This window comes from Aeromonas molluscorum, assembly GCF_051376105.1.
GTDB classification, from domain to species: Bacteria; Pseudomonadota; Gammaproteobacteria; order Enterobacterales; family Aeromonadaceae; genus Aeromonas; species Aeromonas molluscorum.
In genome coordinates this window covers 1,713,089-1,826,985 of record NZ_JBPQCY010000002.1, presented here as the reverse complement: position 1 = coordinate 1,826,985, position 113,897 = coordinate 1,713,089, and the positions used below count along the sequence as shown (strand labels likewise).

The 113,897-nt window shown below is 59.4% G+C and carries 106 protein-coding genes and 3 tRNA genes (1 of these 109 cut by a window edge); 40 read left to right on the top strand and 69 right to left on the bottom strand.

What is annotated here, in order from left to right; genetic code table 11:
* Positions 1–2,455, top strand: the 3' portion of a protein-coding gene (locus tag ACSMDR_RS18950) for a DUF748 domain-containing protein (protein WP_436469276.1). 491 nt of this gene lie to the left of the window's left edge; only the last 2,455 of its 2,946 coding nucleotides appear in the window; its start codon lies beyond the left edge, outside the window; the stop codon is at positions 2,453–2,455.
* 956 nt (positions 2,456–3,411) lie between these two features.
* Positions 3,412–4,008 carry an acetate uptake transporter gene (locus ACSMDR_RS18945; RefSeq protein ID WP_005905211.1) on the top strand — a complete coding sequence of 199 codons (597 nt, stop codon included), beginning with the start codon at positions 3,412–3,414 and terminating at the stop codon, positions 4,006–4,008.
* A 130-nt stretch (positions 4,009–4,138) separates the two neighbouring features.
* On the opposite strand, the gene ACSMDR_RS18940 is transcribed toward ACSMDR_RS18945, so the two are convergent.
* Entirely contained in the window at positions 4,139–4,882 is a 744-nt protein-coding gene (locus ACSMDR_RS18940) for a M90 family metallopeptidase (protein ID WP_436469368.1), read from the bottom strand.
* A 136-nt stretch (positions 4,883–5,018) separates the two neighbouring features.
* Entirely contained in the window at positions 5,019–5,477 is a 459-nt protein-coding gene (locus ACSMDR_RS18935; protein ID WP_436469275.1) for a GNAT family N-acetyltransferase, read from the bottom strand.
* Positions 5,478–5,743: 266 nt separating this feature from the next.
* On the opposite strand from ACSMDR_RS18935, the gene ACSMDR_RS18930 reads away from it, so the two are divergent.
* Complete coding sequence (locus tag ACSMDR_RS18930; RefSeq protein WP_436469274.1) at positions 5,744–7,246, top strand: alanine/glycine:cation symporter family protein; 1,503 nt, start codon at positions 5,744–5,746, stop codon at positions 7,244–7,246.
* Positions 7,247–7,374: 128 nt separating this feature from the next.
* On the opposite strand, the gene ACSMDR_RS18925 is transcribed toward ACSMDR_RS18930, so the two are convergent.
* The 8 genes from ACSMDR_RS18925 to ACSMDR_RS18890 all read right to left on the bottom strand — a co-directional run bounded on the left by ACSMDR_RS18925 (position 7,375) and on the right by ACSMDR_RS18890 (position 14,425).
* Entirely contained in the window at positions 7,375–8,211 is an 837-nt protein-coding gene (locus ACSMDR_RS18925) for a crotonase/enoyl-CoA hydratase family protein (protein ID WP_436469273.1), read from the bottom strand.
* 67 nt (positions 8,212–8,278) lie between these two features.
* Positions 8,279–8,908 carry a 3'-5' exonuclease gene (locus ACSMDR_RS18920; protein WP_436469272.1) on the bottom strand — a complete coding sequence of 210 codons (630 nt, stop codon included), beginning with the start codon at positions 8,906–8,908 and terminating at the stop codon, positions 8,279–8,281.
* Positions 8,905–10,728 carry a putative nucleotidyltransferase substrate binding domain-containing protein gene (locus tag ACSMDR_RS18915; protein WP_436469271.1) on the bottom strand — a complete coding sequence of 608 codons (1,824 nt, stop codon included), beginning with the start codon at positions 10,726–10,728 and terminating at the stop codon, positions 8,905–8,907. Before ACSMDR_RS18915 ends, ACSMDR_RS18920 begins: the two co-directional genes overlap by 4 nt.
* 39 nt (positions 10,729–10,767) lie before the next feature.
* Positions 10,768–12,483, bottom strand: a complete 1,716-nt coding sequence (locus tag ACSMDR_RS18910; RefSeq protein WP_436469270.1) for a sodium:solute symporter family protein — start codon at positions 12,481–12,483, stop codon at positions 10,768–10,770.
* A gap of 8 nt (positions 12,484–12,491) precedes the next feature.
* Complete coding sequence (locus ACSMDR_RS18905; RefSeq protein WP_005910665.1) at positions 12,492–12,758, bottom strand: DUF4212 domain-containing protein; 267 nt, start codon at positions 12,756–12,758, stop codon at positions 12,492–12,494.
* A 470-nt stretch (positions 12,759–13,228) separates the two neighbouring features.
* Positions 13,229–13,351, bottom strand: a complete 123-nt coding sequence (locus ACSMDR_RS18900) for a hypothetical protein (protein ID WP_436469269.1) — start codon at positions 13,349–13,351, stop codon at positions 13,229–13,231.
* 127 nt (positions 13,352–13,478) lie between these two features.
* Positions 13,479–13,610: a hypothetical protein gene (locus ACSMDR_RS18895; RefSeq protein WP_436469268.1), complete on the bottom strand. Its 132-nt coding sequence runs from the start codon at positions 13,608–13,610 to the stop codon at positions 13,479–13,481.
* Positions 13,607–14,425: a phage antirepressor KilAC domain-containing protein gene (locus tag ACSMDR_RS18890; protein ID WP_436469267.1), complete on the bottom strand. Its 819-nt coding sequence runs from the start codon at positions 14,423–14,425 to the stop codon at positions 13,607–13,609. Before ACSMDR_RS18890 ends, ACSMDR_RS18895 begins: the two co-directional genes overlap by 4 nt.
* Before the next feature lie 468 nt (positions 14,426–14,893).
* Here ACSMDR_RS18890 and ACSMDR_RS18885 point away from each other — a divergent pair, with 468 nt between their 5' ends.
* The 3 genes from ACSMDR_RS18885 (at position 14,894) to ACSMDR_RS18875 (ending at position 16,234) form a co-directional block, all read left to right on the top strand.
* Complete coding sequence (locus ACSMDR_RS18885; RefSeq protein WP_436469266.1) at positions 14,894–15,202, top strand: Arc family DNA-binding protein; 309 nt, start codon at positions 14,894–14,896, stop codon at positions 15,200–15,202.
* A gap of 454 nt (positions 15,203–15,656) precedes the next feature.
* Positions 15,657–15,836: a hypothetical protein gene (locus ACSMDR_RS18880; RefSeq protein WP_182969248.1), complete on the top strand. Its 180-nt coding sequence runs from the start codon at positions 15,657–15,659 to the stop codon at positions 15,834–15,836.
* Positions 15,836–16,234, top strand: coding sequence for a type II toxin-antitoxin system death-on-curing family toxin (locus ACSMDR_RS18875; protein WP_324035157.1), 399 nt, complete (start codon positions 15,836–15,838; stop codon positions 16,232–16,234). Before ACSMDR_RS18880 ends, ACSMDR_RS18875 begins: the two co-directional genes overlap by 1 nt.
* A 31-nt stretch (positions 16,235–16,265) precedes the next feature.
* Here the strand turns inward: ACSMDR_RS18875 and ACSMDR_RS18870 are convergent, their stop codons facing one another.
* Both ACSMDR_RS18870 and ACSMDR_RS18865 read right to left on the bottom strand, forming a co-directional pair.
* Positions 16,266–22,589, bottom strand: coding sequence for an LPD38 domain-containing protein (locus ACSMDR_RS18870; RefSeq protein WP_436469265.1), 6,324 nt, complete (start codon positions 22,587–22,589; stop codon positions 16,266–16,268).
* Positions 22,590–22,671: 82 nt separating this feature from the next.
* Entirely contained in the window at positions 22,672–22,824 is a 153-nt protein-coding gene (locus tag ACSMDR_RS18865) for a hypothetical protein (protein WP_436469264.1), read from the bottom strand.
* Positions 22,825–22,942: 118 nt separating this feature from the next.
* On the opposite strand from ACSMDR_RS18865, the gene ACSMDR_RS18860 reads away from it, so the two are divergent.
* Both ACSMDR_RS18860 and ACSMDR_RS18855 read left to right on the top strand, forming a co-directional pair.
* Complete coding sequence (locus tag ACSMDR_RS18860; protein ID WP_436469263.1) at positions 22,943–23,290, top strand: hypothetical protein; 348 nt, start codon at positions 22,943–22,945, stop codon at positions 23,288–23,290.
* Positions 23,290–23,628, top strand: coding sequence for a Rap1a/Tai family immunity protein (locus tag ACSMDR_RS18855; RefSeq protein WP_436469262.1), 339 nt, complete (start codon positions 23,290–23,292; stop codon positions 23,626–23,628). The genes ACSMDR_RS18860 and ACSMDR_RS18855 overlap by 1 nt, the downstream gene beginning before the upstream one ends.
* Positions 23,629–23,664: 36 nt before the next feature.
* On the opposite strand, the gene ACSMDR_RS18850 is transcribed toward ACSMDR_RS18855, so the two are convergent.
* From ACSMDR_RS18850 to ACSMDR_RS18735, 24 genes are all read right to left on the bottom strand, one after another.
* The gene (locus ACSMDR_RS18850; protein WP_436469261.1) at positions 23,665–24,474 is read right to left on the bottom strand and encodes a hypothetical protein; all 810 of its coding nucleotides are present in this window, start codon (positions 24,472–24,474) and stop codon (positions 23,665–23,667) included.
* Entirely contained in the window at positions 24,471–24,989 is a 519-nt protein-coding gene (locus ACSMDR_RS18845) for a hypothetical protein (protein WP_436469260.1), read from the bottom strand. The genes ACSMDR_RS18850 and ACSMDR_RS18845 overlap by 4 nt, the downstream gene beginning before the upstream one ends.
* Entirely contained in the window at positions 24,989–26,125 is a 1,137-nt protein-coding gene (locus ACSMDR_RS18840; RefSeq protein WP_436469259.1) for a hypothetical protein, read from the bottom strand. Before ACSMDR_RS18840 ends, ACSMDR_RS18845 begins: the two co-directional genes overlap by 1 nt.
* Positions 26,125–26,499: a hypothetical protein gene (locus ACSMDR_RS18835; protein WP_436469258.1), complete on the bottom strand. Its 375-nt coding sequence runs from the start codon at positions 26,497–26,499 to the stop codon at positions 26,125–26,127. The genes ACSMDR_RS18840 and ACSMDR_RS18835 overlap by 1 nt, the downstream gene beginning before the upstream one ends.
* A 10-nt stretch (positions 26,500–26,509) precedes the next feature.
* Positions 26,510–27,421, bottom strand: a complete 912-nt coding sequence (locus ACSMDR_RS18830; protein ID WP_436469257.1) for a hypothetical protein — start codon at positions 27,419–27,421, stop codon at positions 26,510–26,512.
* Between the two features lie 16 nt (positions 27,422–27,437).
* The gene (locus ACSMDR_RS18825; RefSeq protein WP_436469256.1) at positions 27,438–27,761 is read right to left on the bottom strand and encodes a DUF4376 domain-containing protein; all 324 of its coding nucleotides are present in this window, start codon (positions 27,759–27,761) and stop codon (positions 27,438–27,440) included.
* On the bottom strand, positions 27,758–28,072 hold the full coding sequence (locus ACSMDR_RS18820) for a hypothetical protein (protein WP_436469255.1): 315 nt from the start codon (positions 28,070–28,072) through the stop codon (positions 27,758–27,760). Before ACSMDR_RS18820 ends, ACSMDR_RS18825 begins: the two co-directional genes overlap by 4 nt.
* A 12-nt stretch (positions 28,073–28,084) precedes the next feature.
* Complete coding sequence (locus ACSMDR_RS18815) at positions 28,085–29,197, bottom strand: hypothetical protein (protein WP_436469254.1); 1,113 nt, start codon at positions 29,195–29,197, stop codon at positions 28,085–28,087.
* Positions 29,190–31,475 (bottom strand): hypothetical protein, encoded by a 2,286-nt coding sequence (locus tag ACSMDR_RS18810; RefSeq protein ID WP_436469253.1) that lies wholly within the window; start codon positions 31,473–31,475, stop codon positions 29,190–29,192. The genes ACSMDR_RS18815 and ACSMDR_RS18810 overlap by 8 nt, the downstream gene beginning before the upstream one ends.
* Positions 31,472–31,870, bottom strand: coding sequence for a hypothetical protein (locus ACSMDR_RS18805; protein WP_436469252.1), 399 nt, complete (start codon positions 31,868–31,870; stop codon positions 31,472–31,474). Before ACSMDR_RS18805 ends, ACSMDR_RS18810 begins: the two co-directional genes overlap by 4 nt.
* Before the next feature lie 2 nt (positions 31,871–31,872).
* The gene (locus tag ACSMDR_RS18800) at positions 31,873–32,328 is read right to left on the bottom strand and encodes a hypothetical protein (RefSeq protein WP_436469251.1); all 456 of its coding nucleotides are present in this window, start codon (positions 32,326–32,328) and stop codon (positions 31,873–31,875) included.
* Between the two features lie 60 nt (positions 32,329–32,388).
* A complete protein-coding gene (locus tag ACSMDR_RS18795) occupies positions 32,389–33,390 on the bottom strand; it encodes a N4-gp56 family major capsid protein (RefSeq protein WP_436469250.1) in 1,002 nt (333 codons plus the stop codon).
* 17 nt (positions 33,391–33,407) lie between these two features.
* Positions 33,408–34,385 (bottom strand): hypothetical protein, encoded by a 978-nt coding sequence (locus ACSMDR_RS18790; RefSeq protein ID WP_436469249.1) that lies wholly within the window; start codon positions 34,383–34,385, stop codon positions 33,408–33,410.
* A gap of 54 nt (positions 34,386–34,439) precedes the next feature.
* Entirely contained in the window at positions 34,440–34,610 is a 171-nt protein-coding gene (locus tag ACSMDR_RS18785) for a hypothetical protein (RefSeq protein WP_436469248.1), read from the bottom strand.
* Between the two features lie 7 nt (positions 34,611–34,617).
* Entirely contained in the window at positions 34,618–35,019 is a 402-nt protein-coding gene (locus tag ACSMDR_RS18780) for a Gp49 family protein (protein WP_436469247.1), read from the bottom strand.
* Between the two features lie 138 nt (positions 35,020–35,157).
* Positions 35,158–37,362, bottom strand: coding sequence for a portal protein (locus ACSMDR_RS18775; protein ID WP_436469246.1), 2,205 nt, complete (start codon positions 37,360–37,362; stop codon positions 35,158–35,160).
* 4 nt (positions 37,363–37,366) lie between these two features.
* Complete coding sequence (locus ACSMDR_RS18770) at positions 37,367–38,854, bottom strand: TerL (protein ID WP_436469245.1); 1,488 nt, start codon at positions 38,852–38,854, stop codon at positions 37,367–37,369.
* 55 nt (positions 38,855–38,909) lie between these two features.
* The gene (locus tag ACSMDR_RS18765; protein ID WP_436469244.1) at positions 38,910–39,497 is read right to left on the bottom strand and encodes a hypothetical protein; all 588 of its coding nucleotides are present in this window, start codon (positions 39,495–39,497) and stop codon (positions 38,910–38,912) included.
* Between the two features lie 126 nt (positions 39,498–39,623).
* Positions 39,624–39,806, bottom strand: a complete 183-nt coding sequence (locus ACSMDR_RS18760) for a hypothetical protein (RefSeq protein ID WP_436469243.1) — start codon at positions 39,804–39,806, stop codon at positions 39,624–39,626.
* Entirely contained in the window at positions 39,803–40,027 is a 225-nt protein-coding gene (locus tag ACSMDR_RS18755; protein WP_044303401.1) for a hypothetical protein, read from the bottom strand. The genes ACSMDR_RS18760 and ACSMDR_RS18755 overlap by 4 nt, the downstream gene beginning before the upstream one ends.
* Positions 40,028–40,034: 7 nt before the next feature.
* Positions 40,035–40,583, bottom strand: a complete 549-nt coding sequence (locus tag ACSMDR_RS18750; RefSeq protein ID WP_436469242.1) for a glycoside hydrolase family 108 protein — start codon at positions 40,581–40,583, stop codon at positions 40,035–40,037.
* A complete protein-coding gene (locus tag ACSMDR_RS18745) occupies positions 40,583–40,939 on the bottom strand; it encodes a phage holin family protein (protein ID WP_436469241.1) in 357 nt (118 codons plus the stop codon). Before ACSMDR_RS18745 ends, ACSMDR_RS18750 begins: the two co-directional genes overlap by 1 nt.
* A gap of 142 nt (positions 40,940–41,081) precedes the next feature.
* Entirely contained in the window at positions 41,082–41,306 is a 225-nt protein-coding gene (locus ACSMDR_RS18740) for a hypothetical protein (protein ID WP_436469240.1), read from the bottom strand.
* A gap of 15 nt (positions 41,307–41,321) precedes the next feature.
* Entirely contained in the window at positions 41,322–41,516 is a 195-nt protein-coding gene (locus ACSMDR_RS18735; protein ID WP_436469239.1) for a DUF3283 family protein, read from the bottom strand.
* 448 nt (positions 41,517–41,964) lie between these two features.
* On the opposite strand from ACSMDR_RS18735, the gene ACSMDR_RS18730 reads away from it, so the two are divergent.
* Complete coding sequence (locus ACSMDR_RS18730; protein WP_373969327.1) at positions 41,965–42,189, top strand: hypothetical protein; 225 nt, start codon at positions 41,965–41,967, stop codon at positions 42,187–42,189.
* Positions 42,190–42,325: 136 nt separating this feature from the next.
* On the opposite strand, the gene ACSMDR_RS18725 is transcribed toward ACSMDR_RS18730, so the two are convergent.
* The 18 genes from ACSMDR_RS18725 to ACSMDR_RS18640 form a co-directional block, all read right to left on the bottom strand.
* Positions 42,326–42,937 carry a hypothetical protein gene (locus ACSMDR_RS18725; RefSeq protein WP_436469238.1) on the bottom strand — a complete coding sequence of 204 codons (612 nt, stop codon included), beginning with the start codon at positions 42,935–42,937 and terminating at the stop codon, positions 42,326–42,328.
* Positions 42,934–43,356, bottom strand: a complete 423-nt coding sequence (locus tag ACSMDR_RS18720; protein WP_436469237.1) for a putative endonuclease domain-containing protein — start codon at positions 43,354–43,356, stop codon at positions 42,934–42,936. Before ACSMDR_RS18720 ends, ACSMDR_RS18725 begins: the two co-directional genes overlap by 4 nt.
* Positions 43,353–43,592, bottom strand: coding sequence for a hypothetical protein (locus ACSMDR_RS18715; protein WP_436469236.1), 240 nt, complete (start codon positions 43,590–43,592; stop codon positions 43,353–43,355). The genes ACSMDR_RS18720 and ACSMDR_RS18715 overlap by 4 nt, the downstream gene beginning before the upstream one ends.
* Positions 43,589–43,906 (bottom strand): Ref family recombination enhancement nuclease, encoded by a 318-nt coding sequence (locus ACSMDR_RS18710; protein ID WP_436469235.1) that lies wholly within the window; start codon positions 43,904–43,906, stop codon positions 43,589–43,591. The genes ACSMDR_RS18715 and ACSMDR_RS18710 overlap by 4 nt, the downstream gene beginning before the upstream one ends.
* Positions 43,887–44,621 carry a metallophosphoesterase gene (locus ACSMDR_RS18705; RefSeq protein WP_436469234.1) on the bottom strand — a complete coding sequence of 245 codons (735 nt, stop codon included), beginning with the start codon at positions 44,619–44,621 and terminating at the stop codon, positions 43,887–43,889. Before ACSMDR_RS18705 ends, ACSMDR_RS18710 begins: the two co-directional genes overlap by 20 nt.
* Entirely contained in the window at positions 44,618–45,061 is a 444-nt protein-coding gene (locus ACSMDR_RS18700; RefSeq protein ID WP_436469233.1) for a recombination protein NinB, read from the bottom strand. The genes ACSMDR_RS18705 and ACSMDR_RS18700 overlap by 4 nt, the downstream gene beginning before the upstream one ends.
* Positions 45,058–45,426, bottom strand: coding sequence for a phage protein NinX family protein (locus ACSMDR_RS18695; RefSeq protein WP_436469232.1), 369 nt, complete (start codon positions 45,424–45,426; stop codon positions 45,058–45,060). Before ACSMDR_RS18695 ends, ACSMDR_RS18700 begins: the two co-directional genes overlap by 4 nt.
* Before the next feature lie 2 nt (positions 45,427–45,428).
* Positions 45,429–45,608: a hypothetical protein gene (locus tag ACSMDR_RS18690; RefSeq protein WP_436469231.1), complete on the bottom strand. Its 180-nt coding sequence runs from the start codon at positions 45,606–45,608 to the stop codon at positions 45,429–45,431.
* Positions 45,605–45,901 carry a hypothetical protein gene (locus tag ACSMDR_RS18685; protein WP_436469230.1) on the bottom strand — a complete coding sequence of 99 codons (297 nt, stop codon included), beginning with the start codon at positions 45,899–45,901 and terminating at the stop codon, positions 45,605–45,607. Before ACSMDR_RS18685 ends, ACSMDR_RS18690 begins: the two co-directional genes overlap by 4 nt.
* Before the next feature lie 75 nt (positions 45,902–45,976).
* Complete coding sequence (locus tag ACSMDR_RS18680; protein ID WP_436469229.1) at positions 45,977–46,279, bottom strand: hypothetical protein; 303 nt, start codon at positions 46,277–46,279, stop codon at positions 45,977–45,979.
* Between the two features lie 2 nt (positions 46,280–46,281).
* Positions 46,282–46,710 carry a hypothetical protein gene (locus ACSMDR_RS18675; protein WP_436469367.1) on the bottom strand — a complete coding sequence of 143 codons (429 nt, stop codon included), beginning with the start codon at positions 46,708–46,710 and terminating at the stop codon, positions 46,282–46,284.
* A gap of 37 nt (positions 46,711–46,747) precedes the next feature.
* Entirely contained in the window at positions 46,748–47,782 is a 1,035-nt protein-coding gene (locus tag ACSMDR_RS18670; protein WP_436469228.1) for a conserved phage C-terminal domain-containing protein, read from the bottom strand.
* On the bottom strand, positions 47,779–47,931 hold the full coding sequence (locus tag ACSMDR_RS18665) for a hypothetical protein (protein ID WP_436469227.1): 153 nt from the start codon (positions 47,929–47,931) through the stop codon (positions 47,779–47,781). The genes ACSMDR_RS18670 and ACSMDR_RS18665 overlap by 4 nt, the downstream gene beginning before the upstream one ends.
* A gap of 48 nt (positions 47,932–47,979) precedes the next feature.
* Positions 47,980–48,198, bottom strand: a complete 219-nt coding sequence (locus tag ACSMDR_RS18660; RefSeq protein WP_436469226.1) for a hypothetical protein — start codon at positions 48,196–48,198, stop codon at positions 47,980–47,982.
* Positions 48,199–48,203: 5 nt separating this feature from the next.
* Positions 48,204–48,602 (bottom strand): hypothetical protein, encoded by a 399-nt coding sequence (locus ACSMDR_RS18655; RefSeq protein WP_436469225.1) that lies wholly within the window; start codon positions 48,600–48,602, stop codon positions 48,204–48,206.
* 41 nt (positions 48,603–48,643) lie between these two features.
* Positions 48,644–48,928 carry a hypothetical protein gene (locus ACSMDR_RS18650; protein WP_436469224.1) on the bottom strand — a complete coding sequence of 95 codons (285 nt, stop codon included), beginning with the start codon at positions 48,926–48,928 and terminating at the stop codon, positions 48,644–48,646.
* Positions 48,929–48,946: 18 nt separating this feature from the next.
* Positions 48,947–49,720: a BRO family protein gene (locus tag ACSMDR_RS18645; protein ID WP_436469223.1), complete on the bottom strand. Its 774-nt coding sequence runs from the start codon at positions 49,718–49,720 to the stop codon at positions 48,947–48,949.
* Positions 49,721–49,753: 33 nt separating this feature from the next.
* Complete coding sequence (locus ACSMDR_RS18640) at positions 49,754–49,981, bottom strand: hypothetical protein (protein ID WP_436469222.1); 228 nt, start codon at positions 49,979–49,981, stop codon at positions 49,754–49,756.
* Between the two features lie 127 nt (positions 49,982–50,108).
* Between ACSMDR_RS18640 and ACSMDR_RS18635 the strand changes: the two genes are divergently transcribed.
* From ACSMDR_RS18635 to ACSMDR_RS18550, 19 genes are all read left to right on the top strand, one after another.
* Positions 50,109–50,720, top strand: a complete 612-nt coding sequence (locus ACSMDR_RS18635) for a helix-turn-helix domain-containing protein (RefSeq protein ID WP_436469221.1) — start codon at positions 50,109–50,111, stop codon at positions 50,718–50,720.
* A gap of 547 nt (positions 50,721–51,267) precedes the next feature.
* Positions 51,268–51,513 (top strand): hypothetical protein, encoded by a 246-nt coding sequence (locus tag ACSMDR_RS18630; protein WP_436469220.1) that lies wholly within the window; start codon positions 51,268–51,270, stop codon positions 51,511–51,513.
* A 311-nt stretch (positions 51,514–51,824) separates the two neighbouring features.
* Positions 51,825–52,394, top strand: coding sequence for a zinc-finger-containing protein (locus ACSMDR_RS18625; protein WP_436469219.1), 570 nt, complete (start codon positions 51,825–51,827; stop codon positions 52,392–52,394).
* A gap of 23 nt (positions 52,395–52,417) precedes the next feature.
* A complete protein-coding gene (locus ACSMDR_RS18620) occupies positions 52,418–52,609 on the top strand; it encodes a hypothetical protein (RefSeq protein ID WP_436469218.1) in 192 nt (63 codons plus the stop codon).
* A gap of 2 nt (positions 52,610–52,611) precedes the next feature.
* Complete coding sequence (locus tag ACSMDR_RS18615) at positions 52,612–52,977, top strand: hypothetical protein (protein WP_436469217.1); 366 nt, start codon at positions 52,612–52,614, stop codon at positions 52,975–52,977.
* A complete protein-coding gene (locus ACSMDR_RS18610) occupies positions 52,974–53,816 on the top strand; it encodes a PD-(D/E)XK nuclease-like domain-containing protein (protein ID WP_436469216.1) in 843 nt (280 codons plus the stop codon). Before ACSMDR_RS18615 ends, ACSMDR_RS18610 begins: the two co-directional genes overlap by 4 nt.
* Complete coding sequence (bet, locus tag ACSMDR_RS18605) at positions 53,813–54,784, top strand: phage recombination protein Bet (protein WP_436469215.1); 972 nt, start codon at positions 53,813–53,815, stop codon at positions 54,782–54,784. The genes ACSMDR_RS18610 and bet overlap by 4 nt, the downstream gene beginning before the upstream one ends.
* Positions 54,785–54,836: 52 nt before the next feature.
* Entirely contained in the window at positions 54,837–55,925 is a 1,089-nt protein-coding gene (locus ACSMDR_RS18600) for a hypothetical protein (protein ID WP_436469214.1), read from the top strand.
* A 96-nt stretch (positions 55,926–56,021) separates the two neighbouring features.
* Positions 56,022–56,693: a tetratricopeptide repeat protein gene (locus tag ACSMDR_RS18595; protein WP_436469213.1), complete on the top strand. Its 672-nt coding sequence runs from the start codon at positions 56,022–56,024 to the stop codon at positions 56,691–56,693.
* Between the two features lie 135 nt (positions 56,694–56,828).
* On the top strand, positions 56,829–57,407 hold the full coding sequence (locus ACSMDR_RS18590) for a phage N-6-adenine-methyltransferase (RefSeq protein ID WP_436469212.1): 579 nt from the start codon (positions 56,829–56,831) through the stop codon (positions 57,405–57,407).
* A gap of 572 nt (positions 57,408–57,979) precedes the next feature.
* Positions 57,980–58,390 carry a hypothetical protein gene (locus tag ACSMDR_RS18585; RefSeq protein ID WP_436469211.1) on the top strand — a complete coding sequence of 137 codons (411 nt, stop codon included), beginning with the start codon at positions 57,980–57,982 and terminating at the stop codon, positions 58,388–58,390.
* Positions 58,351–58,554 (top strand): excisionase family protein, encoded by a 204-nt coding sequence (xisR, locus tag ACSMDR_RS21240; RefSeq protein WP_495549121.1) that lies wholly within the window; start codon positions 58,351–58,353, stop codon positions 58,552–58,554. Before ACSMDR_RS18585 ends, xisR begins: the two co-directional genes overlap by 40 nt.
* The gene (locus tag ACSMDR_RS18580; protein WP_436469210.1) at positions 58,533–59,786 is read left to right on the top strand and encodes a site-specific integrase; all 1,254 of its coding nucleotides are present in this window, start codon (positions 58,533–58,535) and stop codon (positions 59,784–59,786) included. The genes xisR and ACSMDR_RS18580 overlap by 22 nt, the downstream gene beginning before the upstream one ends.
* 62 nt (positions 59,787–59,848) lie before the next feature.
* Complete coding sequence (locus ACSMDR_RS18575) at positions 59,849–61,441, top strand: ABC-F family ATPase (protein WP_436469209.1); 1,593 nt, start codon at positions 59,849–59,851, stop codon at positions 61,439–61,441.
* Positions 61,442–62,127: 686 nt separating this feature from the next.
* Positions 62,128–62,976, top strand: coding sequence for a formate transporter FocA (focA, locus tag ACSMDR_RS18570; RefSeq protein WP_436469208.1), 849 nt, complete (start codon positions 62,128–62,130; stop codon positions 62,974–62,976).
* A 45-nt stretch (positions 62,977–63,021) separates the two neighbouring features.
* Complete coding sequence (pflB, locus tag ACSMDR_RS18565) at positions 63,022–65,304, top strand: formate C-acetyltransferase (protein WP_005908161.1); 2,283 nt, start codon at positions 63,022–63,024, stop codon at positions 65,302–65,304.
* Positions 65,305–65,618: 314 nt separating this feature from the next.
* Positions 65,619–66,584 (top strand): tripartite tricarboxylate transporter substrate binding protein, encoded by a 966-nt coding sequence (locus tag ACSMDR_RS18560; RefSeq protein WP_005908160.1) that lies wholly within the window; start codon positions 65,619–65,621, stop codon positions 66,582–66,584.
* Between the two features lie 59 nt (positions 66,585–66,643).
* Positions 66,644–67,105, top strand: coding sequence for a tripartite tricarboxylate transporter TctB family protein (locus ACSMDR_RS18555; RefSeq protein ID WP_005908159.1), 462 nt, complete (start codon positions 66,644–66,646; stop codon positions 67,103–67,105).
* 9 nt (positions 67,106–67,114) lie between these two features.
* The gene (locus ACSMDR_RS18550; RefSeq protein ID WP_436469207.1) at positions 67,115–68,644 is read left to right on the top strand and encodes a tripartite tricarboxylate transporter permease; all 1,530 of its coding nucleotides are present in this window, start codon (positions 67,115–67,117) and stop codon (positions 68,642–68,644) included.
* Positions 68,645–68,773: 129 nt separating this feature from the next.
* Here ACSMDR_RS18550 and ACSMDR_RS18545 read toward each other — a convergent pair whose 3' ends face one another.
* Genes ACSMDR_RS18545 through ACSMDR_RS18535 form a run of 3 tightly spaced genes read right to left on the bottom strand, consistent with a single transcriptional unit; the run spans position 68,774 to position 72,290 of the window.
* Positions 68,774–69,439: a response regulator gene (locus ACSMDR_RS18545; RefSeq protein WP_436469206.1), complete on the bottom strand. Its 666-nt coding sequence runs from the start codon at positions 69,437–69,439 to the stop codon at positions 68,774–68,776.
* Positions 69,440–71,026 (bottom strand): ATP-binding protein, encoded by a 1,587-nt coding sequence (locus ACSMDR_RS18540; RefSeq protein WP_005908342.1) that lies wholly within the window; start codon positions 71,024–71,026, stop codon positions 69,440–69,442.
* Positions 71,027–71,069: 43 nt separating this feature from the next.
* Positions 71,070–72,290, bottom strand: a complete 1,221-nt coding sequence (locus ACSMDR_RS18535; RefSeq protein ID WP_436469205.1) for an ROK family protein — start codon at positions 72,288–72,290, stop codon at positions 71,070–71,072.
* A 173-nt stretch (positions 72,291–72,463) separates the two neighbouring features.
* Between ACSMDR_RS18535 and ACSMDR_RS18530 the strand changes: the two genes are divergently transcribed.
* Entirely contained in the window at positions 72,464–72,928 is a 465-nt protein-coding gene (locus ACSMDR_RS18530; protein WP_436469204.1) for a YchJ family protein, read from the top strand.
* A gap of 64 nt (positions 72,929–72,992) precedes the next feature.
* Here ACSMDR_RS18530 and ACSMDR_RS18525 read toward each other — a convergent pair whose 3' ends face one another.
* The gene (locus tag ACSMDR_RS18525) at positions 72,993–86,261 is read right to left on the bottom strand and encodes a retention module-containing protein (protein ID WP_436469203.1); all 13,269 of its coding nucleotides are present in this window, start codon (positions 86,259–86,261) and stop codon (positions 72,993–72,995) included.
* A gap of 279 nt (positions 86,262–86,540) precedes the next feature.
* On the opposite strand from ACSMDR_RS18525, the gene glpA reads away from it, so the two are divergent.
* The 7 genes from glpA (at position 86,541) to ACSMDR_RS18490 (ending at position 95,316) form a co-directional block, all read left to right on the top strand.
* Positions 86,541–88,214, top strand: coding sequence for an anaerobic glycerol-3-phosphate dehydrogenase subunit A (gene glpA, locus ACSMDR_RS18520; RefSeq protein WP_436469202.1), 1,674 nt, complete (start codon positions 86,541–86,543; stop codon positions 88,212–88,214).
* Positions 88,211–89,545, top strand: coding sequence for a glycerol-3-phosphate dehydrogenase subunit GlpB (gene glpB, locus ACSMDR_RS18515; RefSeq protein WP_436469201.1), 1,335 nt, complete (start codon positions 88,211–88,213; stop codon positions 89,543–89,545). Before glpA ends, glpB begins: the two co-directional genes overlap by 4 nt.
* A 2-nt stretch (positions 89,546–89,547) precedes the next feature.
* Positions 89,548–90,750: an anaerobic glycerol-3-phosphate dehydrogenase subunit GlpC gene (gene glpC, locus ACSMDR_RS18510; protein WP_436469200.1), complete on the top strand. Its 1,203-nt coding sequence runs from the start codon at positions 89,548–89,550 to the stop codon at positions 90,748–90,750.
* A 425-nt stretch (positions 90,751–91,175) separates the two neighbouring features.
* Positions 91,176–92,069, top strand: a complete 894-nt coding sequence (locus tag ACSMDR_RS18505; protein WP_436469199.1) for a serine hydrolase — start codon at positions 91,176–91,178, stop codon at positions 92,067–92,069.
* A 159-nt stretch (positions 92,070–92,228) separates the two neighbouring features.
* The gene (locus ACSMDR_RS18500) at positions 92,229–92,369 is read left to right on the top strand and encodes a hypothetical protein (RefSeq protein ID WP_436469198.1); all 141 of its coding nucleotides are present in this window, start codon (positions 92,229–92,231) and stop codon (positions 92,367–92,369) included.
* 82 nt (positions 92,370–92,451) lie between these two features.
* Entirely contained in the window at positions 92,452–93,705 is a 1,254-nt protein-coding gene (locus ACSMDR_RS18495) for a D-amino acid dehydrogenase (protein ID WP_436469197.1), read from the top strand.
* Positions 93,706–94,032: 327 nt separating this feature from the next.
* A complete protein-coding gene (locus ACSMDR_RS18490) occupies positions 94,033–95,316 on the top strand; it encodes a DUF2254 domain-containing protein (RefSeq protein ID WP_436469196.1) in 1,284 nt (427 codons plus the stop codon).
* Positions 95,317–95,391: 75 nt separating this feature from the next.
* Here the strand turns inward: ACSMDR_RS18490 and ACSMDR_RS18485 are convergent, their stop codons facing one another.
* Together ACSMDR_RS18485 and metE are read right to left on the bottom strand one after the other, a co-directional pair.
* Positions 95,392–96,504, bottom strand: coding sequence for an HPP family protein (locus tag ACSMDR_RS18485; protein ID WP_436469366.1), 1,113 nt, complete (start codon positions 96,502–96,504; stop codon positions 95,392–95,394).
* Between the two features lie 180 nt (positions 96,505–96,684).
* Entirely contained in the window at positions 96,685–98,964 is a 2,280-nt protein-coding gene (gene metE, locus ACSMDR_RS18480; protein ID WP_436469195.1) for a 5-methyltetrahydropteroyltriglutamate--homocysteine S-methyltransferase, read from the bottom strand.
* Positions 98,965–99,194: 230 nt separating this feature from the next.
* Between metE and ACSMDR_RS18475 the strand changes: the two genes are divergently transcribed.
* On the top strand, positions 99,195–100,115 hold the full coding sequence (locus tag ACSMDR_RS18475) for a LysR substrate-binding domain-containing protein (RefSeq protein WP_005893590.1): 921 nt from the start codon (positions 99,195–99,197) through the stop codon (positions 100,113–100,115).
* 48 nt (positions 100,116–100,163) lie between these two features.
* Here the strand turns inward: ACSMDR_RS18475 and ACSMDR_RS18470 are convergent, their stop codons facing one another.
* From ACSMDR_RS18470 to dauA, 5 genes are all read right to left on the bottom strand, one after another.
* Positions 100,164–100,955: a siderophore ferric iron reductase gene (locus ACSMDR_RS18470; RefSeq protein ID WP_436469365.1), complete on the bottom strand. Its 792-nt coding sequence runs from the start codon at positions 100,953–100,955 to the stop codon at positions 100,164–100,166.
* A gap of 101 nt (positions 100,956–101,056) precedes the next feature.
* On the bottom strand, positions 101,057–103,198 hold the full coding sequence (locus tag ACSMDR_RS18465) for a TonB-dependent siderophore receptor (RefSeq protein ID WP_436469194.1): 2,142 nt from the start codon (positions 103,196–103,198) through the stop codon (positions 101,057–101,059).
* 387 nt (positions 103,199–103,585) lie between these two features.
* A complete protein-coding gene (locus tag ACSMDR_RS18460) occupies positions 103,586–104,524 on the bottom strand; it encodes a helix-turn-helix domain-containing protein (RefSeq protein ID WP_436469193.1) in 939 nt (312 codons plus the stop codon).
* 213 nt (positions 104,525–104,737) lie between these two features.
* Positions 104,738–104,825: transfer RNA gene (locus ACSMDR_RS18455), tRNA-Ser, on the bottom strand.
* Between the two features lie 287 nt (positions 104,826–105,112).
* The gene (gene dauA, locus ACSMDR_RS18450) at positions 105,113–106,837 is read right to left on the bottom strand and encodes a C4-dicarboxylic acid transporter DauA (protein ID WP_436469192.1); all 1,725 of its coding nucleotides are present in this window, start codon (positions 106,835–106,837) and stop codon (positions 105,113–105,115) included.
* A 415-nt stretch (positions 106,838–107,252) separates the two neighbouring features.
* On the opposite strand from dauA, the gene ACSMDR_RS18445 reads away from it, so the two are divergent.
* The 3 genes from ACSMDR_RS18445 to ACSMDR_RS18435 all read left to right on the top strand — a co-directional run bounded on the left by ACSMDR_RS18445 (position 107,253) and on the right by ACSMDR_RS18435 (position 109,014).
* A complete protein-coding gene (locus ACSMDR_RS18445; RefSeq protein ID WP_436469191.1) occupies positions 107,253–108,656 on the top strand; it encodes a Na+/H+ antiporter NhaC family protein in 1,404 nt (467 codons plus the stop codon).
* Between the two features lie 204 nt (positions 108,657–108,860).
* Positions 108,861–108,936 (top strand) — tRNA-Asn (locus tag ACSMDR_RS18440).
* A 2-nt stretch (positions 108,937–108,938) separates the two neighbouring features.
* Positions 108,939–109,014, top strand: a tRNA-Asn gene (locus ACSMDR_RS18435).
* A gap of 175 nt (positions 109,015–109,189) precedes the next feature.
* Here the strand turns inward: ACSMDR_RS18435 and araC are convergent.
* From araC to ACSMDR_RS18415, 4 genes are all read right to left on the bottom strand, one after another.
* Complete coding sequence (araC, locus tag ACSMDR_RS18430; RefSeq protein WP_005901886.1) at positions 109,190–110,101, bottom strand: arabinose operon transcriptional regulator AraC; 912 nt, start codon at positions 110,099–110,101, stop codon at positions 109,190–109,192.
* Positions 110,102–110,252: 151 nt separating this feature from the next.
* Complete coding sequence (gene araH, locus ACSMDR_RS18425; protein WP_040319157.1) at positions 110,253–111,254, bottom strand: L-arabinose ABC transporter permease AraH; 1,002 nt, start codon at positions 111,252–111,254, stop codon at positions 110,253–110,255.
* Positions 111,255–111,293: 39 nt separating this feature from the next.
* Positions 111,294–112,793: an L-arabinose ABC transporter ATP-binding protein AraG gene (gene araG / locus ACSMDR_RS18420; protein WP_005901890.1), complete on the bottom strand. Its 1,500-nt coding sequence runs from the start codon at positions 112,791–112,793 to the stop codon at positions 111,294–111,296.
* Positions 112,794–112,867: 74 nt separating this feature from the next.
* The gene (locus ACSMDR_RS18415) at positions 112,868–113,851 is read right to left on the bottom strand and encodes an arabinose ABC transporter substrate-binding protein (RefSeq protein WP_436469190.1); all 984 of its coding nucleotides are present in this window, start codon (positions 113,849–113,851) and stop codon (positions 112,868–112,870) included.
* Between the last annotated feature and the right edge of the window lie 46 nt (positions 113,852–113,897).

Sequence of the window (113,897 nt, the reverse complement as noted above, 5' to 3'; positions counted from 1 at the left end):
ACAAGGCCGCCTGACTTACCGGGACACCCGCGCCACGCAGGCCGATGGCTGGTTGCCGCCGCAAACCTTGACGGGGCTGGCGTTAACCCTGACCAATATCAGCTCGCTTCCCGATCAGAACAGTCTCTATACCCTGGCGGCCACTCTGGGCAAGAGTCAGCTAAAGGCGGATGGCAGCGTCAGCTTGAGTGGCGCCAGCCAGGGCAAACTCAGTCTGGCCAAACTGCCCCTCAAACCCTTTGCCCCGCTCTGGGCTCCCTATCTGAGCCTGGATCTGCTCAAGGGCCAGGCCAGTGCCCAGGCCAGCTACCGTCTGATCCCGGGCAAGCAGGGGTTCGGCTGGCAACTGAGCAAGGGCAAGCTGACCCTGGATGGCTGGCAGCTGCACTACCCCAAGGGGGCGGAGTTTGCCCGCTTCACACAACTGGTGCTCGGCGACATCAGCCTGGATGGCCAGCAGCAGCTGCTCAAAATTGGCAAGCTCAACGTGCAACAACCCGTGCTGCACGCCAGCCTGGATAGCCAGCAAAACCTGGATGTAAGCAAAATATTGACGCCTCGCGTCTCGCCGGCCAGCACCAAGGCCACCATCGGCAAGGGCATCAATACCACCAGGAAAACCCAGCCACAGAACAAACCCTGGCGCTGGCAGCTCGGTCAGATAGCGCTGCGCAAAGGCAGTCTCAACTTGCTCGAATCGAGCAGCGGCAAGCCGCTGGCCCGCGAACTGACGGATCTCGAACTGACCCTGAGCGGGCTCGACAACCGGCTCAACAAGGCAAGCCCCCTCACCCTGAAAGCCCGCCTCAACCAGCAGGCCCAGCTCGCCTTCGAGGGCAAGCTGACCCCGGCCCCCTTCGCCCTCGAGGGGGATATCAGGCAGCAGGGTCTGCCGCTCACCTGGCTCCAGCCATATCTACAGGAGAGGGTCAGGGTCAGCGTCAAGCAAGGGGAGCTTTCTAGCCGCCTCAAACTCGCCATCGCCATCGATGGCAAAGGGGCGCTCAGCACCCTGAACCTGAGCGGTGCACTCGATATCGACAAGCTCGATGTACAGAGCGGCGCCGACAACCAGAGGTTGCTGCAAATCGCGAGGCTAGAGCTGACCGGGCTTCACTATGAGGGGATCAGCCAGCAGGTGAAGATAGATGACATCTTGCTGCGCCAGCCCTTCGGCCGCATCGAGATCAACGAGGATGGCACCACCAATGTGCAGCAGCTGATATTGCCCGCGCCACCGGCTTCGGCTGACAAGGGATCCGCGATTGTCCGCAAAGGCCCGGAGCCTCGCTTGGTTGTCGCTCAGGTGCGTATTCAACAGGGCAACCTGCGCTTTGCCGATCGCAGCCTGAGCCAGGAGTTCAGTGCCGATATCGCCGATCTGAACGGCCAGACCCTGCACATCAGCAATATACCGGGCCAGCGATCCGACATCGCCTTCAACGGCAAGGTGGACAAATATGCTCCCGTCACCATCAGGGGTGGCGCCAATTTGCTGATTGACGAACCCGAACTGGATCTGGCCGTTGACTTCAACAATCTGGAGATGACCAGTTTCAGCCCCTACTCGGGTACCTATGCCGGCTATGCCATCGACAAGGGCCAGCTCACCATGAAGCTCAACTATCACCTGGTCGGCAACCGCCTGGAGGGTGACAACGACATCATCATCAAGAAGCTGCAGCTAGGTGAAAAGATAGACAGCGACAAGGCCAAAGACCTGCCCCTCGGTTTGGCCGTTGCCCTGCTCAGCGATGCCAATGGCGTCATCAAGCTCAACCTCAAGGTGAAGGGCAATCTGGATCAACCCGATTTCAGCCTGGGCAGTGTTTTCTGGAATGTGCTGGGCAACACACTGCGCAAGGCCATCACCTCCCCCTTCTCCCTGCTCGCTTCCCTGACAGGAGGGGCGAAAGATCTCGATGAACTCTCCTTCCAACCCGGCGAATATGAGCTGACATCGGGCCAACAGGCCAAGCTGGCCAAGCTCGCTGGGGCGCTCAAGGCCAGACCCCAACTCAGCATGAATATCCGCGGCAAGGTGAATTTCAATCAGGAGCGCCCCCTCTTGCAGCGCCAGAAGCTGGAACGGGTGTTGGCCAGGATCACCGGCAGCCCGGTGGATTTGACCCAACTTGGCAAAGATGACGTCATGCAGGCGGCCCTGGCTCAGGCCTATCAGGAGCGCTTCAAGGAGGATCTTGTGGCCCTGGCTGACCGCCTCGGTCTGGCGGCGAACAGCATGGCGCTGCGCGATCAGGCCGTCATCTTGCTGCGTGATCAGCAGCTCATTACCGCCAAGTCGCTGCGTAACCTTGCCATGGCGCGGGCACGCAACACCAAGACTTATCTGGTGGACACTCAAGCCATCACCCAGGATCGCCTGTTCGTACTCGACAGTCAGGTAAAGGAAGCCGACAAGAGTGCCAAGGTGGTGCTCACCCTGGATAACTGATCTGCCCGAGCAAGACGTTGGCAAGCCCCTTGGTGATGGGCTTGCCTTTGTTCTTCACCCTTTGAGGCTGACCACCAGAGCACAAAAGCACCCGCGTTGCTTGCGCAATCGGATCGGCAGGCTGCCCCGTCTGCTTGAGAGCCCTGCTCCAGATCAGTCCCCCCTCTTGTGCAGGCCCCTGAGGCAAGCCGCGAAACTCACACCCATTGCACGGCTAACATATTCCCCTCGCCGCCAAGGTTCGCTGCCCTGATTCAGTCCCATAGCGGCCTGCGACAGCAGGCTTGCCACGGCAAGCTCATTCAATAGCCTGCTGGTGCGCAGAGTTGTGTCTATGCCGTCTCAGCTGCCGATGTCGTTGACGCCGTTTCCGGCAATGCCCTGCCAAACCAGGTTGCACAATGAAGCTGTCACATTGGGTCCCAAGCATTGTTGCAAAACCCTAGTTTGATGGCATATGCGATGATGTAACGCTCAATCACGTCACCTTTATTCAGCTAGCTGAAAGGTAACCCGGCAGGTTCCAGGGGGGAAGGTTATGATCGACACAGCACCGGCGCGCTATCCTGCCGGGTGGCTTGATGAGATTCAGCATGCCGAGAAAGATGATATCCATTTAAACCTATTCCACTGAAGCAAGGAGAAAGGAGAAAGGCTCTGCTGGCTTAGCGCCGAGCGTGACGTCAACGACGGATAAAGACGCCGCCCTCTTGCCCCTCCTCGGTGATAAGGCCCAATGGCATCCCGAGCGGTAATGAACACAAAAAAACAACCTGTCCCCTACCTTTCATTTACCAATTAACCACCGATTACCCACGATTGGGCCCGGCGCTGGTCTGAGTTGTAGTTTTTTTACTATTTAACAGCCCTTCCCTCTTGCGAGGGCATGGAGCCCTGCCTAAAATCCCGCGTCCTTTGATCAACCCCCACATATTTTTGGAGAACACCACGTGAGCGTGAGCGAAAAACTGGCCAACCCTGCCCCCCTCGGTCTGATGGGCTTCGGCATGACCACTGTCCTGCTGAACATCCACAATGCGGGTTTCTTCCCCATCAGCGCCATGATCCTGGCCATGGGGCTGTGCTATGGCGGTCTGGCCCAGATCATCGCCGGTATCATGGAATACAAGCGTGGTAACACCTTCGGCGTCACCGCCTTCATCTCCTACGGCACCTTCTGGTGGAGCTTGGTGCTGCTGATGGTCCTGCCGAAAATGGGTCTGGCCGAAGCCACTCCAGCCGCCTTCATGGGCTGGTACCTGCTGATGTGGGGCATGTTCACCCTCTTCATGATGATAGGGACTGTCAACTACCCGCGCGCCAAGCAGTTCGTGTTCGCCTCCCTGACCGTGCTGTTCTTCCTGCTGGCCGCTCACAACTTCACCGGTAGCGAGCTGATCGGCCACATCGCCGGTTTCGAAGGCATCATCTGTGGCGCCAGCGCCATCTACCTGGCCATGGCCACCGTGATCAACGAGCAGTTCGGCCGTACCATACTGCCGATTGGCGATCACAAGCAGGCTGCTGCCGTGCAGCTCAAAGCCGCCGCCTAAGCGCAGGGCCCGAAGAGTCAGCCTAAAGTTGACCCTAGCCAGGATGATTGAACAGAGGAAGGCACCCCCAGGGGTGCCTTCTTGCTATCTGTCTCTTGCCTGCCTCATGGCTGGAGTCATGTCGAGCTGGCTATCGGGAAGACGAGTCCAAATGCACCGCGTCAGCCTCCGGCTGCCGCAGCAAAGGCGCCTGGACATAGAAGCGGGTAAACAGGGTATAGACGGCCGGGAAGGCCTGATGCAATTGGCGGGGCTGGCTGAAGAACAGTTCGCTGCACACGGCGAAGAATTCGGCCGGATGGCTGGCAGCATAAGGGTCTATCAATGTCGTCTCGCCCCGCTCGCACTGGGCCTGCAGTTGGTCGAACGCCTGCTGGCAAGTCGCGGCCCACTCAGACCCCGCCAAGCCAGCCGGCAAAGGGGGCGCGCCGTCGGCCTCTCCTCCCAACATGTCGAGCTTGTGGGCCAGCTCATGGATGATGAGGTTATAACCATCCCAGTCACCGTCTTGCTGCAACTCGCTCCAGGCCAACACCAGCGGCCCCTGGGGCCATGCCTCCCCGGCATTTTCCTCCTCCCACTCACTCACCAGACCAAACTCGTCCTGCACCTGCTGGCGGCGAGAGACAGGCTCGGGGATGATGATGATCTCATGGAAGCCACGATACCAATCGAGACTGAGTGCCAGAATGGGCAGGGCACCTTGCAGAGCCAAGGCACGGCGCTGACGTTCAGTTAGTTCGACACCGAGCAGGGTCCAAGTCTTGCGCTCGAGCAGGCGGCGCGCCAAGGCGACCAAGTGAACCTGCTGGGCGTCACTCAGCCCATCAAGAATGGGGATGGCTGCAAACAACCCATGCCACTCCTCCCCCATGGGAATGCCCGACGATTGGGCATCTTCGACTGCCTTGCACTGACTCGGTGCACCGAACCAGGTGCAGAGCAAGCGACTTGCCCTGATAGCTGACCACAAGCTAGCCACTCAATACCTCGATGCTTTCATAGGGATTTCATTGTGATAGCAGGGATTTGACAAAACGCTTGGGCTTTTCCCGATAATCCTGCTGCTGATAGAAGTGATGGGCCCGTTCACGGTGCAGGCTGCTGGAGAGTTCAATTTGACCGCAACCAGCCTCTCGGGCCAGCCGTTCGGCTGCCGCCAGCAAGGCAACGCCCCTGCCCTGCCCCCGGACCGCTTCATCGACCACCAGCGCCGAGATCAACGCCCAGCCCGATGCCAGGTGCAAAGGCCGCAGCAGATGCAACACCAGTACCCCGGTCACTCCGTGCCGGTCGGCACTCACCAGTACCTGTCGCCCAGGCTCCCGCGCCGTCAGATCCACAGCCAGCCTGTCGGGATCATTGCGATAGCCAAGCTGGACAAAGAGCCGCGCGATCGCTGCCACATCAGGGGCTTCTGCCAAGCGTATTCCCTCAGCCAAAGAGGTGTCATTGATGTGCTCGCTCATGGTTGGCCTCAAAATTGCTTTATCACTGACAAGGTACTGTTTCAGGAGAAAATAACGCCATTTCACCAGCCTGATCAAGCCGTGGAAAGCGTGCCACCACATCAAGTTCACAAATTAGCAACACTAACGTAAATTTCACTGGGAAGCGCCGAAACAAGTCGATATGTTAAACGCCTCGGCCAATGCCGACAGCAGAAATGACTGAATAACAAAGATCGAGTGGGCAGAAGCCCGCCGGAAGTCTCACAACAAAGGAGTTGTTGTACATGAACGAAATCGTCAATGCCATCAATGGTGTGATTTGGAGCCCAGCGCTCATCTATCTGTGCCTCGGGGTAGGGTTCTATTTCTCCTGCCGCACCCGCTTCCTGCAACTGCGCCATATCAAAGAGATGGTGCGTTTGATGATGGATGGCAAGGCGACCGATGCCGGTGTTTCCTCCTTCCAGGCGCTGACCATGACCCTAGCGGGCCGGGTCGGTACCGGCAACATCGCCGGGGTAGCCACCGCCATCACCTTCGGTGGCCCCGGCGCCCTGTTCTGGATGTGGATGGTGGCCTTCCTGGGTGCCAGCTCCGCCTTTGTGGAGTCCACCCTGGGCCAGGTTTATAAAGAGAAGATCAACGGTGAATTCCGTGGCGGTCCCGCCTTCTACATAGAGAAGGGTCTGGGGATGAGCTGGTATGCCTGGATCTTCGCCATCGCGACCATCTTCGCCTGCGGTATCTTGCTGCCAGGCGTGCAAGCCAACTCCATTGGTTCCAGCCTGCAAACTGCCTTTGACATCAGCCCCAACGTGACTGCCGCCGTACTGGCGCTGCTGCTGGGCTTCATCATCTTCGGTGGCGTCAAGCGCATCGCCCACTTTGCCTCGACTGTGGTGCCCTTCATGGCACTGGCCTACATCATAGTGGCTTGCGTCATCATCGCCCTCAACATTGGTCAACTGCCGGGTGTGATCCTGCTTATCTGGAAGAGCGCCTTCGGTCTGGATGCCGGTTTCGGTGCCATCCTGGGTCTGGCCATCATGTGGGGTGTGAAACGCGGGGTCTATTCCAACGAAGCAGGTCAGGGTACTGGTCCTCATGCCTCTTCCGCCGCCGCCGTGAGCCACCCGGCCAAACAGGGTCTGGTACAGGCGTTCTCCGTCTACATCGATACCCTGTTTGTCTGCTCCGCCACGGGTTTCATGCTGCTCATCACCGGCCTCTATAACGTACAAGGTCCGGATGGCACAGCCCTTCACACGGGTATCGCCGGTATTGCCGCAGGTCCTGGCTATGTGCAGACCGCCATGGAGAGCATGATGCCCGGCTTTGGCAACATCTTCGTCGCCATCGCGCTCTTCTTCTTCGCCTTCACCACCATCGTCGCCTACTACTACATCGCCGAGACCAACATTGCCTTCATCAACCGCAAGATCAACCGCCCCTGGCTGACCTTCGTGCTGAAGATTGGTCTGATGGCTGCCACCGTTTACGGCACCGTCAAGACGGCCGATCTGGCCTGGGGCCTGGGTGATATTGGCGTCGGTCTGATGGCCTGGTTGAACATCATCGCCATCCTGCTGATGCAAAAAACCGCCTTCATCTGCCTGAAGGATTACGAAAGCCAGCAGGCTCAGGGCCTAGACCCCGTCTTCCACCCCGAGAAGCTTGGCATCAAAAACGCCGACTACTGGACGGGTCGCCGCTCCGAGCACAATCTGGAGCAAGAACATAGCGGCCATGAATTCGAGCCAGACAGCGAGCCAGGTGCTAGCAAGTAAGCCCGATATTCACTCATCAAAATGGCAGCCTTGGCTGCCATTTTTTATGTTGTCTGCCCCTCTTATCCCCTGTTGCAGGTCTGCGAGTGCCGGGCCTGTGCACCCCTCTCCCGGAACGGGGGATCCGCTCAGTTCAGATCACGGCGCGCACCAAAGCGCAATCGCCAACCAAACAATCCCTTGAGAGTGGCCCGCCACTGATTGGGGCGTCCCAGGATCTTTTGTTGCAAGCGCGTCTCTTCCTTGAGCATCGCCTCATCGCTGTGAGCCCAAGCCTGGCGGTAGAGCTGCTTGATCCCCGCCAGCGCATCCGGCGATTTGCCCAGCAGATCATTGGCAAAAGCACGGGCCTCGGCCAGCGGATCTTCGCAGACCCGGCTGACCAGACCCAGCGCCTTGGCCTCGGGGGCCAGCAACTCGCGTCCGCTCATGGCGAGCTCCATGGCGGTATCGACCCCCATGAGGTTGCGCAAGGTGACGCTGCCACTCATGTCGGGGATAATGCCCCACTTGATCTCCATCACCGAGAAACGGCAATCCGGCGTGCTGAAACGAAAGTCGGCCCCGAGTGCTATCTGCAAACCACCCCCAAAGCAGAGCCCCTGGGTCACCGCGATGACCGGCACCGGTAGCAGGTGCCAGCCATAGGCAACCCGCTGGGCAAGATTGGTCGCCTCGTCCGCTTCGCGCTTCAAGATGTCGAGGGCGGCCAGCGGCTGTTTGAGCATGGATTTCACATCCAATCCGGCACTGAAGGCACGTCCCTCCCCATGCAAGATCACGGCCCTCAGTCCGGGCAGCTGCCGCAGGCTCAGCAGCGTCTGTTCCAGGGCCCTGAACATGGGCAAGTCCAACGCATTGAGCTTTTCTGGCCGGCTCAGCATCACCTCGGCGATGCCCTGCTCAATCTTGCAGCTCACCCTCTGCTGGCTGATGGTCGGCGACTTGGCAGTGGTTATCTCCATGACACTTCCTTGCTGGTAACTGGTCAAACCACTACATTAAGCTTGCCCGCCACAGAGCACAAGCCGCTCAACGGGAGTCCAGCAACAGATCGACCAGCCGCGTCTGGGCATGGGTCTGGGCCAGCAGCAACAAGGCGCAGCCATAAGCATCTTCAAGGGCATGATGACGTGACAAGGCGGGCAACCGGTGGCGCGCCAGGCAGCGCGCCAGAGTCAGGCTGTCGTCGCTCACCGGGCTCCCGGTTCGCTGTAGACGGACCAGCTCAATCAGCATGGTATCGATGAACTGCATATTGCGCGCCCGCCCCAAGATCTGCTGGCAAGCCGCTTGTAAAAAGTCTCGCTCCAAGGCGCTGTTATGGGCCACCAGCAGGCAACCCTCTGCCGCCTCAAACAGGGCTTCAAGGGCATGAGCCAAAGAACAGGCTCCACTCAAATCCCGATCGTGTACTCCGTGGTAGATGGCACTCTGCCCCACGCTCACCGGCGTCTGAATGAGAAAGTGGCGTGCCTGCGCCAGTTTGATCTCCCGGTCCACTATGGGGACCCACCCCATACTGACGATGTGATCCCGGCTGGCATCGAGTCCGGTCAGCTCCAGATCGATAGCCAGACAGCGGCTCTCGGCCAGGGTCTGCCCCGTGCGTCTGGCCTCCCAGATCCCTTGCCAGCGAGCCAACCAGATGGGTCTTGTCATAGATGGCGACAGAAACGGTAGTCGAGCAGACGCTGCCCTTCATTGATCACGGCGAAACACTCCTTGAGCTGGTGACGCTGCAGCCCGGACAAGGTGCTGGGGTCGAGATGATTGTTGATGATCCCCTTGCTCGCCTCCCCCTGCTGACGAAGGTGGAGATCCCAACGTAGCTGCGCCAACAAATCGAAGGCATCTTGCAAGTTGCGGCATTGTCGCCGATCCATGGCGCCGCTCGCCTCAAGCTCACGCAGGCGCTGGCGGGTGCCAACGCAGGTCACCCCGGCTTCAAGGGCATAGACCCGCACCAAGTCGGTGATAAGACTCATCCCCCGGGTCTTGAGATCCAGACCCGGTTGCTGCTGGCCGTTCGCCTCCAGGATCAGGTTCTTGAACAGGCCCAGCGGGGCCCGGCGTTGCTGCGCTGTTTGTGCCAGGTGCATCAGGAACAGGGGGTGACTCGCCGCCTCAGTCACTACTGTCTCAACCAGGCCATCGAAGCTGGCCTGACAACCGGCAACCAGCCGTACATCAAAAAATACGGTGGCGCTGAGCAGCGCCTCGGGAGTCGGCGCCTGAAACCAGCGGCGAAAGCGGGCGAGCCAGCCCGGTTTATCCAGACAGAGATCCGGGTTGGTCGCCATGATATTGCCGCTGCAATAAGGCAGGCCACAACGGGCCAGACCATCGCACACCTGATGGGCCAGCTGGCTAAAATAGTGGCCCACCTCCCCCACGGGGGGCTCGGCCAGTAACAAGCCGTTGTCCTGATCCGCGTTCAATCCCTGATCCTGACGCGCGAAAGAGCCGAACACGAGCCAGCTGAATGCACAAGGCGCCGGTCCCAGCGTCATCATGCTCAGAGCAATCAGCCGCTCGGTCAGGGCATCCATGACGGTCGCCAATATATGTGCCGCCTCATGGGCCAACACCCCTTGCAGCCCCAGGATGTGCGTCAGTCTTGGGATCTGCTGACTGCAACGAACCAGTCCCTCAAGGTCGGACTGACGTTCAATGTCGGTCAACAGATAGACGGGATGCTCCTGCTGCGCCCGTATCAGATCCGTCACCGTCACCATGCCGATGACGCTCCCCTCGCCCAGCACAGGCAGATGGTGCACGCGCCAGCGCCCCATCTGCTGCAGGGCCTCGAAGAGATAGGCATCCCTGTCGATGGTCCTGGGATCCCGGGTCATCACCTGCCCCACCGCGGTATCGGCTGGCAGCCCCAACGCCAGCACCCGGCTGCGCAGATCCCTGTCCGTGATGATGCCAAGCAGTGCCCCCGTCTCTTCCACCAGCAAAGAGGAGACGCGCCGCTCGCTCATCAGCTGCGCTGCGGCCTGCACCGAACTCCCGGGGAGGATGGTTATCTTGTGAGGCTGCACCAGATCCCGCACCTTGAGCGTGAAATAGCCCTCGCCCCCCGGACTCGGCTGCTGGTGCAAGGTACATGCCGCAAGACGCAGGAAGAAGTTGTCCAGCAAGGGCCAGCGCTGCCGGGACTGGGCGAACACCTCGCCGTCGAGCCAGTAGACCAGGGCATCCTCTTCGCAGACCAGCCTGCCGCCTGGCTGCCCTGACAACTGGTAGCCGTCAAAATCTCCTTCTTGCAGCTTCTCCAGCAACTGCTGCCCGTCATAGCGGGCGAACAGGCCGGTGCGCACTATCATCAATCGCTGCGCCTGTGGCGGCACAGTCTCATTGGCCCGAAAATAGTAAACCGAGATGGCTCGCGCCAACTCGGTTTGGATCCCCTTCTCCAACAAGTTGAAGGGGGTAGTTCGGGCCAGAAATTGGTGTATCTCAACCAGTTCCATCATCACTCCCGATGGGAGGGGCCTGGCCCCTCCCTGCATTGATCAATGGTCGTGAGCCTCACCTGCCCCTTTCGGGAAGCGGATGCTCTCCACGATATTTTGCACCTCTTGCGGCACCGGCTTGGTGAACAGGCTCACCCCGTAGGCAACTACGAAGTTGATCACCATGCCCACAGAGCCTATCCCTTCCGGCGAGATGCCAAACAGCCAGTTCTCCGGCACGTTGGCCGCCATGGGGGTCATGACGATGCCCTTGAAGTAGACGATGTAGCCAATGGTGAAGATCATGCCCGCCAGCATGCCGCTGATGGCCCCTTCCTTGTTCATCTTCTTGTAGAAGATGCCCATGATGATGGCGGGGAAGAAGCTGGCGGCGGCGAGACCAAAGGCAAACGCCACGACCTCGGCCACGAAGCCCGGCGGGTTGATCCCAAGATAACCGGCCACCAGTATGGCCACGGCGGCGGCGCCACGGGCATAACGCAGCTCCTGCTTGTCGGTGATGTTGGGCATCAGATTGCGTTTGAGCAGATCATGGGAGATAGAGGTCGAGATGACCAGCAGCAGACCCGCCGCCGTAGAGAGCGCCGCAGCGATACCCCCCGCAGCCACCAGGGCGATGACCCAGTTAGGCAGCTTGGCAATCTCGGGGTTGGCCAGCACTATGATGTCGCGATCCACTTTCATCTCGTTGCGATCGTCGTTGGAGTAGAACATGCGACCATCGCCGTTCTTGTCTTCGTGGGAGATGAGACCGGTCTTCTCCCAGTTCTTGATCCACTCGGGGGCATGAGCATATTCGGTGCCCTTGCCATCGCTGCCATTGATGGTGTCAACCATGTTGACCCGGGCAAAGGCAGCCACTGCTGGCGCTGTGGTATAGAGGAAGGAGATGAACAGCAGGGCCCAACCGGCGGAGATGCGCGCATCACGTACCTTGGGCACGGTGAAGAAGCGCACGATCACATGAGGCAGACCGGCCGTCCCGACCATGAGGGCGCAGGTGATGGCCATCACGTCAATCTTGGACTTGACCCCGTCCGTGTAGTCGGCAAAGCCGAGATCCCGCGATATGGTGTCAAGCTTGTCGAGCAGGTAGGTGTTGGAACCGTCCACCAGGGTGGCGCCGAACCCGGTCTGGGGCAGCACGTGACCCGTCATCATGATAGAGATGAAGAAGGCCGGCACCATGTAGGCGAAGATCAGCACGCAATACTGGGCGACCTGGGTATAGGTGATGCCCTTCATGCCGCCGAGTACCGCATAGAAGAAGACTACGGCCATGCCGATCACCACCCCGGTGGTGATGTCCACCTCAAGGAAACGGGAGAAGACCACCCCCACACCGCGCATCTGGCCTGCGACATAGGTAAAGGAGACCAGGATGGCACAGACAACGGCAACGGTACGGGCAGTCTGCGAGTAGTAACGATCGCCGATGAAATCGGGCACGGTGAACTTGCCGAATTTGCGCAGGTAAGGAGCCAGGCACAGTGCCAGCAGCACATAGCCACCGGTCCAGCCCAGCAGGTAGACGGCGCCATCGTATCCCATGAAGGAGATGAGGCCTGCCATGGAGATGAAGGAGGCAGCCGACATCCAGTCAGCGGCCGTTGCCATGCCGTTGGCAATGGGATGCACCCCGCCCCCTGCCACGTAAAACTCCTTGGTTGAACCGGCGCGGGCCCAGACTGCAATGCCGATATAGAGCGCAAAAGTCAGGCCGACCACTATGTATGTCAGTGTTTTTAAATCCATTTCACACCTCAGTCTTCATGAACATCATATTTGCGATCCAGCTTGTTCATCTGGTGAACGTAAACGAAGATCAGAATGACAAACACATAAATGGCTCCCTGCTGAGCAAACCAGAAGCCCAGCTTGAAGCCAAACAGGTGGAACTGGTTGAGCCAGTCTGCCAATATAATTCCAGCGCCATAAGAGACCGCAAACCACACCAAGAGCAGCTTGAGCATCAGGGAGAGATTCTCCCGCCAATAGGCTTTGGCCTTGTCTTCACTTTCAAATGCCATTTCCCAACTCCATTTGTTAATGAAATGTTTCACCCCCAATCTAGCAGCTGTTGCTGAACAGGAAATCACGACTTTAGTCTTAACTGACCCAATCGATACTCATGGCCGTGTATTTTCCCTATCCCTTTCCCCCCTGTGGATGAGACGCTCATGTGGTTCGGATCACACTTCTTGCTAAAGTTTTCTCTCGAGCTGTGCCATAATGCGCGCCATTTGGCAGACAACCCGGGACACATCCTTTGTTAAGCAGCAACAACATCATCGTGTAAGCTGAAACCGCCCGAAAGGCGCACCATACCTGTGATTTAACTGCTTTTTCACAACACGTATTAAGGTCAATCCCCCCCCATTTCCCCGTATTTTCCCTCTCGTTTTGCCCCAAAAATGCCCCAAGAATTTCCCTCAGGATCTCGTATCACGCAGGCATAGAAAAGCCCGCACATTGGCGGGCCAATCCGAATCCTTCCGCATCACGCTGACACGGTGGCTTCATCGCGTAGTTTTTCCAGAATGCGCGCGAATCTATCTTCCTCCTGAGGCGTCAAATCCAATGTCTCGATAAACTCTTCTAGTTCTACCAATGATGGTGCCATCCAATGTCTCCCTTTCTCTCTCAGCCTCTCGGCTGTGAAGCACTGTATATGCATACAGTTCATTTCTTGAATTTATCATTTTCGGACTGATTTGGGTATTAAAAATGGGGCCGTAGCCCCATCAGTATCATTCAGCCAGGTCAGGCATCATGCTCTGGATCCTGTCAACAAGCGCCATGCGATCCTGAGGACAGAGGTCGATAACCTCCAATTCCCCCAGCAGGGCATTCAACTCAACCTGCAGTTGGGCGGCGCTCATTGCACACCGCCTACACTGAACTGCTGAGCCAACTTGGTAAGCCCCTTCGGGGTGATGCGAACCTGCTCACAAAGGCGCTCACCGCCATCAGCCAGGGGAACCATCGTCACCTTGTGCTCAATCAACCCCTGCTGCACCTTGTCCTGGTAGCCGAGCCACTGCTTGCCACCGGCACGTTTGTAGATCCAGCGCTGACTGCAAAGGTGCTGGTTGAACTTCTTCGGCTGCTGCTGCAACGCCTTGGCGGCCTCCGTCAGATTCAGGGAGCCTTCGGCCACAGCGATCCGCTCCAGCGCCTCCACCTTGGGTTTGGCCGCCTCAACCTGCAATTCCAACTCGTGATTGGCGGCCTCCAGGCGTAACCGTTCCTGCTCTGACTGCATGGCGATCTGCAGGATCTCGATAGTGGAGAGCTGCGGTGTGACCGGGGCCAGCTTGCCGGTGCGGTAATCCAGAAACACCTGATTGACCTGGAGCTGGAAGGCTGGACTGATCCAGCCGGCGTAGGAGATAGCCAGTAGCTCGTGTGCGAAAGTGCCAGGGGCTGCGCCGCCGTTGATAACATTGAGTACTTCATGACCAGACTGCGAATTTGCAGTCTGGTTAGTAAGCTCGGAAATCAGCTCTTTAGCCTGCTTGGACCGCAGCCATTGATTAGGCGCTTTATGGTTACCGGTACCACTTGCACAATGAAGAGCGTTCAGGTTGAACCGCCCTACATCATCAGTAGTGATCTCCACCCCGGCGATCACTGGCGTGGAATTCTGCGGCCCTGTCAAAACTTTGGTTTGCTGATACTGTTGTTGTATAGTCATACCGTAATCCTTACTTGGTCGTTGGGTTTACATTCCTCGGCCTTGGCGGCTGCAACCGCTGGGGCCGAACACTTTCCGGCATTAGGCCAACTCTCTCTCATTCTTACTTCCCTCTTCTTCATGCCTCATTGCGCTATATAGGATGTTCAGTACCTCCTTGGTTAGACTGACACCATTGTCTACAGCCCGATGGCCAACCCAACGCTTCAGATCCTCAGGTATCCTTATTGAGGTTGGCGGTATCTGCATGCCCATCTTCTAACTCCCATCGCGGTGTTGCATCCGCAAGATAGAATCTAAATGAGTCAGAGTCAATTAGAATCTTTGAGTGATGAGTCATTTTGATTCACATAGCAGTTATGTGTTATTTTTCACTAAATTATCTATCCACATATTGCTTTCACTCATCAGCTTTTCTAAAGAGGCCCTAAGAAATTGAGCCAACAGCCAAAACCATATCCTCTCCGTATGTCTGAAGAAATGAGGGAGCAGTTACAAGCACATGCTGAGGCCGGTGGACGCTCACTTAACGCTGAAATCGTCCGCAGATTGCAGCAATCGTTAAACGAACGCGTAGTGCACGAAGCTACATTCGCTGCCAAAGTGCCACCCCCAAAGGCAGTCATAGTAGGTGATGCGTATAAAAAGATGGTTGAGGACTTTACCAATGAGGTGGTAACGCACCTCATCAGCTCGCCTCGATTCAAAATAATCCCGCTCGATCCATCAAAGCCGAGTGACGATGAATATGTCGAGGAAGATCAGCCAAAACCTTAAAACTCCTTCATCACACTGCCTTTTGAACCCATCTTTGATATTAAAAAAGGGGCCTAAGCCCCTTCATGAACAGTGTCGCTTACAAAGCTGTGAGCCAAATTTCACCAGATACTAATGAGAACGTTCAACGCAAACCCTATCAAGACAGCGAAGAAACTGAACGCCATGAAGGTGTCCAGGTCATCGCGACTGGACTTACTGAAGCACCAGTACCCGGCAGCAAAAGGTATCAGTGCCAGGGTGAAACTGATGCTGAACGCTTTAAGCGCCACTACCATCATTATCAGTGCAAACAGTATCCACATGGTCAGGGGCCTCACTGGTCAGTGGGCCAGCTTACCCTCTGTGGTCCGGGGCAAGCCAGGGCCGCGCAACGGAATTGGACATCCCACAGGTTGTCGCTTTACCATTTATGGTAAAGTCTCACCATGCGACATCAAGAGGTAGCCACAGCATGAAAGACAACTCCGTCAGCAACAAGTATGGATTGCCACAAGTGCAGAATCGGCCGCAAATCAAGGCTGAAAAGAACCTGTGCCTGAACGGTGAAGAGGGCCGCCAGATCATCAAGTCTGAGACCAAGCTGACACTGAAGACCCACGAGAAGACCTTCACCCGTTTGGCTGATATGTAATGGATATCATCCAGTTTCCTCCCGCTCGGGTGCTGGAGATTAACCACTACATCCTAGGTGCGTCGCCTGGTCATCAGGGCCCTGCCAGCATCGCGTTATTGGAGGGGGCGCTTGGCCGCATCGACAATGCCATCGCCTACAGCGGGCTAAACGATGTGTTTCTCATCGCAGCAAAGTACGCAATGGCCATCGGTACCGCTCACGCCTTTTCCGATGCCAATAAGCGCACCGGACTCGCAGTGTGCCTTGAATATCTCTCCCTCAACGAATTCGAGATTGAGAGAGATAACGAGAAGCTGGCAGATGCAATGGTTGACCTTGTGTTGGGCGTTCTGCCAGAAAGTCAGTTTGCTGACATCCTCTACGCACTCTGGCTAGAAGAGCAAACAGCCTCGTGACTTGGCGGCCTATTGCGGCCGCAATTCCCCCTTACTCCCAGTTCGCCTTGTTCTTGTTGACTGTCTGATACACCAGGTCGTTACGGCGGGCCAGCATCTCATCAATGCGCCGGCGCTTCTCTTCTGCGGCCAGTGTGCGGTCGCGCTGGATCAGCTCGATCTTGTTGCGCACCACCCGGACCTGCTGCTGAGTGCGGCTCAGGCTGCGACGCGACTTCAAGATCCCGCCCTGTTCATCCAGCAGCTCGCGGGCCTTGTCCGTGATACCCTCGCTGCGGTACTGGTCAACGGTGCGCTTGAGCTGGTTCACCTCGTTCAGCATCCGGTAGAACTCCTCCATGTGCTGAGTGGACTTTGCAGGGCCAGTGCCGCGGTACACCGCTTTCACAAGCGGGATCTCGTCGGCGCGCCAGCTTGCTGACTCGCCAGGCCTGGCTGCCCGGATCAGACCGTCAGCGGCAGCCATCACATAGCTGCCCATGGTGCCGGTGTAACCAATGACGAGGTGCTCAAGCTGCTTTGGCGAGAAGCCAGTGAGCTCCCCCAGCTCGCGCATCAGCAAGCTGGTCTGCTCGTTATAGCGGGCCTCAGCTCTGACGTTCAGGTCCTGTGGGCCGTCGATGGGGCCACCTCGGAAGAAGTCATAGTTCACCGTTGTCTCCACCACCGGCTTTGCGATCTGGGGGATCGGATTGAGGGCGAAGGTGTCACCTATCGCCCTGGCCACCGCCTTCCCGAACTGGGCCCCAGTATCCTTGTCTCCCAGGGCGCGGACCATGCGCTCAGGGATGGTACCGAACAACACGCCAATCTCGAACGGCTTGGGGATCCGCCAATGGTGCTCACCAAGCCAGAAGTGCCAGTTGGCATCCTTGTCCCAATCCGGCAGCTCTTCGTATCGCTCATCGTCCCAGTTGGCGGCCAGCAGAGCCAGGCTCGCAGCCGTGATCATGCCTGCACGTTTGGCGATGGCTCTCGGGTTGTCTCGCAGTTCGCGGGTCAGCTTGCCTAGACCTTGCACCCGGGCATTGAAGAACGGCAGCAGTTGGGTCATGACCTGCATGGTGCGTGAGGCACCCAGCATGGAGAAATCCATCAGGTCCTTCGACTCGAACGCCGCCTGGGCGTGGCTCTTGCCAGCCTTGATGGCTGCGGCATAGACCGCCTCGCGGTTGGCATTCTCGAAAGCCTCGCCATAGCGGTTGTACTTCTCCCACACATTGGCAACCACGCCCTTTGCCTGAGCGGCGTTGCGGATAATGCTCTTTTCGTAGCGGGCGATTTGCTCGGGCGTCATCCCCTTGCGTCGCAGCGACTTACGCACGGTATCGGCCATCGCCTCTGGGTCATTGCCATTCACGTAGCCGCCCAGGAAGGAGGCTCCGCTGAACATCACATCAATGGTACTGCCGTCCATCGCCAGGGTCTTTTTCACCCCCTTGATGGAGTCGATCACCGGCCTGAAGCCGTCTTTGCTGATCGCCCAGCTGGAGAGTGAGTCGCGCAGGAAGTTGCGCAGCATGAATTCGGGAGATGCAGTGACCCCAGCAGTAAGCAGGCGCTTGGCCTTGGCCGCCACATTGACCATGGCGCTGAACGGCTTGCGGTCGAAGAAGGTCATAGCGCGATAGAGGTCCGGATCCTCAACCCGGATCATGTAGTCCTCCCCCTCCAGCTTGACCATGATCCTGTCTTTGCCATTGGCAAGGGCCTGGTAATCCATCTTGTTTGGCTTCGGAATGACCTCGATGATGCCGGTATCCGCCAGGTTCCAAACCGTCTTCTGGGCCGCCATGTTCTTCATGGAGGCGTCGATCAGCTTGGAGGTGGATGTGAAGATGTTCTCGAGCAGGTCGTTGGTGTTGGCCTCCCCGCCCTTGAGCTTCTTGATGCCGGCGTTCTGGTTGGCAATGCCCTTCGTCTTGAAGGGGGCGATCACGTCGCCGTCATCTGATTCACGGAAGAACGGAATGTACCATTCGCTTTCAAACTCGGCCCGTGCCTCCGGGGTGAAGAGCCCAGCTTCTTGTGCCAGGTCCAAGGTGGCAGCATTGAGCCGATTCCATCGGGCTTTGGCATCAAGGAATTTGGCCTCCTTGCCCTTGCCTTGCCCCTTGAGCGCCGCAATGTCATTGGCATCGAGCAGGTTCTCTCTGCCCTGCGCCATCAGCAGTTCCGCCCGGTGACCAGCCATCCAGCCAAGCCAGTTGTGCAGATCAGCTCCCAGGTCGGCAAAGATGCCCAGCAGCGCGTCTTTCTCGCCGGTACCCGCCTTGCGCTGGATCACCCCGTCATTCCACTCCGGCAGACCATAGAGCATGGTCGCCTGCATGGTGGAGGCGGCCCCCGTCGCCATCCGTGCCGCCACATAACCGGAGTCTGCGACATCAGTAATGCCGGCAGCCTCCTCGGCGTATTTGATGGGGGCCAGCGCGTCGAGCACCTCGGTGTTGGCCTTCTTGATAAAGCGGTCTACCCAGGATTTCACCACGCCGCGCTCAACCTTGCGCAACTTATCCAGGTTGGCCTTGGTTTTGTCGATGATGTCAGGCTTTGGCCCCAGGTTGAGCTTTTCCATGGCCTTGTCCGCAGCGGTGTCCACCTGGCTCATTCTGGTGCCGCCCATCCTGGTTGGCTGCGCCTCTTGGCTGAACTTCTTACCGCCGTCCGGGCCGCTGTCATCCGGGCCGGTGCGCCTGAGCTTCTTGCCCAGCCCCTCGATCAGGCTGCGGGTCTCGGCGGCGGTAATGCCATCCGGCACAAAGCCGACCGCCCGTAGCGCCCTGGTGATCATGGCAACCACCCGATCCCAGCCGCGGCCCCAGGCGCCCTGCTCCAGCTCCGCCAGGTGGGCCACCACCTCCTCGGCCTGAACCCCGATATCCTCGTCAGCGTAATGGGTGTTCACCCAGTCCCACACCGGCTTCATGCTGGGGTCCTTCTGCGACTGGATAAGGCGGCTCATCAGCTTGGTGTACTCCCCGTCGCCCAGCACATTGGCCAGACCGTAGTGGGCTAGCACCTCATGGCGCAGGATTTCGCGCATCCGCTTGGGGTTGGCAATGGTGTCGGCGGCCACATGCAGGGTGCCTGAGTCGTCATCGAACGCGGCCCGACGGATCAGCCCGTCTTTGGCAGCCAGCCCCAGCGCCTTCTCAAGCTCCGCCTGGGTGGCGTGGATCTTCACCTCAATTCCGCTCGCCCCCTGGTACTGCCTGAACCACCCCTGGGTGACCAGTTCAGCCTCTTTGCGGGTCAGGTGCTTGGCTGGCTTCTCGCCCTGGGCCATGGCCTGCTTGGAGAAGGCGATAGTGCGCTCAGGCTCCTTCGCTGGCTTTTCTTTCTGCGTCTTGCTCTGCTCTGACTCCTGAGCGGCGGCAGCATCAGCAACCGGCTTGGCGGTATCCCCTTCTTTCAACCAGCGCTTGAACTCATCAACCGGCATAGCCTTGATAGTGCCAAGCCCCTTCCAACCCTTTTCGTAGTTGGCCAGGTACCCGGCTCGGGCTGATGACTCGTCAGCAAAGCCCATCATCACTTTATGCTCGTCAAACTTGCCGGTCTTGGGGTCTACCTGATCCACCACATAGACCGTTTCGCTATCCGGCTGGTCACCGATGAACACATCGACGTGATCGCCGTCCGCCCCCAGGGTGCGTTTGATGTAGCCGTAGTCATGGGCCATGGTTGATTGCCACGCCTTGCCATCCTGATCCGTGCCGGAGCGGGTAGACCCCTTCGGGTTCTCGAGCGCAATATCCAGCCCTTGCAGCGTGAGGTGGCCCTTCTTGTAGTTGCCCGCCTCCTTCTGTGCCTCGGTAGGTTCCGGCGCAACCTCGGCGCGAGCTGCTTCGATCTGCTGCACTGGCTCACTGGCGGTGGGCGCCACATACTCCCGCACCTTGGCAGCCGACGACTTGGCCACCACCAATCCGCCTTTGCCCGGGATCGCCTTCACCCCGTTATCCTTGGCCCACTGCCTGATGGTCGGGATCTCGCCTTTGAGCGTGATGGTGCCGTCAGCATTGTTGATGGACTCAGCCCAAGGCAGTGGAGCGGTATCGACAGGCTCAGAAACAACAACCCCGGCATCAGTGGTCGGGGTTGTCAGTGCTTGGTCATTCTGCTGCTGTCCATCAGGTACAGATGCAGGCGCAGCGAGATCTGCCCGATCTCCGGTTCCAGCTCCATCGGAGAGTCCGGCAATGGCTGCTCCAGGGCCTGCTGCAACCGGTTCGCCTGCCCCAAGCTGATCACCTTGTCCTTCACTGCCGACTGCAAGTAACTGGGGAGCCTGCTCATTGGAAACCTCGGCTTGTGGTTGGTTGCTGGGGATCACCTCGCGGTAGCCGGTATCGATTGCTGGTGCGAGTGACTGCGCTTGGCTGGCCTCGGCTTGTGCCAGTGCCGTAGTCGCTTCTCCTATTACACTTTGCGCAGGAAAATCAGATGGTTGGCTCAAGTCGGCGACATTGGTGTCGTCGAGTTGTTGAGCGCTTGACTGCTCAACATCGGCAATATTGGCAATACCAAAACCGCCGCCATCAAGGGGAACCGGTGTTTCATCCTGACGACTGGCCAACGCCGCCTCTTTCTCGCTGGAGAACGGGAGCCCGCGACGGGTCAGGCGCAGGCTGTTATATGGGGTAGAGGTGGCGGCAGGTCGTGCCTGTTCAATGTGAGCCGCAGTCGGTGCTGGCAACTCAGTACCAACCTCATTCGCCACACCATCAATGGTGGCGCCTGGCAGCAAACCGCCCTGCGGAGCTGGAAGGGCGCCATCATTCATGAGCTCGCCACTGAGACTCAGATCCTCAATGGCTGGTGCCACACCGGCAGGCTGTGCGTGGCGCTCAGTAAGTCCGATGACCGATCCTCCCTCATTGAATACAGCATCTGCACCTGGATCCATCAGCTCACCTTCAAGCGGCACGATGGGCTTGCCACGGAAGTCATGGCCACCACGAACAAATCCCTGTCGCTGGAAGGCCGGCACATCACGAACCGGATCGAACTTGCCAGATCCCAATGGATTGTTGGCACCGGTAAACATGCTATCGATCTCGCTGCTGATGTCTGCCCCGCGCTCTGCCTGCCGCTGGTCGAGGCCGTGGATCATGTCATCCATCTGCTCATCGCCAGTCACCACCCGGCGCTCAACTCGCACAACTGGCTTGGTCATATCAGGAGCCTGCGGGCCATGCACAGCACCCACTACACCGCCGAATGCGCCGCCAAGCGTACCCTCGTTCAGTGCGGCAGACAGCACGCCCGCCATCGGATCCCGGGTTTCATCGGCCCACTCCTGCACTGCCTGGTTCACAGCTCGCTGGGTTTCACCGCCCTGCCACGCCTCAGTGGCGCCCTCACCGGCAAATCCCCGCGCCGCAGTGCCCGCCCGGGTACTACCTACCTTGCCGAGCAGGCCACCGACACCGCCCCCGGCCCCGGTCAGCACCCCGGACAGGAAATCCGCCGTCAGCGCACGGGGATCCGACCACGCATCTGTGGCCGCCTTCTCTGCCACGCTGTCTATAGCCGCCCGGCGAATGTCACCGATGCTAGCCCCCTGCATCTCACCATCAGCCAGCCCCCAGTACGCTTGCTGATAGATTGGATTGGCGTTGAGTTCATCATTGCCAAGGCCGTTGAGAAACCCGCGAGCCTCCTGCTCTGCCTGCTGGGCCCGCATCCCCGATGCCATGGCCCCGGCATGGGCGCCATAGCCAATAGAGGTCAAGCGTCCAAGCGCCTTATCCAGCACTGCACGCTTTGCAGCCTCGCCAGGGGCAGCCAGATAGGCCGCCTTGACCGAATCAAGCGCCCCCGCCTGGATGGCATCCTTCACCGTGGCTTTGGCCACCAGTTCTCGGGCTTGCCCTTCCACCAAATCCTTTGCCAACAACTTGCCAGCGCCACGCAGGGCAGGCTTGGCGATAAGCCCGGCCCCCTTGGTTCCGCCAACCAGACCGACAAACTGGCCCAGTACGGTAGAGAAATTGCCCGCCCACGCGCGCGGATCTGCCCAAGCGTCCCCCGCCTCGATGGCGCCTGTTTCCGCATTCTCCTGAAAGAACTGCTTGCCCATGGCCTCGCGCATGGGAGTAGACGCCTGCTCCAGCTGCCCATCAGCCCAGGCGCTTACCCCGCGCCCGGCATCCTTGACGCCCTGCGAACCCGTCAGCTGGCCAACCGTTTCCAGATCGCCCCCCAGGGTCTGGCCCAGACCTCGCTGGAACATGTCCACGGTATCGCCAAGGATGCCTTGCTCGTTGGTATCAGCAGGCGCTTGCTGTTGGGTTGAGTAGCGCGCCCTGGCGGCAGCGATAAAGTCATCCCGGGTTGGCTTGGCCATGTAGTCGTTCTCCGCAGGCAATAAAAAAGCCGGCCCCTGTTAAGGGTCCGGCCATGATGGGGAAATTTTGTGCCACTACTGCTTAAATGGCAAGCGCGGCGCCCTCCCCGTTATGTTCTGGCATCATCCGTTCTATACGCGCCGTGATCTTTGCTCGCTCAACGCGCGTCATATCGAGACCTTCCAGATCATCAATCAAGGCGGTCAGCTCTACCATCAGTTGGGCGGCGATCATGCTGCACCCTTGAACAAAGGAAATGAAAAACAAGAAAGGTTGATGTGATCGCGATCACTTAATGATGGCTTCATGCGGTACATAATTGCACTTTCGCTAATAGAAAAGGAGAGTCTTGATGCGTCTGACCACTATTGCTGTCTTGTTACTGATATCCGGATCAGCCAATGCTGGCTGTATCGGATCCGGCAGCCTGAAAAACTGCTATGACGATGATGGCAATGCCTACACCGTCCAGAAGTTCGGTAATTCCACCTATGTCAATGGTTCCAACTCCCGCACCGGGTCACGTTGGAATCAGGATAGCCAGCGGATCGGCAACAGCACCTACACCAATGGTCGTGATGCCGATGGCAACTCCTGGAACAGCACGGCTACCAAAGTGGGCAATTCCACCTTTATCAATGGCAGAGATAGCAACGGTAAATCGTTCTCTAAAATATGCAATGAATATGGGTGTTATTGATGTTAATTAGAAAAATATCTTCGGCTGCGCTTCTTGCATTTTCAGCAAACATATATGCCGGGTATTTAGACGGCAATATGCTTTATGAAAGGTGCGCAACGAAAGAGGAAGAACAGAATTATTATGTTAATGTATCTGATTGTCGCGGGTATATAACCGGGGTAGCTGACATACTTGATGGAATTTCTTTTTGCATACCCCATCAAGTAACTAGGGGGCAGAACGCTGATATAGTAACAAAATATCTAAACGAGCACCCTGAGGATAGACACAAAGATGCAGGGCCGTTAACTGCTTACGCCCTAGCTCTAGCATTCCCATGCCCCCCAAAAAAATAAACGCTGCGAAATAGCCCGCCATTCGGCGGGCTTTTGCTATTTGTACATCGCCTTATATGCTTCTGCCGCTGCTGGTGATTTGGTGTTATTGGTCATTGCAGCTGCCGGAGCGGAGCGACGGAGCTGATCAAACAGCGAACGCTCCGCCTCACGACCATCCCAGAATGATCCTGCCGAGGCTTTTTGCTGAATACTGCCAATCACACCACCAGTACCAGGGCCTGACGCGGCGGCCTGATTCCCTTCTTTGCGTGGAGGTGGACTTGCCGGACTCTGTGTGGCGTGGCTGGCTGGCGCGCTGTCTTTGGCTGCTGGTTGTGGGGCCAAGGATAACCAGTAACTGGCATAGCCACCGCCACCAAACTCACCAAGCAGTTGCTGTGCACCGGGATCTGCTGCCAACGTGTAGCCAAGGGCGTCAATCTCACCAAGCGCCACGGCGCGCTGATCATCGGTCAGCTTGTCGTCCTTCATTAGCTCTGTCTTGCGCTTGGCGAGCTGATCCATGGTGCCCATGATGTTCTTGGCGTGAGACTCGCGGGCCCGCGCACCGGCATTCGCGACAGCAGCCTGTGTTTCGGCAGCATACTTCCGCTCCCACAGGGCCAAGTCATGCTCCCGCTGCTTGGCGTTCTCACTGGACTGCGCCGCAAGGCGAGTTTCGGTGTCAGCTTTGCCGGCATCAATATTCCTCTGAAGCCGAGTCTCTGCCGCCGACAGCTCAGTGGACACCTCCTCCTTACGTTGCGCAGCCTCACGTTGGCGCTGCTGTTCTGCAAATCCGGCGCGCGCGTTGTTTACGGTACCGGCCCCAAATCCCTTGGCCAATGCTGCGAGCAGGCTCATGCTGCACCCCCTTGTTGTTCGGCTTCATCCATCTTCTGTACGATGGCCTGCAATATCTGACTGGCTTCGGCCAGGATCTGGTCGTCGATCACATCGTTCTCGGCGTCCATCTCTTTGAGTTTGTCCATGGCGCGAAACAGGGCGTCAATCTTGCTGTCTGGGTCGGCCACCTTGCCAGATTCCAGCATCTCCCGGCAGCCGACATAGACCGCCTTGACGATCTGTTGTGCCGGTACCTGGCGCCCTGCCTCCCTGGCCTGCTTGAGGATGGTGAAGATGCCGCCCGCGACCGCATCGGCCACCCCCTGGATCTTGTCTTCGCCAGCCCCCAGCCGGCCAGCCACGGCCTGACCACCGTCCCCCAGCAGCGCCGCCTCCAGCATCTGCATCATGCTGGCATGAAGTCCGTCCTCCCCACTGGCCTGTGGCTGCGCTTGCGGTTGACCTGGCGCGGATTGCTGTTGTGCTGCTGCGCCGGGTGCGCCGCCCTGCTGCATGCTCTGAATAAGGCCCATCAGTACCCTCTCTTGCCTGTGGTCACGTTAAAGCGACTCGGATCGTAATAATTGCTATCAAAGGTCAAATCACCAGCTTGATTGTTACTGGTTGGAGTCTGGCGCGGCGGTGGTGTGTAACCTCGGTCGCTGCCTTGGCTCGTGTCATCTCGGCTGATGGTATTGCCAAGTCGCGCGTTGATGTCATTGAGTAGGTTGCCAAGACCAGGGGCCCCTACTGTCAAGCCGCTGCTGATGCCACTGGTAATCAGACTGCCGCCAGGAATGGCTGCACCCAGCAGACTGACTCCGCCCTTCACGGCCGAGTCCCCCACCCCACCATCCCCTAGTTCACCGCGCTGGCCAATCAGTCGCCCTTTATCGAGCTGCTCCATAGCCGCCTTGCGGGTCATACCAGCCAGGTAGTCACCAGGAACATTCATCGCGGCGTTGGTTGCCTGCTGTGCGGCCCATTGCCCCGGTTTCCCCGCAATAGCACTACCAAGCACCCCTGCGCCACGCAAGTTGTTATAGTCGCGAGTTGCGGCATCCATGGATGAACGGTCATCTTCGGATGCCGTTCTCCGCAGAGCCTTCTCCTGAAGGTTGCCGATCACCCCGTTGAAGTTGTCAGTGCCGATGCTCTTGTTGAAGTCATCCTCTGACATGCCATAGCTGGCAGCGCTCCCCATCGAGCTTGGCCCTCCGCCAGAGACGGGGCCCGCCAGCTGGTTGCGCTGCGCATTGAGCGTATCGCCATAGCCTGGGCGCGCATAGGCGGGGGCGCTGGGTGCAGTGGACTGCTTGTAGGTGCCCAGCGTCTTGCTGACGGAGGGCAGCCGATCGCTGACCTTGCTGCCGCCATTCTTGTTGGAGTTATCCTTGGTCATGGCATTGCGCACCGACTCGCCGCCATACATCGAGCCGCCACCGATCGGGCCGATACCGCCCCGACTGCTGGCGGTGCTGGCCGTGTCGTTCTTGCCCTTGTTGCTGCCGCTCTTGCTGGAACTGCTCTTGCTGCCGGATCCGCCGCTATCGTTCCGGCCGCCTCCCTTGCCGCCGCTGGACGAACCGCCGCTACCCCTGCCGGTGTTTCCACTCATCCCGCCGCCGTTGCCGTTGCGCTCCGGGCCTGCGCCGCTCTCCCTGGACATCAGTTGCCCCCCTTCTTGTTCTTCTGGATGTTGGCCAACAGGCCGTTGGTCAGGCTGCCACCCATGGTCATTCCGTCTCCCGCAAGCCCGGGCGTGACCTGGTACTCGATGGGGGTCAGCTGTGGCACGCCATTCTCATCGCGGATCCGGTCTTCACGCGCCCATTCATCGTCGCGCATTCGCTTCTGCGTTTTCTGGGTCTCCCGGTTCTCCATATAGGACCCGCCAGCCACCAGGGCAGAGCCCAGCAGTGTGGCCGCTCCCGGGTTGCTCTGCATCCATGACCCAGCACTGGACAACCCACCAAGCACAGAGCTCACCGCGTTGTCTGCCGCATCCAGAGCGCCAGAGAGCATTCCACCAAAATCAAACATGGCCACCTCCTTAGGTGATCTTCACGCCAGGTAACTGCGTGGTTGGGAACTTGGACCAATCCGGCCGGATGGTGCTGATGTTCGAATAGAGCTGCTGATACATGCCTAGGGTAGAGTTGAGCTCTTTCTTCATGTTGGCTGCCAGGGTTTGCTTGTCGGCCGCTTTCATTGAGCTGTCAGCCATGATGGCCGCATAGCGCTCGTTGTAGCTGCTCATGGCGCTGTCGATGGCCCCCATATACATGCCATGGGTATTCGCCACCACCTGCTGGGCCATCTGCGCAGTTTCCTGCCCGAACTGCTTTTCCAGCACCGTCAGCTGTTGCTGGCGATCCTTCTGCGCCTCAGCGCTGTTCCACTGATTTTGCTGGTTATTGAGGGAGGTCTGATTCTTGAGTTGGACGTCGAGTTGTTTCAGTTCGAGCTGACCCTGCTTATCCAGCGTGCCAATCTGCTGCTGGTAAAGCAGGTCGTCTCTTTGCTTTTGCAGTGATGCGTTCAGGTTCGCCATGTTCTTATCTTGGCCAAACTGATTGGACTGCATGTTCAGTTGCTGCTGTCGATCCAGGGAATTTTGATTACCCTGCCAACCCTGCTGCTTATCCAACATGGTGATCTGCTGTTGTTGGTCAGACCCCTGCATCACACGTTGATGCGTCTGCTGGGCATTTTGCTGGGCAATCGGCAACGCCGCATCCACCATGGCCCGCTGTGCGGCATCGATCCCAATGGTGGAATTGCCCAGGCCGCGCTGGGAAGCCAGCCCCTGCCCCTTGCTCTGGGCAACCCGCATCAGCAACCCTCCCTGATTGAGCGTGGATGACAGCTGATCATTAACGTTGGTGGCATCAAACTTGGGTGGCGTAGGCGTGCCTTGTCGGGCCTGGGTGATGCCCAGTCCTGCCAGATTCTGTACTTCCATTGGGGTTACCTCGGGTTCAGGCCGGGCGGCCGTCGTTCCAGATGCGGGTTTGTTCTTCGCCTGCAAGTCGGCAGGCTGCTTTAAGTTGCTGGATGGTTACCACCACAATGCTGTTATCGTGCAGGGTCCACTCAGTTGTTTCTGTCAGTGAGTCAGCGGCAGTCACTGCGCGCGCAATTCTTCCCTGGCTGAGTTCATCGCCATCAAATACGAGTCCATCAATAGTGACAGTAATGCCATCCACCTTGACTTGCCGGTCGGATTTCCATATTTGATAATCCAGTTTTTCCTGCTCGGCGGCCTGCTGCTGAGCAGTAATAACTTGCCCCCAATCGATCATGACTCCACCTCATATTCAGGAATAGGCACCTCTCCATCCAGCACCTGACAATACTGTTCGAAATGCAGAGGGTAACGAGTCTCCTGGGGGGCATTTGCACCATGAGGGATGAATATGGATAAGTGAACCTCCCCATTAATGCGAGTTATGCCAGATGCAATCCATTCAGAATTCACTGCGAAAGCAGGCAGGGTACCGCCATCCGTCAGCGGGGAAAAATCAAGAGATACCCCATTGAGGATGAGTACGTCCCCATTAACGAAGGCTCTCAAGTGGTCATCCTTTCGAATCGGGATAAATTTTAGTTTCATGGCCACTCCTATTTAGTACCAACGACCAATAGCGATATAGTGCAACCGCGCAGATAAGCCGCTCCATGTGCTTGTAGCCATGTAATAGCACTCTGGGATTTCTGTCGCAGATGGCGTGTCTAATGCACCCTCTGTCACTCCAAGCAGCCCAATGTAAGACGCCCCCCCAGACACCCCATTTCTTGCTGTCAAACCATTAAAAACTGGGGGGGCGACAAATGCGGCAGGATATGCTCGACTAAAAGCGTTTGGGGAGCGGAACAAAGCTCCTTGCGCTATAGGTGGGCCTGCGGATACGGTGATGCTGTGCCGGCAGATCATTGTTCCATCAGCAAACTTTATGTACTCACCGTTGGCATTACTACCTCGCTCAAAAATTGCCCCGGTTAGAACTCCACCGCTCTGCGATACGGCACCAACCGCATTGCCTTTACTGTACGCACCGAGTGTTGCAATGGCGGTCGCTGCATCTTGGTCATCAAGCAGCGTCCTTGCAAACGGAGTGAGCGGAGTGAGTAAAGCTGAATTAACCCCGGTGTAGTACGGGAGCTTATTTTCTGCTGGAGTCAGCCCCTCCAGCGCTGAAACTCCGCCAATTTTGAATGCAGACAGACTCCAGGCGGATTCCAACAATGAACGGCCAATCCTCGATATCAAACGCCCCATATCCACATTATTGGCATCATCACTGGAGTGAAGCGCAAGCTCGTCATGGTAAATACTTGCGCCTACTCCACCAATTGCGTGATGCACTAATACGGAGTAGGTCGCAGTGCTAACCAATGTAGCTGGGAAGTTAATGAACTGACTCCCAGTACCGAACAAGAGATATGATCCAGAGGGCAATGCAGCCCAATCAGCTGCATTGAGATCCCCATAGGTAGTGATCGACAGTAGCGTAGCCTTACCAATAGCAGCCTGTAATTGCCCAAGGCTGACCGCCTCATCACCATTGAGCGCGTCACCCACCCGGACAGGACCATCAAAGCCCTGGCCACCAATATGCGGAGTGGGTAGCTTACCGAATGCTTGGGCGATAGCATCGAATTCCGCCTCCATCGCCAAGCCATCGGCGAGGTCGCCAGGGTTCATTTCAGATAGACGCTCGTAGTAATCGTTAGCCACGTTTGTATCTCCTGGGAATGTACTCAACCGTCATGCCGGCGATGTTGAAACTTGTCTCAAAACTGGATCGACCTGACAGAGCTAAGCTCAACGCAGTGCCAGTGCCGTCCAGAGAAAACACGCGGCTGGACATCTCCGTTTCACTCATCCAATAGAAGTTGTTCCAGCTGGAGTAATTCCATATTCCACTACCACTGACATCAGTGTGCAGGTCCTGCTTGTCGGATGTAATGCCTGGGCGGTAGTCTAGGGACCACGCTAGGCGCGCAGAAAAGCGACCCTGTACCGAGTGCTCAAACTCCACCCCACGCCATGACTTGCGCACCTGTGGCGATCCGAAATGCGAGTACGCCAGTCGCAGCAGCCAGTTGATATCACGCCCGTCGAAGCTAGTCGCGTCGTCATCCAGCTCGAACACATAGCCCTCGGCGTTGGCCAGGGTGAAGAACTGACGCTCAATTAGCTCGTCATAGCGCCACACGTCCAGCACGGGAGAGCCGTAGGATACTTCGGTCGCCTCGATACTACCGTCGGCGTTTATCTTGATGGCCAGATTACGACCGGCGCTGGAATAGAGGCGGTACTGATTGGCGGCGGCGACCTGGGAAGACCCCACCCAGTTGAACTGGCCGATAACGGGCTGGATCTTCTCGCTCGGGTCGAGCAGATTCAGACTAAAGTCGCCGTACTCCTGCACCCGATCCAGTCGCACCAGCCCGCGCTCAGACAGCCCGACGGGGATGAAGGTCGATTGCAGAGTGCCGGCTATCACCCCCACCGACTCGGAGATCACCTTCTGCTGCCAGTCGGTCGGAGATGCCCCGTACAGGGCGACCGTCCTGTTTCGGCAGGTCACCAGCAGCACACCGCCCGCCGTGGTGGTGATGCCGGTTATCTCGTCACCCACGGCGAACTGTTCCGCCCCCAGCAGACCAGACCACGACAGCGGATTGCTGGGACCGGAGTGGATGTAGAAACCGCCCTTGTAGGCGAGGAACAGATGATCGGCGTGCGCCTCCACCAGGCTTGGCTTGTCGTCCGCATCATCGCCGTTGGCAATAAGTGGCACCATGCGCCCATCTTCCCGCAACTCGATAGCCCGCTGCACGCCCGAGGCCAGATAGGCGCGGCGCATCGACGGGTCACCAAAGAAGTTGAACACACAGGTGTCGTACTTCCCTTCTGCCTTGAGCGTCATGTCAGACACTGCCTGCACCTCGGCGAAGGCTGCCAGCTTGTACAGAGTGACCGAGGTGTTGCCGGGCACGGCCTTGCTGTGGGGGTTGCTCAGGATCAGGGTGTGGATGGTTCCAGTCTTGAGCAGGTAACTGACCACCTTGAACCAGGTTGTGCCTACCAACGCATACCATCCAGCCGCATCCGCTGCCGCGATGGTGCCGCCACCGAGTTGGTTGGTGGCAGTGTCAGCCGTAGGAGTTGCCCCGTTGGTCAGGGCAACTGAAAGCGTCACTGCGTTGGTGGAAGCAGGGGGGGTGTGCAGGATGTCGCCAAACGCCACTGTCTGGCCGTTCGGCACTGTACAGGTACCCACATCCCCTGCCGCCACCAACTGGGCAACCACATCTACCACAGTGCCGCTGGAGTGCTTGATCAGCTGCATGTCACCATCATCCAGCCCGTATCCGTCACGGATCAGGAATTGCTTACCCATGGCGCCGACTGCCTGCCAGCCGGTACCCGTGGCTTTGAACAGGGCCGCCTCGCTCACACTCTGGTCACGAATGGCAAACACCGCATCGCTCAAGGCCACCACACAGCGCACCGGGCCTATACCTGGAACTGCACCTATAAAGGTGCGGCGCCAGTCGGCAGCCTTGGCAGATGCAATAATGGCGTCACTCTGTTGTCGAGCCGCACGCGATGGGCCGTGCGTCAGGGTGAAAGCCTGCCCAGCAATGGTGAAGGTGGCTCCCATCACCAGTGACGGGTCAGACAAGGACCCGATGAAGGCATCCCCGCCGCTGGTGTGCAGCAGGACACCAGATCCCCCAATCCAGGTGACTGCCGGGAACCCGTCAGAAGACGGGAGTGCGACACTGCCATCCGTGCGGAACAGATAGTACCCCTTGGTCTGCGACGGTTGCGGATGACCGTCAAAGCGATCGTATCCCAAGGTGCGCCGGTAGCCCTGGGTTACACCCGGCTCAACGTTGATCGCTGAAATGGCAAATCCTGGATTGCGGGCAATGGGCGGGGTGGCGAAATCCAGCCCGCCGCCCAGCATCACGGTGGCAAACTTTCGCTCAGGTAAGATCACAGGGAGCCCCCAGCGCAGAAGCTCAGGCTCTGCGAGATGTACTTCTTGCAGAGGATTCCGTGCCACGTTGCAAACTCGTCTTCACCGCGAGCAATCAGCTCTTGGGCCAGTTCGGTGATCGCCATCTTGCGCAGGGCGTTCCAGACGATCACGACGTGGTACGCCTCATCGATGAACGGAGTATCGCTGTCGTTGGTCAGCACCTGCAGAGAGGTTGGTGTGTCACTGGTCAGCCAGTCCCAATCTGCCCGGGAGGTCTGGAGCTTGATCCAGGACTCCCTGATCGCCTCGACATAGCGCAGGTTGCGGCCGGTCTGCCCTGTGACGGTTTCCGGACCACTACCGAGATCCTGGCACTCGGCTCGCAGCCGCTGGCACAACTCGAGGAAGGTCATGATTAGCCGACCAGGCTGACCGGGTAGGACTGCACGGTGCGAGGGATGAGGGAGCCGTCGTCGTGCTGCTCGTAGCGCATCTCGGTAGCCTGCATCAGCACCTGGTAAACGGGCTCCGGCACCTCGGCCACGGTTTCACGCTTGATGATGTAGGCGACACCATTGACGGAGGCGTACACATCATCATTGCCGCGACTTTGGGGATCACGGGAAATCCGAATCTTGACGCGCTTGGTTGCGTTGATTTCGCGCTGCTCAGTGGTGGGGGCACCGGTAATCGCTTCCGCGCTCGGGGCGGTACTTGCGTCGCGGTTGACGCCATTCGCCCGCTCCTGCTCGATGATCTCGGCAACCAGCTTGTCACGGCTGGTATTGGCAGCCTTGTCGATGCCGAAGTTCTCGGACAGGTATTTGCGCAAGTCGGCAGGTGCGGCGTTGTTGAGGTCGATCAATTCCATGGTGCTTTTCTCCAGAAAAAGAAAAGGCCCGCACTTGGCGGGCCTATGGTTGGTTGCGGATTAGAGGGCGGTAACCGCGACCTCGATACGGGTCAGCCACAGCTCGTTGAGGCGAACCGCGGCAAACCAGCTTTTCCAGGAGGCGGAGCCACGCTGACCGAGCGGGTCACCACCACGCGGGGTGTTGGGGTTCAAGATCATCGGCACGATGGAACCCGGGCCGCCATTACCCTTGAGCGGGACGATGCCAAAGCTGTTCTGACTCAACACCACCATGGGGTACACGTCAGCACTGGTACCGCCAGTGGACACCATAGTGCCTTTGGCGCCACCTGCATCCGGCAGAGAGGTCAGCACCGGGGAGAGCACAAAGCGGAACTCCTCCACGGACCCGATCTCTTCCGGGCACAGCGGCTGACGGGTGCCATACTCGGCAACCGACTTGAAGCCAGCCAGGCCGCGAATGTCAGAGTCGCAGTCGGTGTGCGCAACCACCACAAAGGCAGCCTCGACCGGCTTGGTGTTCACGCTGACGGATGGGGCCAAGATCTTGGTGATCTTCTTGGCTCGCTGCTTCTTGAGCGAACGAGAGGCCAGGCGCAGCTTGTTGAGGCTGATCGCTGTGTTCACGCCATTACGGGCGGTGCCGTTGGCGTAGATCACGCTGGTGCCGCCAGAGATAACACCCCAGGTCAGCACTTCGAACGTCTCTGCGGCCTGCTCGCCCAGCAGCATTTGCACATCCTGCAGCACAGGGTCTTCGTGGGTGTCGGCGATCACATCGGTGATCTCGGTCCACGCGCCGTATTGCGCCATGCCGACAGTCACATCTTGGTAGGCCATCTTTTGGCTGGACGGGGTAACACCCTCGGCCAGCGGAGTGGTGGCCGCAGCGAACGGCACCGGGCGGCGGAACTTGACGGTTTGACCCTTATTCTTGGGCTGCGGCTTGGGGTCACCAAACTTTTGCAACACAAGGATCGGCTCGGCGTGCTCGAGCATCTTCACTTCGGCGATAATGCCAACACGCGGGGAGATATCCCCGTAGGTAGTAGTAGCCATGTCTTATCTCTCCTGAATCAGTATTTGCGCTGCGCCAGTCGCTTATCCGCATCGGCTGCGGCACGGCTGAATGCAGAGGACTCATCCCCTGTATCCACCGTGGCGCGGCCCTGGCTGCCGCCGAGCGGAGCCATGTCTGCCAATTTGCGCTGGCGCTGCGCGTTGCGTTGGGCTTGAGCTTGGAGCTGGGTGGACTTATAGAGGGTCAGCACCACATCGGCATCTGCTGCACTGTCAGAGTTGGCGATACCCTGCAAAGAGACTGGCTGCTGGGCGATCCAGGCTTGAAACTCCTGACTCACCACAACCTTTTCAGCATCGGGGTGCCGACGCATCAGCTCGTCAGTCTCAATGGTGATCAGCTCTTCGTGCTGACGGGCCTTTGCCTGCTCACGCAGTTGGGCAACCGGCTCCTTTACTTGCGAGATTTCGCTGCGCAGCCCATCGCGCAGAGCATCAGCAACACCTTGCATATGGTCAGCAATGTCGGGGTAATCCTCGCGCATCGCTGCGATACGGCTTTCCAGGGCGTCGAGTTGGCGGGTGGCGTCCTTACCATCCCCCTGCTTGTCAGCCTGCTGGATGCTGTTGATCTGCTCATTGAACTGGCGCTCTTTCTCGGCAAGTTGCCGCTGTGTAGCGGCATAGCGACCGTTGGCGGAGCGAGCGGCCTGAGCCTCCCGATCCCGGTCAGCTAACAGCGATTGCAGATAGGCGCGCTGCTCGGGGGATGCATCAGAAAACAGGTCACCTTCGGATGCGGCTTGCTGCTCAGCAGCAGAGGCGGCCTCCTGTTGATGCTGCTCATCGTCGCCAGTGGTGGCGCCAGTCTGATTGTCTCCGTGCTGCTCGTCGTTTTGCGGCTCGCTGGTTGCGGGCTCACCACGCAAACGCGCGTCAGCGGCACCAGCAGCCTGTGCGAACACGTCCAGATCGCGGCCAGCGGCGGCGTCCTGGTGGGCTTCTGTTGCGGCTTGGTCGTTCAGGTGATCCATGTAAAATCTCCAAAAAAAAGCCCGCACAAGGCGGGCTAAAGTGGCTTGCCGGAATTACTCGGCTGGTGTGAAATCGTTGATGAGCTTGTCGAGCAAACGGATCTGGGCTCGGGTGGCCTGGGTCTGCTCGTGCTCCATGTCCTGCTCCAGGTCAGAGCGCAGCTGCTTGAGCCGGCCCTGCAGGTGCAGCAAGACGGTATTGGTGTCCTGGCTACGGGTGAGCATGGTGGTCTCAGCTCACCACGGATGGGTTATCAGGGCGCGGAGTGCCGTTCAGATCAGCCAAGGCATCAGCCTCCGTCAGTACGGGCTTGGACAACTCACACTTGAGGCGCCACCCTTCCAGTTTCCACAACTCGGCGCGAGCCTTGGATTCGGCATCGCGGATCGCATACTTGGCGCCAAACTCAGCATTGAAATTGGCAGGATCGGCGCAGGCCGTCATGCCTATCGCCAGAGTAAAGCCATTGGCTGCGATGGCGGTTGCCACTGTGGTCGTGGTACCCGGGATTACCTGGGTGTGATAAGTCACACCAGCCATCAGACCATCGATCTGCTCTGGGGTGATGCACGGTGCAGTCAGGTGCAGCGCCTCGATATCGCGCTCCATCTCAACGTCCAGTTGCTTGGTCATGCCTGCTCCAATAAAAAACCCGGCACATGGCCGGGTTGAATGCTGTGGGCGCCAGAAACGCAAAACCCCGCACGAAGCGGGGCAAATGAGACTCTGGCAGTCTTGGGTCTATTTTGTGCCACCCGCTGGAAAAGTCAACTACTCCAACCCGTAATTCCCGTTAGGCGGCAGGAACTGCTTCATCTTCACCTCGGCCATGAACTTCTGTGTGTCGTGAGCCTGCTGCTTGTCCAGCTTCTCAAGCTCTATCATCAATTGCGCCTGGCTCATCTGCTTGGCCTGGGCCAGCTTCATCAGTTCGATGCGCTCGCGGCGCTGGCTGTCCTCATGCTGCAACTGCATAGTGGCAAGCTTGTACTGGCTGGAGAACTCCAGCTCCATTTGCTTGAGTGATGCCTGCATCTGTGCCGCCTGCAGGGCGCTGGCACTCTTCATCTGGGCAAGCTGGGTCTCATGGTCAAACTTGGCCTGGGCCAGCTGCTGCTCCATCTGCAACTTAATGAGCGCCGGGTCTTGCTGGCCGGCATCTTGCTGCTGCTTGATGGCAGCGTCGTACTCTTCCTGGCTGCGCAGCACCTTGGCATTGTCGATGTGCATGGACTGAAACAGGGTCTTCATCGCCTCATACGGCTTGAACATCGGTGCAAAGGTCGGGTTCTGGGTGTACTTGTCCAGGATTTGGGTCAGTTGGGCGGTCTGGATCTCCTTGACCAGCAGCGCACTGGTGCCCCTGGCCTGCACCTCGAAATCGCCCTTGATGGCTGCGTCTTCGCCGAACTGCATATTCCAGTTGTAGAAGCGCCGGATCATGGGTTTGGTGATGTTGTCGTCATACTCCTTCACCTGCTGGCGGCGCACGGCGTTGGCGGCGTTCATCAGCATGCTCATGCCACCCAAGGTCGGCGTAACCTGCCCCTGCTCACCCTGGCTTATCATCGGCACCCCAGCCTCGCGGTCGAGCAGGGAGAGCGCCAGTTGCAGGATGTTGGCCATGTCACTCTGCCGGCTTTCGAAGTGGAACACCCCGAATGCCTTTTGCACCTCTGCCCACTGCACGTTGGAATCCATTTCCCACACTTTGAATGGCGTGGCCTCCCAACTGCCATCAACCGGGCTGATCAGGCGCTTGTTCACCACCACCTGCGGCCCCACCGTTTTGGCGGCATTGTCCAGCATGGCGCGCCAAGCGCTGTTGATGATGCGCTGCGGGTGGCGCATCAGGTACGGCATGGACAGGCCGAAGATGCTGCCCTCGTCCGGTTCGCAGACATAGACTGAGTAAGGCCACTCCATGGTGTCCATTGGGTTGATGGTCACCTTCAGGATCACGTCACCGGAGAAAATGGCAACGCCATCAAACTCGCGCCCCTCCATCCCGGTGATGTCCACCCCGGCAACCAGCAGCACCTCAGCGGGGATCGGGCCGTGATAGGTCCAGACCTCAAACCGGGAGTCTTGGTTGGTTGGATTGAGCCCACACAGGTAACGGATCTGGTCAACGAATTCTGCGTAACGGGTGCGGGTCGAAGAGGGGTCTTGCGCCAGAAGCTTTTCAACCTGATCCGAGATGAAACCCATAGACTCCAGATTGAGCAGCCTGCGCAGCTCCTTCTTGGTCATATACTCCCGCTCGTAGACGAACTCGCAATCGTCCCAACGGGTAGCCCCCATATCCGGCACGAAGTCCCAGGGCAGCACGCAGCGAGCCCCTGGCTTGAGATCTTTCACAATCTCAACCGACCATGAGCCATCCTGGCCGGGCAGCCATGCCTGCTTGATGGCACTCTCCACGATGGGGCCTTTGATGATCCCGGTACCTATCTTGGCGGCGTAGTGCAGCATCCGGCGCGATTCGGCGTTGTAGTCGCAGGCGATCAGCTGGTCATCGATCGTCTTTTCCATTGCTGTCGCGGCGGCCTGGGCAGCGGCCAGCATATCCGCAGCCTGCTGAGCCTCGGTCGTTGGCTGTTGCTGCCCATCCATGCCCTGCTGCACACCTTTGGCCAGCATGGAAAGCTTCGGATCCGGTGATGGAGCGATCCCGTAGTTCTTGTCATCGACCGGGAACAGCATATCCCCCATCTGGGCAGCCCATGCGTCGGTCTTCTCGCGGGTGATGTTGACGAAGGCCTGCGACTTCTTGGCCTCCTCCAGCTCCTTGATAAAACTAGACTCGTACTCCCCGCGATACTGACGCAGGTCATCAAGCCAGCGCTGCTCAACAAGGCTGCGCTGCTGCAGCTGATGCTCGATATCGCGAAAGCGACTGGCACCAAACAGATCGAGGGGCGAGAGCTGTTCCACCATCTCAGAGGATAGTGTGATTTCAGTCGGGTTTTGCATGGTGTCAGTATCCTGTTACAGAGTCGGCGGCGCGCTGCGCTGCCCTGGTGGCATTGCTATCGATGGTTTTCTTGCGGTCACGTTCCGGCATGGCACCCAGGCACAGGTACTGGGTGGCGTCTGCCGGATGGGAATACTGGTTCTTGTCTGGCTGGTCGGTGTACTTGGTAGCTCCCGACACGTTGAGCTGCTTATACTGGTAGCCAGTCTCGAAGGCCTTGATGATGACTCGGCAGTGCGGACTGATGATGAGCGCCGGCTGCCCCTTGCCGACAAGGCGAGATAGCCACCACCTGACCCCCTCAAGGCGAGCCATCAGGTTGTTGGTGTGCGCAGGCTCTGCGTTCATCCCCTTGTTGCCAAGCACCTCGAAGCAGGTGGTTTCGTCTGCCTGACTGCGGCCCACACCTGCTGGGTCCCCCCAGATAGTGAACTCCATGTTGGCGTAGCGGCTGGCCAGTAGCGGAGACAGTTGCTCATCTATGAATCGTTCGATCCCCATGCCGGTGGCCACCACCTCATCCAGGATCCGCAACTGCCCGAAGGCGGTGATCTGGCCGATGAGGGCAGCCGGGGTTAGGCCGAAGTCCATGCCGATGATGATGGGCAGCGACTTGATGGGGCCCAGCTTGTCCTTGGCGACATGCAGATCTCGATTGAAGTGGTCGATGAATACCGGCTTGCCGGTGGCCACCGTGGCAAAGCGGTTGCAAATGCGCGACCTCACCCAGTTGAGCGTCTTACCGCCGAGCTGGTCGAACCAAGCGTCGAAACCTTTCTTGTTGTTCTTCACGTTCTCAGCGTTGGGGTTGGCGACGAACCGGCGACCCAGGTAGTCACGGAAATAGCCGGCATCAATCAGTGCTTGCAGGTCTGGCGACATCGGCGCACCGGGTGATACCTCGACCAAGGCTCCCGGCTGCTCGTAGAAACTCCAACCGACCGGCTTGAGCGGGTTGCCGTCATCGTCCTGGCCGTGCTCGAACTCATGCCACCAGTGGTCTTCATCCGGTGAGTTGGTGTCCATGATGAGCCCGCACCACGTTGGGCCGCCGTCCTTACCGGATGGGTAACGGGCCTGCACCGCCCGGGATGCCGCCTCGTTCACGATGTTCAGGTCGAGGAACTGAGCCTCATTTATCCAGACACCGGTCATCTCAAGGGACAGCATTTTGCGAATGTCCTTGGGCCTGTCCATCGATAGGAAGAAGAACTCTGCCTCAATGACGGTCTTGCCGTCCGGGTGCGGTATGCGCATAAAGCCCACGATCGGGGCATCAAACTTGATGGGGCACACCTCTTCCGGGATCCAGTCCTGGAAGGTCTTGATGACCGTGGCCTTGAGTTCCCCGTAAGTGTTCCTAATGCACACCCAGCGCGTCTTGCGCACACCGTCGGCGTTGGGCTCCTGGTTGATGGACACATCCAGCATGAACATCACGCAGCCCACCGACTTGCCAGAGCCGACCGGCCCACGAACGGCGGCGATCATGGGCCGATCCCGGTGGATTTCCTCGAATGTCGGGCTCGGTGAATATGTGATGGTTCTAACCTCCATCGCCACCGCCCTGATTCATAAAGCCCAGATTCCACATCACCTGGACACCGCTGCTCTTGCCCTTGCGCAGGATCTCGTACTCGACCTTGGCCTTGGCAGTGAGCGCGCGGTCTTTCTCCATCAGCACGGTCTTGTGCTTGGTGCTCTCGACGATATAGGGGATCTCGACGATGGTTTTCTCGAGCTGCATGATGCGGCCAAGCACGCTATCCATGGCGCTCGTCGTTCTGGTGTAGAGCTTGTAGAGGTCCATGCGCTGCTCTATGTCCAGCTCATCCTCTGGCAACTCCAAATCCTTGGCGATGCGCCCCAGGGTAATGACCCCGTTCCGGAAGCCGCAACGCATGGCAAGCAGCTCGTCGGACAGGTTGGCTCGCACCGCATCTTCGATCACCTCATCGGGAAAGAACTTGGCATACACACCGTGCCGCTGGGCAGGCTGGGCCACTTTACTGGTGCGAGGCTTGGGGGTTTTCTTGCGGTGGTCGCGGTCTGGATTGAGCGCGTCATTCACCGTGCCAGCAGTGCGACGCGGCGACCGCTTCGCTGGCGGCTTCTTGTCTGATTTCTCGGTCATGGTTATCTGGTACAGCGCTCCAGTGCGTCGATGTAATCGAGCAGGCGAGCCGTGGACTCACCAGAAAGAGAAACCCCGCCATCAGCGGCGGGGTTCCATTCCAGACGTGGGGCTGGCGGTGGGCAATTAGGGTTTATGCTCGTCGTCGCGCACCCGGTCAGAAGCAGCGCCAAAGCGATCGGCAAAGCGCCCTTGCGGGTCAGCGTGATTCGCATCGTGATCCTCCTGTATCTCTCTGGCCCGTTGCAGGCGGAGCGCCCGCATCAACTCGTCAGCGAACAGCTCCAGCAACTTGAGGATGGCGTTCACTGCCTTCGCGCCTTGTCTGCTGGCAGGTTCAGCGCCACCTTGTCCAGGATCTTGGCGAGCCCAGCCAGGAAGGCTTGCACCTTGCCGATGATCTCATCGTCCCGAGTGGACGGGGTAATGGCCGCTATCTGGGCCAACCCCTGCACAATCATCGACGCCGCACCGACGACAGCCAGCAGGATCAGCAGCCAATTCATCGCTATTTCGATAATGTTTTCCATTCCTACCTCACAGGTTACAAATCCGGCTCAGCCAGCCGTAGGCATTGGCCTCCTGCGACTCCTGACGTTCAGCCAGGGTGATGCAGTGGGCAATTCGAAGGGAGTTCACTGCCTCGGCCAGCAGCCGCTTGCCGCCAGCACCGCGTGCCTTGAGGTAACTCTCCAGCGCAGAAAGAGAACGGGGCCCGATGGCCCCGTCTACTTTCATATCTGGATAGAGTTTCTGTCGATCGTTCAGCACATTCAGCAGGCGCTGGAAGTCTGTGGCCGCTCGACCAGGGCCTGAGTTGACCCCGTAATCAAACAGGTAAGTGGCCAGGTCGGCATCGAACACCTCGATGATGGAGAGGCGTAACTGGTTCCAGAAGGAGGTGTAGACCTTGATCGCCTCGCTCTTGGGGTAGTCACGCATGTGACCGGAGTAACCGAACTGGCGCGCAGTGGCCTGGGTCACACCCCAGCGAGTGGGGCCGCCGCGATCCTCTGCTCGGTCGGTGAACTTCTCCCCGCCCTCACGCTCAATAACCTCGTCAATAACTTGCAAACGGATGCTCATCACACGCCCCCTTTATCAGAAAAACCAAACCGACGCCGGAGGAATAGCTCGATCATGAACAACCCACGCCCCCCCATGTGCCCAGTAATGCCGGTGGCGACCGCCGTCATGTACCAGCTCATCTGCATTTCAGTGCATAGATACGCCATCAGCAGCCCAGCAAAACCAGATATAGCCAGTTCGCCCACCCACTCAGCCAGCGAGAAGGTCAACGCCTTGTTCGACTTCAATCGGCCAATGTAGCTTGCCGTGCCTCCCCATAGGGCCAGCACGACCATCCAGATATAACCACCCCCGGGACCGGCGAGGCTGGATAGCCAGCTGGCCCCTTCTCGTCCCCCGCCGTTCATGTCCATTCGATTCCCCAATAAAAAAGCCCGCACGAAGGCGGGCCAGACACGAAAAAGCCGGGCTCAATAAGAGTCCGGCTATGATGGGGAGATTTTGTGCCACACGTCAGCAAATAGCAAGCAATCGCAGATATTGGCTGGCGTCGGATTATTGACGGCTGGAGTTTTTGAGCATCAGCCCCATGCCGGTGTAAGCGGCAATTCTCACATCACTGCGTGCGCTTTGAGTCCCATTCTCTAGCGCTGCAACGAGTAGCCCTTCATCAATAATTCCGCTCTCACCAATGGCAAGTAGTGAGGCAATCTTTACATCAGCGCGCGCATCTTTCACACCAACCAGTAAGGCATTAATCAGCTTCTCTTCGTTTGTCATTGCACACTCCCGTGTTTACTTTATTTTCCGGTACCGCTCCACCTGCTGGAGGAAGTAGGCCTGCATCTCACCCTTGTAGTTGCTGGCCTCACTCTCCGCAGGTGTCTTGATCTCCGGGTTCCTTTCCTTCCAGACCGCATAGGCGGCCGCCTTTTCCACCTCCACCCGCTCTTGTTGCTCGGGTGTCAAACTGCAAAGGTTGTGGCTCATAGTGCCCTCCCGCTGCCGATGATACCCCACGCAGCGGAGAGGAAAAGAAAAAGGCGCCACATGGGCGCCTAATCTGGGATGCCGGTCACCGGTACGTGTTCGCGTTTCTACCGTGCCTTACCTATCTGCGGCCGTAGTGGGCGAATTGGGCCTCCCTCCACACACATACAGGTCGTCATTCGTGCGGTGTGCCACTATCACTGTCGGGCAGCCTGCCTGTGCCAGCATCCACCCTCAGCCCAGTAACCACGGGGCCCTCAGCTTATCAGCTGGCGTCTAACTGTACTATTAATAGGCGATCGCACAATCCGACGAGTATTCAGTCTTGTCCCTACTGTCGAATGATCGGAGAATGGCGAAATTGAAAGCAGGACACTAGCGAAACCAAGTCAAACACAGGAGATACCTATGACTGAAAGATTCTACCCAACGCCCATGGAGGGCATATATGGAAAAAAAGCAGATAAACCAGAAAGAGGTGCAACGCAGTTCGGCGAAAGCCGGAAAGACAAAGGCCTCACAGTTCATAACTGCAAGGCCTCTTAAGTTCATCGAAAAACTGCTATCAACAGTTGAATCGTTTGAACAACTCCTAAAGCTAGCCAACCGAATCGCCAAACTCTACCGGCTAGTGAACGATGCAATCGATCAAATCAAGGATGTTTTTCTGTAACCAAGGCCCTTCGGGGCCTTTTTACTTCTTGGGATTAGGCGTAACTGTGTGTTGCGCTTATCCATGGGCTGAATATTGCCCATTACTGCCCATACCGTCAATTAATAGCGCAGTATTATTTTCAAAAAATTCCCTCTCAAGCAGCCTTTGCCTTATCCAGGTACTGGTGAAACGCCCGAACCGCGTCACTGTAGCAATAGTGCAGTTCCTGAGCTGCGCTGCGCTCTGCATCGGTGGCCAGTGCCGGGGCGGAGATGTATCCGGCGTGGCAGTGCGGGCAGGCGTGCGGCTTTGGCTTGGTGAGTTCCCCGGTGCCGGAGCAGGCTGGGCAGCGACCGCCCTGGGTATCCCGCTCACAGCGAGAGAGGATGAGGGCCCGCACGCGAGCAGCGTTATTGTGGTCCCCCAGCAGCTCCAGCTCCCGGGCTCGCTTTGCTTCACGGCGGCCATATGGGTGGTGGCGCTTGTAGAGGCGCAGCAGTCGCTCGCTGTCGCCGTTCAGTTCAGCAACGCTCATCACCGCGCTGACCGGGTAACTGGTAACCAGTTGGCGCAGGGCGATGCCGTCACTCAGGTGGCGGGCACGCAGCACCGCCACCCCGACCGGGTGCAGACGCTCGGCATGCGCCAGGGCGGCCAACACCTCCTCCCGGCCCATCCCATCCGCAGAGCGACCAGCGCGCTGTGACTCTGCTTCGATGGATACCGCCTTGGGGGCGTGCAGTTTGATAAGAAGCTCGATACTCATGGGTTGGTCCTCTGGTCTTGGTCCTGATTGAAAGCGGCAAGCAGCCAGGCGCGAAGCTGGCCAGATTTGATGTGCTCGGGGGTGGCCTCGATGACAGTCCACCCAAGCAGGGCAGCCTCGTTCATCTTGGCGCGGTCCTCTACGAACCCCCTCCCCCTGGTGTGCCGGCCGCCGGAGTGGATACCACCGTGGATCTCGACGGCGATCATGTGGGTGGGCCACGCGAAATCGAGGCGCCACTTGCGGCGCGGGTGGAATACCAGTTCTGTGGTTGGTTCTGGGAAGCCGACGAGCTGGGCCAATACTCGCTGGTGCAGGGTGTCCACCTGCTGCGCTTTCTTGGCCTGTTCCACGACTCTCTTGGCTTTCGGGTGCTTGCTGAGTAGGCGGCCGGCCTCAATAGCGGATAGGTGGATCATTCGAGGTAGGTCTCCATGAAGCTGACCTTGGCATCCTCAAGCTGCCCAAGCAGGGTGAAAGGCTGATGCCCGTTGGCCACTGCCCTGGTGCAGGATCCATCACCGTTTACGGTAACGATAAGGCAGTTGACCACCTCACCGCGCCTGGCGCTATCCAGCATGCCCTCAAGGGTGGAGATCACGTTCACCCCTGATTCCTTCTTGATCTCGCTCAGGTTGACCACTTTTCCGCTCATGCCGCCCTCCCGATGGTGTTCTTGCGCAGTGCAGCCACTTCCCGGGCTACCTGCTCCAGCAGATCCTCCTCGCTACCGTGCTCGGCCTGCCAGCTCTTTGGTGCTGCGTGGAAGCCGGTGGGGTAACAGGCGCGGTGGTGCCGGGGGCAGAGCGGCAGCACTCTGGTGTGCTCGGCGCGCTGGGCCATGCCAGACCCAGAGCGCACATGATGGATTTCAGCGGGAGTGGCGCCGTAACCCGCATTGCGGCAGGCAACGCACCCCAGAGAGGCGACGTCGGAGAGATGCTGCTTGTCAGCCTTGGTTTTGCTCATCGCGCGCTCCTTTCATCGTGTGAGCCTGTAGCGATTGCAAGTCCAGCAAGGTGAATGCTCCGCCTTTTTGCGGGCGCCAACCTGCCGTATCGATATGGATCACGTTACCAAGCACCACCGGGCTGCTCATTGGGGTGTGACCAACAACGAGGGCATGCACATCAGGTACGCCGCTTTCATCTCCGAGCTCCACACGCCGACGTGACCACATGCAGGCGTTCTTAATGGAGCGCAGCAATCCAAGGTTCCCCTCTGCACCGTCCTCAAGTTTTTCAATCAGGTAGCGCCAGGACGGGAATGGGCAATCCGCATGGATCAGGCCAATCAACCCATTCGGCGTATCCACTTCGATGGCGATCGGCAGCTCACGGAACTGGGCTGCATACTCGCCACGCTCCACATCAAGCAGGGACATGAACCAAGCCCCTCCGTTCTGCAACCAGTTTCCTGTGTCGCAGGTGTCGTGACGGCACACATAGTCGTCGTGGTTGCCGCGTACCGGGTGGAACCATGGCTTACTCAGCCACTCCAGCACCAGCTCACACTCTGGCCCCCGATCTACCAGATCGCCAACAGAGAACAGGCGATCGCACGCTGGATCGAACCCCACCCTGTCGAGCGCCCGTTGCAGCAGGGTGAAGTGACCGTGGATGTCGCCGACCGCGAAGTCTCGCCCCGCGGTATTCGCTGAAAATTTCTTTACCAGTGAGCTCATGCTGCAGCCCTCCCGTATGCCGCCACCCAGTCGAAGCCACGGCGGGATTCATCCCCGAACCGCACGCCCTGCTGGGCACCGAAAGACTGGGCCAGCTCGATGAGATCGCGCATCTCGCGCACTGTCATCTTGGAGGTGGACTTACCCAGCACCACGAAGCCGTTGCCGTCGATATTCGGCACAGCGTCCTGCTGGTACAGGGCGGCAGACAGGACGTGCTTCCAGTCCTCCTTGGAGAGCTTGCGACCGTGCCAGTCCACCTGTTCGGCGATGTCGGTCATGACAGCCCAAAACAGGGCGTTCTGGGCCAGCGAGCGGGTCATCTCCTTGATTTCGATGACCAGCGGCTTGTCCTGGTCAACCGGCAAGCCGGCAACCAGCTGGCAGGCGCGGGACCGGATATCAGGGCTGCGGAGGAAATACTTGGGATAGGAGTTCATACCACACCCCCAACCAGCACGGCTGGCACCTTCACGAAGCCACCAAACTTGGCGGACACGATAGCGCGGCAGAGGGCGATGAGTGCGGTTTCCCCGCGAGAACCATCAAGGTCGCGGCTAGGCACATATGCGTAGGGAATGCCATCTGGCACTCCAGGCTCAATGCCAACGTCATAATTGTCCCGCAGCGGTCCGCCCTGCGCCCAGTCAGTGGAGAACTTCGGGAGCGGTGCATTGGTCTTCCCATCAAGCACCCAAAACTCACCTTTGAACGGGTATGGCATCAGGCCGTCAGCCTCAGCCACAGCCCAGTCAAGCGCCCTACCAGACAGGTCATTGATGCGCACTTCGACAGATTCAATCATGCTCACCCCCGCTTGGCTTTGTTGCGGCGACGGCGGGCGGCGCGCTTGGCAGCGGCAGCGTGGTCATTGCGCGGATTGGGGATGCAGAAGCCGTGACCAGGAATGAAGTCGTTCGGATTGATGCGAGCTGGCTGCCCTGTAGCTGCGAAAAGCACAGCCGCGATAGCGTGGGTGATTCTCATGCTGCCACCGCCTTAGCCGCAACGGCTTCCGCAGTGGGGAACGGGGTCAGGTGGTAATGCCAAACCTGCTTGCCGTTGATGTTCTTGTTGTTGGCGTGTTTTTCCCAGCCGTGGCAGCACACTTCTCGCAGGCGGGCGCTGATGGCGGCTTGGGTATCGGCTTGGCCGTAGCGGCTCCAGTACTCGCGCTCGATGTCGCGCAGGGTGCGGGGCTTGCCGTCGCTCATGATGGCGATGACGCGGCCCAGTTGGGTCGCAACGGATAGATCTCGGGTATTCGATTTTGCGGTCATGGTCGGGTCCTTTTGGTCAACGGCCGGGTGGTCTAGGTCCGGCTTGAAACATGTTACGGCGCGATATACCGATTGTCACGGGTTGGCAAGCGCCTCCTTTCCAGAGTTATCCACAGCTCCATTTGCAACACCACCTCTCAACACCAGCACTGGCGCGGCTCTCAGCCGTGTGGCCTCCTCCGCCACTCGCTCCGGCGTCGTGCTCTGCACCAGCCAATGTCCTGCGCCACGCTGCTGGTCGGTGTGTCCCAGTGCGTCGCTCTCGTCGGCCACCTCCAGCAGTACCCGCTCCCCGCACCAGCCCCGCACGGCGGGGTAGATCACAACTCGGCAGAACTTTGCCTCGCGCACGGCGGCGATCACGTCTTGGTTGAACATTCCTAAATCCTCCCTGTGATGGTGTAACCACGCTGACGGCGTTCGTTGAGAATCCTCTCCAGCTCGACCTGAACAGCCCCGTCCGTCACCACGCCATCACGCTGCAGCACGGTAACGGTCGCCTCCATCTCGCACGCCCGAATGGATATCGCCAGCCTGGGTGACGCGACCGGCACTGCGGCCGCAGGCAGTCGGCGCAGTATCTCTGCCCTAACCTCTGCCGGGCGGGGCGCAAACTGGCGCTCAACGTCGGCCGCCATGTCCTGCACCACCTCCCGGATCTGGGCTGGCGTGAACCCACGCAACACGCCACCCCATGCCAGCGCCACGCCACGGGCATTGGCATCCAGCTGGTTGGCACTGGCTGGCCAGCACCCGGCCATCAGCGGCAGCAGCTCCTCGGCGATGAACGCGGCCATGCGATCGCTTATCTGCGGCGCATCTTGGGTGGCAGGCAGGGCTGTCACGTTAGAGGGGAGTGTTGTCGTCATAGCTGACAGCTCCCGATTCGAGTAGGGCTTTCGCCTGTTTCTGGGCTGCGGCAATGTTGGACATCGGCTTGCGCTTACCCTCGAAGCCCTCCCATTCGCCGTTCACGCAGCGCGGGCGACCGATCTGCTCCCAGCGCTGGGCGCCGGCCAGGTATCCAGCAAACTTCTGCGGCGCAAACAGGGTCATTGGTCGCAGGTACTCGGCCATTTTGAGGTTTGCAGACCAGTGCTCGCGCTTGAAGTCGGTCACAAGTTGCAGATCGGCCACGGAGTAGCCCTCCGCCAATCTCGCGTTGATGTTCTGCAGGGTGGTGGGTTTGGCCTGATAGCGGCGATTGCATGCGGCGTTGAGGTGGTTTAGCACAGCCAGAGAATCGGCTGATGGCTCTGCCGTTTTTTTAGTCGGTTTTGTTTCGTCAGAAACAGAACAAGAGATCTGTTTATTACCTTCAGAGTTTATATTGTTATTAATGATAAGATCTTCGGCATGATACTCCGCACCTAACTCCGCGCCGCTGAGTTGGTGATCTGTCTCCGACTCCATATCTGGCGCACTCTCAAACTCCGCGCCATACTCCGCGCTAAAGTGTTGCGAAACTCCGCGCTGATACGCATCGAAATTCAGCAGGCTGATGATGGTGTAACCACTCTTGCCCTGCTTTGTCGCCCTGCCGATCGCCCCTTCCGCCTCGAAATAATCCAGTGCCCGGCGAGCTTGATCTTCAGACACCCCACACGCTTTACCGAGCGAACGCGCAGAGCAAGCCAGCTGACCGCGGTGGATGGTGAGGCGATTGCCATTGAAGGTAACTTCACGGCTCTCGTATGCCGCATCCAGCAGCAAATGCAGCCACACCGACTTCTTGGCTACGTCCTTGTACCAGGGGGCATTCAGCATCGACGAATAAGCGAGACGGAAGCCATTGCGGGCATTTTCGCTCACGCTGCTACCTCTGCTGATAGGTTTGGAAATGGGGGGGACCGTCCCCGGGAATTGGATAACGGCGCTCATGCGGCCACCTCCTGCTCGATGTACTTGCAAGCGGGGCGCTCATTGACGGTATCGTCAGTACCGGCACGCAGCTCGCTGCCGCACAGTGGGCAGTGATCCAGATCGGCACAAAGGGGGCGGCCCAGGGGGGCCGTTGGGTTCATGGTCATTTTGAGGTCCTGATTAAGCCCGGTGGTGAGGCGGGCGATAGATGTGGGCTATGCGCTGTGTTGTTGCTCCGCGCGCTCGATCTTGCGAGCCTGCAGCTCGCGTGACAGCCTGGTCGCAGTGCGATCAGTGCCTGCGGCATGCGCAATGGTGATCACGGATGCGTCTTCCAGATGCAGGGCCAACTCGTGCATCACGGCCTTGAGAACGACATTATCCCGCTCGCTGACGTGCTGGGGTGCTGGCCGGGGTTTTTGATTGCGAAACATGGTGGCTATCTCCCTAAAACGAAATTGATAAGGCCAATGAGCTTTTCCACCGGCTTCTTTGGGCGCTCCTCGTCATAGACGGCCTCGTCTTGCGGCGAGAACGTCAGTAGGCCGCGCTCGGGCAGGCCATCCCCTTTCAGGATCTCATCGACCGTGACCGGCGGATAACCCTGCTCAATCAGGCTCCGGTTGGCTCGTTTGACGGCTCTCGCCAAGATCAGGGGCTCATGCTTTGATATGGAATTGAGCAGCATCAGCAGCGAGGTGCGGGCAAATGCGGTTTCAGTCATGCCGACTTCGGCGCCAACTTCCTGCCACACTTGGCGGTGGCCAGGGGTGCCGCGCACTCGCAGCGGGGAGCGGGTGCTCATATTTTCATGATCGGGGAGCGTTATTCTTCCCATGGGGTTGGTCCTCTGTATTGGGTGGTTGAGCTGACCGCTGGTCAGGCGGCCGACTCGTTATCGATGAGGGTCTTGCCGATTTCGGCCAGCTCCTCGTAGCAATTGAGATTGAAGGAGCAAACGGCCGCGCCGCTGATGAGGCATTGCTGAGCAATCATCGCCTCACGGATCCGCAGCAGGCGCTCAAGGAGCTCGGCATCCTGCGGGTTGGCACTATTCAAGAGACCAGGCTCTTTGGTGATGGTGTCGATTTCACTCCGAACAGCCTCGGCAACGGCATTGATCTCGTGAAGGAGGCGATCGGCGTGAGAAGTCATAGCGGTCATGTGTTGGTCCCCTGTTGGTTAGGCTGCGCTGTTGTCGTTGGTCAGCGCCTTCTCGGCCTGGTACTTGCCCCATTCACCCGCGATCCACTGCACACCCTTGGCGGTGAACTTGGTCGCAACGAAGGCATGCTGGTTGTGCTCGGCGGTGCCCGTCTTGACCTCAAAGCGGCCCGCATCGATATGCTGGGCGTAAGCGGTCAGCACGCCACCCAGCCGATACATGTACCCCCTGCTGAACAGGAAGGCGCGAAACGCGTTCTCATTGGCCTTGAGCAGCTTGGCGACGGCGCGAAAGCTGAGGGCGCCACCGCTGTAGGCGTAGTTGTCGAAAAACTCGCTCTTATGGGCATTGGCCGCAATGGTCTGCTGGGCGGCAGCCAGCTCCTGGCTCTTACGGTCGATCACCGACTGCGCCACCATCAGCGCCTTGGCCATGATCAGCTCCGGCGCATCCTGCTCCTGACCGGCAAGATAGCCGCCGTGCTTGCGGATGCTGGGCAACACCTCGAAGGTGACCCAGCGCTTGAACAGTTTGGCCTCCGGCTTGCGGCTGCGCAGGATGGCAGAGTAGAGGCCGGACTCGTTGATGGTTATCAGCTCTTGGCTTCCACCAAGGGTCTGCACAATAGACAGACCCTTTTCATCGTCATCAAGGTGGCGAGTCATGGCGGAAGCTTCGGTGTATTCCAGCACCTTGGCGATATCAGCAGCCACGAACCAGGGCTCACCCTGCTGGTCGGTAATGATGCGAATGTTGTGCCCTTCAAAGGCCTTGCTAATCAGATTGGTCATGGTCTTGGGTCCTGTTGGTGGTTGGGCCGCTGGTTAGGCGGCCTGCTGAGTAGAATGGTCTTGCTCCTTGAGCAGGGGGTAATCCTCCAGTCCCAGCCGCAGCTCGCCATTGCTGGCAATGACAAAACTGACCGCGTGCTGGGCCGGGACAATGCCCCTGTTCAGCTTCTTCCACTTGGTGAAATTGGATTGGCTTGTGCCGATGGCGTCGCACGCCCTGGCGGCATTGCCAAAGAACTTGGTGACATCTTCAATACGCATAGTTGGTCCTCGTCTGGGTGGCTCTCACACAATTTATTTCTAAACGGAAATTTTTGCAACTCAATCCGCTCCCATTGGAAATTTCCTCCTTGATAGACTGGCTTTACGAAATGCAATAGGTGAAACGATGAAAAACTTTGCGGAACGATTGCAGGCAAGGATGAAAGAATTACATGTGAGCGCCGCCGAACTGAGCCGCAAAACAGGTATATCTCCACCTGTGATCAGTCGATTACTCTCTGAACCGGGTCGAGAGGTCAGAGCCAGCAGCCTCATGTCTATTGCCAAGCAATTGAAGGTTGATCCCGTCTGGTTGTTTCTGGGGCGCTCGGCTGACAGCTTGATTCACGACATCGAAGCTGGCCCAGGCATGGTGCCGGTATGGACTATGGCTGGATTGCATGCTGACCCAGTTATAGACGCTTGGCCCCATGCAGATACAGGCCGCAAGCTGGCTACAGAGAGAGACGGCCACCTGATAGCCGTGGTAGCTGACAATGATCAACTGGCTGATGCAGGTATTACCCATGGAGCCTTATGCTTGGTTGATCTCAGTGATAACAAGCTAGAGCACAACAAGATCATGCTGGCCAAGGTGGACGAACAGTTCATGTTTCTGCGCGCGATCCAGGGCCTACCAGACTGGCGCTATGGCGTGGATGACCCTCGTGCAGGCTCTCTCACCGATAAACAAGTACTCCCCATAGGCAAAGTTATCGAGATCCGCCTCCCCACTTGAGCCGCCTTCTACTGCATATTGATAGCCCGCCACTCGGCGGGCTTTTTGTTGCTTTTAAAAATTAATAAAATTTCTTCTTGGAACGCCATTGACCTGCCGTTTCTATTTGGCAATAATCAGATCATTCCAAAACAGCAACAACCGATTCAAATTGGAAAGGGTTGGGGTGGAATATCCCAAGACCGATAGCAACAAGGGGCAGCGTGGAAGGAGGCCAATCGTGGTGAAGGTCTTGGGTAATGCCACACGAACGGTGAGAGCCCGGGCCGAAGACGTAACCGGCAAACCTCCGGATCTGGCGGAGTAAGCCAGCAAAGAATTGAGTACCACCCGGCAATCAGGGCCCAGCCCATAACCAGGGCAGAAGTGAAGAAGGCGCCTGACCAGCGCGTAACAACGACAAAGCCCGCACAAGGCGGGCTTCGAAGGACCAGGGTACCACCCCCAATCAGACAGCCGGGGGACCAACCCCGGCAATCAGGACCCCGACCAGCCAAAGCCAGCGGGAATTAGCGAGGACCAACTCGCCAACAGGAGTGAATGTACCATGACCATACGCCTTTTTTCCAGAGCCGCGAAACGCGCCGACCAGATCGTTGCCGCCATCGCCGACCGGCTGAACGGTAATGCCGCCCGTCGCCGCGCCATCAAGCAGCGCTTGCACCTGGCCATGCTGGCCACCGAGCAGCACCAGATAGTCGCCGCCCGCGCTGCCCAGCTGCGCACAACCGGCTTCACCAAGCACAGCGCCCTCCTCCACTGGCGCGCTGAGTTCCACCGCCACTCAGTCTGATATCCCGGGTCTGGCGCTTCCCTTATAGCGCCGTAGCCAAAGCCTCTTTCACAAGCGCCGCAAGGATGCTTTGGCTTCGCTCACGCCAAATTCGGCTGAGCCTGCTCTTTAACAACTTGGAACCGGCTCACAACCACGAATCCCGATGCCGGTAAGGATGCGCCGATACCCCGTTCAATCCGGAAGGCGGTGCGTGAACGTGAACGGATCCCGGCTTGCGAGCCGGTATCCCAAGGCGGCTCCGGTGGAGCTGGTAACACCATAGCGTCGAAGCTGTGGCCGCCTTCGGATAACCACTGAAGGAAATCCCCATGAATACAAAAAAGTTTGAACAGTTGGCGGCGAACTGGACGCGCTTGCGCAATCTGCCATCGCCAATGGATTTTGAAGGCGACTACCAGTACGTGAAGCGATCAGCAAATGACGCGCCATATCGAGGGGCAGAGAAAACGCCCGACAACCCAAGCAGGAAAGCGGTTCTGCGGGTAAGCAACCCCCTGCCAGTACCGAGCTCATGCAATATCTGCGGGGAGTTGGCAGTGAGAGTTGGTACTCACGGCGAGGTCTACGGCCGCGAATACAGCGACTGGCCTTACGTTTACCTGTGCGAGTGCTGCGGCTCCTACGTTGGCCTCCATCCTTTCACTGCGATACCCCTTGGAACACTGGCTGACCGCAAAACAAGAGAGGCGAGAAAGTCCTGCAAAGAGCCTTTTGAGAGGCTGCATCGAACCGGGGTGATGTCACGCGAGCAGGCTTACGCATGGTTAGCCAAGGCGATGGGGATACCCACGGGAGAATGTCACTTTGGGTGGTTTACCGCCGAGCAGTGTACCGCCGCCAAGGATCTGTGCCTCGGCCGGTTAAGCCACAAAAGATAACCAACCACCACAGGACCCAGACCATGAAGCCACTGACCGAGGCCCAGTTGATGGGCTTTCGCGGCGCGATGGTGCCACCCACCCGCCGCAAGTACCACGTAGACGCCGCCCCATCCGCCGAACAGGCGCGGATGGCCCGCAACAAAGCCTCCACCCGCCGCGCCATCGAGGTGCATCAAGAGCAGCGCGCCTTGCGGCTTGAAATGGAGATGTAGCCATGACCAATGAAAACGCCATCTTGGCTCTGCTTGAAAGCAAGGAGGCCGAGGCCAACGCCGAAGCTGAGTGGATCGCCGAGTGGGTTGAGGCAAATCAGCACCCGCTGCTGGCCGGCATGCTCGATACCGATGCCGCCACCCTGCTGGGCGAGATCAATGCCGACCAGGCCGCCCAGCTCAACCAAGCCATCTACCTGCTCATGGTTACCGGCGACAAGTTCTCACTCATGGGTCTGCTCCAGCAGTTGATGGACAAGGGCCTGGCCGAGCTTGCCCAGACCGCCTGGAACGACCACGTTGCCCAGCTGCACGACGCCATGAGCGACGAGCAATGGGAGCAATACCAACAGAGGGCAGCAGCATGAACGCCGCAGTCGATACCAGCCAGACTGCTCCTCACGGCCTGGTACTTGGTCTCACCAATGAGCAGTATCACTCAGGTGATGGCGTCAGCAAATCCCAGCTGGATGACGTGGCTGAGAGCGGAGCCACCTACATCTGGCGCAAAAGCGCGCCAGTTGATGAGGAAAAGCTCAAGCCGCTGGATATGGGTACCGCCCTGCACTGCCTGCTGTTGGAGCCGGGGGAGTTCAAAGATCGCTTTATCATCGCGCCGGCGTTCAACCGCCGCACCAACGCAGGCAAGGAGGAAGAGAAGGAGTTCATGGCCAACTGCGCCGAGTTGGGCAAGACCATCATGGCTGCCGAGGAGGGGCGCAAGCTGCAGCTGATGCGCGAGAGCGTATTTGCCCACCCAGACGCCCGCTGGCTTCTGGAGCAGGACGGCATCTGCGAGGGCTCCCTCTACTGGACCGACAGGGAGATAGGGGAACTGTGTCGCTGTCGCCCAGACAAGATGCTCAACAGCTTCCCCATCCTCGCCGACGTGAAGAAGGTGGATGACATGGCCCGCTTCGAGCGCCACGTTGAGGAGTTCCGCTACCACGTTCAGGACGCCATGTATTCCGATGGCTATCGGGAAATCTACGGCGAGATGCCGGACTTCATTTTCCTGGCTGTCAGCTCATCCATTGAGTGCGGCCGGTATCCGGTTCGAGTTCGCCCCCTGTCGCCAGAATGGCGATCTGAGGGGCATGAACTCTACCGTCGAGACCTTCACAAATTCCATCAGTGCCGGGTCAACAACGACTGGCACGACCTGCAACCACTTATTCAGCCCGCATGGGCAAGGAGACGAGCGTGAGCAATATCACCAGTATCAAGCAGCAGGCGGTCGAGAACTTCGCCGCCCAGTTCCCCATTCTCGTCCAGCGCGGCATAGACGAGCCGACTTGGAACGCCCTGTGCAACACCATTTACCCGGGCGCCAACCCCGATTCGGTAGTCATGGCCATCGACTACTGCAAGGCTCGCGGCCTGGACATCCTGCTCAAACCCGTCCACCTAGTTCCCATGCAGGTCACCGATGCCCGCTCCAAGGAGAAGGTCTGGCGGGATGTACCGATGCCCGGGATCGGTATGTACCGGATCCAGGCCGATCGCTCTGGCAACTACGCTGGCGCCGACGAGCCTGAGTTCGGGCCGGATGTGGCCGAGGAGTTCCAAGACCCCTACAACCAGAGCGCCAAGATCAAGGTCACCTATCCGCAGTGGTGCAAGTACACAGTCTATAAGGTGGTGAATGGGCAGCGGGTTGCCTTCCACGCCTTGGAACGCTGGAAGGAGAACTACGCCACCCAGAGCGGAAAGACTGAGTGCCCCAATGCCATGTGGCGCAAGCGGCCCTATGCCCAACTCGCCAAGTGCACTGAGGCGCAATCCCTGCGCAAGGCATGGCCAGAGATCGGCAGTGAGCCCACAGCAGAGGAGATGGAGGGCAAGGAAATCATCATCAACGAAATCCCCGGCAGCCAACCGCAGCAGAGCGTCCCGGCGAAAAGTCGCGCTCTGGATGCCATTCGCGGCCAGAACTCCGCACCGGTCACACTGGACCACGAGCAGGTCGAGCATGAAGCGTCCGCCCAGGTTAACCACGCCAACACCTACGCCGACCACTGCGCGGCTATTGAAGTCGTGGATACGATGGAAGAGTGGCACAAGGTTTACGCAACAGCCTGGCAATGGGCCAGCGAAACTGGCGATCAAGCTATCGCAGAGGGTATCAAACAGGTAGCAGGTGAACGTAGAGCCCAGCTCAACAAAGCCAAGTAACCCCACCTAACCAGCCCGCCAACCAGCGGGCCTTATTATTCAAGGACCCACCATGACCGAACAAGCTAAGACAGAGACCGTCCAGACCCAACTGGTTGTCATTGACCCCACCACCGCAGTTGCCTTATTCACCGAAGGCAAGGGTGTTGCTGAACTGCTCACCGATATCCGCCAGAAAGCAACCAGCCTGGTACCCGATATCACCACAGCCAAAGGGCGTAAGGAAATCGCCAGCATCGCCTACGCCGTGGCCAAGACTAAGACCTACCTGGACGGGCTCGGCAAGGAGCAGACGGACAAATTCAAGGAGATCCCCAAGCGCATCGACGCCAACCGCAAAACCCTACGGGACACCCTGGACGCCCTGAAAGACGAAGTGCGAGCCCCACTCACCCATTTTGAAGCAGCAGAGGCCGCCCGAGTTGCAGCACTGCAAGACCGACTCACAATACTGAAAGATCTTGGCGCTTCAGGCGGCCACGAGTTCACCGCCGCCGATTTGCAAACAATGCTACTGGAGGTCGAGCAGACCGCCCTGGACGATAGCTGGCAGGAGCTGCTGCCACAGGCTACCGTGGCCAAAGAACTGGCTGCCAAGCGCCTTGGTGAGACGCTGACCACCCGGCTGAAATACGAAGCCGAGCAGGCCGAGCTGGAAGAGTTGCGCAAGAAGCAGGCCGAACAGGAACGCATCGATCGCGAACGCCGGATAGCAGAACAGGCTGCAGAGCAGGCTCGCCTACTGGAAGAAAATCGCCAGCGCCTGGAACGTGAAGCCGCCCAGCATCGCGAACAGGAAGCACAGCGCCAAACCCAAGCCGCGCTGGAACGCGAAGAGCAAGCCCGGCGAAATGCCGAAGCCTCTGAACTGGCCCGCCAGCGGGCCGAAGCGAATGCGGCACATCAGGCAGAAGAAGCTGCCGCACGCGCCGCGGAGCAGGAACGCCAGCGCATTGCCAACGAGCAGCGCATCAAGGATGAAGAGGATGTCCGCCGCCTTGCTGACCGTGATCACCGCGGCCGGATCAACAACGCTATCTTGATGGACCTGATGGGCCTGGGGATTGAGGAGGGGAAAGCCATCAACCTCATCAAGCACATCGCCAGCAACAAGATCGATCACCTGACCATCAACTACTGAGCTAAATCACACCACCTAGCAGGTTTATTGGTAACGCTAGAACCCACTCTGTAATGGGTGCCATAATGCTCCTGCACAATATTAAGGGGAGGTAAAATGAAGAGAATTAGGTTCAGTATCTGGACTGCAATGCTTGGACTATCGCTAAGCGCAGCTGTCTCTGCAACACCGCCTCAAGCCAATGTAGATGATCTTATTAAGTTGGCTGAGCAAGGAGACTCTGGGGCGCAATACAGCCTCGGTGTTCTGTATGTCAATGGTGACGGGGTGGGACAAGACCTTGAACATGCCATTTCCTTGTTCCGCAAGTCCGCAGAACAAGGTGACGCTAGGGGTCAAAACAGCATCGGTGTGATGTATGCCACTGGTAGATTAGGGTCTGCAGATGATGAAAAAGCCGCAGCTTGGTACCTCAAGGCAGCCAAGCAAGGGCTTGCAAAAGCGCAGAACAATCTTGCCATTTTATATGCCAGCGGCAGAGGCGTTCCACAAGATTACAAGCAAGCTATCGCCTGGTACTACGAAGCGGCTAAACAAGGGTACTCTGATGCGCAGTTCAACCTTGGCAATATGATTTACAACGGTCATGGCATCCCTAAAGATGACATCCAAGCATACGCTTGGTTCTCCTTGGCGAAATCTAATGGTGCAAATGAAGCCTCTGATGCCCTGAATGACATTTCAAGAGACCTCACCATTGGTCAGTTAACTGAAGCCAAAGAACTGGCAGCTCAATTCATCGCGGAATATCCATCTAAAGAGAATTGACCACCAACTCTACCAGCCCAACCCCAGCCCTCATGCTGGGGTTTTTGTTTTTGACCACCGGAAGGACCCCACCATGACCACACTGAACACCAGCGAGGCCGCCAGACAGCAGCCTGAACAACACCAGGAGGCGGCATGAGCGACTACCGTGGATCAACGACTCCCGCCAGCACACGGGATATGACACAAACTCCACTCTATCTGTTCCGTGCGCTCGATCGGGAATTCCACTTTAGCCTCGATGCAGCAGCGTTGCCGGAGACGGCCCTATGCCAGAAGTACCTGACACCTGACATCGACGCCCTGATAGTGGACTGGGGTGACTTTATCAGCCCGTCGGTACGCTCGCCGTGGGTCTGGCTGAACCCGCCCTACTCCCATATCGGCCCCTGGGTGGATAAAGCCATCGAGCAGCAAGGGTGTGGGATAGGCACCGTCATGTTGGTACCGCAGGACACCAGCACTGAGTGGTATCCAGGTGAGCGGGCCAGCGAGGTACGCCACATCACCGGTTACCATGACAAGCACGGCAAATGGCGCAACGGTCGAGTTAACTTCATCAACAAGGCCACCGGTGAGGAGATGAAGGGTAACCCAAAGGGTTCTATGTTCCTCATCTTCGCACCGAACTGGCGGGGCGAGTGCAGGATCCGGGACATCAGCAAACTGACCCTGCTACTTGCCGGAGCAGAGCCCATAAGCGCTGCAGCCTGATACCCCCAAACAATCCACCGATGGCCACACAGAAACGGTGGATAACTCATAGGACTCCCATGCAAAAGACAGAAAGCCCCTACTGCGGTGCAGTAGTTATTGGGTTTGGCGTCGTCATGCCTCATCCCAAGCAGCCCGACATGTTCGTCCTCCCAGGAGGCACGACCTGCAATCGGCAAACCGCCGAAGCAGCAGCACGCAAGATCCACGACTTGCAGACACAGAGCCAGCGCAGGCTTCGGAGGTGAGCCATGCGCTACAGAAAGCCCATCATCCAACCTGGATTGACCCGAGAAGAAGCTACTGATGTGCGGGAGCGATATATGCGCATCAACCCCGGAGCCAAAGTCACTATCGACAGCCAGCCAGATAACCCCCAGCTAAAGATCCTGATTGCCCATCTCCCTGTCCTACCATTTCGGCAAGTGCGGGATCCTGGTTTTATCGGGTACCGAGGCTGGAGGGCATAGTTAGAGAACCAGCTTTAAGCTCCCAAATATCCAGGAGCTCAAATTACGGCCCTTCCTTCAATCCAATTGGCGCCCCATCCTCTGGGACTGGAGGGCCACGCCATGCAACAACTTCAACTGATCATCGACCAGGACAGTCAACTGCTTAACGACCTGGTCAGCGCCGTCCGATCCCCCACCCTTTCCAGATCAGCCAAGCTCGCCGAGATCGGCCGCATCCTGGCTCACTTCGATCTACCTATCGAAGCGCCCCGGGTAACCGGCAAGCTATGGAGCGCAACCGAACTGGGCAAAGAGTTGGGGGTCAGCGCCCAAGCGATTGGCAGGCTCGCTAACCGGCATAACCTGAAAACCCCGCAGTTTGGGGAGTACCGCCTTGACCAAGCAGCGCACTCTCTCAAGCGAGTTGAAACCTTCTACTACAACACCAGCGGGCTTCACCGGCTCTCTGAGATTCTAAAATCGAGGACCACATGCAACGTAACTACATCTATCCCTGTGCAAGATGGGTAAGACCACGCCTATTTGAAGCCCTTACAGGCATGACCGAAAAAGCGGCCGAAGGACGACGCCTCAAAGGCGAATGGTCGGAAGGAGTAATCTGGAAATATGGCCCTGATGGGCAGATACGCTACAGCATTGAGGAGTACGACAAGTGGGTCGAGTCAACGCAATAGATAACCTCTCAACCCTCGTTGCAGGAATGACCGGGATTGAGGTACATGGCAGCAAATTACGACTCTGCTTCAGTTATAAAGGTCACCGCTGCCGGGAAGTACTTGATGTTCCCCTCAGCAAAGCAAACGTCAAATTTGCTGCTAATAAACTTGCCGCGATAAAACACGAGATTGCACTAGGCAATTTCGACTACTCCAAGCACTTTCCCAACTCCAAAGCACTCGTACGCCTGGGCATGAACAAGGCGACTAGGATGAGTCTGGCCGAAGCTGTCAGCGTATTTACTGAGAGCGTCGGTCCGAATGTGGGCATCTCTACCATGAGGTCCTACCTCAGCGCCTTCCGCCGCATGACCCTGTTCCTGGGTCCGGAGATGCCCATAGCTGATCTATTGCCGATGCATATAGAGAGACTACGTAACGATTTGCTCAGCGATTGCCAACCCAGATCAGTGAAAACCTATCTGGGTCATGTTGGTAACTTACTCAGCTGGGCCGCGAGAAATGAACTCATCGAAAGACAGTTTGATATCCGCGTTCATGCAGCAAAGTTGAACACAGGAAAGAGTGCGGACCCTTTTGAACACTGGGAGTTTCAAAAGTTGCTGGAGGTCACTTCAAACGAGCAGTTCAAGAACATGCTGCTGGTGTTGGCCTATACCGGCATCCGCCCCGGTGAGCTACGAGCCCTTAGTTGGGGGGATGTTGATGTGGAGAAGCGGGTGATCCACATCCAACGCAACATCACTCAACACAAGATGCAATTCAAGCTCCCCAAGACAAACCGCACCAGGATCGTACATCTGATGCCCCCAGCACTGGCCGCGTTACAGGAGCAATTTAAGATAACTGGGGCACTTTCGGACGCAAAGGTTGACATGCACTTGCCAGGTGGCATGATCGTGCGCCAAACATTGCGTCCAGTATTCCGTCCAACCAGGCTAGTGCCTGGTAGACCACCTTTTTACTCCGCAGTATTCCTTGTCGCACCATGGCGAGCAGCAATCAAAAAGTCTGGGGTTCGTTATCGCCGGGCGTATCAACTTCGGCATACTTTTGCCAGTTGGAATATAACTGCTCACGGAAATCTTGCATTCATTGCCGAGCAAATGGGTCATAACTCAGCAAAAATGTTGCAAGAAGTTTATGGAAAATGGATCGAGTCTTCGAGCCGCAGTGAGGCCGATTCGATCTGGAGTGCAATGCAGAAAAATGGGCATTTGCCCCAATAGCGCCCCCGAATTTTCAACCAGTGCAATAATGCACTGATAATTAAGGATTTATTTTAAATCATATGCTAAGCAGCAACAACATCACCATGCAGTTCGGCGCCAAGCCGTTGTTCGAGAACATCAACGTCAAGTTTGGCGGCGGCAACCGCTACGGCCTTATCGGCGCCAACGGCTGTGGCAAGTCCACCTTTATGAAGATCCTCGGCGGCGATCTTGAGCCCACTGGCGGTAATGTGAGCCTGGATATCAACGAGCGGATCGGTAAGCTTCGCCAGGATCAGTTCGCTTACGAAGAGATGCGCGTACTCGAGGTGGTCATGATGGGCCATGCCGAGTTGTGGGCCGCCATCGCCGAGCGTGATGCCATCTACGCCAACCTCGACGCCACCGACGACGACTACATGAAGGCCGCCGAGCTGGAAGGCTTGGTTGCCGAGTACGACGGTTACACCGCCGAGGCCCGTGCCGGTGAGCTGCTGCTCGGTGCCGGTATCCCCATCGAGTTGCACAACGGCCCCATGAGCGAAGTGGCCCCGGGCTGGAAACTGCGAGTGCTGCTGGCACAGGCGCTGTTCTCCAACCCCGACATACTGCTGCTGGACGAACCGACCAACAACCTGGACATCAACACTATTCGTTGGCTGGAGCAGGTGCTCAACGATCGTGAAAGCACCATGATCATCATCTCTCACGACCGTCACTTCCTGAATTCGGTCTGTACCCACATGGCGGATCTGGACTACGGCGAGCTGCGCGTCTACCCAGGCAACTACGACGACTACATGACGGCGGCCACCCAGGCCCGCGAGCGTCTGATCTCCGACAATGCCAAGAAGAAGGCCCAGATTGCCGACTTGCAATCCTTCGTGTCGCGTTTCAGCGCCAACGCCTCCAAGTCCAGCCAGGCCACTTCCCGTCTCAAGCAGATCGACAAGATCAAGATTGAGGAAGTGAAGGTCTCCAGCCGTCAGAACCCCTTCATCCGCTTCGAGCAGGAGAAGAAGCTGTACCGCAACATCCTGGAAGTGGAAGGGGTATCCAAAGGCTATGGTGAGGCGCCCCTGTTCAAGGGCCTGAGCATGATGCTGGAAGTGGGCGAGAAGGTCGCCATCCTGGGGACCAACGGCATTGGTAAATCCACCCTGATCAAGACCCTCATGGGCGAACTGGAACCGGACAGCGGCACCATCAAATGGTCCGAGAACGCCCAGATAGGTTACTACGCCCAGGATCACGCCGAAGACTTCGACACCGATCTCAATGTGTTCGACTGGATGGCCCAGTGGAAACAGGCCAACGAAGATGAGCAGGCAGTGCGCTCCATTCTGGGTCGTCTGCTGTTCACCCAGGACGACATCAAAAAGCCGGTCAAGGTACTCTCCGGTGGCGAGCAGGGCCGCATGCTGTTTGGCAAGCTGATGATGCAGCGCCCCAACATCCTCATCATGGATGAGCCGACCAACCACCTGGACATGGAATCTATCGAATCCTTGAACATGGCGTTGGAAATGTATCAAGGCACCCTGATCTTCGTCTCTCACGACCGCGAGTTTGTCTCCTCCCTGGCGACCCGCATCATGGAACTGACCGAAAACGGCATCCGCGACTTCGGCGGCACCTACGAGGATTACCTGCGCACCCAAGGCGTGGTGTAACCTCACCCAGCTTTGCGATACACAAAATCCGGCGCCCAGTGCGCCGGATTTTTTATGGCCCGGTGTCGGCGTGCAGCGCACCTTGCCTCTCTCCTATCCTCCTATTTGTCACCCCCAACAACCGGCCTCTGCAAGCTCTTTAGCAGGGGATCGCCCCCTGCTGGCCGTCCGCGTCTTCATCCCGAATGCTCGCTTGGCGGCCTCTTTGTTTCCCGGGGCCGCTTTCGCCAGACTCATCAGAACAGGGACAGCGTCGGGCCTGACCCAAGCGAGCGACAAAGGCAACAGGTCCGCTTCTGGCAGCCAGCAAGAATGGACAAGGTGGTTGTCATATGTAACCTGCCAACACTCGGCTATACTGGGTCTTCGCGCGGCAGCCCATGATGACAACCAACAGAAATCACCTCTTTAGGGGGATCCTGAAAAACGCCTGGAAAGTGGGGAAGAAGCACGCTGCACAGCAAGACTCAACCGAAGTGTAATTTTATAACCTGACTAAAATCATTTAGTTATAAAAATATCATTTATATATCAGCTGAAACTACCAAACCGGCAGTGGATGCCAGGGAAGCCATAAAAACTGTAGTAAAATTACATTCACAATCAGTCAATCTTGATCGGCATCAATTTTGGGGTTCCCCCCCTTTGTTATGATTTCCACAGGCAAAATTGCAGGACAATGACAATTGAAAGCAGAATCTCCCTTTGACTGTCTCAAGCCCGAAGCCATAGCTGCACTGGCTGAAGACATCACCTATGCCAAGGCCACCAAGCCCGCATACAAGGTCATTCCCCTCGCCATCACCGCTGGCGCCTTCATCGCTCTCGCATTCATTTTCTACATCACTGTCACCACGGGTGCAGGTGACATGGCCTGGGGCATGGGCAAGCTGATTGGCGGCCTCTGCTTCTCCATGGGACTCATCCTCTGCGTCTTGCTTGGCGCCGAACTCTTCACCTCCACCACCCTGACGCTGGTAGCGAAAGCGGCCGGGCGCATCAGCTGGGCTCAACTGTTCAAAAACTGGGGCCTGGTCTACTTTGGCAACCTGATTGGCGGTCTGCTCATGGTGGCGCTCATCGTCATCTCGGCGCAGTACACGGCAGACAATGGCCAGTGGGGGCTCAATGCCCTGAATGTGGCGCAGCACAAGCTCCATCACAGCTTCTTCGAGGCCGTGGCGCTCGGCATCCTTTGCAACTTGATGGTATGTCTGGCGGTATGGATGTCGTTCGGCGCCCGCAGCGCCACCGACAAGGTGATGGTGATGCTGCTCCCCGTGGCCATGTTCGTCGCCTCAGGGTTTGAGCACAGTATCGCAAACATGTTTATGATCCCGGTTGGCATTGCTATCCATGCCCTCGCCAGCCCGGAGTTTTGGCAGGCCATCGGCCAGAACCCGGCGCAATATGCCGACCTGACCGTTTCGAACTTCGTCTTTCACAATCTGATCCCCGTGACCATAGGCAACATCATTGGTGGCGGAGTCATGGTTGGTCTGACTTACTGGTTTATCTTCCGTCGCCATCATTAAGGATGATGACGGGGTACTACATCAATACCGTGTGAGGTAATGAAAATGGCAGAACGTAACGAGCAGTTCCAAGCAGCATGGGAAGGCTTCGCTCCTGGTGAGTGGCAGAACAGTGTCAACACCCGCGACTTCATCCAGAAGAACTACACCCCTTATGAAGGTGATGAGTCCTTCCTGGCTGGCGCAACTGAAGCGACCTCCAAGCTGTGGGACAAGGTCATGGAAGGCATCAAAATCGAAAACCGCACCCATGCGCCGGTCGATTTTGATACTGACCTGCCCTCCACCATTACCGCTCACGATGCCGGTTATATCGACCAGGGCCTGGAGCAGATTGTTGGCCTGCAGACCGACAAACCGCTCAAGCGCGCCATCATCGCCAATGGCGGTATCAAGATGGTTGAAACGTCTTGCAAGGTGTACGGCCGCGAGCTGGACCCCATGGTCAAGAAGATCTTCACCGAGTACCGCAAGACTCACAACCAGGGCGTGTTTGATGTCTACACCAAGGACATCCTGAACTGCCGTAAATCCGGCGTCATCACCGGTCTGCCCGATGCCTACGGCCGGGGTCGTATCATCGGTGACTACCGTCGTGTCGCTCTATACGGTATCGACTTCCTGATGGCCGACAAGCTGGCCCAGTTCAAGTCCCTGCAAGACGACCTGGAAAACGGCGTCAACCTGGAAGCCACTATCCGTCTGCGCGAAGAGATCTCCGATCAATACCGCGCACTGGATCAGATGAAAGAGATGGCTGCCAAGTATGGCTGCGACATCTCTGTACCGGCCAAAAATGCCAAAGAAGCCGTGCAGTGGACCTACTTCGCCTACCTGGCGGCGGTCAAGTCCCAGAACGGTGCCGCCATGTCCTTCGGTCGTACCTCCAGCTTCCTGGATGTCTACATCGAGCGTGATCTCAAGAAAGGGATCATCACCGAGCAAGAAGCCCAGGAACTGATGGACCACATGGTCATGAAGCTGCGCATGGTTCGCTTCCTGCGTACCCCTGAGTATGATTCACTCTTCTCCGGCGACCCGATGTGGGCGACCGAGACCCTGGCGGGCATGGGCGTGGATGGCCGCACCCTGGTCACCAAGAACAGCTTCCGTATGCTAAACACCCTGTACACCATGGGCCCCTCCCCTGAGCCGAACCTGACCATACTCTGGTCCGAGAAGCTGCCGGTGGCGTTCAAGAAGTACTGTGCCAAGGTCTCCATCGAGACGTCTTCCGTCCAGTACGAGAACGACGACCTGATGCGTGCCGACTTTGACAACGATGACTATGCCATCGCCTGCTGCGTCTCCCCGATGATCGTCGGCAAGCAGATGCAGTTCTTCGGTGCCCGTGCCAACTTGGCCAAAACCATGCTGTATGCAATCAACGGCGGCATGGACGAGAAACTCAAGATCCAGATCGGCCCCAAAACCGACATGGTGACCTCAGAGTACCTCGACTACAACGACGTGATGGACCGACTGGATCACTTCATGGACTGGCTGGCCAAGCAGTATGTCGCCGCCCTGAACATCATTCACTACATGCACGACAAATACAGCTACGAAGCCTCGCTGATGGCGCTGCACGACCGTGACGTCTATCGCACCATGGCTTGCGGCATCGCCGGTCTGTCTGTTGCGGCCGACTCCCTGTCTGCCATCAAGTACGCCAAGGTCAAGCCGGTGCGTGACGAAGATGGCGTGGCCATCGACTTCGAAATCGACGGTGAATATCCGCAGTTCGGTAACAACGACGCTCGCGTCGATGACATCGCCTGTGACCTGGTCGAGCGCTTCATGAAGAAGATCCAGAAGCTCAACACCTATCGTAATGCCGTGGCAACCCAGTCCGTACTGACCATCACCTCCAACGTGGTGTATGGCAAGAAGACAGGTAACACCCCGGATGGCCGTCGTGCCGGTGCACCGTTTGGCCCAGGTGCCAACCCGATGCATGGTCGCGATCAGAAAGGCGCCGTCGCCTCCCTGACTTCCGTTGCCAAGCTGCCGTTCGCTTACGCCAAAGATGGTATCTCCTACACCTTCTCCATCGTGCCGAACGCACTGGGGAAAGACATGGAATCCCAGAAGTCCAACCTGGCAGGCCTGATGGATGGTTACTTCCACCACGAGGCCAACCTCGAGGGCGGTCAGCACCTCAACGTCAACGTGATGAACCGCGAAATGTTGCTGGACGCCATGGAAAACCCGGAGAAATATCCGCAGTTGACCATCCGTGTATCCGGTTATGCCGTGCGCTTCAACTCCCTGACCAAAGAGCAGCAGCAAGACGTCATCACTCGTACCTTCACCGCCTCCCTGTAAGAGAGTCGATGTGAACAAAAACCGGCGCCAAGGCGCCGGTTTTTTTATCTGTCGCTATCCAGTCGTCGTACCCTCCCGTCTTTGACGTCCCAGTGCCTGCGCCCTGTTCACCCACCAGCCCCCATCCTTGCCATGACGTGGCTCGACCATTACGAGGCCAAGACCCTGGCTGATCCCGCTAGCATTGCCCCGTCACAGGCTGAAAACAGAATGAACAAAATAGCCACAAGAGCCTAAATAGCCATTTCGGTCACAATCTTTTCCAATACGCCACCCGACATTAACCTTCCTGCAACAATCACAAGGAGAGCACCATGTTGCAAGGAACCTTCAAACGCACCCTGATCGGTAGCCTGCTCGCACTGAGCTTCGGCGCCCATGCCCAGATAGACGAAATTCACTTCCTGATCCCGGGTGGCGCAGGGGGCGGCTGGGATACCACGGCCCGCGGCACCGGTGAAGTGCTGACCAAGTCAGGCCTTATCCACACTGTCTCTTATCAGAACATGTCTGCCGGTGGCGGCGCCAAGGCGATTGCCCACCTGATCGAGACCTCGTCCCAGTCCGAAAAGACCTTGATGGTCAACTCCACCCCCATCATCGTCAAGTCCCTCTCCAAGGAGCTGCCGCAGTCATTCCGGGATCTGACCCCGGTCGCCGCCATCATCGCCGACTATCAGGCGCTGGCGGTCAAGGCTGACTCTCCCTATCAGAACTGGGCCCAGCTGCTGGCCGCTTATGAAGCCAACCCATCCAAAGTGAAGATCGCCGGTGGCTCTGCCCGTGGCAGCCTGGATCATCTGGTGGCGGCATTGACCTTCAAGAACGCCGGCGCCGATGCCAGCAAGCTGCGCTACGTGGCCTATGATGCCGGCGGCAGTGCCATGGCCGCCGTGCTGGCCGGGGAAACCCAGGCCATCTCCACCGGATTCGGTGAAGCGATGGAAGCGGTCAAATCCGGCCAGATGCGCATCCTGGGGGTCACCTCGGACAAGCGTCTGCCCGGTGCCGACCAGGTGCCGACGTTCAGCGAGCAGGGCAACCCCACCGTCTTTGCCAACTGGCGTGGCTTCTTTGCCTCCCCCAGCATCACCCCGGAAAAATCGGCCGAGTTCGCCGTCCTGCTCAAGCAGATGTATGACAAACCGGAGTGGGAGACGGTTCGCGCCCGCAACAGCTGGACCAACCTCTATAAATCAGGTCCTGAATTTACCGCCTTCCTCGAGGGCCAGGAGAAGCAGATCGGCGGCCTGATGACAGAGCTCGGTTTCATCAAATAATCCTCGTTGTCACATAACAGGCGGGCCCAGCGCCCGCCGTCCATGTTGGAGAGCACATCATGAATATCACCAAGGAGCGATTCGGAGGCCTGCTGTTTTTGCTGCTCTCCATCGTCTATGGCTACTACGCCACCGAGATCCCCGGCTACCCCGGCGACGAATACGAACCCTTCACCGCCAGCACCCTGCCCTATGCCTTGGCCGGGCTTGGGGTGCTGCTTTCTCTGCTGCTGATGGTCTCCCCGGGGGGCGAGCACCTGCGCAAGGAGCCGGGTGACTGGCGCCGGGTCTTCATCCTGCTCGGGCTCATGGTCATCTATGGCCTGGGTCTGACCTGGTTTGGTTTTGTGCTCTCTACCATCGCCTTCCTGACCGTGGGCATACGCGTACTGGGCGAGCCCAGCCTGCGCTACGGCCTGATGATCAGCGTTCCCTTCTCCATCGGTTTCTGGGCACTGCTCACCAAGGGGCTCAACGTCTATCTGGAGCCGGGTCGTCTGTTCACCCTGCTCGGGTTTTAAGGAGTCATCATGTTAGACGGAATCTTGCAAGGACTCGGCACAGCACTGCTGCCAGTCAACCTGATGATGGTGGTGCTCGGCTGCTTCGTCGGCACCTTCATCGGCATGCTGCCGGGCCTGGGTCCGGTCACCGCCATCGCCCTGATGATCCCCATCACCTATGGCCTGGATCCCTCCTCCGGCATCATCTTGATGGCCGGGGTCTATTACGGCGCCATCTTCGGGGGATCTACCTCGTCCATCCTGATCAACGCCCCCGGTTGCTCGGCAACCGTGGTGACCGCCTTTGACGGCTACCCCCTGGCCTGCAAGGGCCAGGCGGGCAAGGCCCTGGCCATCGCCGCCTACGCCTCCTTCACCGGCGGCACCCTGTCCGCCATCATGCTGATGGTGGCGGCCCCGCTGCTCGCCAGGGTCTCCCTCTCCTTCCAGTCGGCGGACTACTTTGCGCTCATGGTACTGGGCCTCTCGGCCGTGGCGGCGTTCGCCGGCAAGGGTCAGGTGCTCAAGGCCCTCATCATGGCGCTGTTTGGCATCATGATCTCCACCATCGGCATAGACCGCAGCGTCGGGGTGGACCGCTTCACCTTCGGGCTGCCGGACTTGCGCGACGGTTTCTCCTTCCTGCTGCTGGCCATGGCCACCTTCGCCCTGGCGGAGATCCTGATGTCGGTGCTGCGCCCCGGCAAGGACAACAGCGAGGAGGAGGCCAAGCAGATGAAGCAGCTCGGCAGCCTCAAGTTGAGCCGGGAAGAGGTGCGCGAAATCGCCCCCCCCATCATGCGTTCGTCCGTGCTGGGCTTTCTCATCGGCGTCTTGCCGGGGGCTGGCGCCACCATCGCCGCCTTCATGGCCTATGGCGCAGAGCGCAACATCGCTGGCAAGAAGCATCAGGACCAGTTCGGCAAGGGAAGCCTGCGCGGCCTGGCCGCCCCGGAAGCGGCCAACAATGCCGCCTCCACCGGCTCCTTCGTGCCCTTGTTGACCCTGGGGATCCCGGGCTCGGGCACCACGGCCCTGATCCTGGGTGCCCTAGTCGCCTATGGAATCCAGCCGGGTCCGCGTCTGTTCATGGAGCATCCGGACGTGTTCTGGTCGGTGATCATCTCCATGTATCTGGGCAATGTGGTGCTCTTGATCCTCAACCTGCCACTCATTCCTTACCTGGCCAGGATACTGGCAGTACCACGTCCGGTATTGATCCCCATGGTGCTGCTCTTCTCCCTGACCGGGGTCTATCTGGTGTCGTTCAACACCATGGACATCCATGTGATGACGTTAGTTGCGCTGATCGCCATCGGCCTGCGCCTGCTCAATTTCCCCATGGCCCCCATGCTGCTCGGCTTCATCCTGGGAGGCATGCTGGAAGACAACCTGCGCCGCGCCCTGGTGATCAACGATGGCTCCATGAGCTTTATGTGGGAACGCCCCATCACCCTCGGCTTTACGATCATCACCATCACTATGCTGATGATCCCGCTCTGGCAATGGTGGCAGGCTCGCAAGGAACCCAAGGGTGAACCTGTGACTCATTCCTGAATCGATGGCACTCTGCCGCCTCAGTACCCTACCCATAATGAGCAGAGACCTTGATAAACCAGAGTGATAACAAGCAGTAATAAAAAGAGCGCCATCAAGGCGCTCTTTCTTTGTCCGTAGCATCTGTGCTCAGCGGCGGCGATAGCGGCGCTCGGGACGTCCGACGGTACCATATTCGAGCTCAGGGGATGCCAGCTGCTGGCCCACCAGAAACTCCAGGTAACGGCGCGCCGTGGTGCGGCTCACCCCGACCCTGGCACCAATCTCTTCCGCGCTCGCCCCCTCGCCCGCCAGGGCGCTCAGGATCCGCTCCAGAGTCAGGGCATCGATGCCTTTGGGCAGCGTGAGCGGGTTGGCACTGCCGGCAGTGCTACCAAACAGGGCGTCCACGTCCTGCTGGCTGATATCGGCCAGGCTGGCCAGGGCCTGGCTGCTCTGCCGATATTTCTCCAGGGTGCCCTTGAGCCGCTCGAACACTACGGGCTTCAAGATGAAGTCCACGACCCCGAGGCGCATCGCCTCCTGCAAGGTAGCCGCTTCCCGCGCCGCAGTGAGCAGGATAACATCCACCTCGGCCCCCTCCTGGCGCAGCTGCTTGAGCAGCCCCAGCCCCTCGCCATCGGGCAACCAGACATCGAGCAACACCAGATCGGGTTTGAGCACGGTGATCTGCTCGCGGGCATCGCTTAAGGTGAGTGCCAGACCGCACAGGACGAAGCCCGGCAGCCGCTCGACGAAGCGGCGGTGGATATCGGCGATGGCCGGGTCATCCTCCACTATCAATACCTTGATCATTCACACATCCTTGGGAATGTAACAGACAAAACAACTGCCCTGTTCGGTCGCTTCTATGACGATGTCACCCTTCAGCGCATCCAGGGTCTTGCGCACCAGTGCCAGGCCGATGCCATGACCTCGCTCGGTCTTGCTGCTGACGCCGGGCTCAAATAGCCGATCCTGCAACGTGGGGGCCACACCGCCAGCCCCATCCTCGACCTCCAGGATCAGATCCTGACCAAGGTCCGTCATCGAGACCCGGATCGGGGCATAGGGAGCCCCCTGGCGACGGGTCGCCTCGAAGGCGTTGTCGATGAGATTGCCAAGCAGGGTCACCAGCTGGGAACCTGACACTCTGGCGGGAATATCATGCAGGCGTGAATCGGGCTCGACGACAAGCTCGAGCCCCAGCTCATGGGCCCTGTGATACTTGCCAAGCAGCAGCCCTGCCACTTTGGGCTTGGCGATCGCCGTCATCAGGAAGCTGAGCAGGGTCTGCTCCGTGCCGGCCTCACGGCCGATGAAGGCGAGCGCCTCCTCATGGGCACCGAGTTCGATAAGCCCGGCAATGGTACCCAGCTGATTATTGTGTTCGTGGGTCTGCACCCGCAGCAGATCGCTGTAGGCCTGTACCTGGCTGAGCTGGGCACTCAGCTCGGCCAGCTCATCCTTGCGCCTGAAGCTCGATACGGCCCCGATGAGTTCGCCATCGCGCACCAAGGGCAGACGGTTGACGATCAGGTGCTGGCCGTTGAGCCAGATCTCCTCGTCATATTGCGGCTTGGGATCATGAATGAGCGACAACATGCGAGTCTCAGGCAGCAGATCATTGATGGGACGGCCTATGGCTCCCCTGGCCTGCTGCTCATCGAGGTGCAGCAACTTGATGCCATTGGGGTTGATGGAGGTGAGCCGCCCCTCGCCATCGATGGTGAGTATCCCCTCGCGCACGGTGCGCAGGGTACAGTCGAGCTCGGCATAGAGACGGCCTATCTGTTCGGGCTCAAAACCGAAGATCGCTTTTTTATAGCGCCGCGCCAGCCAACCTGCCGCCAGGCTGTTGAGCAGCACGATGAGCAGGGTGATGAAGAGGCCAAAGCGCAGAAAACCGCGTAGATCCGCGTCTATGTCGCGCACCAGATAACCGACCGACACCACGCCGATGATCTGACCCAGCTCGTCATGGATTGGTGTCTTGCCGCGCACCGACACCCCCAGGGAACCCTTGGCATGGGAGATATAGGACTCCCCATTGACCAGCGCCCGGGTCGGATCGTCCCCCACCATCGGCTTGCCGATACGATCCGATTGCGGATGTACCAACCGCAAGGCGTTGCGATCGCCGATGACGATGAAACTGGCTCCCACATCGCTGCGGATCTTCTCCACCAGCAGGTTGAGGCGAGCCGTGTCAGCCCGGCGCACCCCGGTTATCACGGCGCTATCCCGCGCCACCAGCTGGGCCACGTCCAGCGCCTGCTCCCCCACCTCGCGATAACGCTGCTCGGAGACATAGTAATAGCTGGCGGTGCTGAGCAAGATAAGCTGCAACAGGCTGATACAACACAGAATAAGGAGAAAGCGTCCCTGCAGTCCCAGTTTCATGAAAGGTGCCCTGCTCCATCCCCTGCGGCCATCATCTTCAGCATCATGACTCGTTGCCACCGCCCCGCAGCAGGTCCAGCAACAGGCTGCCATCGCGCAGCGCCTTGTGTACCTGCACCGAGGTCGGTTTGGTGGGATCTTCGTAGAAGTGGGTCGACTCTATTTGCAGTCGCACCAGATAATCGGCCGGCAGCTGGCTCGCCAGGGCCTGATGCAGCATGGGGAACAACAGGCGATCGGCGCGGGTGATCTCACCACCCAGCAGCAGCTTGCCCGGATTGAGCAGGCAGATGAGATTGGAGAGCACCCGGGCGAGACGGCCCGCCGCCTGATGCAATATGTCCTGACACAGGCTATTGCCCGCCAATGCCAGCTCGCACAGCTCGCGAATGGTGACGCTCTCGGGAAGATCGGAGTCCGTACCACCTATCCGCCCACGCAGCTCACGGTACTGGGCCTCCAGCGCCTGATTGGTGACTAGGGTGCAGGCACAGCCAAAACCGCCGCAATAACAGCGCTGGCCATAGGGCTCGAGCTGCAGGTGACTGAGATCCCCCAACATGGCGGATTCGCTCTCCATCAGCTGGCCATTGACCACCATGCCCACCCCGATGTCGTTGTGAACGAACACCAGCACGGCATCTGCGCAATTCTTGGCAGCCCCCCACTCGCGCTCAGCCTGTATCCAGGTACGCACATCGCCGCTGACCAGCACGGGCACCGCGAATGCCTGCTGCAGGGTCGGCCCCAGAGGCCAGTTGCGCAGATCATAGAAGGGGAAGTGACGTACCATGCCGGAATGGCGCTCCACCTGACCCGGCAGGCAGAGGGCGATGCAGGCCAGACGCAGGGCCCGCTTGGGCAAGAAACTCTCTATCGCCTTGATGAGGCTGGCCAGCAGATCGCCCCGTTCTGCTTCGCTGAATTGGTGACGATGGCGGGCCAGAGAGCGGCCCGCCAGATCGAACAGGGCCATGTCCACATAGCCGCGGCCCAGGCGCATGGAGAGAAACTGGAAGCGACGCTCATTGATGCGCAGCAGGATCTGGCGCCGACCCCGACCGACAGAACTTTCGCCACAGGTCACCACCAGGCCGCCATCGAGCAGCTCCCGGGTGATCTTGGTGATGCTGGCAGGGGAGAGGCCAGTCAGGCGGGAGAGATCGGTGCGTGACAGCTCCTTGTGCTCCTCCAGACTGGCGTAGACCAGCCCATAGTTGAGCTGCCGGATCAAATCGATACTGCCTTTCACGATCTCATTCATAGGGTCTTTTAACGAAACGGCGAACAATGGTTAATTGTTCCATATTCTCGGCCAATCCCCAAACTGCACTGTCAGATCCCCGGCCCCGATCACTGATTATGCTGCGGTACTGGTCTGTGGCCCCCTCGCTTGGCTACAATCCCCGCACATTTGATTCAGATACGGCCTATACCATGACCCCTTGCCCTTGCGGTTCCACCCTCTCCTACCAGACCTGCTGCGCCCCCCTCCATCAGGGCCAAGCCGCCGCGAGCTGCGAACAGCTGATGCGCTCGCGCTACAGCGCCTTCGTGTTGGGGCTGGGTGACTATCTGGTGCAGAGCTGGCACCCGGACTTTCTGGGGGACCTGACCGCGACCGAGCTTGGCCGCCAGGAGACCCGCTGGGTCGGGCTCGAGATAGTCAACACCCAAGATGGCACCCCGGGTGATGAAGAGGGCGAGGTCGAGTTCAAAGCCTGGTTCCTCGATGCAGGGCAGCGCCACTGTCTGCATGAACGCTCCCGCTTCACGCGCCTGGCAAGGCGCTGGGTCTATACCGAGGGCGTCCAGTTTCCCCATGACGCGTGCCCTCTGCCCGGGCGCAACGACCCCTGCCCCTGTGGCAGCGGCAAGAAACACAAGAAGTGCTGTGGCTGAGGACAGGGCAGCGGTTGCCCACCAGTCCGAAATGACAAGGCCGCCCGAGGGCGGCCTTGTTGCATCAAGGGTGATCGACGATGAGGTGCTGGTTATCGATGAGCGAGGTGAGTATCTCGCTCTGACTGCCCCCTCCCATATTGAGGCTGGAGAGATCCACACTCTTGACATCGATGGACTGGGTTATCTGCCCATCCCCGGCGGGAGAGATATCCAGATGCAAGTCACTCACCCCGTTGGCCCCTGCCGTCACCGACACCTGGATATGGGAGAGCAGGCTGTTGATGTCGCTGCCGCTGACTCCGCCCAGCATGTCGCTGAGATCCAGCCTGTCCCCTTGTTGCAGGTTGAAGTCGGTGATGGTATCGACCGCAGGCTGGCTGGCCGAACCCGCATCCGGCAAGGTCCAGGCAAAGGTATCGCTGCCCAGCCCCCCGGTGAGAATGTCACTGCCGGCACCGCCATAGAGGATGTCATCACCCTGGCTGCCGACCAGATGGTCATCCCCGCCGCTGCCATGGAGTTCGTTGCCCGCCACAGTGTGAACTTCCAGAGTGTCCGGGGTTGAGCTGATGACACTGCCCCCCGAACTGGACTCGGCCTGTACCGAAACGTTGTGGCTGCCCACACCAAAGCCATCCAGGAACAGCGGCAAGTTGCTGTCTCCTGGCAGCAACCAGTCGCCATTACCCAGATCCTGCCCCACCTGCCGACCATCTTGATCCAGCACCTGAGCGCCATCCAGACCACTCAGCCTGATGCTTAACTCACCCGGTTCAGGGTTGGCAACCCAGGCACTCAGGCTGAGGGGAACCCAGCCACCGACCAGGGCTGTCACCCCATGACTGTCCAGCTGCAAATTGGGCATATCGGCCTGGGCGGCCACATTGATGCCGAGCTGGCCGCTATCCTCCAGAGCGCCGCCGGAGCCCGTGCTGCCGAGATCCGAGATAACCAGACTCAGGTTGTCATCCCCCCAGTAGTCCGGACTCGGCTGATAGTGGACTGCGCCAGCCAGGAAGGCGTTGAGGGCATCCTGAGCACCGGTCAGGATCAGGCTATTGCTGTTGCTGCCAAGCACTGTGACTCCGGCACCAGCGGCTGCGACCAGGAGACCATGTTCAACCTTGAGGGTCACCTGCATCGGTGCCGTACCGGCATCCACATCCTTGACGCTGATGCCGCTCAGTATGATGTCGCCATCCTCACCCAGGCTCAAGCCGCTGCCAGGCAAGGTCAGCTCAGGCGCGTCGTTGACCGGTTGCACGGCGATGTCCAGGGTACTGCTGACATCCTGACCGCCACCGCTGCCAGTGTTGCCCAGATCGTTGGTTACCATGGTCAGCTGATCGCTGCCATTGAAGTTGGCATCCCCCAGATAGTGGATGCCGCGCCCCAACAGAGCATTGATCGCATCCTGGGAACCGAGCAGCGTCACACTGCCACTGCCATCCCCCGTCACGCTGACGCCTGCGCTATCAACCACTGTCAGACTGCCGTTGCCCACGCTCAGGGTGACGCGGATATCCTTGCCCTCGGCGTCCACATCCTGCACCTGCAAGCCCTGGATAAGATGGATGCTCTCCTCCTGAGCCACCTGGGCCGGGGGCAGAATATTGACGGGGTCATCGTTGACCGGCTGTATCTCTATGGGCAGCACATCGGTATCGCTCAGGGCCCCGCCACTGCCGGTGTTGCCAAGGTCATTGGTCACCATGGTCAGGGCATCGCTGCCATTGAAATTGCTGTTGCCCAGATAGTCGATGCCGCCACTGAGCAAGGCATTGATCTGCACCAGGGAACCGCTGAGCAGCAGGCTGCCTGTGCCATCGCCCGTCACTGTGACCCCGGCTGCATTGAGCACCGTCAGGGAGCCATGCGCCACCGAGAGGCGCACCTCGATGTTGCCACTGCCTGCATCCACATCCTTGACCTGCAGACCCTGAATGGTGAAGGGTTTGTCCTCCTGCGCCACCTGGGGGTCCACGGGCAGCAGGTTGACGGGGGCATCGTTGACGGCGCTCACGTCCACCTGAATATTGCCATTGACCTCGGGGCCCAGGGCACCATTGTCCAGGCTCTGGGCCGTCACCTTGAGATCCAGCATGCCGTTGGCATCATGGGTCACCAGCTCGACGGCATCGAGCTTGCCGCCATCCGTGGTGACCTGCCAGCGGCCGCCCCCCAGATCCACCACAGTGCCGGTCACCCCGCTCGGCAGACGGATCTCGGCGCCATCGGGCACGCCGTCGATGGTGACCCTCAACTGCTCGGGGCCCTGCTCATGCACATTGGCCGCACTGCCGCCGGTCGCCTGGGTATCCCGGGTCTCCAGCCCCAGACTCAAGGTGATCACATCCCCTTCGGTGCCACTAGCCTGGCCCTGGATGTCGGCAATGATGACATCGCCGACCGGATTGATGGTGACGGTGAAACCGGCACTGGTCTCAAGGGGAATGGTGAGCCCCTTGTCCAGCGTGAAGGCGCTGAAGGTGAGATCCAGGCTGCCGCTGAAGTCGGCTGGCGGTATCAGCTTGAGGTTGGCCATATTGGTACCGACCGGCACCTGCCATACCCCATTGCCATTGTTGGAGGCGGGCGCCGACAGGGTGAAGCCATCCGGCACCCCCTTGATCTGCAGCGCCACTATCTTCTCGGAGCCATCGGTATCGACCAGTTGAGCCGAGAGACCACCCAGGCCGACCTTGCCATCCTCATCCCCCGTCATGGTCTGCACCGTCAAGGTGGCCGGGTCATTGACCGGCTTGACCTCGAAGGCCAGATTAGCCTGCCAGTCGGCTGTCGCAGTCCCTGTGCTCGCCTCATCCTGGATATGCAGGGTGACGGCAACGGGGACAGTGCCGCTGAAGTTCTCTTTGGGTGCGAACACCAGATCCTTGAGCGCCGCCGGATCAGTGACCGTCAAGGTGTTGACCGGGTTGCCTGCCCCATCGAGGAAATGGCCGAAGCGAGGATCGACCGTGACGGTGGCAGATTGCACCCTTTCAAGCCCGCCCCCCGCCACGCTTGGGCTGATGTCGGCCAGCTTGACGTCCATATTGAGGTGGATCCGGGTATCTTCCAGATTGTCCGGCTGGCCATCACCGTTGATGTCCTTGATGCTGAGGGACAGGGTCGGCTGGCCATCGGCACCGCCATTGACATCGACTTCGGGCAGTATTTCCAGGCTGACGGTCTGCTCGACAAGCTGGTTGTCACCACTGGTGACATCCGTGTTGACCACCCGCACATCGAGCGTCAGCTTGCCGGCGAAATCGGTCGGCAACCCCAGGGTCAGATTCTCCAGACCATTGAGACTGGTCGGCAGCTTGATCAGATATTGGCCGTTGACGAAGTCATAGTTGAGCCCCTGCAGGCTGACGCCGGCGGGCAACCCGCTGATGACGATGCTTACCTCGTCGTTGGCACTGTCCTGGCTTGCGATGGTTATCTGCGATTTGAGCTGGCTGCCAAGGTCGACTCGATGATCCTCAACCCCGGTGACAGGCACCGGATTGAAGGTGATCAGGGCCGCCTTGTCCGTGGTGGCCACAGTGTCGAGGAAGATGGCCGTCACCGACAGGGTCTGCTCAACCGGCACACTAGGATCCCCATCATCACTGTGATCCACAATGCGGGCACTGACGTTGAACTCGACCAGACCGGTGAAGTTGTCGGGTGCCTTGAGGGCATAGGCTCCCATATTGGCGGCGGGCACCGTCCAGTTGCCCTTGCCGTCATTGATGCCGCCGACCACGGAGAAACCGTCAGGCAAGCCGCTGATGACCACATAATCGATGGCTTCTACCGAGCTCGGGTCCAGGTCCTGGAAGCTGAACGCCTGGCTCAGGTCTATGTCCTGATCATCAAAGCCCAGCAAGAAAGGATCGTCTATCTGCAACTTGCCATCCGGCTCGACCACCGCCTGGATATCCACATTCAGGGTACCGTCGATCACCTTGACATCGATGGCACTCGAGTCCACATCCTGCTGAGTGATGGTCACCTTGCTATGGATGACGGTGTCCCTGTCGGAGTCTTCCGGTGCCTTGACCAGCAGCTGACCGCCATTTAACAGGCTTTGCAGGTCGGTATCGCTCAGGCTGACCGACCCTGCGTTTGGGATGAGCTGGTGAGTACCACTGCTATCTTTGACCCAGATCTCGTAACCCGGCTCAATCCCGGTCAGGGTCAGGGCCGTGACTTTCTCGGCCCCATCGCTCAAGTGAGGCTGCCAGTCGAGGACGGTGAACTCATCTTCCAGCCCATGGCTGGTACGACTGTAATCTCCCGCATCCACCAGGGGTTCGACCCGGATATGCAGCGGCGTCTCAAAGGTTTTACTCTCCCCGTCATTCTCGGTCACCACCACCCGGCCGATCAGGTTGATGTCTTGGGTGCTGTTGAGGGGCGGCTTGATCTGGATATTGCCCAAACTGCCAATGTCCACCTGATAGATGGGCTGGCCGCTGACATCGAGCCCGGCATAAGTCAGGCTGAGCGGGTTGCCCTGGCCGTCTAGCACCAGAGCCCCGTCCGGCAGGCCATAGAGCACCAGATTGAGGGTCTCTGAGGTATCAGTCGGCGCATTGGGGATCTCCCCCGATATGAGCTTGAAGTCCAGGGGCGCGGTACCGTCTTCCTTGATGGTGATCTGGAAACCCTGATCGCTTGCGGGCTGCCACTGGCTGGTATTGAGATCCAGCAGGGGCGTATCGACCACACCGACCAGATCCACATGCAAGGTCTGGCTCGCCGTGACCGTCTCGCTGACCACTGAGCTGACATTGCCATTGGCATCGGTCAGGCTGGCGGTATCTTTCACCACCCCGGTGATGACGAGATTGAAATCGACGTTGCTCTCTGGCGCAGGTTGCAGCTTGAGGTTGGCTATCTGGTCATAGGGCACCTCGTAGTAACCCTTGGCATCCTGAGCCACCACCACGCCGCCGAGCAGCAGGGTGGCACCGGCGGGCAAGCCTTCGATACGCACGAACAGCAGCTCGGAGCCATCGCTGTTGTCGGCCAGTCCCGCCAGGCTTATCTTGCCGCCCAGGTCGAGCAGGGTGTCTTCCTTGCCCTGGATATCGCGGATGGTGAGCTTGGCATCATCGGCCAGGGGATTGACGTTGATCACCAGTTCGATGGGGTCGCCAACCGCCTTGTCCTGACCCGTCACCACAGGCGCCTTCTCGGTACTGATCGGGGTAATGGTCAGTTTGATGTCACCGCTGTAGTCCTTGCCGGGCACCACAGTCACCTTGTTGATGTCACCCGCCGCCACCGTGTAGAGACCGCTGCCATCTGGCTGAAGCAGTTTGCCGTTCAGGGTCAGACTGCCCAAGCCAGACTCCCACTTGAGCTGATAGCTCAGGGTCTCGGAGCCATCGGTATCGGTGAGGCTGGCTTGTACATTGAGCGCAATGCCGCTGGCATCTTCATTGAGGCTGTAGTGCTGATCGGTATTGCCAGCGATCCACACCGGCTTATCGGCTATGCCCTCCACCGTGATGGCGAGGTTGCCCGTCAGGAGTGGCGGCTTGCTGCCGCCATCTGTGACCCCTACCTGCAACTGCACCGGGAAGGAGAGCGGCTTGCCCGCATCCGTGTAGCTCGAATAATCATGGGCAGGCACAAAGGTGAGCCCCTGGGTCTGATAATGCTCGTTGTCGCTGCTCACCATGGCAGCAGGCGGCACCTGATACCAGGTCTTGCCACCCAGGGTGAGGGTGGTCAGCGCCACCCCGTTGAAATAGAAGGTGCCATGGGCATTGGCCGGCGCCTGGATCAGCAAAGTCTCTACATGCTCGCCCCGATCAAAGTCGCCGACATCCAGGGTCATGGTGATGGGGATCCCCAGGCCTGGATCTGTCGCACCAGCATCTTCTTTCCCCGGCACGGCTTCGACGACGAGTTTACCCGCCTCATCCCTTATAGTCAGGGTCAACACGCCATCATCGGTATCGCCATCCCCGTCCACCAGGTGGAAGTCGACCTTCTGCACCAGCGTCGTGTTGCTGTGATCTATATCCGCCCGGGCGGTGAAGCTGTAATTCCCCTCGGCGTTGATCACCAGGGTGCCTATGGTCTGCCCGCTGCTGTCTGTCACGGCCAGGGAGCTATTGCCGGTGGCCGCAATCGGGTGCTCGACGCCATTGATGGTCACCGATTTTATCACCGCATCGTCGGCACCCTCGCTGGCGGTGGCCAGCAGATCGCCGCTCACTTTCGCCCCCTGGTTCAGGACCTTGCCGGCATCGACCGCGACGGGCACATCGTCCTGCACGCTGACGTGACCTATCACCTCGGCGCTGAGATCGCCATCATGGTCCAGGGCCTGCAACGGCAGCTGGATATCCAGCAGGTCCTTGCCCTGGGCACTGTGATCCAGGTTGCCGGTCAGCTCGAAGATATATCGCCCGGAAGCTTCCAGGGTCAACTTGAAGATGAGCTTGCCCCCGCTGTCCTTGCCAAGATAGACCCCCGGCTGGCTGTCGGCGCTGACGCTCACCACTTTTCCCCCGGAGCTGAGCTGGTTGAGGGCGTTGAAGCGGGCCACATCCAGTTGCAGGGCCACCACCTTGTCGCTACCCGCATCGATGACCACCTGCCCTGTGGCTTTCTCCCCTGTACCCGCAGGGCTGGTGCCCCCGTGCTGGCCAGTGCCGCCATCGAGATCCGACTCCTTGACGGTGACACTCCCGATGGAGCTGATCACGGGGTCGGCGGCGTCGGTGATCACCGCCGTGGTGTTGCCGGTGATCACAGAGCCATCGCTGTCGGTCACCTGGACCGGCAGGGTCAGGTTGAGCTTGTCGTCGGCGCCGTGATCCAGGTTGGTATGCACCGTCACCTGGTAATCCAGGGTAGCCGAGCTGTGGGCCGCTATGCTGCCTGGCACGTTCGGCAGGGTCACGCTCAGCACCAGGGTGCCGCTCGCGGTCAGGGCCTGGAAGGAATGGCCGTTGCTGCCCGGCACCTCCTGCCAGGTCAGGGTCTCGCCATTGTGGGTGATGGCCTTGCCGCTCGCATCCACAACCTGACCGGAGAGGGTCAGGCGCACGTCCACCACGGGGTCGGAATCCGCGGTGATGGTCAGGGTGCCGGTGGCCTGCTGGTCGTCCGCCGTCTGGTTGCTGCCAGCCCCATCGAAGCGCCCTTCATTCAGGGTCACCCCGGTGAGGCTGAGGGTCGGTTTGTCCCCTTCCGCAACGCTAATGTTGAGGGTGCCCGAGGTGGTGTCGTTGTTGCCAGCCCCCTTGTCGCTGTCGACGACGTTGACCTTGAACGGCAGCTCTGTGCTGCTGCCATTGCTCTGGTGTACTCCCTCAAACAGGGTCACCTTGTAGTCAAAATCGTTGCTGGCGGCGTTGTCGAGCTTGCCGCTGATCTCCACCTGCAGCACCTCGACCCGCACCCCGTTCACTTCCACATAGCCCTTGAGGATCTGGTTACCCGGGATGCTGGCATCGCCATCCACCAGTTCGTATTTCACGCTCTGGCCCAGGGCGGTCAGGGCCGGCTGCTCCGCGATATCGGCGAACGATACCTCGCTCACCCGATCCGAGCCTGCGTCCACGGTGAAGTGACCCGTGCCGGTCAGGGGGCTGCTGCCATCGAGGTTGCCCTCGTCCAGGCTCACCCCGCTGCCCGCCACGAAGCCCGGCGCATTGCCGTCCTTGATGGTCAGCGGCAACTGGGTCGAGACCCTGTCCCCGTCTTTGTCCGTGAGGGTGATGGCCAGGGGCAGGTCGAGGGACTCGCTGCCCTGGTGATCCAGCTCGCCGCTCAAGGTCACCTTGGCGGTGACGCTCCAGTTGCCGTTGTTGTCCACCAGATCCAGCTCGGCGCGCAGCACCTCGCGGCCGTCCGCGCTGGTGCCCACCAGATCCCCATTAACGTCCAGGGTAAAGGTCACCGGGCTGCCGTGGCTGCTGTATTTACCGTCCAGGCTCTGCTGGATGGCGTTGATATCGAACCTGAGGCTGTCGGGGGCCAGGGCATCAGCACCGTGGTTCACGGTGAAGCTCATATTGCCCACCACGGCGCCATCGCCCTGGTTGGCCTCGGTCAGGCTGGTGCCGGTCACGGCGCTGATCACCGGATTGGCCCCATCGCCGATGGCGACGCTCAAGGTGGAGGAGACGGTGTCACCATCACTGTCTGTGAGGGTGAAGCCCGCCTTGAGCAGGCGGTCCGCACTGCCCTGATCCAGCGGCTGGTTCAGGGTGAAGACGTAGTGACCTCTCTGATCTAGCGTGAGGGTAAAGACATTCTGGCCGTTGACGGCGCCACTGATGCTGTTGCCGCTGATGCTGATGACCACAGGCGCACCACCGCTGGTGAGCCCCTGCAGGCCCGGCTGGCTGGCATCGAAGCTGATACTGGCAAGGGGATCGCTGCCGGCGGTGATATTCAGATCACCGGACAGGGTCTGAGCCGCGCTCCAGTCGCTGTCTTCCACCAGGGTCAGGGAGACGGCGTCCACGCTCGGCAGGGCGCCATCGGTGATGGCGATATTGAGGGTGCCAAGGTTGCTCTGGTCGCCGTCAAAGTCGGTGCCCTGCACCTGCAGCCCCAGGTTGACGCTGTTGCTGTTGACCGGTTGATCCAGCACGCTATCGAGCATCACATGGTACTTGCCGTCCAGCCCCAGGGTCACGGTCAGAATGGTCTTGCCGCTGGCATCCAGCAGGGTGATGACGTTGCCGTTGACCTGATAGCTGGTCGGCTTGCCGCCACTGGTCAGATTATCCAGGGCGGGCTGGCTTGCCTCGAAGTTCAGGGAGACCAGGCGATCGCTGCCCACATTCACCGGCAACTGGCCGTCCAGGGTCTGGCCCGAGGCCCCTTCCTGAAGGCTGATGCCGGTGTCGATGCCAAGCTGGGGATCGGCGGCATCGGTGACATGAATGACGGTATCACCTTTGCTGACGGTGCCATCGCTGTCCGTCACCTGCATGCCGACACGGATGTCGAGCCTGTCGTTCGCACCGTGGTCCAGATTGGTGTGAGTCACCACCTGATAATCGAAATCCACCTTGGTGTGCGCCGCGACGCTATCGGGCACATTGGGCAGGGTCACGCTCAGCACCAGGGTGCCGCTCGCGGTCAGGGCCTGGAAGGAATGGCCGTTGCTACCCGGCACGGCTTGCCAGGTGAGGGCCTCGCCATTGTGAGTGACGGGATTGCCGTTGACGTCCATGACCTGACCGCTCAAGACCAGGCGTACATCGACGATGGGGTCCGAGTAGGCCTGTACCGTCACCTTGCCCGAGATGAGCTGATCGTCGGCGGTCGCGCCACTGGCTGCGCCATCGAAACGTCCCTCCCCCAAGGTCACGCTGTCGACGGTCACCCCGTTGACAATGGGCCTGACCCCCTCGCTGATGGTGATGTCCAGGGTGCCAGTGGTGCTGTCGTTGTTGCCACCCCCCTTGTCACTGTCGATGATGTCGAGCTTGAGGGGCAGGCTGGTCGAGCCGTCACCGCCGCTCTGGTGCACCCCTTCGAACAGGGTCACCTTGTAGTCAAACCTGTTGCTGGCGGTGTTGTCGAGCGAGCCAACCAGCTCCACCTGGAGCACTTCGATGCGCTGGCCACCCACCTCCACATAGCCCTTGAGGATCTGGCTGCCCGGGATGGCGGGATCCCCGTCCACCAGTTCGTATTGCACCTGCTGACCCAGGGCCAACAAGGGGGGCTGGGAAGCCGGATCGGCGAACGAGACCTGGCTCACCCGATCCGACCCCGCCTCCAGGGTAAAGTGTCCCGTTTCCGTCAGACTGTTGCTGCCATCGAGGCTGCTCTCGTTCAAGTCTACCCCGCTGCCCGCTACGAAGCCCGGCGCATTGCCGTCCTTGATGGTGAGCGGCAACTGGGTCGAGACCCTGTCCCCGTCTTTGTCCGTGAGGGTGATGGCCAGGGGCAGGTCGAGGGACTCGCTGCCCTGATGATCCAGCTCACCGCCCAAGGTTACCTTGGTAGTGACGCTCCAGTTACCGTTGTTGTCCACCAGATCCAGCTCGGCGCGCAGCACCTCGCGGCCGTCCGCGCTGGTGCCCACCAGATCCCCATTAACGTCCAGGGTAAAGGTCACCGGGCTGCCGTGGCTGCTGTATTTACCGTCCAGGCTCTGCTGGATGGCGTTGATATCGAACCTGAGGCTGTCGGGGGCCAGGGCATCAGCACCGTGGTTCACGGTGAAGCTCATATTGCCCACCACGGCGGCGCCGCCCTGGTTGGCCTCGGTCAGGCTGGTGCCGGTCACGGCGCTGATCACCGGGTTGGCCCCATCGCCGATGGCAACGCTCAGGGTGGAGGAGACGGTGTCACCATCCGAATCAGTCAAGGTGAAGCCCGCCTTGAGCAGGCGGTCCGCACTGCCCTGATCCAGCGGCTGGTTCAGGGTGAAGACGTAGTGACCCTGCTGCCCTGTTTGATCCGAAACAAGGGTCAACGTGAACACATTCTGGCCGTTGACGGCGCCGCTGATGCTGTTGCCGCTGATGCTGATGACAACGGGCTGGCCGCCGCTGGTAAGCCCCTGCAGGCCCGGCTGGCTGGCATCGAAGCTGATACTGGCAAGGGGATCGCTGCCGGCGGTGATATTGAGATCACCGGAGAGAGTCTGGGCCGCGCTCCAGTCGCTGTCCTCCATCAGGGTCAGGGAGACGGGGTCGACCTGGGGCAGCACGCCGTCGGTGATCTGGATATTGAGGGTGCCAAGGTTGCTCTGATCGCCGTCAAAATCGCTGCCCTGCACCTGCAGCCCCAGGTTGACGCTGTTGGTGCCCACAGGTTGATCCAGTACGCCATCGAGCGTCACATGGTACTTGCCGTCCAGGTCCAGGGTCACGGTCAGCACCGTCTTGCCGCCGGCATCCAGCAGGGTGATGACATTGCCGTTGACCTGATAGCTGGTCGGCTTGCCGCCACTGGTGAGACCATCCAGGGCGGGCTGGTTTGCCTCGAAGTTGAGAGAGACCAGGCGATCGCTGCCCACATTGACCGGCAGCTGGCCATCCAGGCTCTGGCCAGAGACCCCTTCCTGCAGGCTGATGCCGGTGTCGATGCCAAGGGCCGGATCCCGACCATCCTGAATGGTGATCTGCAGCTCTGCGGGCGAGGTGGCATCGCCATCAATCTCGACGGCGCCGACCTTCAGCCCCAGGGTCAGGGCATCCGAGCCCTGGTGATCGAGCGGGCCAGTCAGACTGACGCTGACCTCCCCTTTGACGTCATCACCGTTCTGGCTGGCGCTGAGCTTGGCTTGCAGCACCTCGACCCGCTGACCATTGCCGTCCAGGTAGTAGCCACTCAGGGTCAAGTCATCGACAAACTCAAAGGTCAGAGGATGGCCATCGCTGCTGTATTGGCCTTGCAGGCCAGCCAGCACTCCGGTTTGTTCGACGAAGGTCAGCGTATTGGCGAGTATGGGGTCAGCACCATGCTTGACCTCGAACTGGGCGATGCCCACCACGGCACTCGCCTCCTGGAAGGCGTCTTCGGTCAGGGTGAGGGCGGGTACCTGGAAATCGGGAGGGGTGCTATCGAGCAGCGCTATGTGCAGCGGAGCCTCAACCAGATCGCCATCGCTGTCGCGATATTCCAGTGCAAAGGGCAATACCAGCTTGTCCTGGCCATGGTCGAGGCTCTGCTGCCAGATCAGGGTATAGGTGCCATTGTTGTTGACCGCCAGGGTGAACACCGGCTGACCATTGGCGCTGGCCACCAGCCCCTGGCTGCCCAGCTGATAGGTCAACAAGGCGCCATGGCTGGTGAGATGAAGGGATTCGAGGGCGGATTGATCTGCCGCCAGCGTCACCTTGAGGCCGCCATCGACCCCCGCGCCGGTGTTGAGCTGACCGATCTGGCTGATGGGTCCATTGGCGAGATCTGCTTCAAAGAGCACCAAAGTGTCACTCTGGCCGACCAGCGGCACACCATCACTCACCAGATTGCCAGCCAAGTCCGTCACTGTGGCCTTGATGGCGATGGGGCCCTTGAAACCGGAAAGATCCAGGCCGTCTACCTGCCAGCGGCCATCGGCCCCGACCGTCGCTTGCACATTGAACACCGGCTGACCGGCGCCGTTCAGGCTGATAGAGACGATCTGACCCGGCTCGACCTGCGTCACAGTGCCGCTGAGGGTTGCGTTATTGCTACCCCAGAGCTGACCGGCATCCAGATCGTCGATGTCGATGCCAGCCTGGGTGTCGACGGTGACCGTCAGGGTATCGCTCGCCTTGTTACCGGCGATATCGACCGAATCGACCTTGAAGTCATAACTGCCGTCGGCCAGGGTCTGGGGAATAGGGAACTGCCAGTTGCCGGCGCCATCGACGGTGAGTACCGCCAGCACCTGATTGCCCAGGGTCAGCGTGACGGTGGCGCCCGGCTCACCCTTGCCTTGCAGCAAGGGGCGGGTGTCGTGGGTCAGATCGTCCGTCTGGCTGGCACCCGAGTCGCTCTCATCGGCCAAGTCGAGCGTGATGGTGGTAATGGTATCGAGCAGGGTCAAGCCATCGTCGACCGCCTCGTTGCCAAACAGATCGACGGTATGGGCATGAATGGTGAGGGGACCATCGACCAGCTTGCCGGTCACATCGCCAAAATCGGCGGCCCACTGATTGCCGGGCAACACCACCGTGATCACCGTCAGGCTGTTGCCTGCACTGTCGGTCAGGGTGACGGTGACGGGTTGCCCCACCTCCACGTCCTCGACCTGGCCACGGATGATGAGCTGTGTCACCTCGTCGGCATTGATGATGTTGTCGCGGGTCTGGGGTTCGAAGACGGTGATGGCGGCATAGGTATCGACATAGTCGCCACCCAGGGGGCCACGGGGCTGAGCGAGGGCAGCCTGGTGGCCAGTGTCAAACCCGGCCTCGGCCAAGGTGGCGTCATTGGTACGGTCTACGACGATGAAACCAGCGGCGCTCGAACCGGCGCCGACCACGCCGCCCCCTGCCGTTGCGGCAGGACCTGCGGCGGTTTCGGCAAAGACGGCGGTCGGGTCGGCCCCGGCGCGGATGGCTTGTTGCAGCGCCTCGAGATCCAGGTTGGTCGGCTCTTTGTCAGGCTTGCCATTGAGGGCCAGGGTATGCGGGCTCGACACCCAGCTGCCCTGCTCATCGCTGCAGGTGGCACAATCTGGCCCCACCTGCACAGCCTGACCATCGGCGCCTATCACGGCCTGGCCATTGCGGCCGGTCAGCATGACCTGACCGGCGGCTATCTGCCCCTCGGGCGGCATCTGGGAGACAGAACCATCCTGATCGATAATGAACACCTCTCCTTGAACCTGCTTGACCTGAGTCGGAGTATCCATTCGATTACCTTCCATACTGTCCCCTCACTTATTTGCCAGTTCTGCCCGATACAGCGCCAGAACGCGCACCCAACTCTCATTGAGTCAAGCACCTCTTCATGTAGTCTCACCATGATAAATCAATGCCATTGCCATGGATACCTTGTGACCGCCCCCTCAAATTGCGCATTCCCCACGCCGAAACTTTCGAAAACGAACATTAATTTGGTCTAAATCAAACATTTTCACGCTAATCCACACCACACTGTTCCCATTCGACAGAGGATGAGAGTCAGCAAGATGAACAGAGTCACGACCAGGGTGGTCATCATTGGAGGGGGGGCAACCGGCGCCGGCATCATGCGCGATTGTGCCTTGCGCGGCATAGATTGCATCCTGCTTGAGCGCGACGACATTGCCGCCGGCACCACGGGACGCAACCATGGCTTGCTCCATTCCGGTGCCCGTTATGCCCTGACGGATCCCGAATCTGCCCGGGAGTGTATTCAGGAGAATCGCATCCTCAAGCGTATCGCCAGCCACTGTGTCGATGACACCGGCGGCCTCTTCGTGACGCTGCCCGAGGACGACATCGGCTTCCAGGATCCCTTCATGCAAGCCTGTGCCCTTGCGGGTATCCCGACCCACCAGCTCGAGCCCAGAGAGGCGCTGCGCCTCGAACCCAATGTCAATCCAGCCTTGATTGGTGCCATACAAGTACCGGATGGCACCATAGATCCCTTCCGCCTCGCCACCGCCAACGTGCTCGATGCCAAGGAGCATGGGGCCCGGATATTTACCCACTGCAAAGTCGTGGGGCTGTTGCGCCAGCAAGACCGAGTGCATGGGGTCAGGGCCATCAACCTGCGCACCGGCGAAGGGTTCGAGATAGAAGCCGAGCAGGTGATCAACGCCGCTGGCATCTGGGGCCAGCAGATCTGTGAATATGCCGAGCTTGGCATCCGCATGTTTCCGGCCAAGGGCTCGCTACTCATCATGGATTACCGCCTCAACCAGCTGGTGCTCAATCGTGCTCGCAAGCCGGCGGACGCAGACATTCTGGTGCCCGGGGATACCATCTCCCTCATTGGCACCACCTCCAGTCGCATCGACTATGACAAGATTGACCAGCTTCGCGTCGAACCCGAGGAGGTCGAGGTGCTGCTGCGTGAGGGCATCAAACTGGCCCCCGCCATGGCCCAGACCCGCTTGCTGCGTGCCTATGCGGGCGTGCGCCCCCTGGTCGCGGTGGATGGCGACGAGTCGGGCCGCAACATCAGCCGCGGCATAGTGCTGCTCGATCATGCCAGCCGGGATGGTCTGGAAGGGTTCATCACCATCACCGGCGGCAAACTGATGACCTACCGGCTGATGGCTGAAATGGCCACGGATCTGGTTGCCAGCAAGCTTGGCAACGACAAGGGCTGTCGTACGGCCCTGCAAGCCCTGCCAGGCTCCCGGGATCCCGTGCCCACTCAGACCTTTGGTCTGTCGGCGCCAGCGCAAGGATCCGCCGAGTCACGCCACGGGGAACGGGTCATCGCCTTCTTTCGAGACAACCCCAAGGCCAACGCCCTCATCTGCGAGTGCGAGATGGTGACCGCCGGTGAGATTGAATATGCCCTGCGCGAGCTGGACGTGGACAACCTGGTGGATCTGCGCCGCCGCACCCGGCTCGGCATGGGCCCCTGCCAGGGTGAGCTGTGTGCCTATCGCGCCGCCGGTCTGATGCACGAATATGGCAAGGCCGATGGCCGCGAGGCCTGCGCCATGCTGCGCGACTTCCTGGAGGAGCGCTACAAGGGGGTACGCCCCGTGCTGTGGGGGGATGCCCTGCGCGAAACCGAATTCACCCACTGGATCTATGAGGGGTTGTTCGGTCTTGGCAATTTGACTGGCCCCACCGACATCACAGCGCCGCAGGATCCAGAGGATTCCCCCACCCCCCTGCGCCATGAAGGAGTATCCCCATGAGATTCGATACCATCATCATTGGCGGCGGCATGGCCGGTCTGTGCGCCGGGCTGCGCCTCGCCGAGGCGGGCCAGAAAACGCTGATCATGGCCTCGGGCCAGAGCGCCCTGCATTTCTCCTCCGGCTCGGTGGACTTGCTCGATTGCCAGGGCGATCCCTTCGCCGCCCTGCCCGCCTTCCTGGTCACCCACCCGCGCCACCCTTATCAAAAGGTCGGGCTCACTCATATTGCGGCTAGCCTGGCCGATCTGCAGCGCCACTGCGCCGAGCAGGGATTGCCGCTGTTCCATGAGTCGCACAACCACCTGAGGCTCACCCCCATCGGCACCCTCAAGCCGACCTGGCTCTCGCCTAGCAACAGCGCCTGCCTGGGAGAAGCACCAGCTCCGGCCACCATGCTGCTGGCCACCCTGGCAGGATTTCGCGACTTTCAACCGGCGCTGGCGGCGGCCAATCTGGCCCAGCATCCACGTCTGGCCCAGAGCCGTATCCTGACGGGCGAGATTAACCTGCCCCAACTCGCGACCTTTAACCGTAATCCTCATGAGTTTCGCTCGGCGGACATCGCCCGCCTGTTCGACAAGCAAGGTCAGGAGGGACAAGCTCTGCTGAGCGCGCTTGCCGAGGAGATCCGCCGCCTGCTGCGCGAGAGCGACGCCCCCGACTGTCGTCATCTGGTGCTGCCTGCCTGCCTCTCACTGGGGCTGGTGGGGCCTCGACTCGCCGAGCTGGAGCAGCTCACCCAGTGCACCCTTCGCGAAGTCGCCACCATGCCCCCCTCCCTCATCGGCATGCGGATGCAAGATGCGCTCAGGCGCCGCTTCCAGGCCCTTGGCGGCACCTTCCTCATCAGTGAGCGGGTATTGGGCGCCACCCTGGACGGCAACAAGGTCACTGGGGTATATAGCCAGAACGGCGCCGATCAACTCTTTGAGGCCGACGATTTCGTGCTCGCCAGTGGCAGCTTCTTCAGTCGCGGCCTGGTCTCGCGTCTGGGGGGGATCAGTGAGCCCATCTTCGATGCCGACGTGCTCAGCCTGGCCGAGCGCGATGACTGGGCCGGTCGCCGCCTGTTCGACCACCACCCCTTCATGGGCTTCGGGGTCAAGACGGATGAACAGCTGCGAGTACTGCGCGGCGGCAAGGCGCTTACCAACCTCTATGGTGCCGGCAGCGTACTGGCACACTATGACCCTGTTGCGGAAGGCTCAGGTTCAGGGGTGGCGGTCGCCACCGGCTGGCAAGCCGCCAGTCACATACTCACCAAGGCCGCAGCCCGGGACTCGATGACCGGCGCCCCCTCCACCCCATCACTCGCCCGGGAGGCCTAATCATGCCTTTGGACCATGCCAATCAGACTTTCGATCAGTGCATCAAATGCACCGTCTGCACCGCCTACTGCCCGGTAGCCAAGGCCAATCCCGCCTATCCGGGCCCCAAACAAGCAGGGCCCGATGGTGAACGGCTGCGCATCAAGAGCCCCGCCCTCTATGACGAGGCGCTCAAATATTGCACCAATTGCAAACGTTGCGAAGTGGCCTGCCCGAGCGGCGTACGTATCGGCGACATCATCGCCAAGGCCAAGCACCAGTACAGCGGATTCAAACCGGGGGTGCGCGAGTTCGTGCTATCCCACACGGATCTGATGGGCAGCATGTCGACCCTGATGGCCCCCATCGTCAACTTCACCACAGGACTCAAACCGGTGAAGCAAGTGCTGGACAAGGCGCTCGGGGTCTCCTCCCACCGCGACCTGCCCAAGTATTCTCAAGGCACCTTTCGCGGCTGGTTCAAGAAGCAGCAAGCCGTGCAGGCCAGCTATAACCGGCAAATCGCCTATTTCCACGGCTGTTACGTCAACTACAACCACCCCCAGCTCGGCAAGGAGCTGGTGCAAGTGCTCAATGCCATGAACATAGGGGTGCAGTTGCTGGCGCGGGAGAAATGCTGCGGCGTGCCACTCATCGCCAACGGCTTCATGGCCAAAGCCAAGCAACAAGCCGCCTTCAACATCCAGCAGCTCGAAAACACCCTGCTCGGCAACGAGATGCCGCTGCTGGCCACCTCCTCCACCTGCGGGTTCACCTTGAGGGACGAATACCCGCACCTGCTCGGTCAGGACAATCGCAAGGTGCGAGATCGCATCTCACTGGTGACCCGCTTCCTGTGGAACGAGTTCTACCGGGGCAACAAGCCTGCCATGAAGCCCCTCAACCTGCATATTGCCTATCACACCCCCTGCCATCTGGAGAAGATGGGGGGGGTCATCTACACCCTGGAGCTGCTGCGCGCCATTCCCGGGGTAAAAGTCACTGTGCTCGACTCCCAGTGCTGTGGCATCGCCGGTACCTACGGCTTCAAGTCGGAGAACTACCAGACCAGCCAGACCATAGGTGAGGGGTTGTTTGAGCAGATCGACCGTCTCAAGCCGGATCTGGTCATCACCGACTGCGAAACCTGTAAATGGCAGATTGAGATGAGCACCGCATATCGCTGTGAACATCCCGTGCATCTGCTGGCCCAGGCGCTGGCATGAGTCCGGCGTAGCGCAATCAAGAGGGGCGACCCAAGGGTTCGCCCCTCCTTCAAGTGCACCAAACCTTGTCCTTTCGCCCAAAAAGGGGAGCACCAACCGTGGGGGGATCGCTGAGCCTCGCCCCTTGCCCGAGTAGCCATCCATCCGTCAAAAGCAGCTCCATATAGAGCTCAATCTACCTGTCAGCCGCCACTACGGAGCACCGTTTATCATTCGTTGGCACCATCTGAGGCAGGATCATAAAGAGCCTCAAAAAGACCTCACCAATGACTTTATCAACAGAAGGGGTATCAATAGACACTCACACATTGCCGGACCACCATAAAATCTTATCAGTTCAAGGTGATGGGGATTGCGGCGCGTCAGAACCCGACATATAACTGAGAGGTTGATTTCGGTTTTTTCACGCGGTAGAGACCACCACTATGATACGTCCCCTTGCCAGCTTGCTGTTCGGTGCCTTGCTCCTTCCCGTCAGCCTGGGAGCCCTGGCCGCTCCGTTTCTCAATGCTCCCGCCCCCAGCATGCTCGAACGACGCAGTGACCCCACCTTGAGTTCGGCCGCATTCGTGGTCGCCAATCCGCGAACCGGCGAGATCCTCTCGGAGCGCAATGCCAATAGAGTCATGCCCATTGCCTCCATCACCAAGCTGATGACAGCCCTGGTGGTACTCGATGCCAATCCGCGCCTGAACGAGATGATCACGGTGAGCAATGCCGATATAGATCGCATCAAGGGCACCGGCTCGCGTCTGGCCATAGGCTCGCGACTGAGCCGGGTCGAGATGCTGCACATAGCACTGATGGCTTCCGAAAACCGTGCGGCCTCTTCCCTCGCCCGTTACTACCCGGGCGGCCAGCGCGCTTTTGTCTCCGCCATGAATGCCAAGGCCCGCATGCTGGGCATGTGGAACACCAAGTTCTCGGACAGTACGGGCCTCAATCCCCGTAACGTCTCCACCGCCCATGACTTGGCCAAGCTAGTCGCGGCGGCCTCCGCCTATCCACTCATTAGACAGTTCACCTCGGCCCAGCAACACTATGTCCGCACCGGCAAGCGCCAGCTGCACTACCGCAACTCCAACCGCCTGGTCCACGATGCCGATTGGCAGGTGCTCATCTCCAAGACCGGCTACATACGCGAGGCAGGCCGCTGCCTGGTGATGGAGGCCAACATCAACCGTGAGCCCATGATAGTGGTGCTGCTCAATGCCGATACCACTGGGGCCAGGGTAGCCGATGCCAAGCGGATCAAAACCTGGCTTGAGAGTGGTAACCGCAATGCGCTGGCACGCACCACCGCCTTCAACGGCCAGTAATCAATCCGTCATCAAAAAGAGCCCCTCCCGGGGCTTTTTTTATGCTCCGCCACAACCGAATGCTCAACGCAATCGGCTCCATGAACTCCTCCCCCCACATGGCCTGCATCAGTCTCTTTTGTACAGGGATAGACTTCACACACACCACAGCAGCGCGATATGTCAGCATTATTTATTTATGCAGTTCAATTAGCTGGTAAAAAATACAAAAGCAGCTTAATGTTATATTTTTGTGATGACATATTTGCCGATTTCGCTGCCAATGTTAACGTGATGCCTGCCGGTACCCATCAAGGCTAGATCGGCTCAATTTGCCAGAGGGGCCAATCTGGGGCACCTGGGCTCTAGCATTAACAAACGCAGTTAAAACAAGGATGTAGCAATGAACATTGTGGTTCTGGGTGGGGGTGTTATCGGGGTTGCCAGCGCCTGGTATCTGGCCAAGGCGGGTCACAAGGTGACCCTGCTCGAACGGCGCAGTCATGTGGCCCTCGAAACCAGCCATGGCAACGCGGGGCAGATCTCCCCGGGTTATGCGGCGCCTTGGGCCGCCCCTGGCATTCCGCTCAAGGCGGCCAAATGGTTGCTGCAAAAACATGCCCCCTTCACGGTGCGTCCCACCTCTGATCCCTTCCAGTTGCGCTGGATGCTCAAGATGTTTGCCAACTGCACCCCGGCCGCATACGCCACCAACAAGGGGCGTATGGTCCGTCTGGCGGAATACAGCCGTGACTGCATGAAGGGCTTGCGTGACGAGCTTGATCTGGATTACGAAGGACGTCAGCTTGGCACCTTGCAGCTGTTTCGAAGCCAGGCCCAACTCGAGGCGAGCAAACGCGACATCGCCGTGCTGGCAGAGTATGGCGTGCCCTATCAATCCCTGGATACACAGGGCTGTGAAGAGGCTGAGCCAGCCCTGGCCCGGGTGCGCGGCAAGGTGGTGGGTGGCCTGCGCCTGCCAGGGGATGAGACTGGCGACTGCTTCCGCTTCACCCAGGCCCTGGCGGCCGAAGCGCAGCAACTGGGGGTTGAGTTCGTGTTTGACTGCCCCCTCGATGAAATCGAGATGAAAAACGGACGCGCCGTGGCCGTTCGCGCCGGGGAGCAGCGCTGGCAGGCCGATGCCATCGTCTGTGCGCTGGGCAGTTATTCCACCGGCCTGCTGCGCCCGCTCGGCATCGCCTTGCCCGTCTACCCGGTCAAGGGCTACTCCCTTACCCTGCCGATGAGCAATGCGGAGGCCGCGCCGCGCAGCACAGTGCTCGATGAAACCTATAAAGTCGCCATTACCCGCTTCGACGAGCGGATCCGGGTCGGTGGCATGGCCGAGCTCAGCGGTTTCAATCTGGCACTCAATCCCAAACGCCACGACACCCTCGCCATGGTGGTCAGGGATCTCTTCCCGGAGGGCGGCGATCTCGCCCAGGCCGAGTTCTGGACCGGGCTACGCCCCATGACACCGGACGGCACGCCGCTAGTGGGTCCGAGCCCGATACCGGGACTCTGGCTCAATACCGGCCACGGCACCCTGGGCTGGACCATGGCAGCGGGCTCAGGCCAACTGCTGGCAGATCTCATCAGCGGTACCCAGCCCGCCATCAGCGACGAAGGCCTGACCCTGGCCCGCTATGGCTAAGTCCCCGGCCAGCGGCCATTTTGATGGTCACAAGCCTCATGCAAGAGGGAGTGCCTGGCACTCCCTCTTGTCATCTTTGCTGCCTGGATCACCCCGAACCTGTCGTCAGCATTTGCATTCTGGCCCATGACTGCATCCCCGACTGGCATAGCGCCCGGCTGCGCCAAGGGCGCCATCACTATCGAGTTCATCAGCGCTACGAATATAAAAAGGAGCGGCCAGGGCCACTCCTTTTCTATTCGTATAATGCGCGGCCGAGCCTGATGAGATTGCGACCTGGTGCAGAACACCATAGGCTGGGTTATCCCTCTAGGAAAAGGAGTGCCTATGCCGTTCATCCCCTCCCGCGAGCGCTGGCGCTTCCTGGTCAACCGCCTTCGCGAGCGACTTTGGGTGAAACCCCTCGCCATCTGCCTGCTCTCCATCCTGGGCGCCCTCGCCGCCCGCCTGGCCGATAGCAGCGACCTTGGCGACTACCTGCCCACCATCACCAACGAGGCACTGCTCTCCCTGCTATCCGTCATGTCCGCCAGCATGCTGGGGGTTGCCACCTTTGCCGTCGCCTCCATGGTGGCAGCCTACGCCTCGGCCAGCAACGCGGCCACTCCGCGTAGCGTCACGCTGGTGATCGCCGATGACGTCTCACAAAATGCCCTGTCGACCTTTATCGGTGCCTTCATCTTCAGCGTGGTCTCGCTGATCGGGGTCAAAAACGACTATTTCGCCCTGGCCGGTCGCTTCACCCTGTTTCTGCTCACCCTGGTCGTGCTGGCTCTCGTCATTCTGATGTTCGTCCACTGGGTGGATCGCATTGCCCGCCTGGGACGCCTTGGCACTACGGTCAAGCGGGTCGAACAGGCGACAAATGCCGCCCTGCAACGGCGGCGCCTCACCCCCACCCTGGGCGCCAGTCCCGTCCATGAGGGGCTCACCGGTGGCCTGCTGATAAGCAGTCCCGAGATTGGCTACGTACAGCAGATTGATATAGCGCACCTCAACACCCTGGCCGAGGAGATGGACACCCATATACAGATCCTGGCGCTGCCCGGCACTTTCGTGACGCCAGACCAGGGGCTTGCCCTGGCCCACGGCTGCCCTGAGCCTGCCAGGCTCGACATGGCCCGTCTCGCCAGCGCTTTCACGGTAGGATCGGAGCGACTGTTCGATGAAGATCCCCGCTTTGGCCTGATTGTACTGGCCGAGATAGCCGGGCGAGCCCTCTCCCCCGCGGTCAACGATCCAGGGACTGCCATCGGCATACTGGGTACGCTGGTGCGCCTGTTCGTGCTGTGGGATGAGCCGCTCTCCGGCGAAGATCAGGCCAACCACCAGGCCTCACCCTACGAGCGGATCAGCGCATCGCCACTGGCCGTCATGGATATGTTCGATGATGCTTTTACCGCCATCGCCCGGGATGGCGCGGGGACGCTAGAGGTGGCCCTGCGACTGCAAAAAGCCTTGCTGGCATTGACCCACGGCAGCCAGACCATGGCCGACGCGGCCCGCCGTCACGGCCGGTTGGCGCTGGCCCGCAGTGAACTGGCCATGAACCTGGAGGAAGATAAAGCACAAGTCAGGGCCTTGGCCCGCAGGTTGCTCGGCGATGATTGACCAAGGGCGAGGCACCACGGCCTCGCTGTAGCGCCTCTCCAAGCGGCCTCCCCCTGGTTGCGCCTGGCCTCGTCTTTACTCTGCCTTGTCCGCAACCGGGCGCAGTGCCAGATTGAACAGGGCCGCCACCATATCCGACTGAGTCAAGATACCGACCAGTTGCTCCCCCTCCACCACCGGCATATGGTGCAGACCACCATCGGAGAAGAACTCCACCAGATCGTAGAGCGGCTGATAACGGCGCGCCGTACGCACCTCCCGGGTCATCAGATCCGCCACCTGCTTCTGTTCGAGGCTGGCTGCCTCCCTCGGTAGCTGGCGCTGCCTGTCGATCATCAGATCGTGCAGGGTCAGGATGCCGACCAGCCGCTGCGCGTCATCGACCACAGGCAACGCCTTGATGTGATGCTGGGAGAGTCGATGCCAGGCCACCATGGCCGACTCCTCTGGCGCAACGACGATCAGATCCCGCGACATCACATCCTGACAGAGTACTGTCCCGACCCGCTCGCGCAGCGCATGCAGTTGCGCCTCTTGCAGCAATGCCTGCAGATCCTGACGGCTGATGTCGAGCAGCTCGCCGTGCTTTTCCAGGGCAAAATCGATGTCGGTGGCATGGGTTGCGATGCGCTTGCTCGGCTCGGGATCCGCCGTCTGGTGACGGTTGGGGGCCGCCTTGCCACCATTGGGATAACGGCGACCGAGCGCCCGGTTGTAGAGGAGGCCCATGGCCAGGAGGAGCAGGGAGTTGATGAACACCGGCAGCAACACATACCAGAAGCCAAGTTGGGTGATGCTCTCGCCACCTATCACGGCGGTCAGAGCCACGGCCCCCCCTGGCGGGTGCAGGCTGCGGGTCATGAACATGGCGGCGATGGCCAGCATCACTGCCACAGCGGAGGCCAGTGCCAGATCCGGGATCCAGCTTGCACTGATCACTCCCATCAAGGCCGAGACACTGTTGCCCACCAGGATGCACCAGGGCTGGGCCAGCGGACTGGCCGGGGCGGCAAAGAGCAGCACGGCTGAGGCGCCCATGGGGGCAATGAGCCAGTGGGGGCTGACGCCAAGCCACCATTGGCAGAGCAATTCGGTCATCAACAGACCGATGAGCGCACCTAGAGCGCCATAACAGCTCTCCTTGAGGCTGGTATTGGTCGATACCGGGTAAAAGTCGCTGAGCTGCATCTTGTTCCTGTGCATGATAAGGGTCATTCAAAATGCGCAATTCTACCGGCATCTCTTCCATCAATGCCAGCGTCGCCATGGCCCAGTAATGGCTCCCGTTGCAGCTGACAACGAAAAGGGGAAGGCTTGCGCCCTCCCCTTATTCGTCAGTGACACCTCCTTGGCTAGCTGCCTGGCGGTTTACGCCAGCTCGGCGCGCAGCACCTTGGTGGCATCGACCATCACCTTGAGCGCCGCTTCCGTCTCTTCCCAGCCGCGGGTCTTGAGGCCGCAATCCGGGTTGACCCAGAGCCGCTCGGCCGGGATCTGCTGGGCCGCCTTGCGCAGCAAGCCCTCAATCCAGCTCTGGCTCGGTACGTTCGGCGAGTGGATGTCATAGACGCCCGGGCCGATTTCGTTGGGGTAGTTGAAGCGCTCGAACGCTTCAAGCAGCTGCATCTGGCTACGGCTGGTCTCTATGGTGATCACATCCGCGTCCAGCGCCGCCACCGCCTCTATGATGAGGTTGAAATCGCTGTAACACATGTGGGTGTGGATCTGGGTGCTGTCCACCACCGGGCTCGCACTCAGGCGGAAGGCCCGCACCGCCCAGTCCAGATAGGCCTGATGATCCTGTTTACGCAGGGGCAAGCCTTCGCGGATGGCTGGCTCATCAATCTGGATAATCTTGATGCCGGCAGCTTCGAGGCTCGCCACTTCGTCGCGAATGGCCAGGCCAATCTGCAGGGCAGATTGCTCGCGGCTCACATCTTCCCGGGGGAAGGACCAGCAGAGGATGGTCACGGGCCCGGTCAGCATCCCCTTGACCGGCTTGTCGGTCAGGCTCTGGGCAAACTGGGTCCACTCGAGCGTCATCGGGGTCGGACGGTCGATGTCCCGGGTGATCACCGGCGGCTTGACGCAGCGCGAACCATAGCTCTGCACCCAGCCGAAACGGGTGATGGCAAAGCCGTCCAGCAGCTCACCGAAATACTCCACCATGTCGTTGCGCTCGGCCTCGCCGTGTACCAGCACGTCCAGCCCGATAGCCTCCTGACGCGCGATGGCATCTTTGATCTGGGCCTGAATACCCGCCTCGTAAGCGCCGTCGTCGATACGACCGGCACGCCAATCCTGACGCAGCACCCGGATTTCCGCCGTCTGCGGGAAAGAGCCGATGGTGGTGGTCGGCAACAGGGGCAGCTTGAGATCCCTGCGCTGGGCCAGGGCCCGCTGCTCGTAAGCGCTGTGGCGATTGAACTCGGATTCGGTCAGCTGGGCCAGACGAGACTGCACCCCTTGCTTGTGGACCCGGCTGTCGGACTCCCGATCGATGATGGGTTGGCTGTAGGCCGCAATCTTGGTCAAGTCACCGCCACCCAGCGCACTGTCGCTCAAGTAGTCGGCCAGCAGGCCCAGCTCGTAGCACTTTTGCAGGGCGAAGGCGAACCAGCTGCGGGTCTGGGGGTCGAGTTCATGCTCCAGGGTGAGATCCACCGGGCTGTGCAGCAGGGAGCAGGATGAGGCGACCCAGAGTCGCTCGCCGAGCTTCTCTTTCAATGCATTGAGCGTCGGTGCCAGCTTGGCCAGGTTGGCACGCCAGACGTTGCGACCATTGATCACCCCGGCGGAGATGACCCACTGGGCCGGCAAGTGCGGGACCAGGGTGTCGAGCTGTTCGGGGGCGGCGACCAGATCCAGGTGCAAACCATCGACTTTCAGGCTGGTGATGATGTCGCGCTGATGGGCCACGGATCCGAAATAGGTGGTGAGCAGCAGTTTGCAGGGGCCGCTCAGACGCTCATAGGCATTCAGATAGGCCAGGCGCCACTCGTCCGGCAGATCCAGCGCCAGGGCGGGCTCGTCGATCTGCACCCACTCCACCCCTTGCGCCGCCAGCTTGGCCAGGATCTCCTGATAGACGATCAGCAGACGGTCGAGCAGTTCGAGGCGCGAGAAGCCACTCTCTTTCTCCTTGCCGAGCCACAGATAAGAGACGGGCCCCAGCAGCACCGCCTTGACCGGCAGCCCCAGGGCCTTGGCCTCTTCCACCTCTTCAAAGAGTTGACTCCAGCCCAGCTTGAAGCGCTGGTCACGGCTGAACTCGGGCACCAGATAGTGATAGTTGGTGTTGAACCACTTGGTCATCTCGGCGGCGGCGGCAGCCGGGCCGGTCGGCGCACGGCCACGGGCCACCCGGAACAGGGTGTCGAGATCGGTGTCGCCATCACGGTGGCGCTCGGGGATGGCATCCACCAGCAGGCTGGTGCCAAGCACCTGATCGTACCAGGCAAAATCCCCTACCGGCAGCAGGTTGACCCCGGCGGTGCGCTGGGCTTGCCAGTGACGCTGACGCAGGCTCTTGCCTACGGCAACCAGTTCGGCCTGGGTGGTCTCACCACGCCAGTAGGATTCGAGGGCAAATTTCAGTTCACGCTTGGCGCCGATGCGGGGGAATCCCAGGGTATGTGCTTGTGTCATGGCCGTCTTTCCTTAATCTCATCTCTGTCCTATGGGGAACTGGATGATTTAGCCATCCAGATGTTTACACATCTAGAATGTCGAGATAAGGTGCTCTTGGCTATTGAATCCTCTTCAACTGGCTCTCAAGAAATCCTCAACGATGCACAAGGGAGTCTGTAACGCATATGGAAGGAGCCAGCCCCAGTGATCAAAGCGTGTCTTCAACTGATACAGCAAGGAGTGGTGCCATGGGTGTGCCCAGCAAGTCGACCAGTAATTTGAGCATTGATATCAAGCATCTGAAGACAATGTCTGCCCTGGCCGAGCAGGGTTCTCTGGCGGGGGCCGCGCTCACGCTCAACCTCACCCAATCTGCCCTATCCCATCAACTCAAGGAGCTGGAGACCCGCCTTGGCATGGAGCTTTACTTGCGCAAAAGCCGGCCCCTGGTATTGACGGCGGCGGGGCAGCATTTGCTGGCTCTGGCCCGCCAGGTGCTGCCCGCCCTGGCGCAGACCGAGAAGCAGTTGCAGGCCCTGCACAGCGGCGACGCGGGCCGATTGCACCTGGCACTGGATTGCCACAGCTGCATCCAGTGGCTATTGCCGCTCTTGCCGGACTTTCGCCGCCAGTGGCCAGGAGTGGATCTGGAGGTGGAGTCAGTGCCCGGTTTCGACACCCTGAGTGCCCTGCTCGGCGGCCAGCTCGACTTGCTGCTCACCTCGGATGTACTGGCCCGCGGCGATCTGCACTTCGAACCACTGTTCTCCTTCGAGCTCAGCCTGGTGATGGCGCCGGAGAGCACCCTCTGCCATCAGACCCAGATAGCCCCAATCGATCTGCAACAAGAGGTGCTGCTGGTCTACCCAGTGGAGCGCGCTCGCATGGATGTGTTCAGCCGCTTCTTGCAACCGGCGGGGATCGAGCCCAAGCGTTGCAAGCTGGTGGACAACACCTCCGTCATGCTGCAGATGGCCGCCGCCGGGCTTGGCGTCGCCGCCCTGCCCAACTGGGCCAGCGAGGAATTTGTCCGCCAGGGGCTGCTCGAGGCCCGGCCCCTGGGAAGCGGTGTGCGCCGCCACATGTATGGTGCCGTGCGCGCCGCCGACAAGGATCAAGCCTGCCTGCAGAGCCTGTTCGAACGCATTCGCGCCAAGATGGGCGCCTGACTCAGGTCGTAAAGAAAAGGCCGCCCCATGGGCGGCCCGTACCACTCGTCAACCATCTGGTTCACTCTTCTGCTCCGCTCCGTCACCGCAGCGAGCCTGACCCGCTTGTCGCCGTGGACAGTTCTCGCACAGCGAACCATCGCGGCGCTTGTAGTGCAGGCAGCAGCGCTGGCGGATATAGCCAGGTGAGGCGCTCGCCACGCCTGACGCCTCCCGCCACCCCGCCAGATGCTCGGCGGGCAAACCGCAGGCCGCCAGCCAGAGCGGCGCATGGGCGGCGACCCGCTCGACGCTCACCTCGGTGAAGAAATCCGGCACCCTGACCAGCGCCGCCAGCAGATCGTCCGCCAACAGCGGGCGCACGAAGCCGGGCCGCAACCGCATCTCACCGGCAAACATCTCGAAGAGCCGCTGCCAATGGCGACGCAACCGCCTGCCTGCCGCCTCGATCAACACCAACTGCTCCCCCCTGATCAACGGCGAGGCCGGCAAGGTGAAACCGGATACCAGACCAGCGCTATACGCCAACCCCAGTTTGTCCAATGCGGGCACCGCACCGACCCGGTAGACGGCCACCATGGCGAGGTAGATGGACTGCCAGCAGAGCATGCCCCAGCTGCGGGTCAACCAGTAGGCGGGACCCGCCTCCGGATGCGCCAGCCGCCAGTGATCATGCAGCGCCAACGCCACCGCGGCCGGGGCCATGGCACGCTCTGCGCCGATCAGCAGCGGTCTCTCCTGCGCCACCCACTCGCCCTTGAGGGAGGGGATCAGCTCCCTCGCAGCCAAAAACAGGGGGGCGTGAGCAAGCAGGCCAGCTGCCCGCTCCTGTGCGGCAATGGCACCTGGCTCCGTCTCAGCGAGAGGGCCAGTGGCGGATGGGATGTCATGGAACGAGGCGCCCTGATAAAAGGGCCCCGGCGTCCGGCCGGGGCGCAGGCTTAGAATACGTATTTGAGTCTGGCCTCCACATTGCGCTCGGCACCGAACCAGCAGTTGCTCTGGTCGTAGCAGGAGTAATAGGTGGTATCGAACAGGTTGCTGGCACTGACGGAGGCCTCCACCCCTTTCAGGCGCGGGCTCAGTTGGGCCAGATCATAGGAGGCAGACATGTCCATCAACAGATAATCAGGCACCTTGTCGGTGTTGGCGGCATCCATCTCGGCCTCACCAACGTACCGCAGACCGGTCCCCAGACGCAGACCGGCGGCAGGCCCTTGACCGAGTCGGTAGTTAGCCCACAGAGAGGCCGTCTGATCCGGCACCCAGACCGGGGTCTTGCCTTGCAAACTGGTGGTGTCACGGCTGATCACCATGTCGAGCAGGGTATAGGTGGCACTCAGGTCCAGGTTGCTGGTGATATCGATGCGCCCCTCCAGCTCCAATCCCTTGGAGACCATCTCGCCGGTTTGCAACTTGGGGCCGTACAGGTTGTCCGGATCCGTCACCAGGGCATGCTTCTTGGTGATCCGGAACGCCGACAGGGTCAGGGCCTTGCTCATGTCCTCGGACAGGTACTTGATCCCCCCCTCCCACTGATGACCAGTGGCGGGATCGAACGCATTGCCGTTCTTGTCGCTGCCCGCCACCGGCTCGAAACTGTCGGCATAACTCACATAGGGCGAGATACCGTAGTCGAGCTCATAGAGGGCCCCCAGGCGGAAGGAGAGATTGTCCTGGTCAATCTTGGCCAAGGTGTGGCTGGCAGCCCCGCTGTAGAGGCTGTCGCTGTCGGTATCCATCCGGTAGCTGTCATAGCGCAGGCCACCTATGGCTACCAGCCTGTCGAGGCGCAGCTGATCCTGCAGATAGACCCCCGTCTGGTACTGCTTGATCTGCTTGCGATCCTGATAGATGAAATTGAGGCTATCGGGGTTAATCTGGCGGTGATCCGGGTTAAAAATGTCGATACTGGGCGCCGAATAGTCGAGGGTATCCCGATAGAGCACCTGGGCATCCAGATATTGGTAATCGACCCCGAGCAACAGATTGTGCTGCACGGAGCCGGTCGCCAGCTTGCCAGCCAGCTGGTTGTCGATGACGAATCCCTTGGACTCCTCATTGGTCAGGTAGGCATTGCGCGCCAGGGTGCGATCATCCGCCCCCAGGGCCGCGTTATAGGTATTGTGCTGCTTGGCTGACGCATCCATGTAGCGGGCATTTTGCAGGAACTGCCAGTTGGCATTGAAATCGTGGCTGAGCTTGTAGCCAAACAGCGCCACCTCCCGGTTGTACTGGTTCCAGTTCTCGTCACCGAGGAAGGCATCGCTATCCAGCTTGCCGAGGGGATTGTCCTTGGCCGACCCTTTGGCGGGCACTGTGGTGTAGATGCCGGCGGCCGGATCCTTCTGGTAATAAACATTGAGGTTGAGCAGGGTACGTTCACCGAGCCGCCAGTCGAGGGAGGGAGCCAGCACGTAGCGCTCCTCTTGTGAGGTCACCGCCTGGCCATCCTTGTGGCGGGCCAAACCAACCAGACGGTAGGCAAAGGTGTCATTGATGGGGCCGGTCGTGTCCAGGGTCACCTCGCGCAGATCCCCGCTGCCACCCGCGACGCTGACGCTGTGCCTGGCCTCGCGCTGTGGCCGCTTGGCAATCAGGTTGATCATGCCGCCCGGTGGCATGCTGCCGTAAAGCACCGAAGTCGGCCCCTTGAACACTTCCAACTGCTCGATGGCGACAGGATCTATCTGCGGTTGCAGGTTCCAATCGTTATATTGCAGCAGCAAACCGTCATAGAAATTCTGATAGTTGTCAAAGCCGCGAATGTTGAACAGATCCAGTCGATTGACCGAGCCCCCCCGCAGTTCGGTGTTGACGCCTGGCACATAACGCAGTGCCTCGCTCACCGAACTGGCGCCCCGTTGCTCCAACGTCTGGCTATCCACCACGGAAATAGCCTGCGGTGTTTCGACAGGGTCGAGCTTGGTCTTGGTCGCCGTGTTGCGATAGGTCTCGCCAAGGACCGTCATGGTCTCGGTGCCAGGCGCTGCCGGATCGGTTTGCGCGGCCAGGACACTGCCCGCAAACAGAGTGGAGAGGGTCGCCGCGACCAGGGTCAATGGGGGGTGAAGTGCGTACATCTGATCCTCGAATGCCAATGATTGAATAGTAACAAATATCATTTGCATTTTAATCAGCTATTTTTCGCCACACTTAACATTTTGGGGCATCTTGACCAGGAACGGCTCCACAATCAGCCTCTTACGAGGCTTTTTATATCGAACCGGGCAGAATATAGGAAACATGATGGCAGTCAGGACGCCACCTGCTGAGAGGAGAAAATAGAAAGCACGGGGGAGAGATGAGACTGGGTGCAAGGAGGTGCCAGAACCAGCAAGGGGATATAGGGCAAGAGGGTCTGCCCGCCCCCTGTGGCGAGATCTTGGTCTGACTCGCCACAGGGTCCCAAGTCTGGCGCCCTGGCTGCTTGCTAGTGCGAGGGGCGGGAGCTGGGTAGCTTCCCTGGGCTATGGCAAGGGGGCTATGGGTAACCAGTAGCTCATGGAAGCATCTTGCGCCTTGCCCTGATAGTTGGCGGGATAGGCTTCCAGTTCCAGACCATCCAGGCCACGATAGCCAGAGTGAGGCAACCACTGCTCGATAAACCAGCTCAAGGTTTGCGGCAACAGGGCGATGGGCCCCTGGTGGGTGACCACGCCGTAGGTCTGGCTTGGCACCTGCAATGTCTCGGCGCCCGTCAAGGTGAGGGGCATTTCCTCTGGCTGCTCACTTGGCGCAATCCCCGCCCAGTAAGGGAAACGGTGCGCCTCATCCTGATGGGCCCGCAGATCGCTCACCCCGAGCAGGGGCAAGCCGTTCAGCTGCACTCCCCCCGGCAGTGCCTGCACCCTTTGCCAGATGGCGGGTACTTGCTGCTGAAAATCGGGCTGCTCGGCAAAGAGGCCGCGGATCTCCCCCCGCACACCCAGCAAGTGGAAGGCAGACCTCGTCTCGACCCGCACTTGCAGCCACTTGCCCTCCCCCAGGCCCCGCGGCCCCAGTTGACTGATGGGCTGGCGCAGCCCGACCCGCAAGCCACGTTTGCGATAAGCCAGCGGCGAGCAGCCAAATTGCTGTTTGAAAGCGCGGCTAAAACTCACCTCTGAGTCGTAACCGTGGCGCAGAGCCAGATCCAGGATCCGCTCCCGGCCACCCAGCAAGGCGACGGCGGCGCGACTGAGCTTGAGTTCACGCACATAAGCCGCCACCGTCAGACCCGTCTCACTCTGGAACACCCGCTGCAACTGCCAGCGTGACCAGCAGCTGAGCGCGGCAAGATCGGCGACTAAAAGCGGCTCATCCAGGTGTTGATGGATATGGCTCAGCACCCTCCCTATCCGGGTAAAATGCGCCGGCTCCGTGGGAGCCTGACCGTCCAGGAGGGGGGAGCAAACGGGATCTGACATAGGGTCGGCCCTGATCAAAAGGGCAGTCAGTGTGGCATATTCCCCAAGGGCGGGTATAGGCTCATCAGCTGTTGCGCTGCGAGGCCCACCCATATCATTTGTACTGAGTGCCGCCAGCCAGCCCATGGAGAGAGGGCTTCTCTGGCAGGCCCATGAAAGGTCGCGTAAACGTCAGAAATGCAAAAAGCCCGACCTGAGTCGGGCTTTTCAATATGGCGGTGAGGGAGGGATTCGAACCCTCGATACGTTGCCGTATACACACTTTCCAGGCGTGCTCCTTCAGCCACTCGGACACCTCACCAAATTTTTTACTGCTTTGAAGTGGCTTTCGGAGCACGGGTTGCGCACTTCTATTCCGACTTCGTCGGTGGGCAGCCATTCGGACACCGCACCAAAACTTTACTCATCATTTAATGTGCTTGAGTACCACATTTGTTGGCGGTCAATGCCGCGACAACGAGGCGTAATGTAAGGGATGGGCCTGAGCGGGTCAACGCAATTTATTGTTCTTCACGGCCGTTTGCTCAAGATCTGCACCAATTGGCGAAAATCATGACAAAACGCATCCCATCACCTCACCACGCGCTATCAAGCAGGGGTAACCTCTCCCACCAAGGCCTCCTCCAGGGTGCTGTAAAACTCCAGCTTGCCTGCCACCGGCACCACTTTGGCGCGCGCCAGCGTCTTGAGGGGTTGAAACTGCAACTCGGCAATGCGCAGGTTCACCCCGGCCTTGGCCATCTGCTGCTTGAAATGGAGAAAAGCCGACAGGCCTCCCGCATCCAGGATGGAGACGGCATCCATCTGCAACACCAGCAGTCTGTGATCCTGCACCTGCTCGGTCAATTCGCCAAATACCCGATCGGCAGCGGCAAAGAAGAGCGGGCCGTTGATGCGGTAGAGCAGACCCAGTTCGGGCACCTGATGTTGATGGCGCTTGTGCTGCCCCAAGTCCTGCAACAGGGTCATTCTGGCAATCTCGCGCATAAAGAGCAGTGAGGCCAGGATCACCCCGAAGGTGATGGCAATCACCATGTCGAAAATGACGGTGAGCGACAGGCAGACCAGCAACACCAGCACATCCGAACCGGGAGCACGGCGGATGAGTTCCACCGCCTTGTGCGCCTCGCTCATGTTCCAGGCGACCATCAGGAGCAGAGCCGCCATGGCAGAAAGCGGCAGCCAGGAGAGCCAGGGAGCCAGCACCAGCACCGCGGCCAATACCACCAGAGCATGGATAACAGCCGAGATGGGTGAGGTGGCGCCGGCCCGCACGTTGGCAGCGGAGCGCGCAATGGCGGCAGTGGCCGTGATCCCCCCAAAGAAGGGAGCCACGATATTACCCAGCCCCTGCCCCACCAGCTCGGTGTTGGAGCTGTGTTTGCGTCCGGTCATGCCATCGAGCACCACGGCGCAGAGCAGGGATTCGATAGCCCCCAGCATCGCCATGGAAAATGCCGCTGGCAGCAGTTGCTGAATGGCGGCCAGATCCCAGTTCACCGGCTGGCCATCGGGCCCGGGCAGGGACCATGGCATCAGCAGAGTGGGGGCCAGAGGGGGAATGCCCGCCCCCTGACCGCCACCCGGCAACAGATAGTGGAACTGGCTGCCGATGGTGGCAACCTCGATACCTGAACCGTGCAGGGCGACACCCAACCCTGCCCCCACCAGTACGGCGGGCAGATGGCCCGGCACCGGCAGCTTGAGCCTGGGCCAGAGCAGCAGGACGGCCAGCGTGGTCACACCGATGAGGGTATCTCCCCACTGCCAGCTCGGCAGGGCATGGATCAGCGCCTCCACCTTGCCCAGATAGGTTTCCGGCATCTCGACCACCTGCAGGCCGAAGAAGTCCTTGAGCTGCAAGGTCGCAATCACGATGGCAATACCCCCGGTAAAGCCGAGTGTGACCGAGGGCGGTATGTACTCGATGAGACGGCCGAGGCGGGCCAGTCCCATGGCGACCAGGAAGAAACCCGAGATCAGGGTCGCCACCAGCAGTCCGCCGACGCCAAACTGCTGGGCAACCGGATAGAGGATCACCACAAACGCAGCGGTAGGGCCAGAGACGGAGTAGCGCGAGCCACCGGTCAGGGCGATGACGATACCGGCAATGATGGCGGTATAGAGCCCATGCTGGGGGGGCACGCCGCTGGCGATGGCCAGGGCCATGGCCAGCGGGATGGCGATGATGCCGACCGTAATACCGGCCACCAGATCGCGACCCAGGCGGGTCAGTGTATATGGCTCATCCAGGCAGGATTGGCGTAATGCCACGGCGAGCCTCACGGGAAGTGGTGCTTTTTTAGTATGCATTGATGTCGTAATACCAGAACAGAGAGACAAAGGCCGATGGAATCGGCACCCGATCATCATCAAGGGCCGGCAGGAGTGTCGACGCGGCGATGGTATCTCATGCAACCTTAACCGATAGCCCCCGCTATTTCGATGGGCAGGATCAATTAAAGGGTAACTCTTCGGCAAATAACCAAGATAGCCGCCATATTGCCGACTTTTGCCTCATTAGGCGGATTTTGGGTTGACTCAGCACCCAATGAGCCTTAGTTTCTGCGCCGATGTTTTTGGCCGGAGTCGGTGACTGCGCGACGGGATCCCATCCCCTCCCCTGTCACCCCGATAAGAAGCAGTATTGCCCCTCGACATCACCTTGCCGGGCACTCTTTTTTAGTATGCCGGCCAAGGCCGGTCCCGATAAAAGGACCCTATGCGCATGTCCGAACCGACTGCCCTGAGTCTCATCCCCCCCATCGTCGTGCTGGTACTGGCCATCTGGCTGCGCCGCCCCATTCTCTCCCTCATCATAGGGACGGTTGCGGGCCTGCTGCTGCTAAGCGCCAACCCCTTCGATGCCCTAGATACCTTCGCCGAGGTTTCGCTGCGCACCATGCAGGACGAGACCATTGGCTGGCTGATCCTGGTATGTGGCAGCTTTGGCTCCCTTATCGCCCTGCTGGTGCGTACCGGCGGCGCCATGGCTTTCGGCCAGCAGGCGCTCAAGCTGGCCAAGGGACCGAAATCCTCGCTGTTCATGACCTTCGTGCTGGGCCTGGTCATCTTCATCGATGACTACCTCAACGCCCTCACCGTGGGCGAGACCATGAAGAGAGTCACGGATCGCTTCAAGGTCTCCCGAGAAATGCTGGCCTATGTGGTGGACTCCACCGCGGCCCCGGTCTGCGTACTGGTGCCCCTCTCCACCTGGGCTGTCTTCTTCGGCGGTCTGCTGGAAAATAACGGCGTGGCGGCCACCGGCGAAGGGATCAACGTCTACTTCCAGGCTATCCCCTACATGCTCTATGCCTGGCTGGCCGTGCTGATGGTGCTGCTGGTGATCCTGGGCGTGGTGCCCGCCATAGGCCCCATGAAGCGGGCCGAACAACGTGCCCAGCATGGCAGCGTTGGCGCCATGCGGGTCAGCGATGCCGAGCTCACTCAAGACGCCGGACTCACCCCGGATAGTTATGCGATCAAGTCCATCGAGGAGGAGTTCGCCCAGGCCGATCGCGGTGGCAAGCTGCACAACTTCCTGGTCCCCATGGCCATGCTGGTGGGTTTTACCGTCTATTTCGACATCGACATCTGGAAGGGACTGCTGGTTACCTTGCTGCTGACCATTCCCTACTACCTGGCCCAGCGGCTGATGCCCCTTGCCGAGATGATGGAGCAGATGATCGACGGCTTCAAAACCATGTTGCCCGCCATCGGCACCGTGATCGCCGCCTTCGTCTTCAAGGATGTCTGTGATCAGCTGCAGCTGCCGCAATACGTGATCAACAGCCTGACCCCCTACATGACGCCGCAACTGCTGCCCGCGGTGGTATTCGTCTCCATGGCGGTGCTGGCGTTTGCCACCGGCTCCTCCTGGGGGATCTTCGCGGTCACCATCCCCATCGTCATGCCCCTGGCTCACTCGGTCGGCGCCGATATCCCGCTGGTGATAGGCGCCCTGTTGTCTGCGTCATCATTTGGGAGCCAGGCCTGCTTCTATAGCGACTCAACCGTGCTGGCGGCCCAGGGCTCAGGCTGCGATCTGGTTGGTCATGCGGTGACTCAGTTGCCCTATGCCCTGCTGACCGCTGCCATTGCATTTGTCGGCTTCATTATTATCGCCTGATTGCAGGCGGGTCAGTAACCCGCCTGCTCAGGTATTTGATAATTGAGGAGTATTCACTGGCAAGTCGCTGAATGTGCTGAAAATGTCCCATAACGGCCAAGTTTTCGGCAAACAGCATCAAAAGTAATATTTGTAGCCGAGTGCCGACTTGACACCCGGCGCCCGGCTCTTTAATATGCGCTTCGTCTCAACGAGACAGGCTATTCCTCCTTAGTTCAGTCGGTAGAACGGCGGACTGTTAATCCGTATGTCGCTGGTTCAAGTCCAGCAGGAGGAGCCAATTCCCTCGTAGTTCAGTCGGTAGAACGGCGGACTGTTAATCCGTATGTCACAGGTTCAAGTCCTGTCGAGGGAGCCACATTTCAGTCCGATTGCTCTTCGGACGACAAAAAACCCGCATCGCCTTGCGCCATGCGGTTTTTTTGTTGCCTTCCAGCTTCTCATGTCACTCTCCATGGGCCCTGCCCCGCCATCTCTTTGGTCTGCTGTCTTGGCTCAGGCAGTACTGCACTGGCCTTGTGCCAATACCCCATTCACAGCGGCGTGGCGCATTTGCGGTACTCGGTCGGGCTGACCCCCACCCGTTTCTTGAATACCCGCGAGAAATAGAGCTGATCGTCATACCCCACCTGCTGCCCGATCACCGCCACCGACATGGGGGTGGTTTGCAGCAAGAGCTTGGCCCGGATGATCCGCTGATCTTCGCGCCAGCGCACTATGCTCACCCCCACCTGCTCGCGAAAGAGATGAGCCAGCCGCGATGGCGAGAGGAAAACCTTCTCGGCCAGCGCCTCGACGGAGATCTCCGAAGAGAGCGACTCGCTCAAGATCTGGCACGCCTCGTGGACCCGGTGATCCACCGTGGGGTAGTCAGTCAGGGAGGAGGCCTCGTAGCAGCGGATGAGCAAGCGCTCCAGCAGGTTCATCGCCAGCTGTTCGGACATGGGGCGGATCTGCTTGTGAGTCTCTTCGATATCGAGAAAAAGCCGGTCAAACTCCAGGAGCAACTGGCTATCCGCCAGATTCAAGCGCCCCACGTTCTCCACTCGCCGCGGCCATTTGAGCCAATCCGCCCAATAGGCTCTGGGCCGGAAATAGACCCAGCGGTGATACCACTCCTTTGCATCCGGCGCGCGGCAGTAATGGTGTACGGCAGCTGGTGGGAAGAGCAGCAGATCGCCAGGTTCGACCGTAAACGCCTGCTCCCCCCCGAAGATCTGGCCCTTGCCCTTGATGGTCAGGTTGACGATGAACCCCTTCATGCCAAGGGGTCTGTCGATGATGAAGTCCAGCGCACTCCCCTGCTCGATGGGCGTCATGCCGGACACCAGAAACACATCGAATGCGTAACCGGGTAGCAGGGGGTTGAGCTGTTTTGGCTTGTCTTTTTGCATCGAGGACATGGCAGAAAAAAGTTTTTCGGTAAAGAAATCAGCATGGTCCATTGTAGGGATTCATCCTTCGAACACGCTATCTGCTCGCCAACAGGGTGTGAAATTATTGAACTGGCTCACAATCACGCCCCTGACCAGGGTGGTGAACCGTCGGGAACAAGGCCAGCGGAGCGCTGGCCTGGGATCACGCCGACCATGGACCTCAGACTCGCGCCTTGCGCACCTGCTTGTAGCGGTCAAACAAGACGGCCGCGAGCAGGATCAGGCCGCGCACCACGTACTGGGCAAAGGGCGAGATATTGAGCAGGTTCATCGCATTCTCCATCAAGCCCAGGATCAGCACCCCGGCGATGATGTAGGAGATCTTGCCGATGCCCCCCTTCATGGAGACCCCGCCCAGCACGCAGGCGGAGATGACCACCAGCTCGAAACCGATGGAGGTCATGGGCTGGCCGGAGGTCATGCGCGACGCCAGTATGATGCCCGCGATGGAGGCAATCAGTCCGGTCATGGTGAAGATGATGATCTTGGTGCGCACCACGTTGACCCCGGCCAGGCGCGCAGCCTCTTCATTGCCCCCCATGGCCAGGGTATTGCGGCCAAAGGTGGTCTTGTTGAGCAGCAGGCCAAACAGCACGAAGCAGATGGCCGTCAGCCAGACCGGCGTCGGCACCCCCAGCCAGGCCGAATTGCCCAGCTCGAAGAAACCCTCTTCCACTATGCCCACCGCCTTGCCGTCCGAGATGATGTAACCCACCCCGCGCGCCATCTGCATGGTGGCCAGCGTGGTGATGAGGGCGTTGATCTTGAATTTGGCCACGACTATGCCGTTGATGAGGCCAAACAACACCCCCACCGACATGCCGGCCAGGATGCCGACCGTGATGCTCTCGGTGGCGTTGATGCCGACCGCGCAGGCGACCCCGGAGCAGGCCACCACGGAGCCGACCGACATGTCGAACTCGCCGGAGGCGAGGCAGAACAGCATGCCGCAGGCCACCATGCCGGACATGGAGACGGCCAGTCCCAGGCCGCGCATGTTGATCAGGCTGGCAAAGTTGGGGATGAACAGACAGGCCAGCAGAAACAGGATGGCGAAGATCACCAGCATGCCGTATTGATCCCAGATGCGGGTCAATTGCTGCCGGGAGTGGCTTGCGGGAGAGATAGCCGCACTCTGTTGCGCAGAGGTAGTTGTAACCATGATTAAGTCCTCGTTATGTCACATCACTATCAGGCAGCACTAACGTGCCGGCATGGCCAGATTGAGCGCCTTGATTTCATCGGCGTCATCGTGGGAGAGCTCCCCGGCGATCACCCCTTCCCGCATGACCATGATCCGATCCGCAATGCCCAGCACCTCCGGCAGCTCGCTCGATACCACCACCACGGCGATACCCACCCTGGCCAGATCGTAAATCACGTTGTAAATCTCGTTTTTTGCCCCGACATCGATGCCCCGGGTCGGCTCGTCGAGCAAAATCACCTTCATCTCTTCGGAGAGCCAGCGGCCCAGAATGGCCTTCTGCTGGTTGCCACCAGAGAGGTGCATGATGGCCTGCGACGCGGACGGGGTCTTGACTCGCATATCGCGGATCCGCAGCCGCGCGTTCTCGTCTTCCCATTTCTGATTGATCCAGAAGCCCCCCCACGCCTTGTGGCGCCGGGCGCTGATGTTGATGTTCTCCTGCACCGAATGGATGGGAATGATGCCGAGCGCCTTTCTGTCTTCGGTGCAGAGCATGATGCCGCTGCGAATGGCATCGATGGGGTTGCGAATGGGCACCTGTTTGCCAAACACCGCGATCTCGCCGGAGACCATCTTGTCGGCGCCAAAGATGAGTTTCATCAGCTCGCTGCGACCGGCGCCCACCAGGCCGAAGATGCCGAGGATCTCGCCGCGCTTCACCTCAAGCGAGACTGGTGCCTTCAACCCGGGTCCCATCAGATTGTGCACCCGCAAGCCCACCTCCCCCATAGGGCGGGGACTGTAGCCATAGATATCGGTCAGCTCGCGCCCCACCATGGTCTTGACCAATAGATCGCGGCTCACCTCGGCGATGTCGTCAAAGGTGCGCACGAACTGGCCATCCTTGAAGACGGTGATGGCGTCGCACAGGGCGAAGATCTCGTCCATCCGGTGAGAGACGTACAAAATGACCTTGCCCTCGTCGCGCAGCTGACGAATGACCCGAAACAGCTGCTCTATCTCGCGGGACGAGAGGCTGCTGGTCGGCTCGTCGAAGGCGATGATGCGGGCATCCCGGGTCAGGGCCTTGGCGATTTCCACCATCTGCCACTGGCCCAGCGACAGATACTTGAGCGGCGTCTCCGGCGGTATGTCCATCCCCAGCCTGGCCAGCTGCCTGGCCGCATCCTGATAGAGTTTCTCCCGATCGATGACTCCGCGGCGGGTGGGCAGCTGACCCAGGTAGATGTTCTCGGCCAGGGTCATCTCGGGGATCAGATGCAACTCCTGATAGATGATGGCGATGCCGCTCTCCAGGGCATCGACCGTGCTGTCGAAGACGCGCGCCTGGCCATCGAGCTTGACGGTGCCCGCCGTGGGCGCCTGAAAACCGCTCAGGATCTTGAGCAGGGTGGATTTGCCCGCCCCGTTTTCGCCCATCAAGGCGTGTATGCTGCCCCGATGGCAGGAGAAGGAGACATTTTGCAGCGCCTTGACGCCAGGGAACTCCTTGCTGATGCTGCAAAACTCCAGATAAGGAACTGACTGATTCATGTGTTCACTCCAACCAACCTGCATGACGTAACGGTGCCATGCAGGTATCGATGTCACGGTTCAAACTGCGCCTATCACAAACCTTTCTTTTGCAGCTCGGCCTTGAAGTTGTCACGGGTGATCAGCACCACGTCGGTCACTTCGGTGAACTTGGCGGGCTCGACACCGTTCACTACCCAGTCATGGAGCATCTGGATGCTCTTGTAGCCATGCACATCCGGGCTTGGCAGCAAGGAACCCAGAAAGCCGGTCGCACTGGACTTGGAGAGCTCGTTCACCGCATCCACCCCATTGATGCCGATACCGATGACGTTGTCAGCCTTGAAGCCCTGCCCTTCGGTGGCACGCACGCCGCCGAGCACCGTATTGTCATTCATGCCGACGATGAGCCAGTTCTTCACCTCGGGGTGCTGCACCAGCATGGAGTTGGCGGCATCCAGGGCCCCCGGAATATCGTTGGCCTTGGTCGGAGAGCGGTAGATCTGGCCTTCGGGGAAACCGGCGGCCTTGAGCGCACTCAAGGAACCCTCGACCCGGCGACGGGCGGTATCCAGTTCGTCAGCCGTGATGGCCAGCACCCCGGTACTCTTCACATCCCACTGGCGTTTTTGCATCTCCTTGTAGAGCTCCTGACCCTGGCGCTCACCAATCTTGCTGGCGGCCATCATCACCAGCGGCACTTGTTCCATGGGCTGGCCCTTGGCGTTGACGAACTGATCGTCCACTGTGATGACCTTCAGATCCAGGCTCCTGGCCTTGGCCATGATGGCCGAGCCCAGCTTGGGATCCGGGGTACAGATGACGAAGCCCTTGGCGCCGTTGGCCGCCAGGCTGTCGATGGCATTGAGGGTCTTCTCGCCATCGGGTACCGCTATCTTGATGACGTCAAAACCGAGATCCTTGCCCGCCTTGTCGGCGAAGTTCCACTCGGTCTGGAACCAGGGCTCCTCCGGCTGCTTGACCAGGTAACCCAGCTTCAACTCCTCGGCTGAAAAAGCAGTATTTGCTATACCAAGAGCCAAACCAACCGCGACCAGACTTTTAACTATTTTGTTCATGCCTTTGTCTCCAATGTTCCATCAATCCATGCTTCAAGGAGGCGCT

What these genes read in the sequence shown, in the direction of transcription:
- pflB (WP_005908161.1), top strand. Translation starts at nt 63,022, where the DNA reads ATGGCAGAACGTAACGAGCAGTTCCAAGCAGCATGGGAAGGCTTCGCT.
- ACSMDR_RS18630 (WP_436469220.1), top strand. Translation starts at nt 51,268, where the DNA reads ATGACCATACGCCTTTTTTCCAGAGCCGCGAAACGCGCCGACCAGATC.
- ACSMDR_RS18725 (WP_436469238.1), bottom strand. Translation starts at nt 42,937, where the DNA reads ATGAGTATCGAGCTTCTTATCAAACTGCACGCCCCCAAGGCGGTATCC.
- ACSMDR_RS18880 (WP_182969248.1), top strand. Translation starts at nt 15,657, where the DNA reads ATGAAAGACAACTCCGTCAGCAACAAGTATGGATTGCCACAAGTGCAG.
- glpA (WP_436469202.1), top strand. Translation starts at nt 86,541, where the DNA reads ATGAACAGAGTCACGACCAGGGTGGTCATCATTGGAGGGGGGGCAACC.
- ACSMDR_RS18720 (WP_436469237.1), bottom strand. Translation starts at nt 43,356, where the DNA reads ATGATCCACCTATCCGCTATTGAGGCCGGCCGCCTACTCAGCAAGCAC.
- ACSMDR_RS18625 (WP_436469219.1), top strand. Translation starts at nt 51,825, where the DNA reads ATGAATACAAAAAAGTTTGAACAGTTGGCGGCGAACTGGACGCGCTTG.
- ACSMDR_RS18705 (WP_436469234.1), bottom strand. Translation starts at nt 44,621, where the DNA reads ATGAGCTCACTGGTAAAGAAATTTTCAGCGAATACCGCGGGGCGAGAC.
- ACSMDR_RS18700 (WP_436469233.1), bottom strand. Translation starts at nt 45,061, where the DNA reads ATGAACTCCTATCCCAAGTATTTCCTCCGCAGCCCTGATATCCGGTCC.
- ACSMDR_RS18750 (WP_436469242.1), bottom strand. Translation starts at nt 40,583, where the DNA reads ATGAGCATCCGTTTGCAAGTTATTGACGAGGTTATTGAGCGTGAGGGC.
- ACSMDR_RS18485 (WP_436469366.1), bottom strand. Translation starts at nt 96,504, where the DNA reads ATGCAGCTCAGCGACTTTTACCCGGTATCGACCAATACCAGCCTCAAG.
- ACSMDR_RS18635 (WP_436469221.1), top strand. Translation starts at nt 50,109, where the DNA reads ATGAAAAACTTTGCGGAACGATTGCAGGCAAGGATGAAAGAATTACAT.
- ACSMDR_RS18655 (WP_436469225.1), bottom strand. Translation starts at nt 48,602, where the DNA reads ATGGGAAGAATAACGCTCCCCGATCATGAAAATATGAGCACCCGCTCC.
- ACSMDR_RS18895 (WP_436469268.1), bottom strand. Translation starts at nt 13,610, where the DNA reads ATGAGCGCCGCCCAACTGCAGGTTGAGTTGAATGCCCTGCTGGGGGAA.
- ACSMDR_RS18540 (WP_005908342.1), bottom strand. Translation starts at nt 71,026, where the DNA reads ATGAAACTGGGACTGCAGGGACGCTTTCTCCTTATTCTGTGTTGTATC.
- ACSMDR_RS18525 (WP_436469203.1), bottom strand. Translation starts at nt 86,261, where the DNA reads ATGGATACTCCGACTCAGGTCAAGCAGGTTCAAGGAGAGGTGTTCATT.
- ACSMDR_RS18535 (WP_436469205.1), bottom strand. Translation starts at nt 72,290, where the DNA reads ATGAATGAGATCGTGAAAGGCAGTATCGATTTGATCCGGCAGCTCAAC.
- ACSMDR_RS18870 (WP_436469265.1), bottom strand. Translation starts at nt 22,589, where the DNA reads ATGGCCAAGCCAACCCGGGATGACTTTATCGCTGCCGCCAGGGCGCGC.
- ACSMDR_RS18795 (WP_436469250.1), bottom strand. Translation starts at nt 33,390, where the DNA reads ATGGCTACTACTACCTACGGGGATATCTCCCCGCGTGTTGGCATTATC.
- ACSMDR_RS18695 (WP_436469232.1), bottom strand. Translation starts at nt 45,426, where the DNA reads ATGATTGAATCTGTCGAAGTGCGCATCAATGACCTGTCTGGTAGGGCG.
- ACSMDR_RS18595 (WP_436469213.1), top strand. Translation starts at nt 56,022, where the DNA reads ATGAAGAGAATTAGGTTCAGTATCTGGACTGCAATGCTTGGACTATCG.
- ACSMDR_RS18445 (WP_436469191.1), top strand. Translation starts at nt 107,253, where the DNA reads ATGTCCGAACCGACTGCCCTGAGTCTCATCCCCCCCATCGTCGTGCTG.
- ACSMDR_RS18465 (WP_436469194.1), bottom strand. Translation starts at nt 103,198, where the DNA reads ATGTACGCACTTCACCCCCCATTGACCCTGGTCGCGGCGACCCTCTCC.
- ACSMDR_RS18745 (WP_436469241.1), bottom strand. Translation starts at nt 40,939, where the DNA reads ATGGACATGAACGGCGGGGGACGAGAAGGGGCCAGCTGGCTATCCAGC.
- ACSMDR_RS18590 (WP_436469212.1), top strand. Translation starts at nt 56,829, where the DNA reads ATGAGCGACTACCGTGGATCAACGACTCCCGCCAGCACACGGGATATG.
- ACSMDR_RS18935 (WP_436469275.1), bottom strand. Translation starts at nt 5,477, where the DNA reads ATGAGCGAGCACATCAATGACACCTCTTTGGCTGAGGGAATACGCTTG.
- ACSMDR_RS18865 (WP_436469264.1), bottom strand. Translation starts at nt 22,824, where the DNA reads ATGATCGCCGCCCAACTGATGGTAGAGCTGACCGCCTTGATTGATGAT.
- ACSMDR_RS18905 (WP_005910665.1), bottom strand. Translation starts at nt 12,758, where the DNA reads ATGGCATTTGAAAGTGAAGACAAGGCCAAAGCCTATTGGCGGGAGAAT.
- dauA (WP_436469192.1), bottom strand. Translation starts at nt 106,837, where the DNA reads ATGCATACTAAAAAAGCACCACTTCCCGTGAGGCTCGCCGTGGCATTA.
- ACSMDR_RS18530 (WP_436469204.1), top strand. Translation starts at nt 72,464, where the DNA reads ATGACCCCTTGCCCTTGCGGTTCCACCCTCTCCTACCAGACCTGCTGC.
- ACSMDR_RS18715 (WP_436469236.1), bottom strand. Translation starts at nt 43,592, where the DNA reads ATGAGCGGAAAAGTGGTCAACCTGAGCGAGATCAAGAAGGAATCAGGG.
- ACSMDR_RS18845 (WP_436469260.1), bottom strand. Translation starts at nt 24,989, where the DNA reads ATGGGCCTTATTCAGAGCATGCAGCAGGGCGGCGCACCCGGCGCAGCA.
- ACSMDR_RS18755 (WP_044303401.1), bottom strand. Translation starts at nt 40,027, where the DNA reads ATGGAAAACATTATCGAAATAGCGATGAATTGGCTGCTGATCCTGCTG.
- ACSMDR_RS18600 (WP_436469214.1), top strand. Translation starts at nt 54,837, where the DNA reads ATGACCGAACAAGCTAAGACAGAGACCGTCCAGACCCAACTGGTTGTC.
- glpC (WP_436469200.1), top strand. Translation starts at nt 89,548, where the DNA reads ATGCCTTTGGACCATGCCAATCAGACTTTCGATCAGTGCATCAAATGC.
- ACSMDR_RS18875 (WP_324035157.1), top strand. Translation starts at nt 15,836, where the DNA reads ATGGATATCATCCAGTTTCCTCCCGCTCGGGTGCTGGAGATTAACCAC.
- ACSMDR_RS18770 (WP_436469245.1), bottom strand. Translation starts at nt 38,854, where the DNA reads ATGATCGCCGCCGTTCGTGGGCCGGTCGGCTCTGGCAAGTCGGTGGGC.
- ACSMDR_RS18490 (WP_436469196.1), top strand. Translation starts at nt 94,033, where the DNA reads ATGCCGTTCATCCCCTCCCGCGAGCGCTGGCGCTTCCTGGTCAACCGC.
- ACSMDR_RS18670 (WP_436469228.1), bottom strand. Translation starts at nt 47,782, where the DNA reads ATGAGCGCCGTTATCCAATTCCCGGGGACGGTCCCCCCCATTTCCAAA.
- ACSMDR_RS18830 (WP_436469257.1), bottom strand. Translation starts at nt 27,421, where the DNA reads ATGGAAGTACAGAATCTGGCAGGACTGGGCATCACCCAGGCCCGACAA.
- araC (WP_005901886.1), bottom strand. Translation starts at nt 110,101, where the DNA reads ATGGACCATGCTGATTTCTTTACCGAAAAACTTTTTTCTGCCATGTCC.
- ACSMDR_RS18940 (WP_436469368.1), bottom strand. Translation starts at nt 4,882, where the DNA reads ATGGGGGAGGAGTGGCATGGGTTGTTTGCAGCCATCCCCATTCTTGAT.
- ACSMDR_RS18415 (WP_436469190.1), bottom strand. Translation starts at nt 113,851, where the DNA reads ATGAACAAAATAGTTAAAAGTCTGGTCGCGGTTGGTTTGGCTCTTGGT.
- ACSMDR_RS18690 (WP_436469231.1), bottom strand. Translation starts at nt 45,608, where the DNA reads ATGAGAATCACCCACGCTATCGCGGCTGTGCTTTTCGCAGCTACAGGG.
- ACSMDR_RS18615 (WP_436469217.1), top strand. Translation starts at nt 52,612, where the DNA reads ATGACCAATGAAAACGCCATCTTGGCTCTGCTTGAAAGCAAGGAGGCC.
- xisR (WP_495549121.1), top strand. Translation starts at nt 58,351, where the DNA reads ATGCAACGTAACTACATCTATCCCTGTGCAAGATGGGTAAGACCACGC.
- ACSMDR_RS18685 (WP_436469230.1), bottom strand. Translation starts at nt 45,901, where the DNA reads ATGACCGCAAAATCGAATACCCGAGATCTATCCGTTGCGACCCAACTG.
- ACSMDR_RS18505 (WP_436469199.1), top strand. Translation starts at nt 91,176, where the DNA reads ATGATACGTCCCCTTGCCAGCTTGCTGTTCGGTGCCTTGCTCCTTCCC.
- ACSMDR_RS18900 (WP_436469269.1), bottom strand. Translation starts at nt 13,351, where the DNA reads ATGGCACCATCATTGGTAGAACTAGAAGAGTTTATCGAGACATTGGAT.
- ACSMDR_RS18850 (WP_436469261.1), bottom strand. Translation starts at nt 24,474, where the DNA reads ATGAGCCTGCTCGCAGCATTGGCCAAGGGATTTGGGGCCGGTACCGTA.
- metE (WP_436469195.1), bottom strand. Translation starts at nt 98,964, where the DNA reads ATGACACAAGCACATACCCTGGGATTCCCCCGCATCGGCGCCAAGCGT.
- ACSMDR_RS18680 (WP_436469229.1), bottom strand. Translation starts at nt 46,279, where the DNA reads ATGTTCAACCAAGACGTGATCGCCGCCGTGCGCGAGGCAAAGTTCTGC.
- ACSMDR_RS18780 (WP_436469247.1), bottom strand. Translation starts at nt 35,019, where the DNA reads ATGACCAAGCAACTGGACGTTGAGATGGAGCGCGATATCGAGGCGCTG.
- ACSMDR_RS18860 (WP_436469263.1), top strand. Translation starts at nt 22,943, where the DNA reads ATGCGTCTGACCACTATTGCTGTCTTGTTACTGATATCCGGATCAGCC.
- ACSMDR_RS18475 (WP_005893590.1), top strand. Translation starts at nt 99,195, where the DNA reads ATGGGTGTGCCCAGCAAGTCGACCAGTAATTTGAGCATTGATATCAAG.
- ACSMDR_RS18610 (WP_436469216.1), top strand. Translation starts at nt 52,974, where the DNA reads ATGAACGCCGCAGTCGATACCAGCCAGACTGCTCCTCACGGCCTGGTA.
- ACSMDR_RS18730 (WP_373969327.1), top strand. Translation starts at nt 41,965, where the DNA reads ATGGAAAAAAAGCAGATAAACCAGAAAGAGGTGCAACGCAGTTCGGCG.
- ACSMDR_RS18920 (WP_436469272.1), bottom strand. Translation starts at nt 8,908, where the DNA reads ATGACAAGACCCATCTGGTTGGCTCGCTGGCAAGGGATCTGGGAGGCC.
- ACSMDR_RS18915 (WP_436469271.1), bottom strand. Translation starts at nt 10,728, where the DNA reads ATGATGGAACTGGTTGAGATACACCAATTTCTGGCCCGAACTACCCCC.
- ACSMDR_RS18650 (WP_436469224.1), bottom strand. Translation starts at nt 48,928, where the DNA reads ATGACCGCTATGACTTCTCACGCCGATCGCCTCCTTCACGAGATCAAT.
- ACSMDR_RS18645 (WP_436469223.1), bottom strand. Translation starts at nt 49,720, where the DNA reads ATGACCAATCTGATTAGCAAGGCCTTTGAAGGGCACAACATTCGCATC.
- ACSMDR_RS18775 (WP_436469246.1), bottom strand. Translation starts at nt 37,362, where the DNA reads ATGCAAAACCCGACTGAAATCACACTATCCTCTGAGATGGTGGAACAG.
- ACSMDR_RS18765 (WP_436469244.1), bottom strand. Translation starts at nt 39,497, where the DNA reads ATGACCGAGAAATCAGACAAGAAGCCGCCAGCGAAGCGGTCGCCGCGT.
- ACSMDR_RS18805 (WP_436469252.1), bottom strand. Translation starts at nt 31,870, where the DNA reads ATGACCTTCCTCGAGTTGTGCCAGCGGCTGCGAGCCGAGTGCCAGGAT.
- ACSMDR_RS18500 (WP_436469198.1), top strand. Translation starts at nt 92,229, where the DNA reads ATGTCAGCATTATTTATTTATGCAGTTCAATTAGCTGGTAAAAAATAC.
- araG (WP_005901890.1), bottom strand. Translation starts at nt 112,793, where the DNA reads ATGAATCAGTCAGTTCCTTATCTGGAGTTTTGCAGCATCAGCAAGGAG.
- ACSMDR_RS18885 (WP_436469266.1), top strand. Translation starts at nt 14,894, where the DNA reads ATGTCTGAAGAAATGAGGGAGCAGTTACAAGCACATGCTGAGGCCGGT.
- ACSMDR_RS18660 (WP_436469226.1), bottom strand. Translation starts at nt 48,198, where the DNA reads ATGTTTCGCAATCAAAAACCCCGGCCAGCACCCCAGCACGTCAGCGAG.
- ACSMDR_RS18925 (WP_436469273.1), bottom strand. Translation starts at nt 8,211, where the DNA reads ATGGAGATAACCACTGCCAAGTCGCCGACCATCAGCCAGCAGAGGGTG.
- ACSMDR_RS18665 (WP_436469227.1), bottom strand. Translation starts at nt 47,931, where the DNA reads ATGACCATGAACCCAACGGCCCCCCTGGGCCGCCCCCTTTGTGCCGAT.
- glpB (WP_436469201.1), top strand. Translation starts at nt 88,211, where the DNA reads ATGAGATTCGATACCATCATCATTGGCGGCGGCATGGCCGGTCTGTGC.
- ACSMDR_RS18460 (WP_436469193.1), bottom strand. Translation starts at nt 104,524, where the DNA reads ATGTCAGATCCCGTTTGCTCCCCCCTCCTGGACGGTCAGGCTCCCACG.
- ACSMDR_RS18735 (WP_436469239.1), bottom strand. Translation starts at nt 41,516, where the DNA reads ATGAGCCACAACCTTTGCAGTTTGACACCCGAGCAACAAGAGCGGGTG.
- ACSMDR_RS18640 (WP_436469222.1), bottom strand. Translation starts at nt 49,981, where the DNA reads ATGCGTATTGAAGATGTCACCAAGTTCTTTGGCAATGCCGCCAGGGCG.
- ACSMDR_RS18835 (WP_436469258.1), bottom strand. Translation starts at nt 26,499, where the DNA reads ATGTTTGATTTTGGTGGAATGCTCTCTGGCGCTCTGGATGCGGCAGAC.
- ACSMDR_RS18555 (WP_005908159.1), top strand. Translation starts at nt 66,644, where the DNA reads ATGAATATCACCAAGGAGCGATTCGGAGGCCTGCTGTTTTTGCTGCTC.
- ACSMDR_RS18495 (WP_436469197.1), top strand. Translation starts at nt 92,452, where the DNA reads ATGAACATTGTGGTTCTGGGTGGGGGTGTTATCGGGGTTGCCAGCGCC.
- ACSMDR_RS18855 (WP_436469262.1), top strand. Translation starts at nt 23,290, where the DNA reads ATGTTAATTAGAAAAATATCTTCGGCTGCGCTTCTTGCATTTTCAGCA.
- ACSMDR_RS18910 (WP_436469270.1), bottom strand. Translation starts at nt 12,483, where the DNA reads ATGGATTTAAAAACACTGACATACATAGTGGTCGGCCTGACTTTTGCG.
- ACSMDR_RS18710 (WP_436469235.1), bottom strand. Translation starts at nt 43,906, where the DNA reads ATGAGCAAAACCAAGGCTGACAAGCAGCATCTCTCCGACGTCGCCTCT.
- ACSMDR_RS18560 (WP_005908160.1), top strand. Translation starts at nt 65,619, where the DNA reads ATGTTGCAAGGAACCTTCAAACGCACCCTGATCGGTAGCCTGCTCGCA.
- ACSMDR_RS18890 (WP_436469267.1), bottom strand. Translation starts at nt 14,425, where the DNA reads ATGACTATACAACAACAGTATCAGCAAACCAAAGTTTTGACAGGGCCG.
- ACSMDR_RS18575 (WP_436469209.1), top strand. Translation starts at nt 59,849, where the DNA reads ATGCTAAGCAGCAACAACATCACCATGCAGTTCGGCGCCAAGCCGTTG.
- ACSMDR_RS18820 (WP_436469255.1), bottom strand. Translation starts at nt 28,072, where the DNA reads ATGAAACTAAAATTTATCCCGATTCGAAAGGATGACCACTTGAGAGCC.
- ACSMDR_RS18585 (WP_436469211.1), top strand. Translation starts at nt 57,980, where the DNA reads ATGCAACAACTTCAACTGATCATCGACCAGGACAGTCAACTGCTTAAC.
- ACSMDR_RS18740 (WP_436469240.1), bottom strand. Translation starts at nt 41,306, where the DNA reads ATGACAAACGAAGAGAAGCTGATTAATGCCTTACTGGTTGGTGTGAAA.
- ACSMDR_RS18545 (WP_436469206.1), bottom strand. Translation starts at nt 69,439, where the DNA reads ATGATCAAGGTATTGATAGTGGAGGATGACCCGGCCATCGCCGATATC.
- ACSMDR_RS18840 (WP_436469259.1), bottom strand. Translation starts at nt 26,125, where the DNA reads ATGTCCAGGGAGAGCGGCGCAGGCCCGGAGCGCAACGGCAACGGCGGC.
- ACSMDR_RS18550 (WP_436469207.1), top strand. Translation starts at nt 67,115, where the DNA reads ATGTTAGACGGAATCTTGCAAGGACTCGGCACAGCACTGCTGCCAGTC.
- ACSMDR_RS18800 (WP_436469251.1), bottom strand. Translation starts at nt 32,328, where the DNA reads ATGGAATTGATCGACCTCAACAACGCCGCACCTGCCGACTTGCGCAAA.
- ACSMDR_RS18790 (WP_436469249.1), bottom strand. Translation starts at nt 34,385, where the DNA reads ATGGATCACCTGAACGACCAAGCCGCAACAGAAGCCCACCAGGACGCC.
- araH (WP_040319157.1), bottom strand. Translation starts at nt 111,254, where the DNA reads ATGGTTACAACTACCTCTGCGCAACAGAGTGCGGCTATCTCTCCCGCA.
- ACSMDR_RS18785 (WP_436469248.1), bottom strand. Translation starts at nt 34,610, where the DNA reads ATGCTCACCCGTAGCCAGGACACCAATACCGTCTTGCTGCACCTGCAG.
- ACSMDR_RS18620 (WP_436469218.1), top strand. Translation starts at nt 52,418, where the DNA reads ATGAAGCCACTGACCGAGGCCCAGTTGATGGGCTTTCGCGGCGCGATG.
- ACSMDR_RS18825 (WP_436469256.1), bottom strand. Translation starts at nt 27,761, where the DNA reads ATGATCGATTGGGGGCAAGTTATTACTGCTCAGCAGCAGGCCGCCGAG.
- ACSMDR_RS18930 (WP_436469274.1), top strand. Translation starts at nt 5,744, where the DNA reads ATGAACGAAATCGTCAATGCCATCAATGGTGTGATTTGGAGCCCAGCG.